Genomic DNA, 115,343 nt, shown 5'->3' on the forward strand with positions numbered 1-115,343 from the left:
TACTAATAGCCCGAAGCTTTCCGCGCCGGAAAGTTCCTTTGTTCCCTCGTTTTTTTCTTTTCTTTTCCGATGTATGTCATATGATGTCAATGGATATTTCCATTGGTAAAGATATTCAGGTGCCTATATCGGCGGTGTCTACCTCTTCCCATTCCGAACAGAGCAGTCAAGCCCGCCAGAGCCGATGGTACTGCCGTAAAAGGTGGGAGAGTAGGTCGGTGCCGAACCTTATACAGGGCCCCTGCAGTATATAACTGCAGGGGCTTTTTTCGTTTGTGAGAGACAAACTTCACATATTACTCGCTACTAATTACTACCTTTGCAGAAGATGGGGACTTTACTAGACAACGGTATCAAGCCGTATAATCATTATGGAGCATACTTAAAAGAGAAGTATGATGGGCAACGAGTGTTTAAGGTTATTGTAGATGGGAATTTCACTTGTCCTAACCGGGATGGAACAAAAGGCTATGGTGGCTGTACGTATTGCAATGTAGATTCGTTTACGCCCGATACCGCCCGTAAAATACCCTCTATACAGGAGCAGGTGCAGAATGGGATAACGCGAGCACGAAATTCGTATGGAGCAGAAAAATTTATTATTTATTTTCAACCTAACACCAATACCTACGCGCCTACGCATTTGTTAAAAATGATGTATGACGAAGCTCTAAGTATAGATTCCGAAAATACATTAGGTTTATCTGTGGGAACTCGTCCGGATTGTTTGGATTTTGAGAAAATCGCCTTGTTGGAATCTTATACTGACCGTTTTGACGTTGATTTGGAAATGGGGATGGAGTCTATTTATAATGATACGTTAGAAAAGATCAATAGAGGTTGTTCACACGACGAATTTCTTGCCACGATACATATGCTTCAAAATACAAAACTGGATTTATGTGTACATACAATTTTCGGTTTTCCTTGGGAGACGGAAGAAATGATGCTTCGGTATGCGGAGGAAATTAATAAACATCCTCAAATAAAGTTTGTCAAATTACACCATCTTCATATTGTCGAAGGGTCCATTATGGGGGTAAAATATAAGAGGGAACCGTTTAAGTTGTTTTCTATAGAGGAATACACGGATTTCTTGGCAAAATTCATACCCTTGTTACGTCCTGATATTATCATTCAGCGTATTTTTGGTATTGCAGATAAAGAACTGTTGATTGCACCTAATTGGGGATACCCAAAATCAAAAATACAAACACATATTGATAAAGGTTTAGAAAGCCGAGGGGTGAAGCAGGGAAGCCAATATATTGGGAATTATAAATGGGGCTAAAAATAATTTAGCCCCAGATCTATCTTCTATTTTTCAAGAATTGCTTTTAAGTTGGCAGGTGAATAATTGACGGATTTTAAAGTCTTATTATCTCCCTCTCTATACACTAAAAACATGCCGTCGATTTCTTTGTAATAAGAATTAACACCTTTAGCGAAGTAATGGGCTTGGGTCGCCTTTGCTTCTTCCTCTGTTTTACACGCTTTGCTCATATTCGAGCGCTGTACTTCTTCGAATAACGCATTGAATTTATCTTTTAACCCAAATTCCAATACAGCACCTGAAAGTACATATTGAATATCGCATAGTGCATCAGCTATTTCTACAATATCTTTGTCTTCAATAGCTTCTTGCAATTCCTTTAATTCTTCAGCGATTAAAGAAACCCGTAAGTTGCAGCGTATCTCAGACGGAATGGTTGGTTCCTCCAGGATAGGATGTTGAAAGGTTTTATGAAATTCAGCTACGGAAGTCAGTGTTTTAGGATCTGTCATATTTTAAAGTCAAAAGTTAAAAACCAAAATTGTCTAAAAATGGAGGAGTCTATTTAATGAAATGTTTTAACTGTATAAGTTCTTTCTCTTCCAAATATCTCCATCTTCCACGTGGCAAATCTTTCTTTGTTAGGTTAGCATAAACTACGCGATCTAATTTAATAACTTCATAACCCAATGATTCAAAAATACGTCTTACAACCCTGTTTTTGCCAGAATGGATTTGGATACCAATTTCATTTCTACTTCCCCCTTGTACATAGCTTATATCGTCAGGTTTGATGACTCCATCTTCTAATTCAATGCCAAATTGGATTTTATTAAAATCACCCTGTGTTAAATTTTTGTCCAACTCTACATGATATATTTTACTAATATTGTTTCGCGGATGGGAAAGCTTTTCTGCGAGTGCGCCGTCGTTGGTAAGCAATAACAAGCCTGTAGTATTTCTATCTAAGCGTCCTACCGGATAGATCCTTTCCTTTGTGGCTTTTGCCACAAGTTGCATAACCGTTCTACGTTCTTGCGGATCATCGGTAGTTGTAATAAAATCTTTGGGTTTGTTTAAAAGCACATAAACCATTTTTTCGCGTTTTAAGCGCTCGCCATTGTACTTTATCTCATCCTTTGCCGGATCTACTTTAGTTCCTAATTCTGTGACCACTTCACCGTTCACGGATACCACGCCGGATTCGATTAGTTCATCTGCTTTGCGGCGTGAGCATACACCAGCATTGGATATATAACGATTTAATCGGATTAAACCGTCATCTTTAGGTTCCGCACTAGCAATTTTCTTTCTAGGGTAGGATGGTGTATATGTATCTTTATTTTTGTATTTGTCTTTAGTTTTATTTTCGCCATCGAACCGATCAAACGATTTTTTACCTGACTTATCAAATTTGTTGGAACCACGATAGTTTCCTTTTTCGTCCTTTGAAAAAGGGCGGTCTGTATTCTTCTTTAGTTTATCGAATTTATTAAAAGAGCGATTGGAATCATCTTTTTTATTCTTTTTTTCAAACTTGCTAAAGGGATTTGATTTCTTGCTATCTTCTTCTTCAAATCTGGATTTTCTAAATTCATTCGTTGAAGACGACCGTGTTGAGCGACCATTTTTTGAGCGGAAGTTTTCGGAGTTACTTCTACTTTTTTTGGAGTTGTCGTCGCGACTGTTCCTTTTGTTATTGAATGGCATATTTGTAAAGTTTAGCTACAAAGGTAGTGTTTTTATCTGGTTCATAGAAAAAAATAATATTATCAAAAGATGTATTGGAATGGCATAGGCCACGTTTTTGTATTTACAGAGCATCTTCGTTCGATTATAATGGTTTGGAAAATTAGGGAAACCTTTGTATATTTGCAAGCTTAAATTGAACCAAGCTATCTTGATCGCTTTTAAGTATTGATCTTAATTTCGTGGATGGTAGCAGTAAGGGATTGAATGATAAAAAAAAGAGTACTGTGTAGCAGTATAGTATTGTCTGTAATGATTTTGTCAAAGCTATACTCCACGCCAAACTCAACGTCCGAAGAGGATCCTATACGGAAGGCCTTGTTGGAGCAGGTTGAGAAACAAAAAAAAGCGATAGCCTTATCGCCTGAGAAACAAAAGGAAGCATATTATCGCTCCGTAATGTTTGCTAATGAGCAGGTTCCTCTACACAACCCGTCGGTAGAGAAAAAATTTGAGAGATATTTAGCAAACTTTTCTTTCCGAAAGCAACAATCTTACGATTTGCATAAAAAAGCAGCAGCGCATTTACCGCAGATAGCAGCCATTTTAAAATCGTACGGGATTCCAGAGGATTTTAAATATGTTCCACTTGTGGAAAGTGACATGAATCCTCGGATAACGTCCCATAAAGGAGCAGGTGGTTACTGGCAATTTATGCCCGCTACCGCACGGCTTTATGGCTTGAAAGTTAATGGCAGTGTGGATGAGCGTAAGGATTTGATCAAATCTACACACGCCGCAGCACGTTATTTAAAAAGCCTATATAAAGAATTTAATGATTGGACGTTGGTAGCCGCAGCATATAATGTAGGAGGTGGAAGCTTAAAGAATACTATACGTCGTCAAGGGACAAAGGATTATTATAATTTACACTTGAATAGAGAGACAGGTTCTTATGTTTATAAACTAGTCTCGATGAAACAGGTTATAGAGAATCCTAACAAACATGGATATAAACGCTATGGGCAAACATATGATAGTTATCAACACACGAATGAACGAAATTTGCTATAATCTATAGATTATAAGTGATAATACGAAGAAAGACTTTCCTTTTTGGAAGGTCTTTTTTTGTTTGCACGTTCTATTACTTGAAAAGTAAAGAGTGATAAATGTCACTTTTTTATAAAAGATGTATCATTACAGTGTCATAAAAAAAAGGCTACCTTTACCTCCGAAATCAACTATTAGAGTATGCAGGTAGAGCAATTTAATTATGACAACAAGATTGTGCGAAACTTCGGGATCGCAACAATTATTTGGGGATTGGTGGGAATGTCCATCGGTTTACTCGTCGCCACGCAATTGATTTGGCCCGAGATGAACTTTCTAAATCAGTACACGACATTCGGTAGAGTGCGCCCCGTACACACAAATGCGGTTGTTTTTGCTTTCGTTGGGAACGCAATTTTTATGGGGGTATATTACTCCATGCAACGTGTTCTAAAAGCAAGAATGTTCAGTGATTTGTTGAGCAAAATTCATTTTTGGAGCTGGCAATTAGTTATTGTTGCTTCTGCAGTTACTTTACTGCTAGGTTATACTTCCTCGCATGAATATGCAGAAATGGAATGGCCAATTGACATTGCTATTACCTTGGTTTGGGTGGTATTTGGAATAAATATGTTCGGTACAATCATCAAACGCCGTGAACGCCACATGTATGTAGCGGTTTGGTTTTATATAGCGACTTTTGTAACGGTGGCTGTATTGCATATTGTAAATTCTATTCAGCTCCCGGTGAGTCTATGGAAAAGTTATTATGTATATGCAGGTGTGCAGGACGCTTTGGTGCAGTGGTGGTATGGGCATAATGCAGTTGCTTTTTTCTTGACTACACCTTATTTAGGTATGATGTATTACTTCTTACCTAAAATGGCCAATCGTCCTGTATACTCGTACAAATTGAGTATCCTTCACTTTTGGTCGTTGATATTTATTTATATCTGGGCAGGACCTCATCACCTTCTTTATACCTCATTACCATCATGGGTGCAGTCGTTGGGGGTTGTATTTTCCATTATGTTGATTGCACCGAGCTGGGGGGGAATGATCAACGGATTATTAACATTACGCGGAGCTTGGGATAAAGTGCGTACGGAACCCACGCTTAAGTTTATGGTGGTTGCATTGACAGCCTACGGTATGGCAACCTTCGAGGGCCCCTTATTATCGTTAAAACAAGTAAATGCAATCGCACACTTTACAGACTGGATTGTGGCACACGTACACGTAGGTGCATTAGGATGGAACGGTTTCTTAACATTTGCTGTCTTGTATTTTATCATTCCGAAAATTTATAAAACACCGTTATATTCGAAAAAACTAGCGAATGTCCACTTCTGGATCGGTACATTGGGGATTTTATTTTACGCTATCCCGATGTATTGGGCTGCTGTAGTACAGGGGCTGATGTGGAAAGAGTTTACGCCGGAAGGTGTATTGAAATATCCAAATTTCCTAGCTACCACCTTGGAGATTCTTCCGATGCATATGATGCGTGCTGTAGGTGGTGCGTTGTATTTAACAGGCGTTATAATTATGACGTACAACTTGATTAAGACAATGAAAGCTGGGAAATTGGTTGCCAACGAAGCTGCGGAAGCACCGGCGCTGGAACCTGTGGTGACAAGAGAGCCTACTCAACACCGTCGTTTGGAACGTAAACCTGTTTTATTCATGGTATTGGCCTTGGTTGCTATCCTTATTGGGGGTATTGTGGAAATGATTCCGACGTTTACGATTAGTAGTAATGTGCCTAAAATAGCGTCTGTACAACCCTATACCGCACTTGAGCTTCAAGGACGTGATCTATACATCCGAGAAGGCTGTGTTAACTGTCATTCGCAGACGGTTCGACCATTCCGTTCGGAGACTGCTCGTTATGGTGAGTATAGTAAAGCTGGAGAGTTTGTTTACGATATGCCGTTCCTATGGGGATCTAAACGTACTGGACCGGATTTGCATCGTCTCGGAGGAAAGTATCCGAATAAATGGCATTTTGACCATTTGTTGGATCCAACTATTACATCTCCCGGAAGTATTATGCCAGCTTATCCGTGGCTAATTGAGCAAACATTGGATAATAGCCTTTTGGATAAGAAGATGAATGCTATGCGTGTATTAGGTGTGCCTTATTCAGAAGAGGAGATCCAAAATGCTTTTACAAATTTGCAAAAACAAGCGGATGAAATAACAGCGGATCTAGCGGCAAATCAAGTGGAAGTTCGGTCTGATAGTGAAATCATTGCCGTGATAGCTTATTTACAACGTTTAGGGAAGGATATCAAGGCTGAAGCACCGCAAGCAGCTGATGAAATTGTATTGTCAGATAATTAAAAGAATGACTTATGTTTAAGCAGATAACAAATTTAAATGGAGATGAGATTTATTTAATAGCATCGTTGTGGGTCTTTCTGGTATTCTTTGTACTTGTGGCTTGTATGTTATTTTGGATGAAAAAAGATCACATCGATCACATGAAAGATATTCCTTTTGACGATGGGGAGTCGGAAAAGGAAAATGACCAATCATTGCAGAAATAGAGATTTATGAATACATTATTATTAACAGCCGATACCACTGCGACAACATCCGAATGGGCTTTTGGATCGGGAAATATATACAACGATATTCTTATTGTCGCCCTTATCGTCGTCATGATAGCTCTTTTGGCCTCAGCATTGGTCGTCAATAAGGCCATGAAATCAATTATTAATTTAACTATGCCACAGTTGGCGGCCGAGCAACAGGTAAAAAAAGTCAAAAAGATAAATTGGCAGGCTATCGTGTCTAAATTGTTGAGCTTGAGACCAATAGAAGAAGAAAAAGACTTGGAAATTGAGCATGAATACGATGGTATAAAAGAATTGGATAATCCTGTTCCAGCATGGTTTAATGCGCTGTTTTATTCTACGATTACTTTTGGTGTAGTTTACTTGCTTGTTTACCATGTTTTTGGATGGGGGCCCAATCAAGACCAAGAGTATCAACGAGAAATGGCATTGGCGGAAAAGGCGAAACAGGAATTTTTAGCGCAATCAGCTAATCTAATCGATGAAAGTACGATAGAAATAGATGCTACCGGCACATTGGCAGCATCGGGAAAGGCAATCTATATGTCGAACTGTGCCGTTTGTCATGGAAATGCGGGCGAAGGTGGAATAGGTCCGAACTTAACGGACGAATATTGGCTACATGGCGGCGATATTAAAGATGTCTTCACTGTGGTGAAATATGGTGTTCCAGAGAAAGGAATGGTACCTTGGGAGCAAACATTAACACCAGGGCAGATTGCGGAGGTAAGTAATTATATTATCACATTGGCGGGTACTAATCCACCGAATCCGAAAGACCCACAAGGAGAAAAAGTGGCTCCGAAAACCAATAACGAAACCACTGATGCTTCAGCCGAGCAGGTAGCAGCGGAAAATGAGGTATAAATAAATACAAATGCTATAATTTTTATTTAAATAATCATGGGAACAGTGGTAGATGGAAATAGTGCCCGTACAAATTCAGGGAAAGAAAAGCGTCAATGGATTTACGCCAAAAAGCCCGGTGGCAAGTTGTACAACTATAGACAGTGGGTAGGATATTCTTTACTACTGTTCCTTTTTATAGCCCCATTTATTAAGATAAATGGCAATCCATTTCTAATGTTCAACATCATTGAACGAAAATTTTCCATTTTCGGTTCAGTTTTCTATCCACAAGATTTGCATATTTTTGTTTTTGGTATGTTGATTATGATGGTGGGTATCGTTCTTTTTACAGCAGTTTATGGTAGAGTTTGGTGTGGGTGGACATGCCCACAAACCATTTTCATGGAACTGATATTCCGACGTATAGAATATCTTATTGAGGGTGATTGGATACAACAGCGGAAATTAAATGAGGGACCTGATTCCGATGCCAGAGCTTGGAAAAAGGTATTGAAGCACACGGTTTTCTTGGCCATATCTTTTTTTATATCGAATATATTCTTGGCTTATATTATTGGTGTTGATGCGTTGTACAAAATTATGACTGATCCAGTGGATAAACATATCATTGGCTTTGCGTCCATTATTGTGTTTACCCTTGCTTTTTACGCTGTATTTGCTTATGTGCGCGAAATTGTCTGTACAACGTTATGCCCCTATGGCAGGCTGCAAGGTGTATTGCTCGATGAAAAAAGTTTGACGGTAGCATATGATGTCAACCGTGGGGAACCCAGAGGGAAGTTGAAAAAAAATGATACGGAGCAAGGGGACTGTATCGACTGTAAACTTTGTATACACGTATGCCCAACAGGTATCGATATTCGTAATGGCACACAGCTGGAATGCGTTAACTGTACAGCTTGTATTGACGCGTGCGATACGGTTATGGATAAAATAGGAAAGCCAAAACGTCTTATCGGTTTTTATTCTATGGATGATCTATCTGAAGAGGGGAAAACAGGTAAGAAAAATAATACGCGTGCGATAGCTTATTCTGCTATACTCGTGGTGTTGACCATCGTATTTGGTTTTTTGTTGTTTAACCGTTCGGAGATAGACGGACGCTTATTGCGTGCAACCGGAAGTTCTTATCAGCTCCGGGAAGATGGAAAGGTGAGCAATTTATATACGTTGGAGCTATTAAATAAATCTGGAAAAGATATTAAATTTGATATTGAAAGTGTTGACGACAGGATTAACGTGCAAATGGTGAATAATATTCATGATTTGAAAAAGGAGGGAAGTGCGAAATTGAGCTTCTTCCTGTTGATGGACAAGGGAGAAATAGAGCAATATAAACAGAATGTCAAGGTGAATATCATTTCTGATGGAAAAGTAAAGGAGACTTTAAAAACAACCTTTATAGCTCCTCCAAGTAAAAAATAAGGATTAACATGAACTGGGGATTAAAGATCATATTAGGATTGGGGACTTTTATCGTATTTATTGTGAGTGCGGGAATATATATGGTGACTAAGAATACGGATACGTTGGAAGATGAGGATTACTATGAAAGAAGTTTATCCTATGATGAGGTTTACCAGCGGAAACAGAATTTATTAAATGATAATGCCCGCCCAACAGTTAGCGTTAAAAACGATACATTGTATATCACTTTTAGCGAACCATATAATCGAGGCAACCTTATCTTTAAGCGACCATCCGATAGCATGTTGGATATGTCATTACCATTTGTAACGGAAAGTCAGCATTACAGAATACCTGTGGGTAGCTTTACCAAAGGGAGTTGGCGACTGGAAATTTCTTGGCAACAAGGCGGAACACCTTATACTTCCGACCATAATTTATATTTTTAATAATGACCTATCACTATTTTGCATTTTTTATGGGACTTTTTGGTAGTGTACATTGTGCCGTTATGTGTGGTCCGCTATTGCTCGCTATAAATGGCCAAATGGGCTTGTCGTGGAAAGTGGTTTTTAATCGGTTACTTTATCAAATAGGGCGTATTCTTACTTATGGTATAATGGGGCTCTTTTTGGGAATCTTAGGAAGTATGGCTGTCGTACAAGGATGGCAAAGAGGATTAAGTATCGTCGTAGGTATTGGGCTCGTAATAATCGGTATGTTTTATGTCTTTGGGAAAAACACGCAAGCGTTAACTCGTTTTCAAACAAAGGCAGTACAACCGTTTGCGAGATATATGGGACGATGGCTTTATAGGCCGGGAGGCTCTTTTGTAGCTGGAATATTAAATGGTATTTTGCCTTGTGGTATGGTTTATATGGCTTTAGCATCAGCTATGAACGCTGATTCGTCAACAAACAGTTTTCTTTTTATGGTGCTTTTTGGTTTAGGAACACTGCCCTTGCTCTTTGTTTTCTCTTTTGCTGGAAGCTTTTCCAAACCCATTTTTAAACGTGGATTTAACCGTATAATACCTTTTCTTTATTTAATCATGGGCATTTGGTTCATTTTGAGAGGAGCGAACCTAGATATCCCTTATCTAAGTCCGCTACTACATGTAGATGGAGCGATTAATTGTGCTTAGCCATTATCTAATTATTCCGCGGTTTCCGTCGTTTCCTGCCATCCGCCACCGAGTGCTCTATATAAATCTACATAAGCTTCCAATTGTTTCTGTCTGATATCGACCAGTGCTAATTCGCTAGAGAGCGCGTTGCTTTGGGCAGTAATTACTTCGAGATAAGTCGCATAGTCACTCATAAACAACAACGATGCATTTCTAACGGCTAATTCAGAATTTTCCACTCTTCTTCTCGTCAATTCAATTTGCTCTTTCTGCTTTTCTACCGTAATAACCGCATTGGATACTTCGTGTACAGCTTCCATGACCGTTTTTTGTAGCTCCAATTCGGTCTTTTCGCGTTCTATTTTGGCAACTTCCCATTGGTTCTTTAATCGCCCATTTCTAAAAATAGGGGTGGTCAATCCGCCGGCAAATCCACCGAGTAACGCTCCGGGAATATTATACCAGTTTTTAGGTAACATAGCGTTTGTACCAAGAACACCGCTAAGCGAAAGCTGTGGATACCGCATAATCTGTCGTAAATTCATTTCCGCATTAGCAGCAATGAGTGCATATTCAGCACGCTTTATGTCTGGTCGATTCCTAACAATGTCGAGAGGAGCACCTAGCGTAATGCTGTTTTCCGTGTTCATTAAGCTGTCTATTTTGAAGCCTCTCGTCACCACATTTGGCATTTCACCTATCAAGACATTGAGTGCATTTTCCTGTAAGGCGATTTCTTTTTCCAATTCGGGGATCAATGACGCAGCAACTAGTCGCTGTGATTCCGTTTGCTGGATGGCTAATGCGGTGATTTCTCCGGCGTCATACTGTAACCGGATCATACGTAATGTACTGTCGTTAAGTAGTAAGTTACGTTTAGCGACCTCGATCTGAGCATCTAACATAATCAGGTTAAAATAACCTTTCGCAACATCTGCGATTAATCTGGTTTGAATAGCATTTTTTGCTTCGTAGGAATCGAGAAAATCTGATTTTAATGCATCTTGCTGATGAGCAATCCGGCCCCATATATCCAGTTCCCAGCTAAACTCTAATCCCGCACTAAATTGTGATTGGTATTGAAATAGATTATCGGGGGCCTCTTCTCCACTTTCGCTATACCACTTTGAAGACGGGTTGCTATAAAAATCCTTAGAACGAAATTGCCTATTTACGGTAGCAATATTACCGTCTACAGAAGGAAGGTATTCTAACTTGTTTTGTCTCAGGTTACGATTGGCGATTTCAATATTCTTTAAAGCTGTTCGCATATCATAATTGTTTACCAGTGCCGTATCAATAAGTGCGATAAGCTGTGGGTCATTGAAAAAATCACGCCAGGAAACCTGTGCGAAGGCAATCGTATCCTGTTGGTAGGTCAGTGTATCTCCCCGAAAATTTTCGGGAAGATTTAGTTCCGGTTGGACATATCGCTTACCGACTTTGCATGCAGATAAGCTGACCAATACTGCCGTAATATATACCAGTTGTTTCAGTGTCATAAGTTTCATGCGTTATTCGTCAGAAGATTTAAGTTTTTCCCTTACTTTTTCATCTAGTGCCTTAAAGACCATAAACAAGACAGGGATGATAAATATACCAAATATCACACCAGATAGCATGCCACCTGCAGCGCTAAAGCTGATCGAGTGATTTCCGATAGCGGAAGGTCCAACGGTCCACATTAAAGGGACTAGACCAGCGACGAAAGCAAGGGAAGTCATGAGTATGGGGCGGAGACGTAATTTTGCGCCCATGATGGCGGCGTCGTAAATACTTAAGCCTTTATTTCGCTGTTGTATGGCAAACTCAACAATAAGGATTGCATTTTTTGCTAATAACCCGATTAACATAATCAATCCGACTTGTACATAAATGTTGTTTTGTAAACCTACTATCCAAATCGTGGAGAATACACCAATTAATCCTACGGGAACCGACAGTAAGACCGCCCATGGAAGAATATAGCTTTCATATTGTGCTGCTAAAAGGAAGTAGATAAAGATGAACGAGAGTCCAAAAATAAGGATGGTCTGTGAGCCAGCCTGACTTTCTTCATAAGCCATTCCCGTCCACTCATAACCATAATTGGCGGGTAGCTCTGCGATAGCAAGTTGTTCAATAGCTTCCATAGCGTCTCCTGTACTGTAACCGGTAGCAGGTGTGGCATTTACAGTAATCGAGTTATACAGATTATACCGTGAAACAGATTCCGGGCCGATAACTTTATTTAGTGTCATTAATGTCCCCACAGGTACCATTCTACCGTCTTTATTTCGGACAAAAATGGAGTTTAGTGATTCTGGATCCGTTCGGAAATCAAAATCAGCTTGTAAATATACCCGGTAAGTTCTACCAAAACGGTTAAAATCCCCGCCATTTACACGGGCGAAATAAAGCCGGATGGTGCTCATCATTTCCCGAATGTCAACGCCAAGACTTTTTGCTTTGACGACATCGATATCCGCTTCAAATTGTGGAAAATTAGATTTAAACGTTGTGTATGCATTGCCTACTTCTGGTAGATTATTGATCTGACGAATAAACGTATCCGCTACGAGATCAAAGTCGCGAATATCTCCCCCCAAACGATCTTGCAATACCAGTTCCAATCCGGCAAATTCACCGAAACCCTGTACGGTAGGTCGAGGAAAGACTGTAAATGTGGCTTCATCGATTTGGGATAAGTCATTTTGGATGGTGTCCATAAAGGCATTGATAGATTTAATGTCTGTTCGCTCTTTATGTGATTTTAGGTTGATATAACCTGCTGCAAATGCAGGGCTAGCTCCTCCATCCAATGCGTTGAAGCCTGATACAGTTGTCATACCCGCTATATCTTCTCGTTTCTTTAAGATACTATCTGCTTTGCGCAATACAGCGGTAGTTCTGGATAACGAAGCGCCCGGGGGCATAGCCAACGAATAAGTTACAAAACTGTCGTCTTCTGTAGGGATAAAGCTTCGCGGTGTGTTCATCAAGAAGACTGCTCCAATAAGAGTGATGACAACTAACCCTAAAAAAGCTATTTTTTTATGATTTAATAGATACTTTACACCAGCAAGATATTTGGTGGTGAATTTATCAAAAGCTGTATTGAAGGCTGTGAAGAACCTTGTTTTATACTTTTGAAAAGTATTTAGTTTTTTCTCTTCCTCTATTTGTTGGGGATGTACAGGTTTTAGCAACAGTGCACATAAAGCAGGGGAGAGTGTTAGCGCATTCACAGCGGATATTAATATCGCTGTTGCTAGGGTATAAGCAAACTGTTGATAAAAAATACCTGCCGGACCTTGCATAAAGCCTACCGGGAGGAATACCGCAGCCATAACCATCGTAATGGATAGAATAGCACTTGTAATCTCGGACATGGTTTGGATGGTGGCTTCTTTTGCTTTCAAACCTGTCTCATGCATTTTTTGGTGAACGGCCTCAACGACCACTATGGCGTCGTCGACCACGATACCAATAGCGAGAACGAGTGCAAACATCGTGAGTACATTCAACGAGAAACCAAAAAGACTTAGAAAGAAAAACGTACCGACGAGAGATACCGGAATGGCAATAGCGGGTATCAATGTGGAGCGGAAATCTTGTAAGAAAATAAATACAATGATAAATACCAAAATAAAGGCTTCAAAAAGTGTGTGCTTTACTTGGTTGATAGATTCGTCTATTTGATCGCGTACACTATATGATATTTCGTAATGCATCCCTTTTGGAAAAGCTACCGATATCTCCTCTAGAACTTTTCGTACTTCTTGGTCGATCGCGTGCGCGTTCGAACCACTGGTTTGTGTAATATTAAGGGTTAAACCAGGATAACCGTTCACCTTGTTGTCGCTATTTAAGTTTGTTGCGCCAAACTCAATACGTGCAATATCTTTTAGATAGAGGACAGATCCATCAATATTGGTCTTGATGACCATATTTTCGAATTCTTCGGGCTGCGAAAAACGTCCTTTATGTCGGATAACTGTTTCGAAAACCTCATCGGTAGCCTCCCCAAACTTGCCGGGAGCCATCTCAAAGTTCTGATCACTTAAAGCCTTTGTGATATCCTGTGGTACTAAATTATATAGTGCTAATTTTTCGGGATTCAACCAAACACGCATGGAATAGTCCCGTGCACCAATTCTAGCTACCTGTGCCACGCCGTCTACCCGTAAAAGCGGGCGGATCATATTGATCTGTGCATATGCCTGCAAGAAGGTCTCGTCATAAATGGAATCTTTATGATCAGAGTATAAATTTATAGTCATGATAGCCCCACTCTGTCTAGGCTGCACGGTTATACCATTCTCGTTTACTTCTGCCGGAATAGTGGATATTGCTCTGGAAATACGGGTTTGTACATTCACCGATGCGATATCAGGATTGGTGCCCGTTTTAAAAAATACTTGTATACTCCCCGATCCCGAGTTGGTGGCTGTAGACCGGATATAGGTCATGTCTTCTACACCATTAATAGCTTCTTCAACAGGTAACAAGACACTCTCTGCTACGGTTTCGGAATTCGCTCCCGGATAGCTCAAGGAGACCACTACGCTGGGAGGTGCAATTTCGGGGAACCTACTGATGGGAAGTATCATCATCCCTACTAGACCCAAAATGACTAAAATTAAGGATACTACGGTGGCTAGCACCGGTCTATTTATGAATGTTTTTAACATTGAATGTACTTTTTAAAATCAATCTGATGAGAGGAGATTGTGAGTGAAGAGAGCATTCGCAATTATTGGGCAATAGGTGTTACTACAGAACCGTCCGTAATTTTATCAATGCCTGAAAGTAATACCCGATCACCGATGTTTAAACCAGAGACAATATAGTTATCTCTACTGGTACCTTCGATTTTAATGGAACGTCGTTCCACTTGGTTCTTATCATCCAAAGTATACACGAACGTTCTATCTTGCAGTGAGCTCGTTGCAACCTGCGGAATTTGGATTACACCTTTTTTTGTTTCTGAAATTTTTAATGTTCCTGTACTACCATTTCTTAAGATATTATCTTCATTCGGGAAAGATGCTCTTAACGATATAGCACCTGTTGTTCTATCGACCTGACCATCAATGGCGTCTACAATACCTTTCTTCTTATATTGTTCACCATCCGCAAGAATCAAGGTGGCTTCGGGAAACACAAGTCTGTTTTTTGAATTTTTGATGCCTAGTAAACTATCTTCCCGTGCTTTTATTTTTGAAAAATATAAGAAGTCCGATTCATTCATCGAGAAATAAACATATACTTCCTGCACATCCGACAATACGGTCATCGGTTCTCTGTCACCTTTTGAAACAAGGTTTCCTATTCTTTTCGGAATCCGACCAATATAACCACTAACAGGAGCTGTTAGAATTGTAAATTCTTTGCTAATTTCAGCGTTTCTTACCTCTGCAGCAGCTTGATCAAGTGAGGCTTTGGCCACATCGTAGTCTGACATTACTTTCCGTAGTCTAACTTCTGATATGACATCATTCTCCACTAAAGGGCGTAACCGCTCTACCTCCAATTTCGCATTTTCCAATCTTGCTTTCGCAACATTTTGATTCGCAAGCGCGTTATTAAGGCCTTCCTGATAAACCGAAGCATCTATTTTAAATAAATTTTGGCCCTTTTCTACGTATTGACCTTCGTCCACGTATATTTGCTGCAATATACCCTCAACTTGTGGGCGAATTTCTACATTTACTTTGCCTTCAATGGTTCCTAGGTAATCTTTTACCGTAACCGCATTACTTGTATCAACTGTGTGTACCGGTAAAGCTAGGGGTTTATTCGTCGTATCTTCTGATTTGCTTGTGTTACAGTTTGTGAAAGTAGCTACGCCGACTCCCGCCACTAATATGTATGCTATTTGTTTTAACATTGAATTTTTTATACTCATCTTCTGTATTATATCTTTTACATCTGTCTTTATTTGTAACGGTTTAGTTACAGGTGTATGCAATTATAACGTTTTTTATATAAAATAGTTGCTCGTTTAACAATTCTTAACTAATACAATGGTTCGGTTAATTCCGACAAAAAACCTATTTTTATTGGACATTGATCAATATATGGAATTTATACAAGAATTGCTCCAGTTTTTAAAACAATGGTATTGGATACCTATTGTTTTTTTATATTTGGGGGTACTTAGCACTATTTTAATTGAGAACAGGAATCCCACTAAAACCCTATCTTGGATTTTGGTTATCATTTTCCTGCCTGTTGTCGGCTTGCTGATTTATTATTTATTTGGACAGAAATTCAATAAAGTTAAACGTCTCAAACGTGTGAATGATGCGCAAATGAGGCGTTTGAAGAAAGAATGGCAGCGTTTGGAGCCCTATATGGAACAGAATATTGTCCGTATCACTGATCGGATAGGAACGCTTTCGCGGGTGTTTACTTTCTTGAAAAATGAGCGTGTGTCATCACCGACGACCGGAAACAGCGTTAAACTGCTCATCAATGGTGAAGAAAAGTTCCCCGAATTCCTGAAATCCTTGCGGGAAGCCCGTCATTCGATTCATTTAGAATATTATATTTTTGAGGTAGATACAATTGGTAAGGAGGTTCTGCATATTTTGGAAGAGAAAGCCAAAGAAGGCGTTTTTGTGCGTCTATTAATTGATAGCATTGGCTCCCCGGCTTTGGTAAAATATTTATCGCGTAGAAAAGATTTAAGTTTTGAATACCATCATTTTTTTCCGGTAACTTTTACATCTATGGGGAATAGTAATTACCGAAACCATCGTAAGATTGCTGTCATTGATGCAGAAATAGGGTATATTGGGGGAATGAACATTTCCGATCGGTATATCAATGATCCTGCAAATAGTACCGCCGTTTTTTGGCGAGATACTTCCGTAAGAATTGAAGGGCCTGCAGTGACTATGCTTCAAGTCGGTTTTTGGAATTCTTGGAATTTGGCGGATGGTACACCTTTTCAATTGAGTGAGGGGTATCTTCTCCATCAAATGCCAAACATAGAAAAGAAAGGAAGTGCAGCAGTTTCCTTTGTGGAAAGTGATCCGGGGTCGCTAGGGCCTTTTAATATGGAAGCTATTCTTGTGGGATTGGGTGAGGCCGACAGGAAAATCCAGCTCGTGACACCTTACTATGTGCCGAGTGATGAATTAGCAACGGCTCTAAAGGTTGCAGCGGCGTCGGGTTTGGAAGTGGAATTGATGTTGCCCGAGAAATCAGACTCTTTTATCGTGCAGCATGCCAGCCTTTCGTTTATTAAACCTCTTCTAGAACGAGGGGTCAAAGTTTATTTTTATAAGAAAGGCTTTATCCATGCTAAAACAATCAACATTGATGGGAAGCTTTCTTACATCGGAACAGTCAATCTAGATACACGTAGTTTTTATATCAATTATGAAATTGCCGCCGTAATCTCCGATGATACTGTTTGTAGACAATTAGAAGAGCAATTTGAACGTGATAAAGAAGACTGCGAACGCATGACTTTGATAGAATGGAAAAAACGAAACGTATGGAAACGTGGACTTGATTCTGTATGTCGTTTGCTCGCTCCATTGTTATAAGGTGTTAAACATGGGCGCAAAACATACATTTTCAGAAAAAAAATAGATAACTTTAACTCCGCGAAAAAACTGTATATTAATGAAGAAGCTTTTTATTTTCTTATTTATTACCTTTCTCATATTCGGATCAAGAAATGGATTTGCCCAACAACTACCCGCTATACCTATTAATACAGTGGTAGAGCGCGTACAAAAATATTTTGGGGTGTACCCGGTGGAGAAAGTACATTTACATTTTGATAAACCTTACTACGCTGTTGGAGACACCTTATGGTTTAAAACATATTTACAGCATAATCTATTTGAATATACCCCTAGTAAGATTATTTACGTGGAGATGTTAACGAGCAAGGACTCGTTGATACAAACGCTGCGTATACCTCTTACGGACAATAGTGGAAAAGGACAATTAGTGTTAGATCCACAGTTTATTGCACAAGATAATTATCGTTTTCGGGCATATACAAAATGGATGGCAAATTTTGATAATGCTTATTTCTATAATAAGATTGTGCCGGTGGGGGACGCTATTAATAAGAAATTAGGTGCGGAGATTACATATACACCCGATGGCAACAACAAAACGAAGGCCACAATACAGTTTAGGAATAGAGAAGGTAACTTGTTGGGAAGGCGAAAGCTGACCTGGGAGGCTATTGATGGTTGGGATCCATTTAGTAAAGGTAAAGGGGAGACGGATGATATGGGACGGGTAACCATCAATCTCACCATAAAAGATAAGGAATATCTGAAAAAAGGAAGACTTAATGTAAAAATTGACGGAGATAAATTAGAGCCGGCTTTAGTAGGTAGTTATCCCTTACAGCATGCGTTATGGGATGCTGATGTCCAGTTTTTCCCCGAGGGGGGAGACCTCCTTGCAGGGGTGGCTAAGAAACTAGCTTTTAAAGCAGTTAGCTCTACTGGAAAAGGCATAAAAGTGCAAGGTAAGATCTTGGATAGCAAGAAGAAAGAAGTCGCATCTTTTAATGACATTGCATTTGGTATGGGAGCAATCGACTTTATGCCTATTGCGGGAGAAAGTTATAAGGCGACTGTATCTTTTGAAAATGGAGAGCAACGGACATATGATCTTCCGGAAGTCAAAACAGAAGGGATTAACGTGGTGCTGCACAGTGAAGATGATGCTTCGCTGCAGATGGGGTTAATTGCAAATGACACCTTTTATGAAAAGATGGCAAATCAGCCGTTCTATGTTTTAGGGCAATCGAATGGTCATTTGGTGTACGCTGCACAGGCTACTTTAAAAAATTCGTCGGTATTGATTAGCCTTCCGAAAGATAAACTCCCCAATGGTATCGTGCAGCTGTCGATTATGCAGCCTGATGGGAAACTGTTGAGCGAACGTTTAGTGTTTAATCAGTCTCAACCATTGCTGAACATAGATGTAAAAACAGATAAATCAACCTATGCAAAAAAAGAAGGTGTAAAGTTGACAATTCAGGTTCCTATCATGGACTCGCTGAAAAGTAATTATTCGGTATCGGTGATTGATGATGTGAAGACACCTTATGACGATGATCAAGAATTGGGGATTTTGAGCAACTATTTACTAACTTCAGATCTTAAGGGATATGTAGAACAACCAAACTATTATTTTAATGAAAAAAATGAAAAGCGAAAGGAATCACTAAATGTGTTGTTAATGACTCAAGGATTTAGACGGTTTTCGTATGATGATTTAATTGCCGAAAAGCTTCCTCAGGTTCAATTTATGCCAGAACAAGGAATTACGCTTTCAGGTATTTTACGGTTAAATACGGGACGTCCTCAGCCTAATGGAGGATTGTTATTATCTATTCCATCGAGAAATATACGGAAGGACGCCTATACAGATAATCAAGGACGATTTGCCTTCGAAAATTTGGTATTCTCCGATTCTTCTAAAGTAACCATAAACGCTCGAGGTAACGATAACTTTAGAAACTTGGTTATCAATATGGACCAGACTTATTTTCCGGGAATCGATCAAGGAAATCCCTATGCAAGTGACAATGTGCAAAATATTGATCAAGAAATGAAGGCTTATCTAAACAATAGTAAGAACGAATATAGAACTTCTATTTTGATAGATGAAGTCCAGGTTACGGGCATTCAGCGGAAAATGGTCACTAGTAAAGAGTTTTCGTCGCTATCTGGATTGTCGATGCCAGAACATCGCATTGAGGGTGAACGTCTTTCGGGTTGTAACGTACTGACCATGTGTTTGACAACCATGTTGACAGGTATCACGTATGATAATCAGACGTTGAAATACCATGTTACAAGGAACTATAATCAGGGGAGTCGAGTGCCGGTTCAGTTCTTCTTAGATGGCATGCCCATCGATGAACCTGCTCTAAATTCTATTATTCCTTCAGAGATTGAGGCTATCGAGATTTTTTTACGGGATGAATTGGGAACGGTCAGCCGTATGTATCAAAATGATGGTGTTGTTTCCATTATGACGAAAAAGAAAGACCAAAGTAAGCAACCACGTATGTCGTTGGCTGAAATTGAAAGTATGTTGCCGAAGACAAATGTGATTGATATGGTCCCTCTTGGTTATGTAAAAGAAAGACAGTTTTATTCACCAAAATACGATACCCCGGATAGTAAAAATACAAACGATTATCGAACGACCATTTATTGGAATCCAGATGTGGTCTTGGGTAACGAGGGCAATGCTACGTTAGATTTTTATAATGGTGATGGTAATGGTAGATATAAGGTGGTTGTGGAAGGACAGGATAATACAGGTGCCGCCGGACGAGCTGTATATTATTATAATGTGAAATAAGCGAGCGAATTTTCATCACATTAGAAACGGCTTCTCTCTTTAAGTTCAAGAGGGAAGCCGTTATTTTATTCAAGCTCTTTTACTTCAACCCGAACAGCATATGACCTAGGCCGAACTCCTCGTCCATATTTAATAGCATAATGTTTGGTAAACTCGGCACCAAAATATAAAATAGCCGCGGAATAATACACGAAACTTAGCAAAATTATAATGGAGCCGGCTGCTCCAAACGAGCTTGCGGTAACATTCGAAGATAAATACCAAGAAATAAGTGATTTTCCTAATAAAAAGAGTAAAGCTGTGAAAATCGCCCCCCACAATACATCCCGGAAGCGAGTCTTGGCATCAGGAAGAAAAGCAAATACACAAGCAAATAAGGTTGCAATAATTAAAAACGATACACCGGTATTGATTAGGTTAATCATCTGGAGATTGATGTTTGGAATATATTCACTCAAAAAGTCACCCACTTTGCCCATTAACAGTCCGATTACACTACTGAGGATTAAGGAGACCATAAGAAGAAATCCCAAACCTAAAATCATCGAGAAAGAAAGAAGACGGTCTATAATAATTTTCAACCAACCTTTTTTAGGCTTGACTTTAATATGCCAGATTTCGTTGATGGAATTTTGTATATCGACAAATATCGTTGTAGAAGAAAAAACAAGTACACCGATACCGATGTAAAGTCCGATACTGTTTTTACTATCCAAAGATATTTTTTTAATTGCGTTATCCAACATATTGGTGATATCTGGCCCAAAAAGTTGATTAAGTTCCGTCATGATCTCGTCGCGTGCACCCGTTGGGGAATCCATTTGGCTGCCATAAAAAAAACCTAATGCCCAGATTAGGATTAAAATTAAGGGACCAATGGAGAATACCGTATAATACGCTAAAGAAGCACTTTTTTTAAGACATTTATCATTAAGGAAACTATTGATAGTATCTAATAGCAATTGTCCAAACCCTTTTAGTTTTTGCCAAGGTGTTTCTTTCTCCATACGTATAGTTTTTGTTTTAATGTTCGTATAGTCGGTTGATTATAGTCTCTGTATTTTTTAGAATAACCTTTCGTTTCAGACTCAACTTCGGTGTCAGTTCGCCGTTATCGATCGTCCATTCTTTAGATAGCAATTCAAATTTTTTCACTTTCTCCCACTGTCCGAAACCCATATTCAAGCGATCGATTTCCCGCTGGTATTTTTCGATGATCTGTGAATCTTTAACGATCTCTTCTTTCGAAACAAAAGGTATGCCCTTATGTTTGCACCATTTTTCCAGTTCCTCGAAAGCAGGTACAATAAGTGCTGCAGGAAAACGTTGATTTTCGCCAATGATCATGACCTGTGCGATCAACGTAGATTCCATCAGCTTGTTTTCTAATGCTTGTGGAGCAACATACTTGCCTCCCGCAGTTTTAAACATTTCTTTTTTCCGGTCGGTGATTTTGAGAAAACCATCAGGTGTAATTTCACCGATGTCGCCGGTATGTAAATAACCTTCTTCATCAATAGCTTCCCGGGTAGCTTCTTCATTTTTATAGTATCCCGGACTAATGCTGGGACCCTTAACGAGGATCTCCCCGTCATCTGCAATTTTTACATCTAGATTCTTCAATACTCTTCCTACAGTACCAAATTTAACGTCGGTATCAACATGGGAGTTGACAGCTATTACGGGCGATGTTTCCGTTAGACCATAACCCTCTAATACTTTAATATCTGCAGCCCAGAAGATACGGCCCAATCGTTCTTGGAGAGCAGCACCTCCTGACACGATTAGTTTGATATTGCCCCCGAGCGCATCTCGCCATTTGGAGAAAATCAGTTTTCGGGCTATCGCTAACTTCAAATTATAGAAGAAGCCATTTTTGAGAGGTTCTTGATATCTATGTCCGAGTTCTACTGCCCAGAAAAATAGCGCTTTTTTTATGCCGGTTAATGCTTTCCCTTTTTCGATTATTTTATCGTACACCTTTTCTAGAACCCGTGGTACAGTGGTGAAAATTTGCGGTTTTACATCATTGATATCGGCCACGATATTATCTAGGTTCTCCGCATAGTAGATTTGGATACCTTTGGAAAGATATATGTAAACCACCATTCGTTCAAAAATATGGCACAGTGGCAGAAAACTTAGTGCAGTAGTGGTGTCTTTTGGGACAAGGTGCTGACAAGCTTCTACATTGCTGATAATGTTTTTATGTGTTAAAAGCACGCCCTTGGGTTTTCCAGTCGTGCCGGAGGTATAAATGAGTGTAAGCAAATCGTTGCCTTGCACCGCATCTCTATAAGGTTGCAGATCAATATCTTGTTGGGCGCCCAGATCAATAAGTTCTTGGTAACCTGGCTTGTTCGGTACATCATCAAAAGTATAAAGCTCAATGGACAATTGCTGTTCTTGGACAGCTTGTTCTACTTTTTGGGCCAATTCCGTATTGCTCGCAAAGAGCAATTTTACTTCGGCGTTATGAAGTATAAAAGAAAGATCTTGGGCCGATAACGTGGGATACAATGGAACGATTGCTATTCCAAGCTGATTACAGGCGAAATCTACAATATTCCATTCAGGGCGGTTTCCGGACATTAACGCGACCTTATCCCCCTTTTTTAATCCTTTGGAAAGAAGAGCTTTGCTCAAATTGTTGGTGAGCGTCATAAAACGCTCGCTCGTTACAAGTTGCCATTCTCCATTCCTTTTTCCCGCAACCATACAGGTATTGGTGTCTGTCGATGTGTATCCATCTAAGATATCAAACAATCTATTTAGCTTACTCATATGTTGCGTCGTATTATGAGGTTTACAATTTGTTTTTCCCTATACTAAGATAACGTTTTATCCATAAAAGTGCGAATATCATACCAAACTTAACGGAAAATGATAACAGAATTTAACTTTTGAACGTTTAAATAAAATATTACTTTTGACGTACGTAAAACTTAGTATAATATTCATGAAGAAAGCAAATTGGCTGTTATTGACATTAGGGATTATTTTATTTTCATTTGATACATCATGGGCGCAATTGAATAGCCAGCATGCTGTGGGGGGACGTTTTGGAAGCGCCACAGGGTTTAGTTACCGTTATACGTTGTCAGATGATAGGGCTGTAGAAGGAATTCTCAGTATACAGAGCAATTCTAAATCAAGACGCTTCCGAATGGTAGGGCTTTATCAGTATCATAAACCGTTGGCAGAGAATTTTACTTGGTTCTATGGATTTGGGGGGAGTGTGGGAAGTTTTCGATACAAATCTGAGGTTACGCAGACAACGAATTCAGATGGTTCCGTTACAACTAGACGTACCGACCCGAAATCGGAGCTAGCGTTGAGTATAGATGGTATCGTTGGTATAGAATATAATATCCCGACTACACCACTTTCTGTTTCGCTGGATGTTAAGCCGTATTTTGACTTTTTACAAGAGAGCTCCATACGGCTAATCGATCCGTTTGGTTTGACTATTCGTTATAAATTTTAGCGTAGAGTTTAAAGGTATGCGTGCTGGATATCACGGTACGCATGCAATATCGCTACGTTATATCCTTGTCTATACCTATTTTCATGACCAGACCTTCAAACTCATCTCTGTTTCCAGCGGCTTTATTCCTCATCTTTGTCCTGTAATTATAGATAGTTGAAACCGAGTAGCGCAGGAAATAGGCAATTTTTATGCTGTCGGTAATACCTAGACGGATTAGTGCAAAAATACGAAGGTCGGGCGTAAGGTTGCTGTTGGCTTTAAAACTGATTCTTTCCTCTTTTAATAATAACTTGTTTATTTCTTCAACAAAATTCGGAAATAGGCGTAATATAGTCTCGTCAAAATTCTTATAGAATTCCTCCAGGTTATCTTTTGGGTCGAGCGATAAATCGATGAATTTCAAGAGTGCTTGTTCCCCTTGTGTTTTAGCTATCTTTTGGGCTTTCAGCCTAAATTGTTCTATTTTTGAAAGATAATCGGAAAAATGACCTATATATAAACCGATATATTCTTCTTTGAGAATATTCGAATCTGAAAGACTCTGATTGCTTTCCATCAATAATTTGTTGGACCTCGATAGTTCATCCTTGGTTATGGATAGTCTTTTCTTTTGCTTATACACGTATAGTAATGTAAAGAATATGAACGTTAACAATACCCCTATAATCACCAGAATAGTTAGCAATAGTATTTGGCGTTGATCTTCCTTTTTCTGATATGCTTTATCAATAAAATCGAACATCTCCGAAGATTCAAGTGTCCGAAGTCTGGCGTTATAGAATATCGCATCCTGCATCGAACATTTCATATAACTATATGCGCGGTTTACATCTCCATATTCAAACAGTACAGCTGCTAGTCTTCGGAGCGACATATATTCTTTTACCCCATTTTTGATATCAGCGATTGCCGATCTTGCAAGGTACTCGATAGCTTTGTCCGTATCCCCCTTCTCTTCATATACTTTAGCTATAGAATAGGCTAATATGGCAGCCTCCCGTTCCTCCGGATCGAGATTAGCATATGCATCACGGAGATCCCTTAAGGCTTGATCATATTGCTTTTCTTGTTGTATAAGGCGTTCTGTATTTACGTATATATAGTCCATTGGTGATAGCGTTTCCTCTGAGACCAATCTGTTTCTTAATGAGGCCGTGATTGTTTGATATCTCTTTTTTTCGTCGTTGTTTTCTGAAGTTTTTATTAATAAGTTATAAACGGACATTTTTGTATATAAATAAAATGTTTTTAGATCTTCAGAGATTCTTAAAGTATCTACGTTATTCAATATATCAGTCGATTCTTTGAGTAATCCCATTGTTTTTAATATACGGACACGGAAAAGCTCAGAATCAATATATTCTTCATAATCGTTGGCCTGCAGCGCATACTTTTCTAATTTTCGGGTGTACAAAAGTGCCGAATCAGTCATAAATACAATATAGTGAAGACAGATCTCTTTCGTAATGGCAATCTGGTCTTTCACATCCGAGGATTCGTGTAGTCTCGTCTTTAAACTATCGATAGCGCCTTCCTTTTTTGCGGCATAAATATTTTTATCCTGAATAGCCTTATCTAATACGTGCAGTAATGAATCAAGTTGTTTATGGTATGCATTAGCCGTGGAAACTGAAACTATCAGGAATATAATTAATACTAAACTTTTCATACTTGGTATAATGAGGAGCGAATTAAATACAGTAAAAGGTTTCTATATAAATAATCGGATAAATACTCTTCTTCAAAACTACAAAATAATATTATTTTATAACCATTGCGATAGGAAGATATGGTTTTTTAGTGTCCTTTTTTTCTTAGAAATGGAATGAAAAATTTCGGAAGAATAAAATTCAATACGTTTATTCACTACATTATGTGTATGTTGTTATTTTGTTAAATTGTTGTATATGAGTTTGTTGTTTATTGTTTGTTCTATATTCTCACTACATTGAAGAGAATCAGTATAAAAGAACGCTTTAAAATCTGATAACTTTGATTTCTCAAAGCTAAATTATAAATCGTTGCACATGGTAAACTTGCTAAATGAACAATGTTGGCGTACTATCCGATATCAGGGGATAGTGGCTACTTCGCATATCCTAATTGATGCAAAAGTGATCACTCAGGAGATACAGACATCTCCGATAAAATACAATTAATTTACACTTTATAACTAATAGACTGTGAAACGAAGAACCTTTATTCAAAACTCGGCTATACTTGGAGCAGGTATGTTAGCCCACAATTTTTCTTTTGGCAACCCTAGTCAGGTATTTCCCATTGTAAGGGTTAGCGAGAAAGACCGACACTTTAAAAGCCCGGTCATTGAGGAACTCATTAAAGAGTTCCAAACTAATGTCGCAGACAAGGAGTTGGGCTGGCTGTTCAACAATTGTTTGCCGAATACGTTGGACACGACTATTTATGATGAATCAACCTCACAACAAAAGCTGACTTATGTCATTACAGGAGATATTGATGCGATGTGGCTGCGGGATAGTAGTGCGCAGGTATGGCCGTATCTACCTTTTATGCGAAAGGACAAGCACCTTCAGAACCTAATTCTCGGGTTGATCAACAAACAGTCCAAGTGTATCAATATCGACCCATATGCCAACGCGTTCTATAACGACCCGACGAAAAAGGGCGAATGGTTTTCTGATCATACCGATATGAAGCCTGGTATCCACGAGCGTAAATGGGAGATTGATTCACTCTGTTATCCAATACGCCTCGCTTATGCCTATTGGAAGGAAACAAAAGATGCGACCCCCTTTGACAACGAATGGGTGCGAGCGCAAGAAAATATCTATAAGACATTTGTCGAGCAACAACGCAAGGAAAACTTAGGTCCTTATAAATTCGAACGTACGACGTCGCGTGGAACAGATACCTTACAGGTAGACGGATATGGTTATCCTGTCAATCCAGTAGGTTTGATCTGTTCAAGTTTTCGCCCATCCGACGACTGTAGTATATTCTTATTCTTGATCCCAGCCAATCTGTTTGCGGTAGTTAGCCTGCGACAGTCAGCTGAAATCTTACGTAAAGTCAAAAACAATACTGAATTGGCGGCTAACATGGAATCATTGGCCAATGAAGTGGAGGATGCGGTTAACAAATATGGTATCATCGACCATCCAGTGCATGGACGTGTCTACGCTTACGAAGTAGACGGATTCGGTAGTTACTTGATGATGGACGATGCCAATGTACCTAGTCTGTTATCGTTACCTTATCTGGGTGCGGTCGACGTCAATGACGAGGTCTATCAACGTACCCGGCGCTTTGTGCTGTCGGAAAACAACCCGTTCTATTTCAAAGGAAAGGTAGCTGCTGGTGTCGGTGGACCACATATTGGCCGTGATATGATATGGCCTATGGCACTGATTATTCAAGCGCTAACGTCCACAAGTGATTCCGAAATTCGTCAATGTATACAGACATTGAAAAACACGCATGGTGACACCGGATTTATGCACGAATCGTTCCATAAGGATGATCCGAAGAAGTTTACCCGACACTGGTTTGCTTGGACAAACACTTTATTCGGTGAATTATTATGGAAGGTGTACCAAGAGAAACCGGAGTTGTTACGTTAAATAACATCAATATCAACCAAATAAGCTATTACTTTATGAACAAAACATGTATAATAATCCCGTTGCTTATTTATCTTTTTGGTTTTAGCGTCCATAGTTATGCTATAGAGGCAAAGCCAAGCAGGGAGAAGGCCGCTGGTTTAAACCAAACTACGTATACAGGGGTAGTAAAAGATGAATTAGGAAAGCCGATAGTAGGTGCTACTATCTCCGTACGAAACCGTTCCGTTAGCACCCAGACTGATGGCAGTGGGCAATTTTCTATCACGGCCTCTTCGGGCGATGTCATTGAAGTCTCTTTTTTAGGGTATGCGCAGACGAACATTTCCTTGGGACAGCAGACTTTATTAAATATCACCTTGGATGAAGCTATAAATACGGAATTAGACGAAGTCATCGTTATCGGTTATGGAACCACTACCCGTCGACGTGTAGTAGGCGCTGTGGACAACGTCAATTCGGATATCATTGAGAATAGACCTGTTTCCAACTTGACACAGGCCCTGCAAGGAACCATGCCCAGTGTGAATATTCAACAACGAAGCATGAATCCAAATGATAATACCATGAATTTTAATATCCGGGGTATTGGAACCATGAATAATAACTCTCCGCTAATCGTGATCGATGGTTTGGTCTCTGATGGCGCTAGTTTAAATCGCTTGAATCCCAATGATATTGAAAGCGCTTCCGTATTGAAAGATGCGGGTACAGCGGCAATCTATGGTTCTCGAAGTGCCAATGGCGTCCTGTTGGTCACCACCAAAAAGGGAAAGAAAAATCAAAAACCGACACTTCGCCTGAGTACGCAGACCGGTATCCAAACACCCGAAGTTCTTTTTAGACCGGTAGAAGGTTATCAAAATGCGACGTTGAAGAATTTGTCATTAACCAACGTCGGCGCCCAGCCACAATTTACACCGGAGCAAATTCGGGATTTATACGATCATCGCGCGGAAGAAGAATGGAATTATGATGCTATTCTTCAAGATGGACTCCAGCAAAACTATAACATCACGATGAGTGGAGGTAGTGAAAACACAACTTATCTGTTTTCCGGTGGGTTTTACGACCAAGAAAGTAACTTCGTCGGTGATTTTGGAATACAACGCTATAACCTACGAGCGAATGTTACTTCGGATATAAACGATCGTATTAAGATCAGTAGTATTTTAAACTATGCTCGAAATAACAATAAGGCCTCAACAGCGAGTAATGCTATTATCAATTCCTCGAGAGTCCCATCGTATTATTATTATCGTATGCAGGCTGATAACGGGAAATACCTCGTGAATAACGCATTGACCGATCAAAATCCATTGGCCGAACTCAGGGATGGGGGAAGTATTGACTCTGACAACGATTATTTCAATGTCAATCTCGGATTGGATGTCAAGATCATCGATGGGCTGAAGTTGAAAGGCGTATTTGGTGCGGATTTGTTTTCTAATCATCGGTATACACGGCGCCTTCAAATACCGCTTTATTCAAGTCCAGATGCTACAACACCTTTGGTATTCGTGAATGCCGAACGAAACACGGAGGATTATAATGAAAAAACCTACCTGCTGAACTATCAGCTCTTATTGGATTATGATAAAACATTCGGCAACCACCAGGTTACTGGATTGTTCGGCGCAAGTAACGAATCCTACACACGTCGTGCCAATGAAATCCGGCTACGTTTTACGGATCCTATTTTGGGTGTTCCAGTTACAGAAACCGAAATATTGCCGGGTAGTTATGTTTCGCCACAGCAAACAACAGAGACTAGTTTAAACTCGTTGTTTGGACGTTTAGGATATTCGTTTGATCAAAAATATTTTATAGAAGGTAGTTTTCGTTACGATGGATCATCTAAATTTTTGAAAGCGAACAGATGGAGCTTTTTTCCATCGATATCGTTAGGCTGGCGATTGTCTGACGAGCTATTCATGGAAAATTACAGAGATAAAATAGGTGATGTGAAAATCAGAGGAACATATGGGCATCTCGGAAATCAGAATATTGACAATTATCAGTATCTTACTATATATACCGCGATTAATAACAGCTACGGTTTTAATAATACCAGTGTATCCGGCGCTGGATTCCGCTATGGTAATGAGACTATTTCGTGGGAAACAACAAAATCCTTTAATATCGGTGCGGATCTTACTTTTTTCAACCAACGCTTGAATGCCAGCTTAGATTATTTCAATAACAAGACTGTCGATATTTTAACCCCGCCGATTATCCCATCCGTTTTTGGAACTAATCTTGGGTATTTGAATGTGGGAGAGATGGTTAACCGGGGTTGGGAGATTTCACTAAACTATGGTTTCGAAACGGGTAATGTAAGACACCGTGTCGGGGGTAATATCGGTGATACCTTCAATAAAGTTATTCAATATCCCAATGATGAATTAATCTCATCAGCTGACAATGTTACGAACTTAATCCGTGTAGGCGTACCTTTCAGGTCTTATTATGGCTATAGAACCGATGGTTATTTTCAAAGTATGCAGGAAATTGAGACGGCTGCACTACCTGTTGGGATGACTGCCGAAGACCTTAAGCCTGGGGACGTCCGTTACGTAGATCGGAACCAAGATGGTGTTATTGATGCTAGGGACCGTTATGTGTTAGGTTCGGGTTTTCCAAGATATACATTTGGATTTACGTATGATGTGTCTTACAAAGGATTTGATTTCAATATGTTGATACAGGGGGCTGCTAAACGTGATATGATGGTGCGAGGTGAATTGGTGGAGCCTTTTCATGCCAATTATTCATTTGCCATGTACCAGCATCAACTGGATTATTGGACACCTACCAATACGAATGCCACCTGGCCGCGTTTGACTGCTGCTGGAGCACCGTCTACAGCGAATAATTACGGACGTGATTCTGATATTTATATGTTTGATGGGGCCTATGCACGACTTAAAAATATCCAATTAGGTTACACCATACCGCGTAATTACAGTGAGAAAATTGGTGTCGCCAGTATGCGATTATTTGTTAACGGACAAAACCTGTTGACGTTAAGTAAAAATTCTTGGATCGATCCGGAATCATCAGAATTTGACTCAAATATGGGCGGTAGCGCGAATAGCGCCCGTAATTATCCGACGTTAAAGTATTATGGTTTTGGTTTAGATATTCAATTTTAGCATATAAATAAAATGAAAAGATTACTATATATAAAGCAAATCTGCCTGGCAGCGGTGTTACTGGCTTTTAGCAGTTGTAATACGTTGGATCCGATTCCGACCAATGATTTTACAGACGCCAATTTTTGGACTTCATCCGAGAATGCCGAACTGGTCGTCAATATGGCTTACAACCAAATGTATTCTGCCGATAAGATGTGGAATGATGAGGCATTAAGTGATAATATATTCGAGGGACGTGAGAATACAAACCAGCGTATCATCCGAAATGGTATTGCCGATCCTTCTCTTGGCCTCTTTGCCTCCGAATGGAAATGGGCGTATGAGGGAATCAAAACCTGCCATGTGTTTTTACAGTTTATCGATATTGTTCCCGGCATGACAGAACAGCACAAGGAAAGACGTAAAGCAGAGATTCGGTTCATAAGAGCCCATCTTTATTTTAGGTTGGTAAATTTCTATGGTGATGTGCCTTTCTTTACATCCGATGTATCGCTAGACGAGTCGCAGCGCGTACCTCGTACGTCGAAGGCACAGGTTTTGTCGTTTATTCATCAGGAACTGGATGAAATCACCTCACTTCTTCCCAGCCGTAATCAACTTTCAGTGGCAGATAATGGGAGAATCACCAGTGGCGCAGCAGTGGCATTTCAGGCTCGTGCATATTTGTACGAGAGTAATTGGCCAAAAGTCATTGAATATTGTGATAAGCTGATTAACCAAGGAGAGACGTTTGGTAATTATAGCTTATTTCCGAGTTATTCCGGCTTATTTGAAGCGGCAAACGAGTACAACCAGGAGGTGATTTTGGATTATGCTCATGTTCCATCCGTAAAATATTGGAGCAAATATTACGATGCGGCTCCTTTATCGGCAGGAGCACGGCTCAACGCTTACGCTCCTTTACAAGAGCTAGTGGATAGCTATTTGACAACGAACGGTCTTACTGTACAAACTGACCCGACCTATAATGACAATAATCCCTATACGAACCGTGATCCTAGACTGGCAGCATCGGTGGTCTTTCATGGGGGGCAATGGACGAGTTTTGATGGAACTACCAAAACGATCTATATCAGGCCAGGTACTGGCGGGACCGCAGAGGAGCGAATGGATGTTTATATAAACTCCAGCTCCAATTCTACCGCTACGGGATATTATATGCGGAAATATTATGATCAAACGGCGATTACCAATTATCAATCGGGATTGAATATCATCATGTACCGCTATGCCGATGTATTGTTGATGTATGCCGAAGCCGTAAATGAACAGAACGACATGGATGAAAATACGTGGAATAACACCATCGGTGCGCTAAGAGAAAGAGCCGGATTCACGAATCCGGCGGCACGCTCATATCCATCCACCGCTACGCAGTCTCAATTGCGGGAAATTATTCGTAACGAAAGAAGAAGTGAATTGGCATTGGAAGGGCTACGTTATTATGATATTATTCGTTGGAAGGCGGGAACTCAGTATCTGAATGGTTTTGTACATGGGGCTAAATTTGCTAATAGTGGCACAGCTTACATTCAATTGGATAACAGGAGATTCGATGAAAATAGAGACTACCTCTGGTCGGTGCCCAGAGCAGAGATGGATATCAATAACAACTTAAGACCAAATAATCCGGGTTACGGAAACTAACAATAAATTATATACAGATGAAAAAGTTAACAACGATATTATATGTTTTTATGACTTTACTGGTATTCGTGGTATCTTGTAAGTCAGACGATATGAATTACAAAGACGCGACCGTTACGGCAGTAAATACGCTATACGAACCCATAGACAATCGAACGATTAAGATTTTGAGTTCAAACACGGCGTCTGTTTATTTTGAATGGGAACGTGTCCGTGTAGAAGATTCGGGCGCCGCATTATACGAAGTTGTGTTCGATAAAAAGGGTAATAATTTCGAAGAGCCATTGTATAGAATGGTATCAGACAACAATGGTAATTCTAATGGGGCAACGATAACCCATCGTATATTGAATCGTATTGCCAGTATGGCGGGCGTTGCACCCGGTGAGACTGGTGAACTGATCTGGACGGTGGTGGCATCAAGGGGAATTAATACCGCAGTTTCCGCGGTTGTGCGTAATGTAAGTATTACTACACTCGATGGTTTTGTGGACATTCCGGAAGAGTTGTTTCTTACCGGAGAAGGAAGTGAGGCGGGGAATATGCTGACCGGCGCCATGCCTTTTAAATCGGTAGCGCCTGGAGAGTATGAGATATTTGCACAATTAACTACAGGAAGTACTTATCAGTTTGTGGACCGAAATCAAGGCACGCCAAGGGCGTTTTATAGCGATGGTAATCTGAAATTGATAGAATCGAATACAGATGAAAGCAGCATGACAGCCAAAACAGGTGTGTTCCGTATCCAGGTAGATTTCAATACGGCTACTGTCGCAATGACCGAGATAAAAACACTGGGTTTATGGTTTTCTCCCGATAATAAAGTATTATGGAATTTGAATTATGAAGGAAAAGGCATTTGGTCAGGGTCTGGCATCGTAAACTTTAAACAAGAAGGATGGGGTCGTGATGAACGTTACAAGTTCCAACTGACGGTCAACGATGGGCAAGATCGGACAGTACAATTAGGTACTTTGAACGGTACGGATTCTAAACCTACATCACAATCTCCTCCGTCTTATTATTTTGTGAAATGGATAGAAAGCCCGACACAATGGGACGACAAATGGAAATTTGTAGATGCAGTCGACGGTAAATCACCTACCATTAAGGTTATCCTTCAAGGAGATAAAGAATATACACACTCGGTAACCGTAAACTAAAAAAGAAATGACTATGAAAACTTATGTATGGTTGTTTATAAGTGCCGGACTTATACTGTCATCTTGTCAAAAATTCGAAGATGAGTATGTATATGAAACTGAAACCGTGGATAATTGGTCTGCGGTTGCAGACACAGCATCCGATGCGTTGATTGCCGCTTTTTGGAATGAAGAAGGCTATTTTAATTATGGAAGCGATAATTCGGATGTAGGGTTTCAATATTGGCCGAATGCCCATGCAATGGATGTCGTGATTGATGCCTATGAACGGACTGGTGACCATAAATATTTAGCCTATTTTGATCCATGGTACGAAGGGGTTTTCGTGAAAAATGGGAACACCTATCTAAATCCGTTTTATGATGATATGCAATGGAATGCCCTGACGATGCTCCGTATGTATGAGACGACCGATCAGGAGAAGTATTTGAACACCGTATTGTTCTTGTGGGAAGATATTATTGCCGGTTGGGAAGAAAGTTTCGCCGATGGTGGAATCTCCTGGGTTAAAAATCAACCGTATAGTAAAAATGCATGTTCCAATGGCCCAGCTAGTTTATTGGCAACTAGATTGTACCAATTGACACGGGAACAAGTGTATTTGGATTGGGCGATTAAAATCTATGAATGGCAGAAGAACACCTTATATAATAGAAGCTCTGGTGCGGTCTATGATAATATTAATGGCAATACTGGCCAGATCAATACCGTAGCGCTTACCTACAATCAAGGAACGTTCTTAGGTACCGCCGTAAACTTATATGTAATTACCGGAGAAAGTTTATATCTCAACGATGCACAGAAAATTGCAAATTTCACGGTTTCCAAATGTATTGATGGTGCTACCAACTTACTACGAAATGAGGGGCTGGGTGACAATGCTTTATTCAAAGGGATTTTTGTACGCTATTTTCTATACCTTTTGGATGTACAAGATCTCGATCAAGCGTACCGGAACAAATTTGAAAACTTCTTGACGCATAATGCCACTGAACTGTGGTTGAAAGGACGTAATATGCAAGGCAATCTATTTGGTCCGGCATGGGATCAAATTGCCCTAGGAAATGTACAATTGACGGCACAGGCGAGCGCATGTATGACGATAGAAGCGAAAGCAAGGTTTATAAAAAAATAAGTTATGATAAAATATTGCACGATAGTAATTTTAGTTTTTTTGACAGGAAGCGTTTTTTCCCAGGAGTCTTCATCAATGCGTGGATCAACATCAGTAGATATGTTGAAAGCTGCGGGTAGCTCTCTGGAAGTGATTCTAGAAAAATATGGGAGCAAAAAGACCTCTTTACTTCGGGAGAATTTTCCCGTGGATGAGCGTTACAAAGCAGACTATCTAGGCGATGGTGCCAGCGGTAAGCAGGAATATGCTTACCTCTGGCCCTATTCAGGAGGTTTGTCTGCTACCGTTGCGCTCTATGAACACAGTGAAAGTAAAAAATATAAGTCCATCATTGATAAACGGCTCATCCCTGGATTAGAAGAATATTATGACGATAAAAGAAAGCCGGCAGGCTATGCTTCTTACATCTCATCTGCCCCCGTATCTGACCGTTTTTATGATGATAATATCTGGATTGGGATCGACTTTACCAATCTCTATCTGTTAACAGGTGAGACGAAATACCTGGAAAAAGCAAAGATAGTTTGGGATTTCGTTTATAGCGGTCATGATGATTTATTGGGCGGTGGCATTTATTGGTGCGAGCAAAAAAAGACATCTAAAAATACCTGTTCGAATGCACCAGCGGCAGTTTTTGCACTTAAATTATATGAAGCGACTAAGGACGGTAGGTATCTGGGAATGGGTAAATCCCTATATGAATGGACCAAGACCCATCTGCAAGATACAGATGGTGTCTATATGGATAATGTCCGCTTAGATGGTAGCGTAGATCGGGCAAAATATCCCTATAACTCGGGGCAGATGATCGAAGCTGCTGCTTTGTTGTATAAGATAACGAACGAACCGCGTTATCTTGAAGAAGCGCAGCAGGTTGCCAAAGCTTCTTTCCATCATTTTTTTGAGACAGATGGCTCACACCGGTTAAAAAATAATGATAATTGGTTTATCGCCGTCATGATGCGTGGATTTGTCCAGCTCTATAAATTAGACAATAATCCTACTTACTTACAAGCATTTCGTAAAAATCTAGATTTTGCATGGATGGCCAATAGAGATGAAAATGGTCTTTTTTACAAGGATTGGAAAGGAGAGAAGAAGAATGAGAGAAAATGGTTACTAGACCAATTTGCTATTGTTGAAATGTTCGCGAATATTTTAGTTTTGAAATAAATTTTTGATTGAAGTGGGTGTGAAGATAGTGTAGAGACGCTACATCCAGCGTCTCTACATTATTTATATCGATAACCAAAGATTCCCCAATTCCTTCTCTGCCCCGGTAGCATCCAGCTTTTCTCGAATAGACCACTGCTGTTTGATAGAGCGGCGAAGAGGTGCATGGATGGTACGTACCAATCCATCTCGGGAAACCAACACATCAACAATTTCATCTATTTGACCATGTTGCAGTATAAACTCCAGTTCTTTACCTCCCACATCGAGTCTGTTGCCATTGATGGCAATAAGTTCGTCTTCAACATTTAACCCTGCGTCCCAAGCGCTTGAGCTACGTTCTACATGCTTTATAAATATCCGTCCGTCTTGGTTCGCTATTTTAATTCCCAAAGTTAGTTCCTGTCTGCCACGGTTTAAGTCGATTAATTCGTATCCTACACGATTGAAATATGTATTATAATCAAGTTCTTGGATGCTATGTGCGGCATAAAAGATCTTAGAAAGATCTACACCTGTTACGGTTTCCGCCAATGTTTGAAATTCTTTTTCTTCGAAGCCTCGATTTTCTTTTTTGTAGAAAGTTTGGTAAGCCGCTCGAAGCACATTATCCAACCGCTTTGTTCCTTGTGTCTCCGTTAGAATATGAAGATCCAGTGCGACGGCGAGCATAGCCCCTTTATTATAGTAGGATATACTTGTGTTCGCAGAATTTTCATCCGGTCTATAGTGCTTTATCCATGCATCAAAACTAGCTAAAGCCGCGGATTGTATACGGTGCCCCGGCCGATTATACACTTGGTTGAAATCGTTGACAAGCATATCGAGGTATTCTTGTACGGAAAAGAAACCACATCGCCGGATGATGAGATTATCGTAATATGACGTGAAGCCCTCCATTATCCACAAACCTGTCGTGTAATTTTCCTCATCGTAGTTGAAGGGGCCGAGTTCTTTCGGGCGAAGTCTTTTTACATTCCAAAGATGGAAGTATTCGTGCGCCACAAGACCTAGGAAGTTTTTATAAGCACTTGGCGTTTGATATGCATTTCGGCTAGCACCCAACACCGTAGAGTTGAGGTGCTCAAGTCCGCCACCCCCTGTTTGATAGTTGTGGGTAATGAAAACATAATTTGTATTTGGGTTTTCTCCCCATATTACGGTCTCTTCTTCTACGATCTTTGTTATGTCAGACGTAAGTTGCTGCTTGTCGTAATTCCCGCCGCCTACCATCGCAAACTCATGTTGTACACCTGCTGCTTCAAAATGCCATATATCTTGGCTCCCGATTTCTAACGGAGCATCATACAGTATGTCGAAATCTTCTGCATAAAAAGTGTGTTCACCTTTAGATGCTTTCGGCAAACCTGTTGAAATATGAGTCCATTTTTTGGGAAGTACAACCTGTACGGTGCAAGATAGATCGATACGGTTCTTTATATACATGAAGGTGGCCGCCGGACTAATAAATGCGCGGTCAACATTGATCATATTTGTTCTCACCGATGTTTCGAAGCCATATACCCTATACCGTATTTTAGTATGTTGGCGTGGATTTTCTATACGCCACGTATTTTTAGAAATCTTCGCACAATGGATACGGTCTGTTCCACCAAAAGCTTCGACAAGCTCCACATGACGTTCATATTCGCGAATTAAATAAGAACCTGGCGTCCACACAGGCATAGCGACGTCCAAGGGGGGGGCGGTAAAATTGGTAATGTCCATCTCTATTTCGACATAATGCGCTTGAGGTTCCGTAAATGAGATCGTAAAGTGTATGTGGGGTTCTGACATATCTTGCTGATTTTATCACAAAGCTACACAGATGGAAGCAAGCTTCAAAAGTATTTTATCCACGAAAAATTGTTATCTTTGGAATGCACAATATAAATTTAAACATCATATATGATTTTAGTTGCAGATAGTGGTTCTTCCAGTTCTGATTGGATGCTTAATTTGCCAGATAGCGCCCCTTTATCTTTTCGTACAAAAGGATTAAATCCATTTTTTGTAAATGAGAAAGAAATTGCCCGTGTGATGCAGGAAGTACCGGAGATATTGCCCTACGCTAGCGAGATTCATGAAGTTTATTTTTTTGGGGCGGGATGTGTTACACCGGATAGACGAGAGATCGTTTCCAATGCGCTTACAGAAATTTTTCCAACGGCGTTCATTTCCGTTGAAAGTGATATGCTAGGATGTGCCTATGCGACATGTGGGCATGATAAGGGATATATTTGTACAATAGGCACCGGGTCGGATATAGGTTATTACGATGGTGTAGAGTTGCACCCAAGTGTACATGGCGTAGGATATGTATTGGGGGATGAAGGCTCGGGGGCTTGGTTTGGGAGACGGTTGATTATTGACTTTTTGTATGAGAAGATGCCAAAAGACCTTCACAAAAAATTTGTAGATAAATATCGAGTTAATAAAGACGTTGTAATTAGAAATGTGTACCAAAAGGATCGTCCGAATGCTTATCTAGCATCTTTTGCAGAATTCATGGCTGAAAATAGGTTACATCCTTATATTGATACGTTGTTAAAAAACGGATTTGACGAATTTATTCGTACACATGTAATTACCTATCCGGACTTTTGGGAGTATAAAGTCAACTTTGTCGGGAGGATTGCTTACCATTTTGATCTGCAATTGCGGGAGGTATGTTCGGTATTGGGTGTTCGTGTCGGATCGATTTTAAGCAATCCGATAGAACAATTATTCCATTTCGTTGTTGACAGAGAAACGAAATTGATTCTTAAGTGATGCGTGAAGAGTAAATAAACGATAATACCTTTACAGATGAAAATAATAGCGAGTATAATGTTGTTGGCTACTATGCTGTCGCCAGCAACATCGATTTACGATTTTAGTTTTACATCTATCGATGGCAAAGCGGTGAATATGTCGGATTTTAGAGGTAAAAGTATCTTGATTGTCAATACCGCCTCAAAATGTGGCTTCACTAAGCAATATAAAGATTTGCAAGCTTTGCACGAACAGTATGGTGATGATTTGGTCGTCATAGGTTTTCCATCCGATAACTTTGGAGGGCAGGAACTTGATAATAACGTGGAAATTCAAAATTTCTGTGAACGAAATTATGGTGTCACTTTTTTACTATCTGAAAAAATTGATGTAAAGGGAGATAATATCAATCCACTGTTTAAGTTTTTGACTACACAGGAAAATAATGATTTTACAGGAGATATCAACTGGAACTTTGAGAAGTTTTTAATCAATAAAGATGGAAAGCTGATACATCGTTATCGTTCCCGTATAAATCCGCTGGATAAAGCAATTGTTAGCAACTTATAGCTTGTCGTCTGATAAACCAAAATAGCAAGCGCGACAGCGGGGTTCATAGCTGTTTTTCTCTCCCAAGAGGATACGATTCTCACTCGCAGCTATTCGGTAAGAATAGACCGCGGGTGCACCGCATTGAACACAGACAGCGTGCACTTTCGTTACATGTTCTGCTATGGCCATAAGAGCGGGAATCGGTCCAAAAGGAAGACCTTTGTAGTCCATATCCAAACCTGCGACTATGACACGGACACCTTTGTTGGCTAGCTGTACACATACATGAGGAAGTTCATCATCGAAAAATTGTGCTTCATCAATACCCACTACTTTAGTTTCCGTACCCAATAATAAAATCGCCGAGGAATGTGCTATTGGTGTACTAGGAATACTATTGCTATCGTGCGATACAATGGCATGATCAGCATAGCGAATGTCCATAGCCGGTTTAAAAATCTCTACAGGTAATTTTGCAAATTGTGCTCTTTTCATCCGTCGGATAAGCTCTTCGGTTTTGCCGGAAAACATCGAGCCGCAAATCACTTCGATACTACCTACCTGCCGATTTTTTTGAATAAAACTATGTTCCGAAAACAGCATAGGATTCTTTAAATTATTTTTCCGTATAATCTGCGCTAATATCGAAATTATTTCATTAAATTTCCTCTATTAAATGCAGCCAATGGCTGAGGAGAACCGAGCTTGCGAGTTCACCGAAGGTAATTACAAAAGTTCATTTTATATGCTACGCAATTATATTGCATATAAAAGTGAATTACTCATGATATTTTATATTATAGGAATTCGTGAATGCAGCGCATTTTATGTAAGTTTGAGTATTCTATATCAAAACGAGATATCTAATGGCGTATACAAAGGAATCCATATTTTCAAAAATAGGTGAGTTGTTAATGGAGATTAGCGATGATTACACAACATTATCCGATAAAAATATAGCAGCATCAGATGGAGCATTGTTGTTATTGGAGGCAAAGGCTAGATTTTTAACTAGTCATATTGAGGTACTGCAAAAATTAACCGTACCACAAAGAGAATATACACCAATACAAGTAGAAGAAGGATTTGACCCATCTGTAGCCTCAGCGGGAGAAATAGATACGCAACCTGTTTACAGTGAGCTTCAGGAAGTGGCACAGACAGAAGAACAACAACCAGAAGAATCTGATGTAGTGGATGGGGAACGAGTGGAACAAAAACAGATGGAGGTACCTTCATTGGTAGAAAACCCGACGGATATTGCCGCCGATGAAGAGGAACCTTTAGCTCCATCTATACAGTCTACACCTATTGAAAAAGGGGAACAACCTAATCAGGTAGTAGAGGATTCGAAGCGTACCATGCCAGAAGAAATTGAGTTTCAACATAAGCTTGTGGAAGATTCAGAGACGGAGCGGGTGGTCAACGAGATTGTAGAAGAATCTAAGGAGATTATATTGGAGCAAAGTCAAAGTATACCGGCGGTGGAGGAAGAGAAACCAACACGTCCGTTGACACTGAATGAAATTCTTCAACAGCAGCGTAAAGCGGGGACACATAGCACTCCAGCATCCTTATTCTCCACGCCAACAGGAGCGGAGAAAGATAGGATAGTAGATCTCAAATCTTCCATCAATTTAAACGATAAGCTCTTATTTATTAAAGATCTATTTAATGGGTATTCCTTGGCATATAGTGAAGCAATTGAGCTTTTGAACCGCTATGTGACGTTTGCGGAAGCAGATGCTTTTCTACAGACGAATTATGCCTTGAAAAATAATTGGGCAGAAAAACCACAAACAGTAGAGAAGCTTTACGCCATTTTGCGGAAGAAATTTATGTTATAAAAAACGGGCATGTCGCCCGTTTTTTATGCAATATCAAACTGAACCCAATCGGTTCCTTTTCGGCCGTAAATAAAATATTTCGGTTGTATAATTTCTGCACATATTTCTATGTCATGTAGAAAATCGATACGCTCCATTCCAAAATTTCTTTTTTGAATAATATAGATATTATTTGATTGTACGGCGTCTGTCCTACTTAATATTTCATCTTGAAGAAGGGTCGGAACATCGGTGTAAAGTTTGTCGTTTTCCTGAACAATGAATAACAGTGATGGATTATCATATTTCTCCGTAAGCAGTTTTCCACCGGCAATGGCTACACTATCCGTAAGCTGTTCATTAAATAACGGTTGAAAGCCTGTTTGCTGTGTTAATATAAGTGCCGATGGGCGTTGATCTTCGGAAATGAATTTGAGTTTATGTATAAGGATATTGACCTCTTCCTCCAAATGATCAGCCATATGAGGTGCAGTTTGTTGTATGTTTTGGAGTAATGAAATATAAAAATTAAGATTTTGCATGTACGTTACGCTTGTTAAGTTGCGACAAATTTAAGGAAGGCAACGTAAAGAACCTAATGTGTATTGTTGATATAGGAATATTGTCCTTATGCTATGGATTTTGTAAATTGCAGCATAAAACGAGGGATATATTATGTTTGATAAGTTGTTTCAAGCGCAGCAAAAAGCGGAAGAAGTAAAAAAGCGTTTAGATAGTATTTCTGTTTTCGGTGAAACAGAAGGTGGTAAAGTGAGAGTCGTGGCTTCGGCTAGTAAAGAAATAAGAGAAGTTGTGATTGATGGCGAATTTCTTAAGCAGCTCGATGATAAAGAAGAGTTGGAAGAGTTGCTGGTCGTCGCACTGAACAAGGCTTTGCAGCAGGCAGAAGACGTAAGCCAAGTAGAGATGCAGGCGGTATCGCAAGATTTACTCGGAGGTCTTGGTAACTTGGGGAATTTATTTGGTAATAAATAGTATTTAGTAATATTTAAAAATCTAAAGAGATGGAAGTTATTTATTACGGACAATCGTGTGTAGCGTTTGATTTTAATGGTCGTCACGTTTTAATAGATCCCTTTATTACGTATAATCCGTTGGCAAAAGATATTGACGTCAATGTTTTAAAACCTGATTACATTTTTTTAACGCATTGCCACGAAGATCATGTTGCTGATATGAAAAATATTCAGTCGAATAGTGGTGCTACGGTGGCGGCTGTAGTAGAAACAGCAGCATGGGTAAGAAAGCAGGGAGTGCCAGATGATAAGGTTATTGAATATAATTTTGGCGGTACACTTTCTTTACCTTTTGGAAAGGTAAAAATGGTTTACGCATTGCACACCAACAGTACACCCGAGGGCGATTATGCAGGAGTGCCTGTAGGATACGTGTTTTTTGTAGGTAATAAAAAAATTTACTTTGCAGGAGATACAGCGCTGACGTTGGAGATGAAACTATTAGAAGATCTACAATTGGATTGGGCATTTTTGCCAATCGGCGGTCATTATACAATGGATGTTGACGATGCTATTAAAGCGGCAAAATTTGTAAACTGTAAAAATATTATCGGAATTCATTATGATACCTTTCCGCCAATTCGTATCGATACGGAAGAGGCGAAGCAGAAATTTGAAGCAAATGGATTACGCTTGTTTCTACCGAAAATTGGTGAATCGGTAGTATTATAAATAGTAACGGCGGAATGCATGTATTCCGCCGTTACCAAAATATTTCTCAATTTGGATTCTTCGCTGATCTATCGATGTGGTAAACGACCAGATCATCTATTGGCGAACGTATGATCTTACCTACTTCCATTTCATAGCGTTTAGCTGTTTCTTCTAAAACATTACGGAAATTATAGGCTACAGAACCGATACAGTTAAATGTATGTTTCTGGTAATCAGGATATTTGCTTACTAAATTCTTGAAAAAAGTGTCAAATGCCTCTTCTACTATGCCACGTGTATACTCTATATTGACGTTGTTATCATATACAAATTTGCTGAAACTGGCACAGAACCGGTTTGCCAGAGGTTTTGTATAAACATTATCCATGATTTCATCCGGAGTTAGTTTATATGTTTCGAAAAACAATTTTTCAACTGCTTCTGGCATTAGTCCTCGGATATAATCCGTTAACAGTTTCTTTCCAATGTAACTTCCGCTCCCTTCATCTCCTAATATATACGCGGCGGAATCAATGTTGTGTGTTATTTTCTCCCCATCATATACACACGTATTTGTTCCTGTGCCCAAAATTGCGGCGAAACCAGGTTGATCTGCCAATAACGCGCGTGCGGCGGCCAGCAAGTCATGGCCGATTTCTACTTTGGCATTAGGGAATACCTTTTGCATAGCCATTTCTACGATTTCCGCTTTCTCTTCGTTATGTACACCTGCTCCGTAATAATTTACTTCGGTAATTTTTTCCAAAGGCAAATCACTGGGCAGCCCCTTTTTTAACGAGTTAACAATATATTCACTGTCGACAAAATAGGGGTTGTAACCCTCTGTGTTGAAGTATATCTTTTTGTTTGAGTCATCTAACAAACACCAGTTTGTTTTTGTCGATCCTCCGTCCGCAATGATTATCATTATAGATTTGGTTTTATTGTGTTATGTTTTTGTTGCTAATTTAATTTTCTACTAATGCTTGCCCGAAAATACGTGTTTCTGTTTAAAAACAAGAATTTTAAATAGTAAAAAAATAAACCAATCAAAAAACGGAATGCTTTTTTTTGATAAAAAAGCTATTTAATGTGCTGTTAAGGCCGTTTTGTTCTGTTTTAACTTTTTTTGATGCTTAGTGTATTTTGTACAATATGTTTCGTGTAATTTGGGGGAATATCGTTTTCATTTAGCCGCTTAAAACAATTTTGGATTACGAACGTTATAGTAAGGATTGTTCGGGAATTATGGTATCCCAGTTCGATAGGGACAGATGGTTTCAAAAAAATATTTTACAAATTTTATTTGAATATACAAATGTTATGTTATTTTTGTGCCAATTCTCAGATTTATCCTAGAGAGGGTTGAATAGCATGTGTTACTAAATTTAATTTAGTAGAACAGTTATGGTGTCTCTGTCATATTTTTAGCACATCTAGAAAAATAATGGAATAGCATTTGCTAAAAATATAATTTGGATGAATTCAAAAAAGTAAAATCCTATATCTCATAGTAAAAAGTTAATGGATATTAATGCACTAAACACCAAACTCGTGTCAGAGTTACGCGAGATTGCAAAAGTACTGGGCATCACTGATGCCGATAAATTGCGTAAACAGGAATTAATTGACCGTATCACTGTTATAGCGAAGCAATCTGTCGAAGAGGAAAGTCCAGAAAAGAAAGCAGCAGAGATTCCTGTTGCAGAAAGAACAAGGAAGCGTGTCCGGACATTAAAAACGGAACCTGTAGCAGTAACCAAGCGGACATCGTTGACGGATTCATCAAAAACAGATGAAGGTTCCGTAACTGAAGCTCCTTCCGATGCTAACGTAGCAAACGAAAAAGAAGCCATTGCTGCCCCTAAAGCAGAGGCACCATCTCCGGTTCTTCCGACAGATTTCGATAATGTTATTGTTAACGAAGGTGTATTGGAAATTATGCCAGATGGTTATGGTTTTCTACGCTCGTCAGATTATAACTATTTAACATCTCCAGATGATATTTATGTTTCGCAATCGCAGATTAAACTATTTGGATTAAAAACGGGTGACAATGTACGCGGTTCTATCCGCCCACCAAAAGAAGGAGAAAAATATTTTCCGTTGGTTCGGGTAGAGTCGATCAACGGTCAAAACCCTGCAGAAATTAGGGATCGGGTACCGTTTGATTATCTGACACCGTTGTTTCCAGATGAGAAACTGAACCTGGACTTGGGTACAGGAAACTATTCTACACGTATTATGGACTTGTTTACCCCTATCGGTAAAGGTCAGCGTGGACTGATTGTGGCACAACCAAAAACAGGTAAAACGAATCTATTAAAAGAAGTCGCTAATGCGATAGCAAAAAATCATCCGGAAGTATACCTTATCATCTTACTGATTGATGAACGTCCGGAAGAGGTGACTGATATGGCAAGAAATGTACGCGCTGAAGTGATTTCGTCTACTTTTGATGAACCAGCAGATCGCCATGTGAAAATTGCTAATATTGTCTTGGAGAAAGCAAAGCGAATGGTAGAATGTGGACATGATGTGGTCATTCTATTGGATTCCATTACGCGTTTGGCTCGTGCTTATAATACGGTTGCCCCTGCTTCTGGGAAAATCCTATCGGGTGGGGTGGATGCAAATGCGCTACACAGACCAAAACGTTTCTTCGGAGCGGCGCGTAATATCGAGAAAGGCGGGTCATTGACTATATTGGCAACAGCTTTGACAGATACGGGTTCCAAAATGGATGATGTCATTTTCGAAGAATTTAAAGGTACAGGTAATATGGAACTTCAGCTTGATCGTAAATTGGCTAATAAACGTATTTTCCCAGCGATTGATTTGACAGCTTCCAGTACGCGTCGTGACGACCTATTGGTAGACCGTGATACATTGCAACGGATGTGGGTACTGCGCAATCACTTAGCAGACATGAATTCTACGGAAGCAATGGAATTCTTGTTGACCCAAATGCGTGGAACTAAATCAAATGAAGAGTTTTTAATTAGCATGAATAGCTAATTCCTTTGATATTTTCTATTTTTAAGCCATCCTTTGCACGCAAGGGGTGGCTTTAATTTTTTGTAACTGTGAAAAAACATATACCAAATACCTTGACTTGTTTCAACCTTTTCAGTGGTTGTGTCGGTATCTTATTTGTATTAAAAGGGGAGTTTCTGTTGGCGTTCTACTGCGTTCTTGCCTCAGGCGTATTTGATTTCTTTGATGGAATGGTGGCGCGCCTGCTTCATGTTAAATCGGATATTGGAAGAGAATTAGACTCTTTAGCCGATGTAATAAGCTTTGGGTTTCTGCCAGGAGCGGTACTGTATAAATTATTAGAGATGTCTACAGGTCATACTTACCTGCCATATTTGGGTTTCATTGTTACCGCATTTTCGGCGTTGAGATTGGCGAAATTTAATATTGATGAACGACAGACATCAGAATTTATAGGACTTAATACACCAATGAACACGTTCTTTATCATGTCTCTGCCCTTTATTGGTGTTGCGTATCCAACTTGGGTATATCAACCTTGGGTATTGCTTACGATAGTGGCGGTGGTTAGTTTTCTTTTGGTGTCCGAAATCCGTCTATTCAGCATGAAGCTATCTTCGCTGGAATGGGGCGAAAATAAATTTAAATATATTTTTTTATTTATCAGTATTGTCCTTTTATTCACACTTCGGTTTTTGGCTTTACCATTTATTTTGCTTACTTATTTCATTTTCTCACAACTGCATTTTATTTTACAGAAACGGCAGGATAAATCGTAGTTAACATTCGGGGATTTTACGTATGCTGTTTGTAGTCGGCAATTTCCTGTAATAGTGTGTGTATCTCCCTTTCGATATCCATAAATAGGGTATGGATATGAGGAATTTCGGTGCCATTTTTCCCTGCGTATTCTAATTGTTGCAATTTCTCGCGTAAAGCCTGCGCGCCAATATATTCCATTGTCGGCTTTATATGGTGTGCCTTATTCGCTATTTCGATATGTACCTCCGATGTGACTGCTTCCTTTAACGCTAGTAAATCATTAGGGATCTGTTCTTGATAGAGACCGAGAAATTGTAAGACCAACTCTTTGTTGTTCATTAAGGTTTCTTGGATAACCAACGGATTAATCAATCTATATTGCATTGTCGTTGTCGTTTGGGTTATAAAGATGTACGTCAAGACTATCTTCGCATTGTGTTAATAGGTCTATTGTTGTTAGGCCTAATTTAGGATGTGTGAAAGAAGGTGCGATTTCAGAAAGGGGTACCAATACAAACCTTCGATCCGGTAGATATGGATGCGGAACAACTAAACGTTCGTGTTGAATACAGTCGTGATTAAAATACAAAATATCGATATCTATTACGCGAGCACCCCATTTCGATAGTCGTACACGACCCAGATTATTTTCAATTGTCTGGATAGTGTCTAGGATATCCAACGGTGGAAGCGAGGTAGATACTAATGCTACTTGATTAAGAAATGTAGGCTGATCCGTTACACCCCAGGCTTCGGATTCGTAAAGCGATGAACAAACCTCTATCTTTCCCACCTGGCTTTCAATTTTCTCGAGAGCCTTTGCTAATTGCGTAGCGGGATTACCCAAATTTGCACCTAATAACAAAAACACCTTATTCATTGCTTAAAGATAAAGCTAATCTATTTAAATTTCGAATTCTTCAAAAGAAACCTCTAAATTAGAGGAAAAAACATAGAATAGTTATGAGGTCTTTTTTTAAATACGTTTTAGCAACCGTTACAGGAACGATTATCGTTTTTGCTATTATATTGATCGTGCTGATTGGGTTTATCACCGCGACGATCAGTAGTATGGGGTCGAAAGAGGAGGTGTATGTTCCTTCCAATGCCGTGCTTTATGTTTCGTTAAATCATCATATTCCGGAACGCACATCATCGAACCCTTGGGAGAGTATGAATTTGCCCGGCTACGGAGAAATGAAATCGTTAGGGTTAAACGATATTCTTTCGCGTATCGCAGCAGCAAAAGAAGACAGCCGGATAAAAGGGATATATCTTAGTCCTACGTATGTCAATGTCGGTATGGCCAGTTTGCGAGAAATTAGGGACGCACTGGTTGATTTTAAATCGTCAGGTAAATTTATTGTAGCGCATAGCGATATCTATACACAAAAAGCGTATTATCTCGCATCGGTAGCAGACGAAATTTATATGAATCCTGAAGGTTCTTTAGAATTTAAAGGACTTTCCGCCTCTGTCATGTTTATGAAAGAAGCGTTGGATAAATTGGGGGTGGAGATGCAAGTAGTCAAGGTGGGTACCTATAAATCGGCCGTTGAACCTTTTATCTTAAACGAAATGAGTAACGCCAACAGGGAACAATTGACAGCCTATTTGGAGAGTATGTATAGTACATTTCTGGAGAATGTGTCAGATGGCAGACAAATTCCCACAGATACATTGAAGGATATTGCGAATAATTTTTTGATAAGAAATGCAGACGATGCTTTGCATTATAAATTTATTGATGGCAAATGCTATAAAGACGAGGTGCTTACGAAGCTGAAAGAACGTTTGGATATAGAAGAAAAAAAAGACATTCCTGCAGTTTCCTTATTGGATTACAACAAAGAAGAAAATACCAACACAAAAGGGGATCGTGTAGCGGTGTTATATGCATATGGTGATATCGTTGATGGTGAGGGTATGGAGGGTAATATCGGCGGGGATAAACTTTCTCGAGAGCTTCGAAAATTACGCCGTGATGATCGTGTAAAAGCGGTGGTATTACGCGTGAATTCACCCGGTGGTTCGGCGTTGGCATCGGACATTATCGCCCGTGAAGTAGCATTAACAAAGAAAGTGAAGCCTATCACGGTATCTATGGGGGACTATGCCGCCTCTGGCGGATACTATATTTCTACCATGGCAGATTCTATTTTTGCAGAAAAGGAAACACTTACAGGTTCTATAGGTGTATTTGGCCTGATTCCTAATATGCAAGGGTTGCTTAATAATAAACTAGGGATACATGTGGATGAAGTCAAAACCGGTAAATTTGCCGATTTGATGACTTCTGTGGATCGACCGCTGACAGAAGAAGAAAAGGCTATCATACAAGCCGAAGTGAATCGGATTTACGATACATTTACAACTAAAGTGGCAGAAGGACGAAATATGGACGTGTCTGCCGTAGATAGTATTGGGCAGGGGAGAGTATGGACGGGAAGTCAAGCATTGGATCGTGGATTGGTAGATGGTATCGGAAATCTTGACCGTGCTATACAGGCAGCGGCAGCAAAGGCGAAGTTGAAAGAATATCGAATTATGTATTATCCGACACTTAAAGACCCGTTTGCTTCGTTATTAGGGACTTCTAAAGAACGTATACGGATGTGGATGTTGGGTGAAGAACTGGGCGAATACAGACAGCATATCGAACAACTTCGTACGGTATTAAAGTCATCCGGTATACAAGCTCGTATCCCGTATAGGATTGAAATTAGATAAATACGTGTAAGTATTCTTACTTTTTTCTATATTTAGCCCACGGTTTAAACCGTGAACTATAATGCGTAAACAAAAATATATATATGAAAACTATTGATGATTTAAATTTCTCAGGGAAGAAGACGTTAATTCGCGTGGATTTTAATGTGCCTTTGGATGAGGATTTTAATATAACGGATGATAATCGTATTCAAGGTGCAGCTCCTACCATCAAAAAGATTTTGGCGGATGGCGGTGCTGTCATACTCATGTCTCATTTGGGACGCCCAAAAGAAGGACCTACTGACAAATATTCATTAAAGCATATTGTTGGACATTTATCAAAAGTATTAGGTGTCGATGTGAAGTTTGCAAATGATTGCATAGGCGAGGAAGCTATTCAGAAAAGTGCGGAACTAAAGGACGGAGAAGTGCTTCTTTTGGAAAACTTACGTTTTTATAAAGAAGAAGAAAAGGGAGATGTTGGTTTTGCAGAGAAGCTGGCAAAATTAGGTGATGTATATGTGAATGACGCTTTTGGTACAGCACATCGTGCGCATGCCTCTACCGCCATTATTGCGCAATTTTTCCCTAACAAAAAATATGCTGGCTATTTGATGGCGGCGGAAATTAACAATGCAGAGAAAGTATTAAATAAGCCGGAGCGTCCTTTTACGGCTATCATGGGAGGAGCAAAAGTTTCCGACAAAATTCAGTTGATCGAAGCGCTATTGGATAAAGTGGATAACTTGGTCATCGGTGGTGGAATGGCGTATACCTTTGTCAAAGCCCGTGGAGGAGAGATTGGAAAGTCCTTAGTGGAATTAGATAAATTGGATTTAGCCAATGAACTTGTAAAAAAGGCCGATGAAAAAGGGGTGAATTTGGTACTTCCTACGGATGCGCAAATAGCGGATAAATTTGCAAATGATGCAGATACCTACAATGGGCCTAATGATCAAATTCCTGCTGATAGGGAGGGATTGGATATCGGGTCGGAATCTTCGGCACATTTTGCAGAAGTGATTAGCGCTTCTAATACCTTATTGTGGAACGGACCAATGGGGGTTTTTGAATTTGATACGTTTGCTAAGGGTACGAAAGCGGTAGCTGATGCAGTAGTAAAAGCTACAGAGCGCGGCGCATTTTCACTTATCGGCGGCGGTGATTCTGCTGCTGCTGTATCTAAATTCGGTATGACTGAGCATGTCAGCTACGTCAGTACAGGCGGTGGTGCTTTATTGGAGTATATGGAAGGTAAAGTGTTACCGGGCGTGAAAGCTTTAGAAGACTAACAATAACATATATTATAATGAAAATAGGGCAGGCTTATTAGTCTGCCCTATTGTATTATATTGTTATTCCTCGTTTAATAACTGTAACTGATCCCAAACGTAGGGACAATTTTATTGCCAGCTGTATTATCATTGATATAGGTGAGTTTTGCGGCTACGTTGATGTCAGGTAATACATAACGGAATACATTGAAGTCAGCAGATACCCCCACTCCAAAACTTTTTGGAGCCAAGTCTTCATCTATATTTTGAAAATCAGAAAATAGCAAGCCTTGGAGGCGTTTAACATAGGCAATAGAGCCTATGCTCCAATCGGGATAAAAAAGGGGTAATCGATAGTTTGCCATAGCGGTGTTGTTAACAAACGGTGAATTGAAATGTCCCCATCCTGAAACCATTGGGATATCATACGATCCTCGATAAATACCGTTGTTCTGTTGTACGGCAAACCGTAGCTGTAGACTGTGATTAGTCCACAGGCCGGGGAAATAGAAGTTTGTACGTAAGGCTAATACTTCACCGGCTGCATCAGGCTCGAAAGGGAGGTGACGGTAAGTAAGGCTGATATTTTGCCCCCAGCGCGGTGCTAGATCCATAGTGCTTCGCATACTATTTCTATTCATATATACCTGATAATTCAATGGAAAAGCAATAACATTATTGAAGTTCTGTAGCGCTAGACTGGTATTGTAGCGTTTTGTATAAGATGTGCCGAAATTAACACCATAACTGTATACGATATTGCGCCGGTATACGGATAGGGGAATAGACATTTCAAAGGTTGCATGGTGGTCGCGGTAATCAAACATCACGATATTGCTGGGGTTGTTTCCAGATACAGCATTGCCTACCATCCCTCTATTCACATATCGCGCAGTGAATGTCGGAAAATAACGCTTATAAGAAACTTCTGCAGAATAGTGGCTTTTTGATATATCAGGATCAAACTCATAGCCGAGCTTAACCTGCGTGGTATTTAATATGTCATTTGATAACCAAAATATACCCGGAATGTAATTATCAAAACTTTCAAAGTTAGACCCGCTAATGGATAAACTGTGAAAATTAATTAAATGCGCATTAGGATTATATTTTTTAACAGTGATGGGAGAGACCGGTTCGTTCGATAAACTGTCTCTTTGTATGTTTTCCAATGTGGGAGAGACATAGGGGAGACGGATGGGAGCAAGTTGCCCGATCGTGGCAGGAGTGATCTCTTTCTGTGCAAGTTTGTACCCGTTGTGTTGATAATCGTTATACAACAGTAGCCCATTAGGGGCGATAGATGGGTTAAATCCACCATACGCAGCATTTGTCAATTTGTGTTGCCCTGCAACCCTATTAAACAAATAAATGTTATCAATACCGTCGTTGTGCCCTTTAAAAATAATTTCATCATGATAATAAAAAGGGCGTTCCAATTGCTGATTCCCCCATTGAAGAAGGAAATCATACGCTTTCGTCATGAGGTTAAATTCCATTAAATTTGTTCCTTGTTCTGCAACGGCGATAGCTATAATTTTTTCACCGGAATCATTATATTTTGGTTGTTGTATATGTATTCCATCGGGAATGGCAATACTATCCCGTATAGAGCCCGTTTTTGAATCGAGCACGATCAATTTGCTTATATTTTCGGGATTTACTTCCACAACGACTATTTCATCACGAACTGGGTGAAATGCGGGGGAGTAATAACGGGATGCTTTCGTAAGCGTCTTGGTGCGTCCGGTTTCTATATTATATACATTGATTATATTGTAGGTTTGTTTGCCAAATCGAGCATGTTTGCGATATTCATCCCATACAAGTTCATCGTTTCGTAGATGAAAGTATGGTGTTATCTGTCGACCGGTTTTTACAATGCTAATTTCATTTCCCACACTATCCAGACGCTTGATTTCATTGACCGCAGTAGGGGAGGATTTGAGTATGTACAATTCTTGGTTATCATTCATTTGCGGTAATAAATAATCACTAGGATACCGGCTGCCTTTCGTCGTTATGTTCGGCGTATCGGGTGCAACAGGAGATTCTTGTTCCCATTTTGTTGTTAATTCCGCGATGGTGTTGTCAAAGATTTCGGTTGGCTTTTCGTTCGAAACCTGCTTGACTGCTCGCCGGAAATTAAATGGGCGGAGTAATTTTCCACGCATATCTGCCAGTATTTTCTCGTGACTGTCGATGCCATGATGATTGGTTAAATAGCTACTCATAAAGAATCCAATCGTGTAATAAGATGGAACATTATCCCTAAAAGAACCTAATACATATTTATTGAAGTCATATGATTTTCCTGAAAGGATATTGGCACGTATCGGCATTTCCCAAGAAGGTAATCTGCCTCGTCCGCCATTGCTGTAAATTGTTTCGACTTGTACCGCATCCCCTTCAAAATACCAAGCAGGCAAGTTCAATCCATAGAGGGCGAAGGCGAGTTGTTCGAAAAAAGGGGCTTTCAGCTTTCCTGTCAATTTGTCAAATTGGGCTACATGTCGAAGTTCGTGTAGTGCTAGGTTCGGAAGCCATTCTTGATTATCAGCAGTAGAAGAGGGGATAGGAAACATCTCAGATTTTCGAGGAGCAAGTTGTACAAAACCATTTTGCAAAAGATGGTTCCCTTGTAAAACTAATGTTATTTTAGGAGGGGATGTCTTTAAATTCTTGCGGCTTTCCTCTTGTGTTTTTGGAAGCTGTCTGGCTAATTTTTTTGCTGCATTTTCAAAAGTGCTAGGAAAAATCAGACGGAAATTTTCGGTATCTATTTGACGCCATTTTACGGACGAATGTGCTTGATCATCATCAATAATCTGACTTTTTAATTCTTGTGAATTTATTAGTGATATTAATAATGTTAATATACTGATATATAGTTTTTTATTCATTTATATTTGTTGGATAATATCTTATTGCTAATATTGTTAGTTAATTATTGCTTTTTTACATGAATTGTATATTTCGTTAAATTTTATATTGTATTGATATTAAATATAGTATACTATTTATATTATCGTATTTTTATATTGAAATATAGCATATTTTTCATCCAGTTATTAACTGACAATGATGTTGAAAATACATATTTGCGTGTTTGGCGTAGTCTTTATATTTCCTTTGCAAGATAGGATAAAATTGTTAAATTTCCTTCTTGTCGCACGTCGTTTTTGTCGACGTTGAAATATGCATTATCGTAAGGTAGAAAAGATACAATTAAAAATATCATCACCGAGTTTATGGGATAATCGAATCTGGAGGAGGTGTTCCTATTCCAATGACAATCGTTGCTTCCTCGGATGGTCTTCTTTGATAATTATGGTTCGTTTATTTTATCGATGCGGTATAAATCTATGACTATTGGATTGGTGACATGTTGTCATTTTTTTGGAGTAGCACGTGTAAGGTAACAAACAGTTGTGCTTCGTTTTTGTTAGATAAGATGAATAATCTAGGCGACACTTTGGTACCTACCGAAGATGGACGATTCCACTCAAAAAAAGTATTAGTTATTTACAATTAAAAAGGCGACTTTTGCTGCGACAAAAATAATTGATACCAATGTAGGATTTATAAAATAGGAGAGCTTATGGAAGAATTAGAAATGCAGATAGAGCTTGTGGAAAATTGGATCGAGTCCGGTGATATCGCCCAACTGCAAGATTTTCTAAACGAGCAGAACATTTCTGACGTTGAAGAACTAATCGACAGTCTTCCAGAACATGCCGCCCTATTTATAGAAACGCTTAATATAAACCGAGCTGCCCGCGTTTTTGGTATTTTGGATTTTCCTACACAAGAGAGGGTATTCAAAAAATTATCAGCAAATAAAGCCCGCGAGCTGATTAACGAAATGCCTCCCGATGATCGTACATCCTTTTTTAGCGAATTGAAAGGTGACGTCGTCAAGCATCTTATCATCATGCTTTCTCCAGACGAACGGAAAGAAGCATTGTCTCTCCTAGGTTATCCCGAAGATAGTGTGGGGCGTTTAATGACGCCCGATTATATTACCGTGAAGCCTCACTGGACGATCACTCGGGTGTTAGACCACGTAAGACGCTATGGGAATGCATCGGAGACGATTGACGTACTATATGTTATCGATAGTGACGGTCGCTTGATGGATGACCTTCGTATTCGGGATATTCTAATTTCAGATCCAGATACAAAGGTCGAAGATCTAATCGACAGCAGGTTAATATCTTTGCATGCTGACGACCCACAAGAGGAAGCTGTCAACGTGTTCCGGATGAATAACCGAGTCGCTCTTCCGGTCGTGGACGAGCAGGATATTATGCTGGGTATCGTGACCATAGATGATATCCTTTGGGTAGCTAACGAAGAATATACCGAAGATATGCAACGTATCGGGGGTACGGAGGCATTAGATGAACCTTATTTGGATGTCTCTATCTTCCATTTAGTAAAAAAGCGTGGGGGGTGGCTTATTGTGCTTTTCCTGGGGCAATTGTTAACAGCATCGGTTATAGAGCATTTTGAAGGACAATTGGAAAAGGCTGTTTTTTTGATGGCACTGATGCCGCTGATTATGTCGAGTGGTGGAAATAGTGGTTCCCAAGCATCCACGTTGATTATTCAGGCGATGGCTATGGGAGAGGTCACGTTGATGGATTGGTGGCGTGTCATGAAACGCGAGATACTTTCAGGACTGTTCCTGGGGCTAATACTGGGTGCTTTAGGATTTGCCCGTATTGCGGGATGGGAAGCTTTTGCCCATGCCTATGGCGAATATTGGGTTTTGGTCGGTATTGTAGTCAGTTTATCTTTGGTTGGGGTGGTCATGTGGGGTTCGTTGACCGGTTCGATGCTGCCTTTTATTCTGCGCCGTTGTGGTGCAGATCCGGCAAGCTCTTCGGCACCATTTGTCTCGACATTGGTAGATGTCACGGGCTTGATTATCTATTTCACGATTGCCACGCTGATACTGGGGGGCGTACTTCTGTAGCTGTAAACCGGTCGTGTGCCTTCGGAAGCATGCTATTCTTTTCGTAATGTCTCTAAAGGCGAACGGTTAAGTACCGATAAACTGTTGGTTACACCTATACCAACGGTCAGTACGGAAACAAGCGCTGTCAATACTAAAATAAAACCGATAGAGGGAACAAAGGTCGTTTCAAATATAAATATACCCAAAAGGTTACTTGCAATAAGTGCGATAACGATACCGGTGATTGAAGCCAGTATGCCCAACATTAGGTATTCACTTGCCGTTATGGTAAACACCTGTCTACGACTCGCCCCTAAAGTCCGCAACAGGACATTTTCCTTTAAACGCTGATATTTACTGATTCTTACAGACGCGATTAAGACCACAAGCCCTGTCAGAATGCTGAAAGAACCGATAAATTGGATAACAAAGGCGATTCTTTCCAATAGGCTCTCCAAAATATCGATAGCGGTGTTGATGTCAATGACAGAAACATTGGGAAAGCGATTGACAATTGCCTGTTGGAATGTGGCTGATTGCGTCTCGTTATCAACGTGTGTCATTATCAGATAAAACTTTGGAGCATTGTCAATTATACCTTCTGCAAAAACTACCCTGAAATTTGATTGAAAACGGTTCCAATCCACTTCCCGGAAGTTACTTACTATGGCCGGTATTTCGACTCCTTGTACGTTGAATAACAGGCTATCGCCAATCTCCACACCAATTCTTTCGGCATAGCTTTTTTCCAGCGATACCTGTCCCATTTCGCCCTTGGATACACGGCCTGTCCAGTGGCCCTCCACGATCTTTTCTGATAACGTGAGCGAGTCGCGGTACGTTGCTCGGATTTCGCCACGGAACGATCTTGCGGAAATATTGGAAGTCGAATCCGATAGATAATCATTTGCCCTTTTGCCATTGATGGCGGCGAGCTGCATGGTAACAATAGGAACATCCTCTACAATAGGTAATCCTGCTTCTCGCGTCATGTTTTTGATGGTGTCGCGTTGTGGAGGTTGAATGTCAAAAAGTACCATGTTTGCCTGGTTTTCGGCTGATGCTATCTTTACCCGTTGCAACAGCATATCTTGCACAAAAAATAAGGTGGCAATCAACGCAGTCCCCAATCCAATGGAAATCAATAATACGATCGTCTGATTGTTCGGCCGGTACAAATTAGATAATCCCTGCCGCCATAGGTATGGCCATTTTTTGGGGAAATATCGCCTAATTAAATACGTGAATCCCTTTGCTACGCCATACAGAAGAGTGAATGTGAAACCTAAACCTACGATAAAAAACAATGTTTGCCTCCACCCATTCAGCTGTAAGCGGGTAAATACAATTATAAAAGTCAATATCAATAAATAAATCCACCACCTCAGGTTGTCTGTCCACAATGGTTGCGGCTCATCGCTGACCCGTAATGAATACAATGGGGAGATGTGTCTTACGGAAATAAGCGGTAGCAAGGCAAAAAGTATAGAAATTACCAATCCCAGACCTATACCTTCTGTTATGGCGTTTAAGGATATTCGATTGCTCAGCGCAACGGGGATAATATCTTGCATAACAATGGGAATCGCATACTGGATTAGTGTTCCGAGTGCAGCACCTAATATGCCGCCTATTAGACCAATGGCTGCAAATTGCACCAGAAAGATAAAAAAAGCTTGACTTGAACGCGTGCCCAGACATCGCAGTATAGCTACTGAAACCAATTTCTCACGTATATAGATATGGACGGCACTCGACACACCGATACAACCTAACAGCAAAGCTACGAAACCGACAAGCTCCATGAAATGAGCCATATCGGAGAAGGAACGACCTGTATTTTCTTTTGTAGTCGATACGGTGGCACTGCGCAGTTGTAGCTGTGTGAAGCGTTCTTTCTGTTGTTCTACAAAATCGTCCGTCCGGAATTGGGAAGGAAATTTGAAATAGTAATGGTACTGGATCCGGCTGCCGATTTGTTGCAACCCACTATTTTCAAGGTGTGCCAAAGGAACAAATACTGTGGGTGCCATCGCGCCACGCATGGCTGTTTGTCCAGGTTGTGCGATGAGTTCTCCACTGATCGTAAAATTATTTATTCCCAATTGAACCGAATCGCCTAACTCCGCATCATATTGTATCATGAGTGTCTTCTCAACAAGAACTTCCGGCTCCTGTCCGAACCTTTTATAAGCATCGTCCGGGAGGGTTTCCAGGTTTCCATAGAAGGGGAAGTCACCTGTTAAAGCACGAACTTGCACTAAACGCGAACCATCGGCTTTTGGAAAACGGATCATCGACATAAATCGCTCTTCGGTTGCCATTTGCTCGCTTAAGTTCTTGATGGAATCAATGAAAACCAATGTGGAGCTATCCGGTTTTCGTGTGCTCCGTAAATCTAGATCGGCGCCGATAAGCAGCGCGGCCTGTGTATCTATATCTCGTTTTAAATTTTCATTAAAGGATTTCATTGCGACCAGTGCAGCGATACCAAATACAATGGACGAAATGAAAAGAAGTAGCCTGGATCGGTTTTTTCGACTATCGCGCCATGCCATCAGGAAGATCCAATGCCAATTCATGCTATCGTTCCTCCTTTAATAGGGATGATGCGCTGCGTTTTTGCCGCAAGTTCCATATCGTGCGTAACAACGACCAATGTCGTGCCTGATTCGCGGTTAAGCTCGAAGAGCATCTCTTCTACTATTCTGCTCGTCTCTGCATCGAGGTTTCCGGTCGGTTCATCTGCAAATAGTATCTTGGGGCTATTGGCAAATGCACGGGCTAAAGATACGCGCTGCTGTTCTCCGCCAGATAGCTGCGATGGATAATGGTCAGCTCTTGTTGATAAACCCACCCGATCTAATAAAGTTATCGCCTTATCTTTCATATTTCGCATGCCCCGCAATTCCATCGGAACCATTACATTTTCGAGTGCAGTGAGCGTAGGAAGTAACTGAAAGTTCTGGAACACGAATCCAACATGTTCATTACGGACTTGTGCTAATTGGTCTTCATGAAGACCGTTAAGTTTGATCCCATTCAAGATAATTGTTCCCTCACTGCTCTGATCCAATCCTGCACATAAACCCAGCAAGGTCGTTTTGCCACTACCTGAAGGCCCAACTATAGATACGGTGTCGCCGGCATTGATTTCAAAGTTGATGTTTTTTAAAATAGGGATGATAGTATTGCCAAGATTGTAATTTTTAGAAACTTGGTTGAATTGTAAAATAGTGGATGCCATAGTTGTTTTTAGAGTAAAGGTTCTAGAACAGCCCAGACATTATGTGCCAGGATTTTTTGTCCTTCGGCGGTCGGGTGAACTGCATCTGCTTGATTTAAGTTTCCTATACCCGCTACATTATCCAGCAGAAAAGGTACCAGAGCCATATCGTATTGTTTGGCTAGGCGAGGAAACAGGGTTTCGAATTCATTAAAGTATTCCTGCCCCATGCTAGGAGGGACTTTCATTCCGGCAAGTACTAATTTACACGCAGGGTTTGCTTTCCGTACTTTTTCTACAATATCGCTTAGATTTTTGTAGGTGGATGCTGTAGATACTCCTCGCAGTCCGTCGTTGGCGCCGAGTTCCAATACAAATATATCAACCGGTTGCTGTAATAGCCAATCTATACGTTCTTTTCCTCCGGCGCTTGTTTCTCCACTTAATCCAGCGTTTATGCAAAGGTAGGGCAGGCCTAAGGAATCAATCTTTGCTTGTATTAGTGCGGGGAATGCTTCCTGCGGATCATCTAAACCATAGCCCGCTGTTAGGCTATTGCCAAAAAAAAGAATATTGCGAATGGTTTTTTGTTCTACGGAGGCTTCTTGCTCTTTTTTTTGGTCGTTTTTGTTTTCACCAGTATGCGATGTTCCATTGTTACAGGACAACAACAGAATGCCAAAAAATAAATGGGAATAACGTCTTAAAATATGAATCATAACACTAATTTTTCTTCGTCCCAACTACATATGGAGTTAAAATAGGGAATTATTATAAAAAAAACAATGTTTTGTGTCGATCGGGAAGGTGAGATACGCTGAAGGGTCGTCAATTCTTCTAAAAAGGGGGATAGATTTCCATGAAGAATATACAGATCAGCCCGAAGGTTTTTTACTTTATACTGGAGTATAGGTGGTAATTTCGGTGAAGTTTGTAATACATGCTGGAAGATAATCGTTTTTTCAAGAGAGGTTAACCAATACGGCTAAATGGTTTTCATATTTTTCTTCGGTATGTGCAACATTCATTTTAAGGGTTCTTAAACATCGCTGAGGATAGTAGTTTTTTCAAGAGGGGGTAACCCATGCTACGGAATGGTTCCCATATTTTCCTTTCGTATGTGCAGTATTCCTTTCGGGGGGTGCAAAATATTACGGAGGTTGATTACTTTTTCAAAAGGGGTCAGTATATTTCTTGGAAGGGACTTTGAAAAATATGACGGAAAATTTTGTTTTTCCCGAGGGTTGGGGTAATGCTACAATAGGAGCATTTATAGTAAAAAACAGCCTTAAAATATCATATGGAGCTTTTTTTGATTTTGTACATAGGGAAATTGGGATAAAATTCCGCCAAAAAAAACATCGTGCTTGCTTAATTTTGGCGGAATTTTATCCCTCGAATTACTAGGTGACACTTTTGGGTATTCGTGAATTTTAATCGTTATACGAATCACAGAACGCAAAGATTTTTTAAATCTAAATTTTAAATTATTGACTTACAAAACGTTTGTGTTTTTGCTTTAAATATGTAGCAAAACGAGTTTGTGGATTTAAAAATATTGTTTAATATTGCACCCGTCAATCAGGAGCAATGGTTTGTGAATTGCTTGACAGAAACAAAAATAAATTCCTGAATAGCTCAGCAGGTTAGAGCATCTGACTGTTAATCAGAGGGTCGCTGGTTCGAGCCCAGCTTCAGGAGCCAGTTAGAAGCCGCTTTTCTACACGAAAAGCGGCTTTTTGTGTTTTTAGTGCAGATTAGAGACATCTGCGTTTGACCGATCGAGTTCTCCGATTTGGTTTGATTTACAAAATCCGTGTCTACCTCAAAAGTGAAAAAAGTAAAAGTATTACGCTTTTTAAACAGATATATTTTCTAAAAATATTTTTGGATATTAAAAACGAAGCTGTATCTTTGTGTCACTTTAGAAAAGCGGCTAAATAGCCGTCTAAAGCATAAGATTCCTGAATAGCTCAGCAGGTTAGAGCATCTGACTGTTAATCAGAGGGTCGCTGGTTCGAGCCCAGCTTCAGGAGCTAATAAAAAAGCTGTTTTTCGATAAGAAAAGCAGCTTTTTCTTTTTAGTGAAGATTTTAATGATGGGTGTCTAGAGCCTATATTTGTCTTGACCGGTGGAAGTTCTTTTCCTATCTTAGTGGTAATCGGTGAACTAAAGAAAAATCATAAATGCAAGAACTCTTTCATGAAACATACGGAATAGTTCTAGGGTGGTGATTTCAAGGTTGCTTAAGGCTTTGGAAAATAAAGGTAAAGTCAAATTGAACAGGAATAACATTCAAATGCTTGGTTAAAAGTTGAATGTATTTCGTGAAAATCGTTTGTAACCTATGTTACTGTGTAGGCCATATGCAGATCGTAGCTTTGTAATAGATTATTAAATAAAAGGAAGTCTATGTTTTTTCAACATGTATACGATAAAAGTTTAGCTCAAGGTAGCTATTTTATCGGCTGTCAAGTCGAAGGTAAAGCGATTGTTATCGATGCCCAAAGAGACATTGACGTTTACCTTGAAATTGCGAAGAAAAACAATATGAAGATCACTCATGTTACGGAAACGCACATTCATGCGGATTATCTTTGCGGTTCGCGGGAATTGATTGCCGTAACTGGGGCAGAATTATATCTGTCTGACGAAGGTGATGAAGACTGGCAGTATCAATTTCCGCATATTGGACTAAAGCATGGCGATAAGATCCAGGTTGGGAACCTAACGTTAAACATTCTTCATACGCCCGGGCATACGCCAGAAAGTATCAGCTTTCTGTTGACTGACCATCCGGCAACCGACAAGCCTGTAATGATATTTACGGGCGATTTCGTTTTCGTTGGAGATATAGGACGCCCAGACTTGTTGGAGAAAGCTGCCGGAATAATCGGAACGCAAGAAAAAGCAGCCAGACAGATATATGAATCTATTCAATATTTTGCCACATTACCTGACTATATACAGGTGTGGCCCGGACATGGTGCTGGATCAGCATGTGGTAAATCCTTGGGCGCGGTACCCAGTTCCACAGTCGGGTACGAAAAAATCCGTAACTGGGCTTTCCAATATGAAAATGATGAAGAAGGCTTTGTAGAATACTTATTGGAAGGACAACCTGAGCCACCAAAGTACTTCGCGATGATGAAATATCTGAACAAGGTCGAACGTCCGTTGCTGGTGGAAGTCCCCAAGCATCCAAAATTGACAAGAGAACAATTTTTGAATGCTTATAAAAATGGATTAACCGTAATCGATGCTCGGAATAAAACGGAATTTGCAAAGGGTTTTATCCCTAACAGTATCAATATACAGGGGAATAATTCCTTTTCTACCTGGGCGGGGTGGTTGTTGAATTACCAAGAACAGTTTATACTGGTTACGGAAGATAATAGAATCGACGATCTCACTCGTAAACTGATGCGTATCGGCCTAGATAATATTTATGGTTATATTTCAGATATAGACGATTTGGGATTGGAATTGGAAACACATGACATTATTGACATACAAGAGTTCCAGTCTTATGTTGGAAATCCGGATGCGCAGATCGTCGATGTAAGAGGATATACAGAGTATGAACGTTACCATGTAGCAGGAGCAGAGAATATCTTTGTGGGAACATTGGCCGATAACCTAAACAAGTTTAACAAAGAGAAGCAGATTGTTGTCCATTGTCAAAGTGGAGACCGGGCGACGATTGCCCAATCACTATTGGCTAAGAACGGATTTAAAAATGTAAAAAACTACGTCGCAGGAATGGAAGAGTGGAGAGCGCTAGTCCCATAGCACACCTAAAAAGCGGAAAGAATACAGCAGATGACATTTTAAATGAGCTTGCTGTATTCAATTTTAGCATGATGGCGGGGGTCTCTCGGCAGTTGCTGGAATTTTACTGTCGTTACCTTAAATGGTAGTTGTTGAAGTTTTGCTAGTACCTGCTCCTTTATGGATTGCGTTTCCTCTGTTAGTTCAATAAATGCACTTATATCGGTGCCGTTAGAAAGAATCGTTCCCATTTCAATGCCGTCGATGGACTGCACGTAATTTTCAAAAACAAAAGTAGACAACCAATGACCGTCCTGTGCAATAAGCGTATTGCACCTTCCTGTGAGGAAGAGGCGTCCATCTCGGATATAACCACTGTCACCGGTTCGATGCCAGTAGACGTCATCGATGAAAATTTTATTCGTCCGAAGGGCGTGTTCATTTTTGTAATATTGCGTGAGCACATGAGGACCGGAAACAACGATTTCACCCCATACTCCTTCCGGCTGTTTCATATGTTCAAATGCCTCCAAAGAAATATCGAAAAGAGATTTATCTGTAATCGGAATAATCTTTACCTGTGTTTTATGAAAGATTGCACCGACTGGTATACCTCGTTTTAAGTTGAATGTAGAAGTTTCGGATACCAGTTCGTCAACGGCAATAGAGCTAATAGGCTCGGCTTCCGTGGATCCGTAGAGAATTCGAACATTTTTAGTCGGGAATGCCTTGTTGTATAGTTTCGCTTCTTTTAAAAATACAGGTGCGCCACCGGTAAGGATATCGTTCAATTGCGGTAATGAAATTTTATGTTCGGAAACATGTTCGGCAATACGTTTGACAAAATAAGGGGAAGCCACCAATCTGGTAACCCGATGATCCAAAAGCTGTCTTACGATTCTTTTCGGCTGAATCTTAGTCGGTTTCGATGGGTTGAAGTCGGCAATCACGGAAGTCGATCCCACGGCAAGATTGATAAGCAAGACAATAGGCAGTACCGACATATCTACATCCGACGGCTTAGCTCGGATTTCCTCCTCCAGCGCTTTAAACTGTTCGTATAAAAAGCCATGTGTCCGCAGTGCTGCTTTTGGCGTTCCGGTGCTGCCTGTCGTAAAGGTAATAAGTGCTGCGTCTTCCAACAGTGTCTGACAAATTTGGTCATTTTCATCTCCAGAATAAGACAATCCCAGCTTGATCGGAATCTGCCGGATGCCTTTAGAAAAGAAACGCAGCACATGGGCTTTCCAACTACCCACGAACGCTTTGCAATCCGCGATTTGGCAACAGGTATCCAGACGATCTATCTTGCTCCATTGATCGACAAAGACAACGGTTGCTCCCAGGTAGAACAGCGCCAGCACATTTCGGTAGAGATCAATGCCCATTGGTACAAACAGTAAGACCCGATCACCTTTTAGGATTTCTTTTCGTTTGAAGTAATTTGCCGTTAGCCGAACCTGCTGTGCGAGTTCTGAAAAAGTAATTTTATCACCGTTTTTATCCCAGATAGCGGTTTTGTCAGGATACCTTTCGGTGTGACGTATAAACAGACCAGCGATGTTAAATGGATTTTCCATAGAGTGTGTAGGTTTTTAATAGATGTCCATCGTATTGATCGGATAGGGGAGTTGCGTCTCCTTCGTCAATCATCAAAGCATAAATAATCTGCTGATATTCTTTGGTTACAGCTTTTTGATAAAATTCGTCAACTAATACTAATCCTAGACCCCGATATAGTCGTTTGGGACTACGGGCAAGTGTTTTGATGATTAAGGTTTTGCCAGCTGGGTTCAAAAAGTCATCTGTGCCCAGCAGAACGCCGACAATTTCACCATCATGTTCCGCAATTTGGACAAACTCGGTTTTCAATACAGATTGCAACGGTAGGTATTTTTCTAAAAAAGATGATTCGCTGATCGGGCTGTACAGAAAGTTCTGTTTAAAAGAGTCGTGTAAAAACGGGTATAGCTTTTTTAAATCAGCCACGTAATTGTCTTTATCTAATCCCCGAATGATAACTCCATCACGAAGTAACCTGCTTTTTAACTTGTCAATTTTTTCATTTTGTCGTGGAGCAACGGCGGCTATGGCCGAATAATAATGTGCTATCGGCTCGAAGCCTATTGATTGCCACTGTTTGGCATAGTAAGGTTCGTGTTTCATCTCCATAAAGAACAAGGGTTTTTCGGGATGATCATGAAAGCGGTAATTTTCCCAGGTCGAACCGTTCATTGGACCAATGAGAAAATTTACGTCTTTTTCTTTAGCTTGTTTTTCGATGGCCCGAAACAGTTTCTGTACCGCCTCCTCGTTTTCTTGTGCCTCGTAAGCACCTACCAGCCCAACGTTTTTCTCTTCGTAGAGAATCCCCTTATTTAAATACAAAACGGCTTTTGCGAGATAAACACCTTGCCGTTTTACCGCGATGCCTACATAGTAATGATCCATGGGCATACGTTCATTCCCCGGTGATACATTTATTTGGGCGAATGTGTCGGATTGCTCTTTGGTATAGATTTCGGTGATTATTAGATTATCCATGATTGTGTCAATAACATACTCACTATGACTGTAAACGGAATCGAAACGTTATCGTAGCCGTCCCGACTGACGGCCTCGGCGATAGTAGACCATAATGCAATGAATGCAAAAGCGAACACTTTACTCGTATTCATGTCCGATAAATATAGGTATCGCCAACTGATGACAGCAATCAAAAAGGCGCTGATAAAGAAGGCTAGGGATCCTGTTGCGGTTTTCGTAGCTCCCGCTATTCGATAAGAACCCCACGGCCATTTTTTACCGCATAATGCCGCCAAAGGATCGCTAATAGCCAATATCATAATAGGCAGGTAATAATAGATGTATTGATGTCCTTGATGGCTGTACGAAAGATAGCAACCATAAACGGCCACAGGATAGGCTAAGCTACCTACTGATTTGCGGTCGATTGCGTTGATAGATTTCAGCAAATGGAAGCGTAGCGAACAGATCAATATGACCGCAAATGACGCACATAATAACAATACCCACCAATGATTGTCCAGCAATACGGGAAAAAGTAAGGCCAGCAGTCCGGTACCGAGATGCACAAACTTTCTTGTCAACTCGACTTTTACTTTCAGGACGTGATACAAGAACTCTCCTAGCGCGAAGAGTATAAGATAGCATCCTGCGAGAATAAGTGTATGTTGCAAGTTCGTTTCCATTACTTTTGTTCCACAATAAATTGATTGTAAAAGAAGCCGTGATCGTCCTCCGTCAGCTGTTGGGAAAATTTGTTAAGATAGCGAACTTCGGACGGAAAAATACCCGAGATACGGCGCGGTACCATCAAATTCCAATAGCCCATTCTACCTCTATCTGCTAACAGCTGTATCAGTTTTTCCGCCGTTTCCGTGAAGAGGCTTTTATTCATGTATTCGAATATATTGGATAAATTCATGCTATCAAATTGTCCATATTCCCTGGCTACCTGCTCGGCAAATCCTTGACGGATAACCAAGCTATCCAAATTTCCTTTTAATTTATGATAAGATTCCGGTTGCAGATAATGTGGCAATAGTTCGCCGAAATTCCCTGTTAGGTTATAACGCAAGATCGGATTTTTTTGGGCACGGGTTTTTTTTAGCTGTTTTTCGGCTTTCTTGAAAATATAAGCAGAAACATCTATCCCTACTTCTTTTAAGAACTGGGGGTCACGTCCCAATTTCCCCATCACAAAACGGCTAAAAAAGATGTTGAAGAATAAACGCCAACGCCAGGTGTTCCATTTTTTGTGGTAAAACTTTATTTGTTCCGATTCGTCTTTTGGTGCCAATAATTGCTCAACCCGTCCTTTACCGTGGATGAAAGGCAATACGCGTTTAGCAAACAGCTGAAAATACCGCTCGAATTTCCCTTGATGTATGATGCCTCGGGTTATTGTATCGGTATGTCGTTCCCAATATTGACGCACATCAGCGGCTAATTCCTGTTTTAACTGTTGAAATAATTTCAGCCTGTCTGTTCCCTCGTGGAAACCTAGGAAAACAAGTACATCGTCATAATCCAAAGAACGGATAGCTGCTTTTTTCAACTCCACGAGATACAGTTGCGTCAGATTTACATCTACAGCGACAACCAGTTCGGGATCAACAGTAAGCAAGGAAAAACTGTTGTCGCCGGCAGAAGCGATGGATAAAATTTTCGAACCGCTTTTAGGTGCTAAACCTTGGAGCAGTATTTCCGAATCTTCCCAACAATTGGCGTAGCGGATAATGCTAAAATCAACTTTTTTGTCCAGATTACCCATGCTGGTTATGTTCTTGTGCTTCGTCCAAAACCTTGATTTCACCTGTGCTTCCATCCATCTCGATCCAATCGCCTGTTTTGACACGGGACAATAAACCCGTTATGCTCACAATGCAAGGAATACCCATTTCCCGGGAAACGATAGCCGAATGACTCAGTAGGCTGCCTCGTTCCACAAGGATGGCTCCGGCACTGGGGAAAAGCGTTACCCATCCGGGATCGGTACTGGTGGTCACCAGAATATCGCCATCCAAGGAATCTATGTCGTTCGGATGCTGTACGACACGCGCTCTCGCCTTGACCTGCCCCGGACAGCAACCAATTCCTTTTAAGTCGCTTTCGGCTATTTCCATCTTGCTCTTGCTATAAAAATCATTACTTTGGTATACAACGCCGTAGGTGCCGATGCGCTCGGACGGCATAGGCATCTGTTGGAAGCGCTCGTGCTCTTCCTTGCGCACGGCGATGAGTGATTTGAGATCTGTGGTCAAGCTACGGCCTTCTATATAGGCAAAGATTTCGTCTTTGCTCAGAAAAAAGATATCACGATCAAATTCGAGTATATCTTCTTCATAAAAACGCTTACCGATATAGGTGAAAATCTCCCGTACAATCCCAAAACCTCTGGTTCGTTCATAGCGTAGGTTTTCGCGCGCACTCACCAAATATCGGGTACGATGCAGTGTTTTCTTGAAAATCCATTTTTTGAGCGGTTTATAACGCAGCGCCTTTTTCATAATGGCTTCTGCATCTGTTCGGAGTTTTTCCTCTATTTGGTTTGACGTTTTAGCTGTTGTAATTCCCGATTCCACGTACGATTTCAGTACCTGTACAAATCGTGATGGATCTTGCGTATAGGAAATGGTTTCCAGCTTTAGTTCCCCAACGCAGCGCTCCCCAAAATCTGTGATATACTGTTCGATCATCTCTTTCGTTTTTTTGCTCTCGGCGAGATGGTCGTATAGCAAAAACTGCCAGATGTCCTCGGACGTTTCGCGGAGAAATACCTGTTTTAAATAGGGTGTAGCCGAAATATAGGTTGCCAGCTCGACACTGCGATGGATCGGTTGTGTAGAAATGATGTCCGCACTTCCGCATAACAGGTCGTTGTGGATATTCGGGTGATCTTCTTTTGTGTATTCTTCACAACGTTTTTTGAGCAATCCAAACCATATCATCGCAAAAAAATCATTGAGTAGCGGTGCTTTCCACTGATGGAGAAGTGTCCGTTCGAAATGCAGGTACAAATTCATCAGCTCGTTGGCGTCCTTCGATTGAAAATCGATCTTTTTGTACTTGTCAATCGTACGATCCAATAAATTTTTAAACGCTATCCGCTGTTTGGGCAAGGTTCTTAGATGCCCGTACATTTTTACGATCATTTTCAAAATACGCATCCATGCCTTTCCTTGTGGTAAGAGATAACTTTCGGGAATATCGAAGCGCTCTTTAACGCCCATCATTTGCTCCATGAAACGTGCATTTAGGCTGTACCCCGGTAACATCGCCAATAAATGATACCAGGAGCGTAAATTGTAGTATACCCGACCGTTGATGAAACCGAGCATATTCGTAAAAACACGTTGATGGCGATGGACTGTCTGCTCATCTACACCCAATATCGATACAAATATTTTGTAAGCTGTTTCGTATGATTGGCTGATAAAAGAAAAGGTCAACGGCGTGGTTACGCCGGGGTATGATTCGACAATATTACTGTTGTCCCATACGATATATTCGCTGGTTGGATCGGGCAATTTGGAAAGTCCGGTTATCGGGCGCGTCTGTAAGATATACAGGCTGTCGTCCTTCACCGCAAATTCAACATCCTGATACAATCCGAATGCTTTTCTCAACTTGTTCAATAGTCGATCCAGTTGCCAAATAACACCATCTGAAATCGCTTGGTCATTCTGGTTAATTCTTGGTACATCCGATAATACCACTCCGCCCGTGCCATCTGGATTTAGTATCATTTGCTGTTTTTTGCGAACGGTTTGTCGGTCGAGACGTCCATTTGCAATGATATAATTATCTGCTTCCAATTCCCCGGAGACCAAACCCTCGCCCACACCAAATACAGCCGATATGAGTTTCTCTTTCCGGTGTCCATTGACGGGATTTATGCCAAAAGCGACTCCCGCAGCATCAGCCTCAATCATTTCCTGTACAATAACGCCTATGCCCAGACTTGGACCGAGACGATTTGCCTGTCGGTAAGCATGCACACGTTCCGAAAAAACGGAGCGCCAGACATCCTTTATGCGCTCCAATACCTGTTCCTTTTTTACGTACAGATAACTTTCAAACTGCCCAGCAAAAGAGTGTTGTCGCCCATCTTCGTCCAACGCAGAAGAGCGTACCGCCAAATAGGTAACCTCTGCGAACTGTGTATTTAATTCTGCTTGTACGACAGGAGGGAAGACATATCGGTCAATAGCATGCAATACATCTGTCGAGCGCTCGATCGAAGACACGTCCTTAAAAACCTCTGCAAGAAAATCAGCAGGCAATACGGCCCATTTTGGTACGTGCACGCCTAGCTGACCTAATTTCAATAGGTTTTTGGCTTTTCCTCCTATCGCCGGATGTTCTATATATTGATATTGATTGCCTTGAATAAAAATCATGTGTTTCTTCTTTTTGAATGCAAGTTGTTACCCAAACAAGCGTTCCAACATGGGGACACCGCCCAAGCTGAGATACATCGCGATTGTCCATCCTGCCGAAGTCAATTCAATTGCTTTTGCACGCTTACTTGTCATGTTGTTGACGAACAAAACAGCCGGAATACAACTGAACATAAATATAGCAGTTAAAATGATATAAGCAAGTATACCGTACCCGGCATAATAAGATGCTACTATACTTAACAACCACGTAGCGAATAAAATGAGTATCCATAATCCTGTCGCTTTTTTAGCACCAAGCATATACGAATAGGTTTCTACGCCAACTTTTTCATCGGATGGATTTCTTATTTTCCGACCAATTTCGAGTACGAGGCCGTTCATAAAAGAAACCGCAAAAAAGAACAGCAGTCCTTTTGGTGCATCAACACTTGCCAGTAACCAATCCAACCCACTGGCGTAGATATCAATCAATGGAATAATCAGCATGTGCGAAGTCACGTACCAAAAGGGATGCTTCTTCAGCCATTCCGCCACAAAAAACTCTTTGCCCATCAAACAGAGGTAAAAAATTACAATACCATAAATAATTAGCATTTTGGGAAAGAAAATAAGGTTGATAGCGATTTGCGCTAAGAACAGTACGATACCCACTAATCGCAGTTCGTGAAGAGAAATTAACCCACGTGGAACAGGTAATTCCTTACGGTACATCGCATCTTCTTTGGCATCCTTGAACTCGTCAAATACCCTAACCAGTAAAAAAAGTGTAACCGTGGTAAACACGCCAACCAAAAAATGTTGCCAGGAGATAAAACCCGTTGCGCCTCTAGAAATTCTGGAATAGGCTATTGCCGAAAGACTAAAGGCGCTAATCAAAATCCCGTGTGCCAGCAAGGGAAAACGCTCCCGTTGATATATCCAGAAACGCGTGATGAAAGAAGCGTTGTTTTCTTCTGGATTGCTGTATTCATTTTGTTGTGTTTTCATCCTAAAATCTTACAAATAAACTAGCCAAAATATTGCCCCTGCAAAAATGAAACTGTCAAACCTATCCAATATGCCGCCGTGTCTAGGGATAAGTTTACTATAATCTTTTAAATTACACCGACGTTTGTACCAAGAAGCAAGGGTGTCGCCTACGAATGCCGCTGTACAAATGAGTAATGGCGAAAATCCTATTGCATATCCCGACATATTTAACCACTGCATGACAAACAATCCCGTAGCGATTCCCATGGCATATCCACCAACAACACCTGCTATAGTTTTGTCTGGACTAATTTTAGGCAGCACTTTTTTCTTTCCAAAAAGCTGACCTGTAATTTGGGCAAATCCATCAAATGTAAATACGATAGTATAAACGTATAATACCCGCTCTAACGCGACTTGACTAGAAAATTGATAAAAGCTAAAAGCTAAGGCCATATAAGATAGGATGGATAGTCCTAAAAACAATATTCCCCTGCTCGAAGAACGCCAACCTCTAACGATTTCATATGCCCCAATGATGAGTAATACAATCGCCAGATAGCGCATGATTCCATATTGGATACACCAAACGGTTATGCTGACGGCAAGGAGGTAGAAGATATACTTCACCCAACGTGCTTTCCGTTGCTCGGCATCGCTCTTTCTATTGAGTACGAATATTGCTATACCACCGATAGTGAAGAATATAATGATCATATAGAATAATGTCCAAAACATAATCTATTATATTTTATTTCGGAAGACAAAAAATGCGCTCTTTAGGTTAGAACGAAGCTTGGGCAACGATACAACCAAGAGCAATTCCTCCAGATAAGATAAACAGCTTACCACCACCATGAAATAAAAATAGGGTTTCCAAAAGCCGAAAAGGAAAAAGGTGAAAATAAATATGCCTTGGACATAGCCGATGGTCTTGCTCGACCATAAATGAAAGCTGGGAAAACGTCCAAACCGGAATAAAGCTAACAACTGCGGAAGCAACCAAAGGCCTATCAGTAACATAAATTCCAATTTATATTCTTTTACAAAATCCTGTTCCAGTACAATCATGCCTGCAAAAGCCATGATATAAGTTCCGATATCTGCTAAAGAATCTAGTCTTGCGCCCAGTTCGGTCTGCAGCTTGAAAGTGCGGGCAATCAGACCATCCAAAATATCCGTAATCAGATTAATGGATAGGAGGGTGATGAACAAATTTTTATCTCCGCTAACAATAGCGTATATAATAAATGGTAACGCCAAGATGCGGTAAGCAGACAGTGCATTAGACACATTCCAGATATTTTCCTTTTTAGTTGTCATGGCTTTTATTTTTTTCGTCCAAACTTCTTGTGTGCCTGCGTGAAATGTCCGGCAGATAAAGCTGCTGCAATCGAAAGTTCGCCTGCCAGAACAAGTGCTCCACATATTTCGGCGAATTTCCGGGCTTTACCCGCACCATAACAATCCATCATCTCTAAGCATTCCCGTTGTGTAGGCAGATGGGTTCCGCCGCCTACCGTGCCTACTACCAAATTAGGTAACGTCACACTTGCATACAATGACCCATCTTTATTCAACTCCATTCTCGTGATGCCGGTAGCGGCTTCTGCCACACAGGCAACATCTTGACCAGTAGCTAAAAACAAGGCTGCTAATCCATTAGCATAATGCCCCTGTGCGCCAATTGCGCCACTCTGTATAATGCCTATAGTAGAGGAACGCCAATATTCGGCCATCATTTCCGGTGTGGTTTTGAGAACCTTATTGACGATTTCTTCCGGTAACACGATCTCTGCCGTCACTTTTTTTCCTCTCACGTTGGTAAATGATAGAGCCGTTGCTTTCTTGTCGCCCGAATAGTTACCTTCAATAAACCACAATGTGGGTTTGGTTGGACATTGTTTTACGATATATTGGCAAATGGCATCTGTACAGATCGTCACCATATTTTGTCCAGCGGCATCGCCTGTATGATATTCCAGGGTTACAATGAGATGATTCCCCTCGATTTGGATTTTGATATCCATCAATTTGGCAAATCGGCTGGTTTGTCCAACTATTTCTTTCAGCTTGTCGACTTGTGGAAGGAGCCATGCAACAAAAAGCCCCAGATCAGCAATATTCTCAAATTTGAATACCGGGCTACGTTGCACGCCCTCCAACAGACAGATAGAGGTGATACCGCCTGCTAAGGAACAAGCCTTCGCACCTCGATGGTACGATGCGACTAAAGCACCTTCACTGGTAGCTAGAGGGACATAAAAATCGCCTTGGGCAGATGAACCGATGATATGCAGTGGCCCGATAACGCCTGTTGGGACGCGAGTCATGCCGATATAATTTTCGATGTTACCGTTCAAAACTGTGAGGTCATCAAAAATTTTGTTTTCAATGAGGTAAGGGGCTTGCGTAGCCGTTTTATTTTCTAAAAAGCGCTTTCGCTGTCGGACGCCATCTGTGCTTACTTCCGGTTCGAATGGCAGTGTGTTTTCCTCGCTGGGAGCGGAAACTTGACGATTCCGGATATTTCCAATGATATGTTCCATCTTTTGAACGGTATTGATAATGTGCAGTGCGGTACTTGCTTTTTCTGTTGATGATGCCATGATCTTTTGTTTATAATTTCAAATCGGATCCCTTTGAAACAAATATATTGAGAATTGTCTCCCTAGAATCAACTATTTTTTGTCTACTTCCGTTTGATCGTACAAGCTTAATATCCACGCTTTCATAAGCTTTATATTTTAATTTACATACACAAATGTATTGCGTTATTCGAGTAATCGTTTGCTTAAAACAATTAAATTATTTATTATATTTGTGATTATCGCAAAAAAATGTATCAAGAAATTCTAATCAATACTATCAGAAAGAAAATAGGCCAAGATAAATCCATTATCGAGGAGGTGGCGGGAGCATTGGATATTAGCTATGATGCGGCCCATCGGCGTATTTCTATGAAAAGTAAGTTTTCGATGGAAGAAGGCGTCCAATTGGCTAATTACTATGGTGTTTCCATGGATACGCTGTTCCAAGGAAGCGACAGCGTATTGGTCAAGAAAACCAAAGATGTCCAAAGTTTTGATGGTCTAAGCCTATATCTGGAAAGTTCGTTTAAATATTTAAATGTATATGCCGCAGATAGGGATACTTCGTTGTACTATTCGGCAAAAGATATTCCACTGTTTTACACCGTAAATACAGATTTACTGTCGAAATTCAAGCTATATGTATGGCTTTATTTGCTGAATCTCGAGGATATGAATATATCTTTTGATGTGTTTTGTACCAAAGCACCTATCATAGACCATAGTCAGAAACTAACGTCGTTTTATGCTTCGGTGCAGACCAACGAGATATGGAACGATACCACGATTAATAGCACGTTACAGCAAATTATCTATTTCTTTCAATCCGGTCTGTTGTCTGCTGAACACGGTAAAACACTTTGTGACGGTCTAAAAGAGTTAGTATTCGGGCTAGAGCAGAAATGTACCGACAAAAACGATCAGTATCGTTTGTACTATCATGATTTGCTGATCTTGAACAACAATGTGCTTATTTCAGATCAACAGAAAAAATCACTTTTCGTGCCATACACCATGTTGGGGTATTATATTACGCATGACGAAAATACTTGTAAAACGGTGTATGATTTCTTTCAATATCAACTGAAAAACTCCAAATTGCTCAATACAGCAGGCATAAAAGACAAAAAAATGTTTTTCAATCGGGTGTATCAGAAGATCGATTTCTACAAAAACCAAATGACGGTTTTTCCAGATATGTTGTAGTATCTTCGCCAGTTTTTGTTATTATTAGTACATTCTTATACCTTTGTGTCGCTCTTCAGAGTTAACGATAAAAATTGAATATGAGTTTAGTAATTGTAGGTACAGTGGCATTTGATGCCATTGAAACACCTTTCGGAAAAACCGATAAAATTGTAGGCGGCGCTGCTACATTTGCAGGTCTGGCAGCTTCATACCTATATAATAAAGTAAAATTAGTTTCTGTCATTGGAGAAGACTTTGGTGATGATAATCTGGACATTCTCCGATCGAAAGGGATTGATGTAGAAGGAGTGGAGATTGTGAAGGGGGGAAAATCGTTCTTTTGGTCAGGGAAGTATCATAACGATATGAATAGTCGTGATACGTTGGTAACCGAACTGAATGTATTAGCGGATTTTGATCCGAAACTTCCCGATTCTTATCAAGATTGTAAATATTTATTGCTCGGCAACTTAACGCCTCAAGTACAGATAGCAACCTTAGACCGTTTACAACATAAACCGAAATTGGTCGTTTTAGATACGATGAATTTCTGGATGGATGTGGCGTTAGAAGACTTGAAGGAGGTGTTGAAAAAAGTAGATGTTTTGACAATAAACGATGCAGAAGCACGCCAGCTTTCTGGCGAATACTCCTTAGTGAAAGCTGCACAGATTATATTGGAAATGGGGCCCAAATACCTTATCATTAAAAAGGGGGAGCACGGTGCTTTGTTATTTGGTGAAGGACAAATATTTTCTGCTCCTGCATTGCCATTGGCAGATGTTTTTGATCCGACGGGGGCAGGCGATACATTCGCTGGTGGTTTTATAGGGTATTTGGCAAAAGTGAAATCGATTAATTTCAACAATATGAAAAATGCCGTTATTTATGGCTCAGCACTGGCGTCGTTCTGTGTGGAAAAATTTGGAACAGAACAGTTGCAACAATTATCTCCAACTGATATTGGTCAAAGGATTCAGCAGTTTATTACGTTGTCTAGATTTGAATTGATAGACGAAAAGTAAAATATATAAAAAATGCCCAGTTCGGGCATTTTTTATTAACTGAATTTATAGGTGCTGAGTGTTTTTTTCATGACTTTACGTGCGACGTGAATACGGGTTTTTACCGTTCCTATTGGGATGTTCAGATGATCCGATATTTCATGATATTTATACCCTTCGAAATACATCGTGAATGGAATATAATAGTCCTCTGATAAGTTTGATAATGCATGATTGATATCTTCCATAACGAATTTATTCTCGCCCCCATTCTTTGTTGCGGAAACGACCAGGTTCGCACTGGTAATTTCTTCCTCTTTTGTAATAAAAGAATTTGTTTTTACCACGCGACGGTAATTGTTGATAAACGTATTCTTCATGATGGTGTATAACCAGCCTTTTAGATTGGTGCCTTCTTTGAAGTTCTTAAAATAAGTAACAGCTTTCAAAAGAGTATCTTGCACTAAATCATTGGCATCATCCTGGTCCCTAGTGAAATTTCTGGCGTACGCTTTTAGTGATTCTGATTGTTGAATGACCAAAGTGTTAAATTGTAGTTTGTTCATATTAGACTGGATTAAAAAGTTTACACTGCACTAAGTGAACAACTTCCGTTCAATTAGCTATTTTAAGATAGTATTTCATTTACATGAACTACGGTTGCACTTCAATTATGCAAATGGCGTGCTAAACTTTTTGATTATCGTTAAGTCTAAATGAATATACTATTAAATTTATCGGTTTAAAGTCGGAGCACCCTTAAAATAACTCTTTAGATGCCAATAGAATAAGGGGTTGTTTTGGTTTTCCACAATTTAGATCCACAGTTGTTGAAAACTTTTATAGAATATTTACTTCTCGTTCTAGCATAATTCCGAATTTTTTATAGACATCGTTCATTATTTTAGACGATGTTGCATAAATTTCTGAACCACTGGCATGGCCTAAATTAGTGATTACCAACGCTTGATTTTTCCAAATAGCTACGTTCCCATCTACTTTTCCTTTCCACCCACACTTTTCGATCAACCAACCGGCAGCAAGTTTGATATGACTGTCGTCAACCGCATAAAAAATAATATTTGGATATGCTTGCTGTAGTTCCTTAAATATATTGATTGGGATGATGGGGTTTTTAAAAAAACTGCCGGCATTACCAATAGTAGAAGGATCAGGGAGTTTTTCTACACGAATATGTGACACTACTTCGGCAATATCTTGTATAGTAGGAGAGGAGATACCTCTTTTTTGCAGTTCCATATTGATAGCGCCATAGGCAGAATTGATCGTATGATGCAAACGTAATTTATAGGTAACAGAGGTGATGATGAAGCGTCCTTTGTAGGTAGATTTAAATATACTGTCACGATATGTAAACTTACAATCCTCGTTGTGGAAAGTGGTAAACTTGCCTAGTGTGGTATCAAAAGCTTGGCAGGAATAAAAAACATCCATGAGCTCCGTTCCATAAGCGCCGATATTTTGAATGGGAGAAGCTCCCACTGTACCTGGAATAAGTGCCATGTTTTCAATGCCGCCAAAATTATGTTTCACGCAATACCAAACGCAATCATTCCAAACTTCACCCGCTTTTGCCGTGACATAAATAAAATTCCCCTCAATAAAATGACTAATTCCCTTGTTACCCATTTGTATGATTAAACCGTCGTAATCTCTGGTGAACAGCACGTTACTGCCACCGCCCAACACGAAGAATTTTTCGGAAAATTTACCGTCTAGGAATAAGGAAGTTAGTAGACTCTCGTCTGTGATCTGTAGGAAATTTTTACAGAAAACCTCGATGCCAAATGTGTTGTAAGTTTTTAAGGAAATATGCCGCTGGATAGTGTTTGTCATTTTTTTGTAATGTCTTAACTTGACTAATCCTTTTAAAAAATCAAAAAAAGAATTAACTTTATAATATGGCTGTAAAGATAATATAAAGCCGAGGATTTAAATAATAAAATAGATGACTAAGAATGTTGATGTAAAGAGAGCAAAGATACTTGATGTGGCGAAACGGCGTTTTGCACACTTCGGAATGGCAAAGACGACGATGGCAGAGATTGCCAAAGATCTTTCCTTTTCAAAAGCATTGTTGTATTATTATTTCCCAGATAAGCACAGCCTATATACGGCCGTTTTGGAACATGTCATTAATGAGATGATTAACAAGGTAGAGGTATATATGACAAAAACTTCTGATGTAGCAGAAATTCTTTTATATGCAGTGGAGAGTCGCATGGTGATTATGCGTGAAAATTATAATTTATTTGAGTATTCTTCTTCCCAATTTGTCCAAAATCCGGGAGAAATGGGGAAAAATATTGGTCCTTTTTTTGAACGTATACGTGATCAGTATAGCCGAATTCTGAAAAAGGGTGTCGAAAATAATGAAATCGAAGTTGAGGACTTTAACGAAACAGCAGAATTGTTACTTTTCTCTTTAATGGGTATGCGTGTGGGTATTTTAAGTAAGGACTTGAACGATTGTCTTTTTCCTACACCTGATGAATTCGAACTTATCCTGACCAAACAACAGAAGATGGTCAAGATTTTTCTTCGAGGTTTGCGCAGTAACTAGCAGTCTGTTTCAAAATATGTTGCATAATCATGTCCGCATGGATTCTGGAGTTTTCAATAAACCAGAGATGGGTGTTCAGACCTCCACATACCACACCAGCTAAGTATAACCCCTTTATATTGGTTTCCATCGTTTGTGGATTGTGTACTGGAATCATAGGAGATTCATCAGGTATCTCTATTCCGACTTTTCTTAAGAAATCAAAATTCGGACGATAACCCGTAAGTGCAAGTACAAAGTCGTTTTCGAGTTCTACTGTGCTATCAGGTGTCAAGATTGTAACAGCATTCTCTTTTATTTCTATCAGCTGACTTTGGTAATACACATCAATTTCACCTAATGTAATTCTGTTTTCTATATCTGGCCGCACCCAATATTTTACCCGAGGGCCTATTTCCGGTCCCCGAACAACCAAGGTTACTTTTGCTCCTTTTCTATAGGTTTCCAGCGCCGCATCTACGGATGAGTTACTTGCGCCGACAACCACAACCCGTTGATTCGCATAGAAATGTGGATCTCTATAGTAATGAGAAACTTTTGGCAGTTCTTCTCCCGGAATATTCAATAGCATAGGTACGTCATAGAAACCCGTTGCGACCACTACATATTGAGCGGTATATTGTCTTTTTGTCGTGGTTACAATAAAAACACCTTCCTCTTTTTTTACGCCTATTACTTCTTCAAACAGATGTGTGTTTAAATCAAATTTTCCATTGATACGGCGATAATACTCTAATGCTTCCGCTCTTTTTGGTTTGGGAAGTGTTGTTACAAAGGGGGTATCACCAATCTCCAGCCGCTCTGAAGACGAAAAAAAAGTCATGGTCAGTGGATAATTGTATAACGAATTGACCAAACAGCCCTTTTCTATAATAATATGTGATAAATTTGCTTTTTGTGCAGCTATGCCACAAGCTAGTCCTATAGGACCAGCACCTACAATTAAAACATCAACGTGACTATCCATTTACTAAATCTGCTGTTTCTTTATGTTCGACTTCTGCCATGCGCGTCATAAGCTGCTGTGCGACTTTATGTAAATCTCCTGAAATTTTACTTAAAAACTGTAATTGTTCCGTAATTAATTTGCCATCCTCATCCTCATCAGTTACGACTTTAAGGTTTGGAAAGTCCTCATCAGGATCAAACTCCTTTTCCTCGTCGGGAGGAGAAAGCAAGGCAACAGCCTTATGCAGATCGGACAGTGCTTTCTTTAATAACCGTACGTGTTCCCGGCTATAAGAGCTAATGTCTGCATGATGGACTTGGACAAGTAGATTTGCAGCGTGGGACGACAAAATATGGTCGAGAATAACAAATCGGTTGACTTCCTTCGTGTATTTTTGCCGCCATTTGGGTTCGGTTAACATCCGTTGGAAGGTAGAGCCCATATTGGCAGAGGCAATATATACTTCTTTTCGCGAAAGCTTGTATGCTGTAATGGTTAACTGTTCTCCCGCAAGGATACGGATTGCTTGGGCAAGATAATTGTAATTGGCAATAAGTAAATTGCGCATGTTATCCCTAAATTGAATACTTTCCCAATTCGGAAAAATAACATAGCTTGAGACAAACGCGATTAATCCACCTAAAAAGGTGTCAATTACTCGCTCAGTAACCATTTCCAGCGTATCCATGCCGTGGAAACTTAACATGATCAATATATAAGGTGTAATGAACATGACGGCCACAATATAGTTTAGCCGGAACAGACTGTAACCGCTGAGGAAAAAGAAAATAAGGAATATAAAACGTATTGTCACATCGTCAATTGTAAAAATGACAGCCGCTCCAATAATGCCGCCAATCAATGTGCCTATCAATCGTTGCGCATTCCGTTCTTGCGTAGAGCCAAAGCCTGGCTTAAGAATCACCATGATTGTTAACAAGGTCCAGTAAATCCCGTTGGGACTGAAATTTATGAGGTTAAGCGTGAGATAAGTCCCTGAGAGGACAATCGCCATGCGTAGTGCGTGGCGAAAGGCCGATGACTGTAAACTAAGGTTACTTCTAAATTTTTTCCAGTCGATCTGATCTCGTGTGATAAATTGGGAGGCCGAATCTATCTCTTCTTTTGGAATATTAGGCCCTACATTCGTAGAGTTATAGCTGTATATATTCTCGAGATATTTGATAATGCTTCGGATGTTGATAATAACCTTTTTCAGCGGAATGGTGTTGATGCCTTGCTTATCGAGTTTCTCCACAGATTCGCGCAGACGATCCATATCGTTTTCGAAGGTGTAAGTAGGTTTGGGTAATTTGTTTGCATTAATCGCATAGGCAATATTATCCAACTCATTTGTTACTTTAAGTATCGTATGTTTAAATGGCATCAGTACACCATATTGCCCGTAAGCAGATTTAATCGCATTATAATCGTATTGGGTAGTCAAGCTTTGTTCAAAAAGATCAACAATATCAGAAAAAACCAACGTGAGATAACGCCCGATTTTAGTCGTATCCTTGATGGAACGTTTGCTTTGAAAAAGTGTGTCTCGAACTGATTCTTGATGCTTGTTGACTTCCACCTGTTTTTCAATTAACTTGAGGTAGTTCGTGTCAATATCGACATTGGGATCGTAGAAATTCGCTTTCAGCCGAATATAATCGGCTACATCGCGTATGGATTCCGATAGTTCCTGCTGGGCGATACGATAAGGACGAATCTTTAATGTCCACATACTGATTGCCATATACCAAAGGCCTCCGATGATGACGAATAAGAGATGGAGCCATACATTGCCGTCGGTGACCGCATGTTGTACATTAAAGAGCATCAAAAGCGTACACATGGCTCCAACGGTAGCGGCGCGGGCATTAAAAACCGCAAACATGGCAAAAAAGAAGCTCAATACCGCTATGGCAATGGTGGTTAAGGGTACTGAAAAATTGATGGAAACAATAATGAGGTATGTTAAGATACCTAGGCCGATGGTAGATAACATCCCTAATCGGCGATGAGAAGGTGCGCCAGGTGTATCAGACAGACCTATTAAGAGTGCACCAAAAGAAATTAACGTACCTTCGTTCACGTAGCCTAAATACATGCATACGAGTAGGGGGATGATGCATCCCAATGTAATCATCAATCCTTCCGCAAAATATTGGCTGTAGAAAAAATGACTAATTTCTTTGGTTCTTTCCATGGAAAAAAAGTATGAACAAAGATAGTAAAAAATCATCCATGAAACTTTGTGTTTTTGGTAATGAAAATCATGATTTCATATTTTAATCATACCAAAAAATTGCTTTTGTTGTGAAAAGTGCATATTTTAGTCCGATTCGAAATTTAATGTTTTCGAAATCTATAGCATTCCTTAATTTTTAATATGAAAGTAAGTCAAAAAAAATCTGTTTTTCACAATGAAGTCTTAACGCGCTTTGATTTATATAAAAGCCTTTTTTTAACGTTACCATTTCAAAGTGTAAAGCATACTGGTACGATTCTTCCTTTTTTTTCCACCCATTGTGAAAAAGGTGTGGAAGCAAAATTAACGCCGGAAGATATTATCCAGAGCTTCTTTGGGCAATATGAACAATATGTACAGGAAGAGGATCAAATCGATTTTCTCTTTCGAATTGTCCAGTATATTGAACGCCAAGTCGTGCTTTTTGATGCGGTGGAAGATTCTGCGTTCCAGTCAGTAGGTAAAGCGGATGATTCTGGTGTTTTGCAATCTCTATTCCGCAGTGCGCAGGACAATACGGAGCTTAAGAAAACGATTTTAGAGAAATTACATAATTTTTCCGTTAGACTCGTGTTAACGGCACACCCCACGCAGTTTTATCCGGGGCCGGTGCTCGCTATTATTACAGATCTAATCGATGCATTAAAAAGAAATGACCTACATAATATCCAGTTATTACTACAGCAACTGGGTAAGACTCCGTTTATTAATAAAGAAAAGCCCACACCAGTCGACGAGGCTGCCAGTTTAGCGTGGTTTTTAGAGAATGTTTTCTATAAAGTGGCGTCCGAAATCCAATCAAATATAGATAGTGAATTGGAAGTGCCTATTGACGATGTAAAACAACTTATTGAGCTGGGATTTTGGCCGGGAGGTGATAGGGATGGAAATCCAAATGTAAACGTAGAAAGTACCAAAAAGGTAGCCAGCATGTTGCGGACGATTTTATTTCGTTGCTATTATCGTGATTTTCGTTTGGTGAGACGCCGGATAACCTTCCGTGGAACACAGAAGTATCTGGATATCCTACAAGATTTATTTTACGACAACAGCTTTAACCCGATAGAAAACCCCACAGATGATACGGCAAAGATATTAGAGAACCTTCACAATATTAAAGAGGTATTGAACACGATGCACGAGGGGCTTTTTGTGGAGTTGGTAGAAGACTTAATTCGTAAGGTTTCTACTTTCGGCTGTTATTTTACAACGTTAGATATTAGGCAGGATAGCAGCGTATTGCGAAAAGCATTTAATTATTTAGTAGAACGTTATCCCGAAACCGGACTTGATCTGAAGGAGGTTACAGTCTCTGAAGCTGAAAAAGAAAAACAAATCGCTTTTACCGCCTTGAATTTGGAGGTGGAGAAGGACGCGGATGCGTTGGTCATCGATACGTTAGAGGTTATTAAATTAATTAAAGACATTCAAAAATCAGGTAGCGAGCGGGCAGCACAACGTTTTATTATCAGTAATTGTCAGCAAGCATCTGATATACTAGGCTTGATGCAATTATTCTTATGGTCCGGATGGAAAAAAGATGATCTAACGATTGATTTTGTGCCTTTATTTGAAACGGTTGACGATCTTTCACGGGCAGCTGACGTCATGCGGAGTTTGTATGCTAATCAAACGTATGCAGAACATATTAAACGTCGCGGAAACAAACAGACCATCATGCTGGGATTTTCCGACAGTACGAAAGACGGTGGATACTTAATGGCAAATTGGTCTATCTATCGGGCGAAAATTGAGCTGACGGCTATTGCGCGTGAGTATGATGTTGATTTGGTGTTTTTTGATGGTCGTGGAGGGCCTCCTGCGCGTGGAGGTGGAAAAACGCAACGTTTTTACGCCTCAATGGGTAAAGAAATTGCAAATGAACATATCCAATTAACCATTCAGGGACAGACTATTAGTAGCCAATATGGCTCCTTAGAAACGGCAAAATATAATATCGAGCAACTTTTGCAGGCAGGAATTATCTCGGAACTTCAACAGAAAGACGGGGATACGTTGACCAATAAGCAAAAAGAAGTGATTGATCAAATGGCGCATCAAAGTCATGATAAGTTTATGTCGCTTCGCAAACATCCACTATTTCTGAAATATTTGGAAACGTTGAGTCCGTTGAAACAACTAGCAGAGGTTAACATCAGTAGCCGTCCGGTAAAACGAAATTCGGGTAAAGAGTTACGTCTGGAAGATTTACGAGCGATCAGTTTTGTGACTTCATGGAGTCAATTAAAACAGAATATTCCGGGATTCTATGGTGTGGGTACCGCTTTACAATGGGCTGAGGAAAACAACCTGTGGTCTAATGTCAAGAATTTGTACGAAAATTCAGGTATGTTTAAAACCATGATGGATAACTGTATGATGTCCATGACAAAATCAAATTTTGATATCACGGCATATATGCAATACGACGAAACATTTGGAGATTTTTGGAGTATGCTGCGTGGCGAATTTGAGTTGACAAAGCGATATCTTCTGAAGTTAAGCAATTCATCTGTTTTGATGGAGAATTATCCGATAGAACGGGCGTCCGTCTTAGCTAGAGAAAAGATTGTGTTGCCGTTGCTGACGATTCAACACTATGCCATTCGGACAATGCTCAACAAGAAGCTTTCGCCAGAACAAGAGGCTGTTTATCGGAAGCTTATTGCTCGGACAATTTATGGTGTCGTAAATGCGGGGCGAAACGTTGCTTAAAGCGTAGTAAGTTGTTTATTTTAAATATGGAAGTCGATTATTTTTTTATTTTTGTAGCATAAATAGAAAAGAAATGAAATTAAATACTTTATTTGTTGTTGGTGTGTGCGCGAGCACGTTATTCGTGTCCTGTAATCCGAAGACTGCACAAGAGAATCAGTTAAGCTTGACACATACCTCGTTGGTGGACGGTGATGCCTATCGTTTTTTTCAGCTAGTAGGTGCCAAAGTGGTATATGAAAATGATTATGCTTCTTATGCAGCAAGTGTGGCAGGCTCTTCGCAAGCAAAGCAACTTGCTGTGAAAACGCAAGAAGTATATAGTTCATTGATTCCGGGATTAGATAGTTTGGCTATCGCGAAACAAATCGATTTTCCAATTAAAGGAGCAGCGAAATATACAGCATCAAACGAAGTAGAAACCGTTGTAACCGTTCAGGAGGAATTAGCTGAGGATGACGCTGATACAACGGATGTAGAAGAAGTAGCTGTTTCTCATCAGACTTCTTCATCTTATTCAGATGAGGCGTATATTCAGCATGTACAGCATGAGGCGGCTGTTGTGAAAGAGCAGCTTCAACGTATGACCCGTAATACGGATAAAGATGTAAGAGCATTTGCAGAGGCTAACCTGGAAAAGGTAGCAGAATTGTTTACGCTTGCAGGCGGTAAGGAAGATGCCCACGCTCATCATTAAAATTGTATTTGCCATATAGAACTAGTCAAAGGAATGCAGCCAGCTGCATTCCTTTTTTAATGAAAAGGTGTAGTGTTATTGCGAATACACTTTAAATTAAGTATATTCGTCATGCCGAATCGAATAGATAAAAAAACTAGCCGTTTATGAATCAAATATTTTTAAAGTTTTTTTCTGTTGTTAAGACACTATCACCATGGTGGCGCCTAAAGTTAGGCTTTTATACTGTTTATTTAATTTTTATTCAGACTATGAATACTGATGGAGAATCGGTGGGTGAACGCATTGCCGTTAATTTCCTGTTGGGGATAGTTATGATCAGTATAATCGAAGTAAGTCAATATTGTCTTCAGCTATTGTTTTCGTACCGGCGGTATCTGAAAGCACTTTTGGTAGGAAGTGCAAATTATATAATATTAGCTATAATCGGATATTATATCTTACATGAAAGTGATAACTCCGTTTCGGCACAAATTTGGAATAAGGACATTGAACCCTCGTGGCAAATGTTTCTGGGGAACTTTAGCAAATTTTATTTGACTTTTGTTAAATATGCAGTCATTCTAACGCTTTTAAGGCAGGTGTTATCTTTTGATCGAATAAACGTTCATGAAGGAAAACGAATAGGATCGATGGTTGATAAGGACAATCAAGGAACTGGCGAGGTACCCACAGAACGTCCGAACCAATTTGAGTTTTTTTTTGACGGTCATCGCACAATGAAATTTAAAGCAGGAAAAGAAGCGTATCTTATCGATATATCGACCATAGTATATTTGGAAGTTAAGGACGAGATAACGACTATTTATAGAGTGAGTGGTGCTCCTTTAGAAGTTAAAGTGCCATTGTCTAAGTTCCAGGAAAAGCTCCCCGAGGACAGATTCTTCCGAATACATAAAAGTAGGATCATAGCCATCCGCTATTTTCTATATGAAACGAATGGACATGTTTGTATGAATTATTATGAAAAGAAACAATTGAAGCTAGGGAGTCAGAAAAGATATCCGCAATATAAAGCGTGGAAAGAACACAATTTATTATAAAATATATAAAAAAAGGTTTTCAAACGGGGAGAATGAAAACCTTTAGCTAACCAATTATAAACCTAAATTATGATGATGCAAATATAGTATGCTTTTTACACTTATGCAAATTTTTTTAAAAAAAATTATTCGTCTGTTTTTATTAAGGTAGCTAGCACTTCATTGTCACCTTTGCTAAACGTCAGTATATCACCATTGACGTTGTATTGTTGGGCGTCTTTTAGCACTTCGATAAACCGTGTTTCTATATCCAGATTTGGGCAGGCCATTTGTGTAGCGGTGATATCAGAAATGGTAATCCCGTTGTTTTCTTTGAATTCAACCTGTCCACCCATGCTGTTACATCCACCATTGCCAGAAACTTTACTGTCTTCATGGAATACGAGATGAGGTTTTTGTGGAAATGTCGTATCCAATGTGATCGGGCTTCCGTTTAATTCGGTAAGCCTCCAGTTTTTACCGTATAAATCATTAACGGATGTTGATGTTGGAGACGGAGATGGATTTTCCATCTGCTGGTTTTCCTTGTTTTCTTCGGTATTTTTGTTGTTTGCATTATTGCACCCTACAATTACGCAGGCTAGTGCAATAGAATAAAATAGTTTCTTCATGTTTTTTTGTTTTATGTTAGCTATTTTTTAACAAAAAATCGACCATTGCCCATTTTTCTAAATTATTTTATATTGGTAATATAACTACGATACTTTCATATTGTTTTGCATACGTTAAAAAAACTGGATGAGGAATAGTTGTTACTAACGAATACAAAAAATATCGTTTTCGTGAAAAGCGTAACGAATAGCGTTAATCGTGGTTGATTTGATATCGAAACCGGTAAACAGACTGAAAGCCGGCAAAATAATTTGTTGTGCGGAGACGACAAAGCAAGGAAAGGTCATCGTTCTTTTCGTAGGCATTCGCACACTAACGCCCGGATGTATGTGTCCGCTAACGGTGTGTATGTTGGCGGCAGAAGAAGCCTGATGTGTAAAACAAATGTTGTCTAAACGCCAATTTTGATAGATTTCTTGGATACCCAGTTTTTTCCATCGTTCATCAGCGAAGCGATCATGATTTCCCTTGATCAAAATAAATTTGATGTGCGGAAACTTGGCGATGAACTGCCGTAATAGATCGACTTCCGTGTTAGCACCCGCATGAATTAAATCGCCTACAATAATGACTTGTTTAACAGGGAAATAATGTATCAATTGTTCCAAACGTTGCAAATCCTGCAACGTTACCTGTGTGGGAAGGGCAATACCATTTTTTCTAAAATGTGCCGCTTTACCCAAGTGCAAATCAGAAAGAATAAGTGTATGGTGCTTTTCCCAAAACAACACACGTTGATTTGTCAATGTCAATGATGTATCGGAAAAAGATATGTCTTGCGTAATAATATTCATCGTTTTCTTCTGGGAGATTTCCAATTGCGCTGCTGCAGTCGTTGAATACGGCTTGTCAGATCTTCACTTGATAAGGATTGCCGTAAACTATCTACTTTGATAGGAAAGCTCAATGGTGTAAACCCTGTTGCAAATTTATAAATGATTTTGCTATGATGTATCCGTTCAAATGCAGCTACCAATCGAGGCTCTTCCAATTGTTGGTTGAATACTTCCGCGTACGCTTGGCGCAGCAGTAGGTTCTGTGGATCATGTTCTTCCAAAACTTGAAAAATAATGCCTGAAGAAGCTTGTAAAGACTTGTTGTTTTGTTGCTTTCCGTGTAGGTTTTGAACCACCATACCCGAGATGACGGCAATATCCCGAAACTTCCGCTTTGCCATTTCTGTAGCGTTAATGCTGCTGATTACGTCTTCCATCAAATGTTCCCGACGGAGAATTTTTTTTAGTTGAGATTCGTCTATTACGATTTCCGAATCAGAAAATAATTCGAATCCGTAATCGTTCATTGCCATAGAAAAACTTATTGGAATCAACAGACTAATGCGGTAGGCAATCAAGCTAGCCATAACTTCATGTACCAATCTCCCTTCAAATGGGTACATAAAAAGATGGTACCCTTCTTTGGTATGGATAGACTCCACCAAAAATTCGTCTTCTGCTGGAATATGCGAATGTTCACTTTGTCGTGCGACCAAAGGATGTAAGAATTGCAGTTCTTTTTCACGGTTATCGGGATGCGTGGCGCTTGCCAGTTTTTGTCGCAAAAACTGGCTTAAATTAGAACTCAATGGTAAGCGGCCACCTAGCCAACTTGGTGTAATGGCTCGACCTGAAGAGCTCCGAACATATGCCGTCATCTCTTTCACGCGAATAAGCTCGAGCACGCGGCCAGCTAGAACAAATTTATCACCGCTATGCAATCTCGAAATAAAATATTCCTCCACCATACCAATGTAGCCTCCCGAAAGAAATTTGACCCGTATCATAGCATCGCTTACGATAACGCCCATATTCATGCGATGTAGCATAGCAATGCGTCTTTTCTCCACCACCAACATACCGTCTTCCTTAAGTATAACTTTATGAAACTCTTCATAATTCTTGCCGATAGCGCCCCCCTGCGTGATGAAAAAGATACACCAGTTCCATTCCTCCTCGGTTATCTCCTGAAATGCGAACGTGTTTTTGATAACCGCGTAGATGTCGTTGGCTTTAAAGCCACCTCCTAAAGCGATGGTAACCAGAAATTGAACCAATACGTCAAACGTAAGTACCATAGGATCCCGGTTTTCGATGGTCTGTGTTTTGACAGCCTCTTTTAAGGCGGCCACTTCAATCAATTCCAACGAATGTGTGGGAACAAAATAGATTTTGGATAGTTCGTGAGGAGAATGCCCGCTACGCCCCGCACGCTGCATAAAGCGGGCGACGCCTTTACTGGAGCCAACTTGTACAACGGTATCCACGGGTTTAAAATCTACGCCCAAATCGAGAGAGGAAGTAGCAACAACAGCCTTTAGTCTCCCTTCACTTAAGGCTTCCTCTATCCATTGTCGGATATGGCTGTCAATAGAACTGTGATGTAACGCAATTTGTCCCGCAAAATCGGGATGTGCTTCCAACAACAGTTGATACCACATCTCACTTTGGCTTCTGGTATTGGTGAAAACTAATGTTGATTTACTTTCCAAAATAATAGGTACAACCTTCTCGGCTAACTTGCCACCCAAGTGTCCTGCCCAGGGCAATACCTCCACTTCTGTCGGAAATACAGGAATAATGGCAATCTTCTTTTTCTCACGAGCAACAATTTTTACTTTTTTCTCCGCAGTAGGTATGAGTACCTCTAGGGCTTCGTCGAGATTGCCAATAGTAGCCGTGAGACCCCATATCCGGAGATTTTGCTGTTGATGTTTTAGAAATCCTAACGCTAATTCTACCATCACGCCTCGCTTTGTTCCGAGCAATTCATGCCATTCGTCAACGGCTATGCATTGCAAAGCGTTGAAGAAACGTTGGCGGCCTTTTTGTGCCAGCAACAAATGCAGGCTTTCGGGTGTCACCAATAATACATCGGGCATCTGCCGGCTTTGCCGCTGCTTTATCTTGATGTCCGTATCACCATTCCGAACCTCTACCACCCAGTCCAGGCCAATCTCATCAATGGCTTCTTGCATGGCACGGGCTAAATCTTTTGCTAATGATCGCAACGGAGTGATCCATAATAATTTTAACCCTTTTTGATAACGCGAAGGGTTATTCATAAAATCGATCAATACCGCAAGAAAAATGGAGAAGGTTTTCCCAAATCCGGTAGGAGCGACCACCATGCCGCTATATCCATTACTGTATTTCTTCCACGCTTTTTCTTGAAAACTAAAAGGTGTATTGCCTTTTTGCCGCATCCAGTCCGTGATAATGGTATAGCCTTCGGTATGTTGCTTGTTGTTTTTCAAATCAATGAATCATTTTTTTGATTTCTTCGATATCATCGATATCTCCAACCGTTTTGTCTGTTCGCCACCGTGCGATTCGAGGGAAACGTAATGCCACGCCCGATTTATGTCGGTTGCTGAAAGCAATACCTTCAAAAGCTATTTCAAATACCAGTTCGGGTTTAACGGTTCGTACCGGGCCAAATTTTTCGATGGCGTTTTTGTTGACAAAACGACTAACTTCTTTTATTTCCTTGTCTGTCAGCCCAGAATAAGCTTTCGCAATAGTGACTAAATGCTCACCATCCCTCACGGCAAAGGTATAATCAGTATAATAGGCACTTCGTCGCCCGCTTCCCTTTTGGGCATAAATTAAGACAGCGTCAATCGTTAATGGATCAATTTTCCATTTCCACCAATCGCCTTTCTTCCGTCCGGTATGATAAAGAGATGCTTTGTGTTTTAACATGATGCCTTCACTATTGATGGAACGGGCGTTTTCCCGAATTGCTTGTAACACTTCCCAGTCGTCAATAGTGATAACCGTGGATAACTGCAAGTGAGGAGACGGATTAAGAAGGAATAACGTTTCCAATTGTTGTCTTCTTTCCAACATACTTTTGTGTCGCCAGTCTTCGCCTTCCCACTCGATGAGGTCGTAGGCGTACACTTGGATAGGAAATTCCTCCAATAACTTTTTGCTAATCGTTTTCCGGTTTAATCGTTTCTGTAACGCCGAAAAATTCATCACTTCCTGTTCTTTCACGACCAGGATTTCGCCGTCGATGACAAAATTTCCCTGCCACTGTAGCAAAATATCCCTTATTTCCGGAAACTGATCAGTAACTAGCTCTTCGCCGCGTGACCATATAAATACTTCTTCGCCACGTTTGATAAATTGTCCACGGATACCATCCCATTTATATTCAATTTGCCAATCTTGTACGTCGCCCAGTTCATTCAATTCTTTTTCCAACGGGTAAGCCAGACAAAAAGGGTAGGGTTTGGAAAGTTGTGTATCTGTATAACGGCCTTTTACGAGATCATCAAACGTCACCTCGCCCATTTTCCAGTCGCCCATTACACTATGCGCTACCGCACTGGCATCCATCTGATAATGTTTCGCCAAAGCATTAATAAGTGTTTTGGACGAAACACCTAATCGGAAACTGCCGCCCAATAATTTATTAAAAATAAAACGTTCGGTGGTAGGGAGGTTATTCCAAGCTTGCAGGACAAATTCTTTTTTTTCCACCTCGGTACTGTCTTTCAGTGCGATAATCCTATTCATCCATTCCGTTAACGTTCGATCGATGTAATGGCGGGCTTGTGGTAAAACCAACGCAATAGTTTCACCCAAATCGCCTACAGAAGCATAAGATTCTTGGAATAACCATTCGGGAATTGCTGCAACTTCGATCGCCCATTGTTTCATCAATGCGGTATTGACATTACGTTTCGGGCGTTTTCCTGTGAAAAGAGCGAGAAACCATAGTTTGTCATTGTTATCGGCTTCATGAAGAAAACGATCGATAGCCTCCAATTTTAAATTGGTTTTGTTGGTGCTATCCAAAGCATTGATTAAGGTGGCAAAGACTCTCATAATTTTCTTGCTTCTGTTTCTTCCATTTCTTCCTCTTCGTTTCCAAACGCTGTCTTAACCTCTTCTGCCAATATCCCTATTTCATTCAGATATTTAGTAAAAACAGCTGTTTGTCCATGTGTTATATACACCTTTTCGGCTTCCGTCGTCTTAATAGCATCCAAAAGCCCGTGCCAATCTGCATGATCACTTACGGCAAAACCTGCATCGGCGCTCCGCCAACGGCGGGATCCTCGTACTTGCATCCACCCCGAGCAGATAGCGTTTGCCATATGGGGTATCTTATGGATTATTTTGGAGTCCGCTAAGGCAGGTGGAACAATGACAATACCTTTATCTACATGCTTGATATCTTCCTGGAAATTGATAATATGATAGGCCGGGAGCTTAACACCCGCACTTTCATAAGCTTCATTGAGTTTACCAATGGAATAATGTACATGCAAAGGAGAGATTCCTGCAAGTGCTTTCATGATACGTTGGGCTTTACCCAGTGAATAACCAATAAAAACAGACGTTTTGCCGTTTGCTTGGTTCTGTAAGACCCAATTTTGCATTTGTTGATTTTGTTGTTCCACCGACAACCAATTATAGATGGGCAATCCGAAAGTGCTTTCGGATACAAATTCATGGCATTTGATAGGCTCGAAAGGAGTAGATAGACCATCGTTTTGTATTTTATAATCTCCAGAAACAACAGATACTTTACCTTTATATTCCATTCTGATTTGAGCAGAACCTACAATATGTCCAGCCGGATGCAATGATACCTTGACGTCATTGATATAAAGCGACTCATTATAGGAAACACCTTGTACAGCAATATCATTCCCAATACGACTTTTTAATATGGGTACCGTAAAATGATGGCATAAGTACTTTTTCATACCCCAACGTGCATGGTCAGCATGACCGTGGGTTACTACAGCAAAGTCTACCGGTCGCCATGGATCGATGTAGAAATTGCCTGGTATACAATAGATACCTTCCTGTCTAAATTGTAGCATATTTATAAATAACCAATTTTCCGTCGTTATGTTTTGGCTAAAAAAATTAGTATTTTTGTTTCATTATGCAGCGGATTGAAGAAAAACTAAAGATATTGGCAGATGCGGCCAAATATGACGTGAGCTGTAGCTCCAGCGGTAGTACGAGAAAGAATAAGGATGGAATTGGTGATGCCTCGGCATCGGGTATCTGCCATACCTATACCGAAGACGGACGTTGTGTTTCATTGCTAAAAATTCTATTGACCAATCATTGTATTTATGACTGTGCTTTTTGTGTCAGTCGTAAAAGCAATGATGTAAAAAGGGCAGCGTTTACTGTGGAGGAAGTGGTAGACCTCACGATGAATTTTTATCGACGAAACTATATTGAAGGACTTTTTCTAAGTTCCGGTATCTTCAAAAATGCGGACTTTACGATGGAACGTATGTTGCGGATTGTGAAAACGTTGCGACAGAAAGAGCGATATAACGGCTATATCCATCTCAAAACAATTCCCGGTGCGAGCGAGGAATTGGTTAAGGAGGCCGGCTTATATGTAGACCGAATGAGTATCAACTTAGAATTACCAACGGAAGCCGGACTTAAGTTGGTGGCCCCGGAGAAAGACCATGAGTCGGTAAGAAAACCTTTGGCGTTTGTAAATGAACAGATAAAATCTTTTAAAGAAGAAAAGAAACTCATAAAACATACACCGATTTTTGTGCCCGCCGGTCAAAGTACACAAATGGTTATCGGCGCAACGCCCGAAAATGATTTTGAAATCATGCAGATTGCCAATAATTTCTATAAGAATTATAATCTGAAACGAGTCTATTACAGTGGTTATATTCCTATAAATAATAGCAATTCGTTGTTGCCTCAAATTGGTTCAGCTCCACCTTTAGTACGTGAAAACCGTTTGTACCAAACGGATTGGTTATTGCGTTTCTACGGTTTTCAACTCGACGAAATTCTAAATCCTCAGCATATACATCTGGATCTAGATATAGACCCTAAATTAAGCTGGGCATTACGTAATCCTCATTTCTTTCCAGTGGATGTGAATGCCGCTGACTTTAATGCCATCATTCGTATACCTGGAATCGGAAGGCAGTCGGCATTAAAAATCGTACAGGCCCGAAAATTTGGTAGGTTGCATGCCTATCAACTGCAAAAAATCGGTATTGCCTATAATCGGGCAAAATATTTTTTGCGTTGTGCAGACTCTCCTTTTATGCTTGGTCATCCCAGCATGGAGTATGTTCGAATAGCTATTTTAAACGCCGGTAACCAGAAGAGTCGGCAACAGGTTTCCGCAGGACAATTAACGTTATTTTAATATGTACTATTTGTTTGACGGAACATATTTGGGCTTTTTATCCTGTGTATTTGAAAGCTTCGAAAGAAAAGAGGCAATTATTGTCCCGATTACGCCTAAGGATCATCAAATAGATCTCTTTAAAGACAGGAGAACCATCATAACAGATAGTGGGAAAGCTTTACGCGTTCAGAAAGGTTTGCAGGAACGTATCGGAAAGGCAGATGCGATGGATTTTTATCGGGCGTTTCTTTCAGAAGACCGTAAAGCGTGGCTGGCTTCTTTTTTTATCTTGCGTCAGATCTTTAGTGGTCGGACAGACATACGGCAGGATTTTGGAAACGACGATGTGCTTTACTTTTCGCAGATATTAAAAAAGGTAAGTCGCGAACGGCATCGTATGAAAGCGTTTGTCCGTTTTAGTAAGAGTTCGGACGGATTGTTTTTTGCTTTAGTGGAACCTGATTTTAATGTGTTGCCCTTGATTTCAGACTTTTTCCGTAAGCGGTACGCGGATATGCCGTGGCTTATTTATGACGTAAAGCGAAATTATGGTCTGCTGTTCGATACGCGGCAGGTAGGAGAGGTACAGCTTAGCCCAGAAGAAGTACAAGATGCCACGATGCCTTCAATTGCTATTGAAATGGACGAACGTGATGAGCTTTTCCAGCACCTTTGGAAACAATACTATACCAGCACCAATATTGAAGCACGAAAAAATATAAAGTTACATCTCCAACATGTTCCCAGACGATACTGGAAATATCTCGTGGAGAAGAAATAACGGCTAGTCTACGATAAACGCACTATTGCACATGGGATGGTACTTTGACCTCGTCTCCTATTATAAGATTGTTAAATACAATGTTTTCGGCGTTAGTGAAACTAATAGCTGTCTTGGCTGTATCTATCTGGACATTCGAAAAGTGTATGTCGCTCACTTTTTTGGTTGGATAGCCTTGAATCACTAAGGCCGCGTTGTTCACTTTATTGCAACGCAGACCATCGATGAAGATATCCCGTATATCTGTTTCGTGACCCGATCCTTCCCCGTGATAATAAGATGTAATGAAGAAACAGTCCTCTACCTCACCAAATTCCACGTTATTGACATAAATGTCACGGATAAAACCACCCCGGTCGGGGTTTGATTTCAGGTAAATACCACGTTTGCAATATCCGCCGAACGTGCAATCCTCTACAAAAACATTTTGTACTCCGGCGGACATCTCGCTTCCGATGACAACACCGTGTAAACCCTTAAACCGACAATTACGGATGATAATGTTTTCAGACGTAATTCCGGTTTTTCTGCCTTCGTGATCCCGGCCGGCTTTAATAGCCACATTGTCGTCAGCATTATTAAAATCAATATCTTCAATCAAAATATTCCTGGAATATTCCGGGTCGAATCCATCATTGTTTTTATTAAAGGCATCAAATTTCACCCTTCTGGCTGTAATATTTTCCGATTTTAATAAATGAACACACCAAAATGGTGAGTTAGCTAACGTAACATCTTCTAACAAGATATTTTTACATTCGAAAAACTGTACGAGATGAGGTCTTAAATAATGCCCTGCTCCAAATACACGTTCTTTTATCGGTGTATCTTCGTGATTCATTTTTCGACTTAGCGCTTGACTTGGCTTTTGCTTTGCATGCCATGTACTGAAAGTGTTCTTTGCATTTCCATCAATTGTACCTTCTCCAATAATCGCGACATTCTCTGCTTGATAGGCATAAATAAAGGGACTGTAGTTATACAGAAATGTTCCTTCCCAACTGGTTAGTACTGCGGGCAAATAATCGTCTGGATTGGAACCGAAAACTAATTTAGCTCCTTTTTGTAGGTCGAGCGTGACATTGCTTATTAAATGGATAGGGCCGTTTACTAGATAGATACCGGGTGGAACGACAATTCTTCCGCCACCTAAAGCCTTGCATTTTTCTAATGCCTTATCAAAAGCAAGTTTGTTGTTCGTCAATGAATCACCTAATGCTCCAAAATCTTTTAAATTGACCACATCGGCGGAAAGAGAAGGAGGGGTGATGAGGCTTAGAATCTGATCCCGTTTTTGAGTTCTTGATTGATTTTCTGTTGCACGGTTGTTACAGGCGGAAATAAGTAGCAAAATTATGGTGAAAAAAGAAAGATTTTTGAACATAGCCATTGGGTTTATTTGAAACTGCTAGGCCAAAAATAACATTTCTCATTGGTTTTATTAATAAATGATAGCGGTTAAAATTTGTGTCGTTGATTATACATGGTATTTATAAAAAATATAACTCCTCCTAAAAATAGCACTGCACCTGTAATAACAATAACCGGCCCAAGAGTATCATGAATATAGATCCAAGCCAACCGCATACACATACCACCGATAAGAATTGCCACGCCTGCGAAGACCAGTTTTTTATTTCTTTTTAAAGGATGTCCGTGTCGTTTCATGTTATAATAGAACAATATAGAAGATAAATTGTTGCAAGATTAATGTGCAGCATAGATACGGTTTATGAAGGTTTTTTAAACTTTTAGAAAGTCAAGCCGTTTATTACATGTAGATATTTAGCTTATAGCGTATGACAAAGGATAAAGAAAATGTTTTTAAATCCCATTTTGCTATTTTAAAGAATACAGTGTTGGGATTTACGAGTGAAGATAGTTTAAAATATAGTGCCTCTTTAGCTTACTATACCGTCTTTTCATTGGGGCCGATTTTAGTGTTAATGATTTCGCTTGCCGGAATTTTCTTGGGTGAAGAGGCTATCCAAGGAAAGGTTTTTGAAGAGCTGCGTGGTTTCGTAGGAGCAAGCGCAGCTAGCCAGATCCAAGAAGTTATTCGAAATTTATCCCTTTCCGGAAAATCCAATATCGCCTTGGTGGTAAGTGCTGTGACACTACTTTTGGGAGCGACTACGGTATTCGGAGATATCCAAAACTCCATTAACAAGATTTGGCATGTGCGTCCGAAGGTAAAAAAAGGCTGGCTCAAGATGCTTAAAGATAGGTTGTTGTCATCGTCGTTGGTTATTGGACTTGGTTTTCTACTCGTGGTTACATTGATTATTAATGGAACTATTTTGGCCTTTACAGATCGTTTGCAGCGGTTTTTTCCCGATGCTACGGTAATCTTGTTCAGTGGGCTCAATTTTTTCTTATCTTTTTGTGTCATCTTCGTATTATTCGCGGTGATTTTCAAAGTATTACCTGATGTCAATATACAATGGCGCACGGTAAGGTCTGGTGCACTGTTTACCGCGCTTCTTTTTGTGTTTGGGCGTTTCTTGATTGGTATTTATATTGAAAGCTCTGACACGGAATCTACATACGGTGCTGCGAGTTCAATTGTGCTGATCTTATTGTGGGTTTATTATACGGCGGCTATTTTATACTTAGGCGCTATCTATACACGGGAGTATGCTACATATAAAGGTGTGCCCATAGAACCATCAGAGTTTGCTGTACATATAGAGGTAAAAGAAATAGAGCGGGAGGTGGATGAGATTCCACCGGCACCTTTAACCGACGAAGAAAAAAATGTAGAATAAAAGATAAATCATTGGTCAGAACGAATAAAATCATATCAATTATGCAAGATTCAAGAAAACATAAATCCGAAAAAGAAGAAGATAAAGATCTGCCCGGGTATCCTCATTATCCTGAAAATGAAGATATCTTTGAGCAGGAAAAGCGAATTTTGAGTGATCGCGTCGAGCAGGAAGAAGAGACGGAGCGTTCATTGGATGAGGGGTTGGATGTCCCCGGATCGGAATTAGATGACGCTGAAGAGGAAATAGGTTCAGAAGATGAGGAAAATAATTACTATAGCCTCGGCGGGGATAATCATGAAGATTTAGAGCAGAGCGAAGATTTTTAATTATCTCTCCTTTGTCATTTGTTTAGATGGTTTGTGATGCGAAGAAGAAGAGAGAATAGTTTTTTTCTAAATAATGCTTACCTTTGCAGCATCAATTCAAGCTATGAGTGACGCAATAAAACATGAGTGCGGAATAGCACTTGTTCGATTACTAAAACCCCTGTCTTATTATCAAGAAAAATATGGTACGCCCTATTATGGTGTCAACAAAATGTATCTTCTCATGGAGAAGCAGCATAATCGAGGCCAAGATGGAGCGGGTATAGCCACGATTAAATTTGATGTAAAGCCCGGTCATCGTTATATTTCCCGGTACCGTGCCATGGGCTCATCTGCAGTAGCAGATATTTTTGAATATATACAAAAGAAATTTGCTGCGGTAAATAAAGCTTACCCGGTAGAGTCTAAGGATACGAAATGGCTCAAGCAACATGTCAGTTTTACCGGAGAGGTGCTTTTAGGGCATTTACGTTATGGGACACATGGTAAAAACAGTATAGAAAGTTGTCACCCATTTCTTCGACAGAATAACTGGATGACGCGTAATCTAGTCGTCGCTGGAAACTTCAATATGACAAATGTTGACGAATTGCTGCAACAATTGTATGAGTTGGGGCAGCATCCCAAAGAACAGGCGGATACGGTTACTGTACTAGAGAAAATCGGTCATTTTTTGGATGACGAGAATCAGGAACTGTTTGACAAGTTTAAAGAAGAGGGGTATTCCAATATTGAGATAAGTGCATTGATTGCCAAAAATCTGGATGTTGCAAAAATATTAACACGTTCGGCAAAGACATGGGATGGTGGCTATACTATTGCTGGAATCTTTGGACATGGTGATGCTTTTGTCATGCGTGACCCCGCAGGAATACGGCCTGCTTTTTATTACCAAGATGACGAAGTGTTGGTTGTTGCTTCCGAACGCCCGGTTATACAAACAGCTTTTAATATACCATTGGAAGCGGTCAAAGAAATTAAGCCCGGACATGCGTTGATAGCGAAAAAAGATGGAGCAATTACAGAAGAAATGTTCCGTCAGCCTGTCGAGCAGAAATCCTGTTCTTTTGAGCGCATTTATTTCTCCAGAGGTTCGGATGCCGATATCTACAAAGAGCGTAAAGAATTGGGACATTTATTGTGTCCACAGGTATTAAAGGCGGTAGACAACGATATCAAGAATACGGTATTCTCCTTTATTCCAAATACAGCAGAAGTATCTTACTACGGTATGATGGAAGGAATAAATACCTACGTACGGAATTATCAGAAAGACGTGTTATTGAATCGTGCGGATAAGATTTCAGACGCTGAACTGGAAGAAATGATTAACATTACACCACGTTTCGAGAAACTGAATGTCAAAGATGCCAAGCTTCGGACATTTATTACACAGGATGCTGATCGTACGGATATGGTGCAGCATGTTTATGATACGACTTACGGTATCGTGCAGAATGATGTAGATACCATTGTAGCTATCGATGATTCCATTGTGCGTGGAACTACGCTTAAACAAAGTATCTTGACGATATTAGATAGACTGCATCCGAAAAAAATTGTAATCGTTTCGTCCGCCCCACAAATTCGTTATCCGGATTGTTATGGGATAGATATGTCGAGAATGGGGGAGTTTGTCGCATTTGAGGCAGCTATAAACTTGCTGAAAAGTGGTGGGATGGCGCATATTGTTGACGAAGTGTATCAAAAATGCCTGGCTTCTTTAACGATGCCAAAAGATCAAGTGGGAAATTATGTGAAGGCTATTTATGAACCTTTCACAGATGAAGAAATTTCTGCAGAGATCGCGCGCATTATTCGTCCACATCATCTAGAAGCAGAATTAGAAGTGGTTTATCAGACTTTGGATAACTTGCACAAAGCTTGTCCGAATCATTTGGGAGATTGGTACTTTTCGGGCAATTATCCCACACCGGGAGGAAATAAAGTGGTTAATAGAGCCTTCATGAATTGGGTAGAAGGGAAGAATGTACGTGCTTATTTCAGTAGTTAGTGGACAGTAGTCAGTAGCCAGTTAACAGCTACACTATCCACTGCTCTCTGTCGACTGTACAACTATTTGACTTTTTATTTTTTAAATTTTACTTTATTTCATACCTTTGCAACTTATTGAAATATTAACAAATTATATTAAATAACAATGTACGCAATAGTAAATATAGCAGGACAGCAATTTAAGGTTGCAAAAGACCAATATCTTTTTGTACACCGTTTACAAGGAGATGAAGGCGCTAGTATTGAATTTGACAATGTATTGTTAGCAGAAGACGCTGGTAAATTCACAGTAGGTGCGCCTACTATCGAAGGAGCAAAAGTTTCAGCTACGATTTTGTCTCATTTAAAAGGTGATAAAGTTATCGTTTTCAAAAAGAAACGTCGTAAAGGCTACAAAAAGAAAAACGGTCACCGTCAGCAATTTACCAAAATCCAAATCACAGGAATTAGCCTGTAAAACGAATTAAGAATTTTTAATCTGACTTTACGTCATAAATTAAGATAAAAAATGGCACACAAAAAAGGTGCGGGTAGTTCCAAGAACGGCCGTGAGTCACACAGTAAGAGATTAGGCGTTAAAATTTTTGGTGGTCAGCAAGCTATCGCTGGTAACATTATCGTTCGTCAGCGTGGTACAAAACACAATCCTGATAAAAACGTAGGGATAGGTAAAGACCATACATTACATGCTTTGGTGGACGGTACTGTCGTTTTCCGCAAAAAAGCTGACAATAAATCTTACGTATCCGTAATTCCTGCGGAGCAAGCAAATTAGGGTTATTGTAATATTAAAAATTTAAAGCCGCTGCGTGTATTCACGCGGCGGCTTTTTTGTCCATTCTCTTTTTTTCTCAAAAAAAGAGGCACATGTTATTGCGCCTCTTTCCTATTTTATATAATACCGTTGATTATATAATCAACATAGCATCGCCATAGGAGTAAAATCTATATTTTTCTTTTACAGCTACTTCGTAGGCATTCATTACATTTTCGTATCCACCAAATGCAGCAATCATCACAAGGAGCGTAGATTCTGGTGTATGAAAGTTTGTGATCATTGAATTCGCTATACTGAAATCATAAGGTGGGTAGATGAACTTGCTCGTCCAATCATTTGCTGCTTTGAGGTGTTTGTCAGCCGAAACAGATGATTCAATAGCCCGCATGGAAGTTGTTCCAACGGAGCAGATACGTCTCTTTTCGTCGATACCCTTGTTTACCGTGCGTGCAGCCTCTTCGCTAATAATAAATTGCTCCGAGTCCATTTTGTGCTTGGTGAGATCTTCCACTTCCACGGTACGAAAAGTTCCGAGTCCGACGTGTAATGTCACCTCTGCAAATTCGACACCCTTTAATTCCAATCTTTTCATCAATTCGCGCGAGAAATGGAGTCCAGCAGTAGGTGCTGCGACCGCCCCCTCGTTTTTGGCATAAATCGTTTGATAACGGAATTTATCTTCCGGTGTTGCTTTACGTTTTATGTATTTGGGTAGTGGCGTTTCTCCTAAAATTTCAATGTTTCGGCGAAACTCTTCATCCGTGCCATCGAAAAGAAAACGGATTGTACGACCGCGGGAGGTTGTATTGTCCACAACTTCAGCGACCAGCAGGTCGTCCTCTCCAAAGTATAATTTATTACCTACACGAATTTTGCGTGCAGGGTCAACCAATACGTCCCACAAGCGTAGTTCTTTGTTTAATTCTCTTAGCAAGAACACTTCAATCGTAGCGCCAGTTTTTTCCTTATTTCCGTACATACGTGCAGGAAATACCTTGGTGTTATTTAAAATCATGACGTCTTTATCATCGAAATAATCCAATACGTCCTTGAAAATTTTGTGTTCTATCTTTCCGGAATCACGATGTAAAACCATTAGACGTGATTCGTCACGCTGTTCTGATGGTTCTGTTGCCAACAATGATTCTGGTAAATTGAATTTAAACTGTGATAATTTCATCTAATTATTTTTTTTCATCTGTTGATGAAAACGCCATGTAAATATTTTTCGTATGAAGGCATTATTTACATTTCGATTTCACCGATATATTTTGTTCTGTTGAAACCTTAACAAATAAGTACAGTTCCGGTTTCAAAAATGCTTACAAAGTTAAGCATAATAAACGGAAAAAAATATTTACTTTTATCGGTATATATGTTTTTGATCCTTACCCTTATCAAAGAAAGTTTTTTGTTTGCGTTATCGGCATTGCGGGATAACCGTACGCGTACATTATTATCCTTATTAGGGGTAACCATAGGGATCATGACAATTATTAGCGTTTTTTCGGCGGTAGATACTTTGCGCAATAACTTAGAAGAATCTGTGCGCAAAATAGGCAGTCGTACATTATACGTCGAAAAATGGCCATGGGGTGGCGGTGGCGACTATCCTTGGTGGCGATATGTGAATCGTCCTGAACCAAAATATGCCGATTTTGAAGCCGTGAAAAATAGGATGACAACAGCAGAAGAAGTTGCCTATTCCATTAATATCTCTAATTCCACTGCTAAATACGTAAATAATTCCGCTTCGAATATTAATGTGACAGCGGTAACGCATGAGATGTATTCCATCAGAAACCTTGAAGTAGTTGACGGACGCTATTTCACGGAACAGGAATCACGTGCGGGAAGCCATCGTGTTATTTTAGGAGCCACGATAGCAGAGGGGCTATTCCCCAATACGACGCCTATTGGTAAATATGTGACGTTGTTGGGAAGAAAAATGCAGGTGATTGGCGTATTGAAAAGGGAAGGGTCTGGGGTACTTATTAATGTATCCAATGATGAGGTGGCCTACATACCGTTTACGTTGGCTCGTAATCTGGTAAACTACGAACATTATGGCCCGAGTATAGCGATTGAGGTTAAACGACAATATGCGCTAGAAGAGGCTGAAAGCGAGCTGATCGGTATTATGCGGTCCTCCCGTCGTCTGCCCCCCCAGCGGGAAGACAATTTCTCGGTTAATCAAACGACCCTTATTACGGCACAACTTGACCAAATGTTTGCAATTATCAACCTTGCCGGCTTTTTCATTGGCATCTTCTCGATTCTTGTAGGAGGCTTTGGAATCGCCAATATTATGTTCGTCAGCGTAAAAGAACGTACGAATCTTATTGGTATACAGAAGGCATTGGGTGCGAAGCAATTTTTCATCCTCTCGCAGTTTCTGATCGAAAGTATCCTGTTATGTCTTATTGGCGGGGGAATAGGTCTGTTGATTGTTTATGGTTTGGCAGCGTTAGTGGGTGCGTTGACCAGTGTGGTTATCGTAGTCAGTGTGAAGATGGTGATTCTGACCACGGTGTTGTCTACACTTATTGGATTAATTGCGGGGATAGTACCGGCTATCCAAGCAGCTAAACTTGATCCGGTAGAAGCTATTCGCAGTAAATAATGGGATGTATCATTTCCCCGTCTTCAGCTCACCGGGGGAGATACCGAAGTATTTTTTAAAGGCACTGCTAAAATTATTCTGATGTCCATAACCGGTGTATATAGCGACTTCGTAAACTGATATTTTTTCTTCCAAAAGTAAGATACGCGCTTTTTCCATCCGAATGCGTGTAAGATAATCATGTACCGTTACAGAAAAATATTCCTTGAAATCTTTTCTTAACTTACTTTCACTCATAAAAACTTCCTGTGCCAATTCTTTTTGATTGGGCGGGTTGGCCATCCTTTGTTCCAGTATTTGTCGGGCCAGCTCTAACTTTTTGACATTATCTTCATCATATAGTGATGAAGAACCTTTGTTATTGTGTTTTTCGTTGTATTGTTCGAACTGGTACATGAGCAACTCTACAATATGCGACTCCGTATGCAACCTGCGGATTTCGCCCGTCTTTTTCGAATCTATCAGCTCACGGATGGTTTGCTGCATTTCGTATGTTGCCATTTGGTCTTCGTCGGCAAAAGAAGTATAATGGCCTTTCTCAATTTGTTCTACAAAGTGTTTGTGCAGCAGCGAATCTTTTTTAATCAAATTGAGATAGTATTCTTTCGATATAACGGCAATAAAGTACGTGTATGCTATGCCAGCTTTGACCTCGTGACTATTTTTTACGGTGGGTATATAGCGGATATTATGACGACTCATGCCGTATGGAAGTTTACTATTAGGGGATTTGAAAAAGATAAATTGACTGGTAATCGCTTCCCCTTCGATTTCTGTGTAGATATGAGCGGGTCGATCGGCTTGCATTTCAGTGTATAAAATGAAGAGACCACTTGTTGATAGTTGGAAATTATTCATAATAATAGGACTCCGTACAATTTCCTCCCGTTTTTCTACCAGCGGTTTATCGGGTTGATATTGATCTGGAATCTCCTCTATAAAGAGCCACTCGTCTAATTCTATGATTTTGCTTTTTATCAACATATACCTACGTCATCCGGATACTAGCGAAATATACTGTTTTGTTTTTGGTTTTCAGCTATACTGTTTGTCATTATTTCTCTTGGATTTGTGTACGGTCGGTACGCCAGAAATCTTCCGCAGGAACTGGTTGAAGTGAAGAATTGAAAAACGACGGTTCAATGTGCATTTCTTTAAAAAAGATATGGGGTTTTAACGAATGATTGTCTACACTTATCGAAGATTCTACCGAAAATATGGTGTAAATATTTTTATCATTCAGTACCTCATTCGGTGTGCCATCCAGCCACTTACGGCCGTTTTTAAGCATAATAATCCGGTCAGCGTATAAAGAGGCCATATTAATATCGTGCAAGATGACCAAGACCATAAAGCCCTGACGGGAAAGGCTTTTTGCGATGGAGAGTACCTTCTGTTGGTAATGTAGATCCAAAGCTGAAATAGGTTCGTCTAATAATAGTAGCGCGTCGGGATTATCCCATAATTGACTGAGCACACGCGCCAATTGTACACGTTGTTGTTCACCACCGGATAAACTGAGGTAAACACGATCGGCAAAATCAGCAACACCACAGATGGCCATCGTTTCCTGCACAATTTTCCAGTCTTTTACTGAGGGAGACGATTGGAAATGTGGGTAGCGCCCCATAACGACCAGTTCTTTTACCGTATATGCCATATTAATGGCGTGCTGCTGACTGAGCATGGCACGACCTTGTGCCAGTGTTCTGTTCTCATATTTGTCAATGCGTTTATCGAATAATGTGATATTACCCGAAGACGGTTTTAATTCGCCGGAAATAAGCCGCATCAACGTAGATTTACCTGCTCCGTTCGCTCCTAGTAACGCCACGACTTCTCCTTTGCGCACCTGCAGAGATACATCCTTTAGCACCCGGTGCCCCTTTATTTCATATGATAATTCTTCTATACGTAGCATAAAACCTAAAAATATTTGTTGTTATTTGTTCTCTTTTATGAGAATATAAAGAAAAACAGGTGTCCCGAGTAGCGCTGTAATGACACCGATAGGTAATTCTATTGGCGCAACTAATGTACGCGATAGTACATCGGCCAATGTCAATATCATGGCGCCGAGTAGCATGGATCCGGTTAACACATATTTATAATCTACTCCACCCAACAACCTGATCGTATGGGGAACCAGCAAACCGATAAAGCCAATAATACCAGATACTGCGACAGACGCCCCAACGGCTAACGTAGAAAACAAAACGACCCATCGTTTTGTGTAATCGGTATTGATACCCAACAGAGCAGCCTGTTCCTCTCCAAGAGAAAAGGCATTAAGCGCTTTCCCAAAGAAAGGAAGAGAAACCAACGGGAGCAGGATGAACGGAAATATGGCACGGAGGTTTTCCCATGTAGCACCGCCTAAGCTCCCTAGCATCCAGAAGGTAATTGTACGTAATTGTTGCTCCGTGGCCATATAAGTCATTAATCCCGTTAAAGCGCCGGCAAGCGCATTGATCGCAATACCTGCCAACAACATAGTGGTAATATTGGGGCGGCCATTTTTTTTTGATATCTGATAAACGACAAATGCCGTCAATCCAGCGCCCACAAAGGCACCGAATGCTAAAAGGTAGTATCCCAAAAGTTCGGAAAGACCCACAAAGAGTAACGTCTCGAAAGCAATAATCAATACTGCAAAAAGTGATGCGCCAGCCGATATCCCGATGAGTCCCGGCTCGGATAACGGGTTACGAAATATTCCCTGGATCGCGGCACCCGATATGCCCAGCGCTGCACCTACTAGCATCCCTAGCAATACCCGTGGCATACGTATAGCGAAAAGAACATCGGCATACATCTCATCGGCAGTTGCATTTTGTGAAAGCCCAATTTTATCCGTTAATGCACTAAAAACCTCTTTGGTAGGGATATTAAACGCTCCTAGCCCTAAAGAGATAATTGCCGTTAATACCATCGTGATGACAAGAACCACGAGTATAATGCGTTGTTTTAGCACCATCTTGTCTGTTACTTATATACGGCCTTCATAGCGGAATGAAGCTCCTGTATAGCTTCGGGTAACCTACTGGAAAAATTAATGAGCAACGGACCATTCATCTGGATGATCCTTTTATTTTTTCCTGCATTGGTAAGACGTACACCAGGCAGCTTGAGCATTGCTTCTTTTCCGCCGAGGCTACTGAGCCCAAAATCAAACATCAGGATGATGTCTGGATTCGCACTGACTAACGCTTCTGTTGTATAAGGCTTAAAGTCCGCAAATTCCTGTACCGCATTTTGCGCCCCCGCCAATTTTATAATTTCATCGATACTGCTTCCTTTTCCGGCCACGCTCATCGTTCCCGTTCCTCTAGCATAGATGAAAAGCACCTTTGGTGTTTTCGTAAACGATTGTTTTTTGATGGTAAGCTCGACTTCCTGAAGTACTTTTTGGGTCGTGTTCACCAAGGTTTTCCCCCGATCCTCCTCATCTAGTGCATTAGCAACATCTTGGATGAAATTTAAGGCACCTTTACTGGAGTACTGTTGACGGATAGCAACGAATTTAATACCTGCTGTCCCCAACTGTTGTATAACGGCGCGGGATACTTCACCTTCGATCGCTAACACGATATCCGGCTTATAACGAAGTAGACCTTCAGACGATACGGACCTGTTTTTACTGACTTTTGGTAATTTTGCCGCTGCCGCTGGTGATTCACTTGTCACATCTGTTGCAACAATTGAAGAGCCAAAACCTAAGGCAAACACCGTTTCGGTCAGCGCACTATTCAAGGTGATGATACGCTTGGGAGCCGCTTCCACTAAAAATACCAAAGGTAGCAGCAATAGCATTAGACTGTATTTTTTTACTGTTAATTTCATATACATTTATTTTCTTGATACAAAACAAAGCAATAATCAGTCTAAATACAAGTAGTCAACAAAGGACACATATAGATTGGATTGCTTTTTTTGATCTTTAAACGATTGAAAAGTAGTGTTTTAATGTCTGTTCTATCAAACCCGTATTTTCAGTTATATCAGTTTTCATATATAATATGACGGAAATCATATAAAATTCTCAATTTCATTTAGTTGTTTTGCAATTGTTATTTAGAACAATTAAAAATAAATGTTTGGTCGATTAGAGATCTTAAAAAAGATTCTTTTTTTTATGTTACTGTTGCTTCCCGTAGTTGCATTCTGTCAAGAGAAATATACCATAACAGGAGAGGTGCGATTGGCAGATATCGGAGAGACTTCCGATCAGATCATATTAACACTCTGGCCCGACCAAAAGATACAGAAGCCGAATACAGAAGGACAGTTTGTTTTCAGTGAGCTTTACGAAGGATCTTACAGATTACGGGTGCAACATGTTGGCTATGTTTCGCAAGAGCTTGAAGTCATGCTGGAAGGGAACGACGTGAATTTGGATATTGTGCTGGAAATGGAAAGCTATGCGATAGAAGAAGTTGCGGTGCAGGGGAAACAAGTGGCAGTGGACAATCTCGTGAAGGCCGAAAATGCAGCTATGCCTGTCACTGTTATTACGCGTAGGGAAATCGAATTAATGGGCAGCAGGCGATTGGACGAGATCATGAAAGAGCAGACGGGTGTGGCGGTCGTCAATGATATCGCCAGTGGATCGCGTGCCATCGGGGTACAGGTACAAGGTTTTAGCAGTAATTATGTAATGGTGCTGATCGATGGACAGCCTATGTTGGGAAGAAATAATGGCAATTTTGATTTGTCCCGCATCTCGGTGACGAATGTGGAACGTATTGAAATGATAAAAGGAGCCTCTTCGTGTTTATATGGGAGCGATGCTTTAGGGGGCGCAATCAATATCATTACACGAAATGGAGCCATTACGCCACAGGCACATGCTTCTCTCCTGTATGGTAGCTTAAACACGGTGGATGCTACCGCGGAAGCGGAAACACCTTTTGCAAATCAACGCGGATCTGTCGTTGTTTCCGGGAACTATTATAAGACCGATGGTTTCAATACCGATTCGAAATATATGATCGGTGGAACAACCATACCACCTTATCGTAATTATAGTTTTCAAGGAAGGGCACGATATCGATTGTCCAGAGATGGTACATTGGGAGTAACCGCAAGATACACCGAAGGGAACTCCGAAATGATGAATATCTGGTCTGATGAATGGATCAACAAAGATAAACAAACGGATCGTGATTTAAATCTTTCCGCTAGTTATGATCATAACTTTACCAATGGTGTACGAAGTATGAGCCGCTATTATTTTACCCGATACGAAAATGAAATGCAAGCTAACTGGATCAATCAGAATGCGTTAATCGGAGCAGAAAAGTTTGGACAACAAGCACATCGATTGGAACAGCAGTTTGCGTATGCACCTATTCATAGCGTCCAATTGACAGGGGGAATAGGCGGGAGTTTGGAACTGATGGATAATAAAGATTTAGGTCAAGAAAGAAATTTAAATACGGTATTTGCTTATCTACAGACCGAATGGCAGGCCTTAGCAAGACTACGAACAACAACTGGGTTAAGATATGATCACACGAATGTTTATCATGGTCGTGTGAGTCCGAGCTTGGGCCTGCAATATAATTTATCGGAAGCCTGGTTGATGAAGGCGGGTATTGGCGCTGGTTTCAAAGCGCCGGATTATAAGATGCGTTATCAGGTTTTTTATAATCCGGCTGCAAATTATATGGTTGTTGGGACCGATCAAGTGCGTGAAGTGATGGAAGCGTTGGATAGAAATGGCGAACTGAGCTTTCAGAATTCCTATATGCTTAACTTGACCGCGGGTAATCTGAAAGCGGAAAATAGCCTCTCTACTAATGTGGGTTTCGTCTGGAATCCTCATGGCCGTTTGCGAGCGGAAGCTTCCGTTTTTTATCACCGTATCGCTAATCAGATCAATGCGGTAGCGGTCGGGAACGGAACTACGATAGGACAAATTTTTACGTATCGCAATTTGCCTCGTGCGGCTAACAAAGGCTTTGAACTGTCTATGGCTTATCACCCCTTGGAAAATCTGAACTTATCTGTGGGATACCAATATTTGATTGCCAAGGATTTATCGGTGTTAGATAGTATCCGTGCCGGTAACTATCCCTATAACCAAATGATCAACAATCCAATAACCGGAGAATCCCGCCCTGTAAAAGAGAATGATTATTGGGGAATTGAAGATCGCTCGCGTCACATGATCAATCTAAAGGCAACATATGAATACCGACCCTGGAACACGACATTCAATTTACGGGCAAATATCCGTGGAAGATATCCCTTTCAGGAAATTAACGGTAATCAGTTTATTGATGAGTACGATGCGTTTGTCCCCGATCATACCCTGTTAAATTTGACGGTAAAGAAAAGGGTGTGGAAGAACAAACTGACCGTTCGTCTTATAGCAGACAATCTATTGGGATTTACGCACCGGTATATGCCCGGACAGCCGGGCAGGGTCATATTGGGCGGTATGAGTTATCGATGGTTTAAGGAATAATTGTCTTAAGAAGACTGAAAATTAATATAGAAGAGCATGATGAAAACAAGAGATATGATTATCAACGAACTAAAACCACTTATTGCATGGGGAAGAATGGGTAAATGTCTATTTGGTATCGTAGTATTGCTTACAATGTGTGCTTGTGGAAAGGATAACGATGTAGCTCCACCGTTAGAGGATGGCCGTAGCATAGTGATTTACGATCTTCCGGGAGATACCGAGGCTTCTATGGGAGAAGGTGTTGACGGAAAGGAGCAACGAGATGCTTATACCTTTTTATTTCGCTTTCGCGACCAAAGGCAGATATGGATCAAAACAAAAGAAGATTCTTTGAAATGGCTGAAGACATTAGATTGGGACATCGCCTTCACAAGAGAGTACAATTCGGAAGTACATATTAATAACGCGCAGCATACACGAAGTCCCGGGTTTGACGGTCTTGCAACGAATACAGCAGTTGTGATGATTAATCAATCCTATGATGCGGTAACAATTGCACCGAGTGATGAAGAATTCGATAAAAGTAATATTGATCGTATAGGATGGGCTTTTTCCGAATCGTCCAGTGGCTGGTTTCGCTATAGTTTAGACACACACCTCATGCAGCCATTGCCTAATCGTACTTATGTTATTCGATTGCCTAATGGTAAATATGCAAAACTACAATTGATCAATGCTTATAAGGGAAACCCACCAGTGGTAACGAATATGAATTGGCCGGCACCTTATTTCACTTTTAAGTATTATGTGCAGGAGGATGGTAGTAAAAATTTAAAAACAAGCGAATAATTTACGGTTGTAGAAACCACATTTAGATAACTTTTTAACTATTTTATAATGAACAAACTATTTAGAATTGCTTTACTAGCATGTTTTATTACAGTTGGCTTCACGTCATGTGAAAAGGACAATAGCATGCCAGATGAGGATACTGATCAAGAACATCAGCCGAAAATCATTGTCCAAGATGGTGAAACGAAAGATTTGGCAGATGTATCAACTACATCAAATACCCAAGGAACAATTAGTCGGTACGGAGAACGTTATACCTTGCGTAATTTCCGACAATTTGTCGTTGAAGACAATGAAGCAACGGAAAACGTGGCGACGACATTCTATTTTGATTTTAAAGAGAATGACGCGGTTGCCGCGGAGGATGCACCTCTTACTTGGATTGCAGAAGCAAGGGAAATGGGCGTTCAACCCAATACCGCAAAAGGATATACTTTATCCTATATAGACAAAAGATTTGGAGCGGTGACAGCTGACGATGAGTTTACAACGGTAGAGAAAATGGGAATTGCTTTTGCTCCGACGGCTATTGGTTGGGCGACTTATAACATGCAGACACATACCGTAGAAGCTGTGGCAGGCCGTACATTGGTACTTTCAAAAGATGGGGAGCCACAGTTTAAGTTTCAGATAAGGAGCATCTATTCCGATGAAACACCGAATAACGAAAGCGGGCCAACGAATTATATCTATTATACTGTCGATTATCAAGATATTAATAAGACTGGTGAAAACGATGATATACAAGATAACGAAAACTATTACAAACTTATCCGTGTTGAAAATCTGCCTATTGCCCCAACTGACGAAGGGTCTGAACCGAACGAGTCTGGTTTTTATTTTTACAGTTTGTCGGAAAATAAATCGATAACGCAGGATGCCGTTAAGTCTAGCAAGTGGGATTTAGCTTTTGGAGGTATGTTTACAAGTTTCTTATCGGGTAACAATGGAACGGACGAAGGAAATCGTGGTGTAGGAAGTAACGCAATAGGCGGTATTGCCATCGTAGAAAGTACGTTTGATGATGTTAAGCAACTCCCAGCGGGCATCGAATTCAAGACGGGTAAAGATGTGATAGGTACAGATGACCAAGGGGCTTTTGGAGCAGGCATCGGTTGGTATTTGTACGATTTTGATGGAAAGTTGGTGCGCGAAGGGGCAGAAGAAGATAAACACGTAGCCTATGCACTGGCTGAACCGATTACCAAAAAAGATGGAGCTGTTATCAAGCCACGTACCGTTATCGTGAAAACTGCTAATGGCGATTATGCAAAAATAAAAATGATTTCTTGTTACAAAGACTTGTTTAGTCAAGAAGAATGGAAGCGAGGAGAAGCGATTATGTATGCGACATTTGAATATGTGTTGATTCCGGGAGATCGTAATACTTTTGAGATTAGATAGGTATGTGAAATGTCGTTTTGCAGACATAAAACGTCGGATTTCAGCATACAATCAGGAGGATTAATACTAATCTTTGTATTAAATCAGTTTATAATAGAAAAGATATGTTAAGTCAAAATATCAAAGAAAACACAAAAGAGGCACACCAAACTTTAGAGAGCGTGGTCGTGAGACAACTTAAAGCCGTTCGGTCGGGTGCGGATTATGCGGAGGTGCTTAAGAATTTTTATGCTTATTTTAATGCAGTAGAAAAAAACATAGCACCGTTTATCACACCAGAAGTATTGCCCGATTATACGGAACGACGTAACTCATCACATATCAAAGCCGATATCGAAGAGCTTGGCGGCAATGTTGATAACTTGCCTGTGACGGCAGCACCCCTTGTCAATAACACATTGGAAGCATTGAGCGCGCTATACGTATTGGAAGGCTCCATTATGGGCGGACCCTACATCGTACAGATGTTAAATAAATATGGTGTGACGAAAGGAACATCCTTCTTTTCCGGTTATGGAGAAGATACTGGCAAAATGTGGGGTAAATTTGTTGCCGTGCTGAATCAGTACGGTGAAAATCCCGAAACGCATAACCACGCGATCGAAGTTGCCAATGAGACGTTCGCACGTTTTGGAGACGTATTTAAAGGCGTAACCGTCTAATAATTTTAATGCTTTAATTAAGATCCCCGCCCTAGCGGGGATTTTTTTGTTTTCTTTTTTTTAAAAATTATTGTACTTTAATAGCACCGTAAAATCAATACTAAATTAAATAAATAAAAAAGAGTATGGCTGAATCCCAAAAAAAAGGAGAGATTGCTACGGATATATTAGAGGAGGAAACACTAGATAATATCCATCACGTCAACAACCCTGTGCTTGATGTGCCCGCAGTAGAAAAAAAATATTTGAATAAAGTTCTTTCGTATGTGAAGCAAGGGAATGTATTTGTCTTTACAGACGGAAAAGCCAGTATAGAAGTAAAGGTGTTTTCGGACGAAATCATCCGGGTGCGTTTGGCGCCAAGAAGCTTGTTTCTGGATGATTTTTCTTATGCCATTAAGAAAGATTTGGATATACATCCTACCTCTTTTTCCATTGTAGAAACAGCGGATGCTTTTATCATCAAGACCAGTGTTGTCGTTTGTCGCATACAAAAAGAAGGTTTTCTAGTCTCGTTTGAGAAACTGGATGGCAAAGTGATGAATGCCGACCAACAACCCATGCATTGGGAAGAGAATCCGGACTTCGGAGGGTACTATGTCTATTGTACCAAGCATACTCCTCCTGACGAAGCTTTTTTTGGCTTAGGTGATAAATCTACCCATCTGAACTTACGTGGAAGAAGATTCCAAAATTGGAATTCGGATACCTATGGTTTTGGTTTTAACCAAGATCCGCTCTACAAGACTATTCCGTTTTATATCGGTGTAACAGGCGGTGATGCTTATGGTGTTTTTTTCGATAATACGTTTAGGACATATTTCGACTTCGCTGCCGAACAGCCTGACCAGACCAGCTATTGGTCGGAGGGAGGAGAGTTACAATATTACTATATCCATGGACCGCAGATGATGGATGTCGTGAAACGCTATCACGAACTGACAGGCACGCACTATATGCCTCCGTTATGGGCAATTGGATACCATCAGTGCAGATGGAGTTATTATCCCGAAGCCAATGTACGGGAAGTTGCTAGTCAGTTCCGTAAACGTCAAATACCGTGTGATGCTATTTACCTAGATATCGATTATATGGACGGTTACCGTTGTTTTACTTGGAATAAACGCTATTTCCCCGATCCGCGGAAAATGATTTCCGATTTAGCGGCGGATGGCTTTAGAACCGTTGTGATGATCGATCCGGGTATTAAAGTGGACGAAGATTATTGGGTGTTCAACGAGGGTAAAGAAAATAAATACTTCTGCCGTCGGGGAGACGACTACTATATGGAAGGGTATGTATGGCCGGGCCGTTGCCAATTTCCGGATTATACCAACCCCAAAGTACGGGAATGGTGGGGAACCTTATACCGGGGTTTGGTAGAAGATGGCGTGGCTGGCGTATGGAATGATATGAATGAACCCGCCGTTTTCGGTCGCGGAACATTCCCGGATGACGTACGGCATTATTTTGAGGGACTAAGAGGCTCTCACCGGAAAGCACATAATATATATGGTATGCAGATGGTGCGCTCGACGTATGATGGATTAAAAAAACTTCAGAAAAATAGACGTCCATTTACCATCACCCGTGCCGCCTATGCCGGGGTACAACGTTATTCATCTGTCTGGACCGGAGACAATATCGCAACTTGGGAACATTTAAAGATAGGTATACTTCAGCTGCAACGCTTGTCGATTTCGGGCCTGTCTTTTTGTGGTACGGATATCGGTGGATTTACCGGCGAGCCCGACGGTGAACTTTATACCCGGTGGATGCAATTCGGAGTGTTTTCTCCGTTTATGCGGGTTCACTCGGCCGGCGATACCCGGGATAGGGAGCCGTGGAGCTTTGGCCCTGAATGGGAAGCTATCTGTAAAAAATTTATTGAGCTTCGTTATAAATTATTACCTTACATCTATACGGCATTCTGGCGTCAACATAAATACCGGGAACCAATTTTGCGTCCTATTTCATTACTGGAACAACATAAGCCCGAAAATCTAATGCGCGAGGAAGAATTTGCGTTTGGGCATAATATCCTTGTTTCGCCGGTTATTCAACCCGGTCAGCAATCCAAGATTGTGTATCTGCCCGAAGGTAACTGGTATTATTATTTTGACCATACCATGCTGGAGGGCGGACAGGAGCACAACGTGAAAACGCCGTTAGACGAAATGCCGATTTTTGTTCGTGGAGGAAGCGTTATTCCCGAATTTCCGGTGATGCAATATACGATGGAGAAGAACATAGATACCTTAAAATTAAATGTCTTCTGGGGGCAGGGGCGATATGAATCCCATGTTTACATCGACCATGGAGAAACGTTTGCTTACGAACAAAGTGTATACAACGAAAAATATTTTATAATCGAGGGAGAACAAAATAGCTTAACGATCGTCCAACATATAGAAGGGTTGTATCACGAACGTTTCGATAGCTACAAAATATACATTGTCGGACTTCCATTCGATGTCCATCACGTAGAGGTAGATGGCGATATATTAGAGACATTGGTGGATGAAGAAGGGAAGTATTATATCACCGTTGAAAAAGAATTTAGACGGTTAACTATTTCGTGAATTTAAAAATAAGTGAACATAACATTATAAACAACTTAAATTATGAGGCAGGCAGTAGAAGTATATTCGTTATTCACGGACTTCGATATTAGCTTATTTCGTGCCGGAAGACACTTTAAACTGTATGAAAAGTTCGGTTCACATACGGTGACGCACAATGGTAAAGAGGGCGTACATTTTGCTGTCTGGGCACCCAACGCAGCATCGATTTCGGTCATCGGTAATTTCAACGGGTGGAATCCTCATAGCCATCCATTATTTGTCCGGTGGGATAGTAGTGGTATTTGGGAGGGATTTATTGAAGGATTGAAGTTGGGCGAGGTCTATAAATACCATATCCATTCGAATACCGGCGAGCGTCTCGAAAAAGCAGATCCATTTGCCTTGGTGAACGAACAGCCACCGCATACCGCGTCTGTCGTTGGTACGACTTGGTTTCAATGGAATGACCAAACCTGGATGCGACAAAGACAGGAGCATAATGCACTTGACAAACCCTTTGCCGTGTACGAAATGCACATAGGTTCCTGGCTACGCGACCCGTCAGATCCCGAACGTTTTCTGAGCTATCGGGAGATTGGCGATAAATTAGTGCCATACCTGAAGGAAATGGGGTTTACGCATGTAGAATTTATGCCGATCATGGAACATCCGTTTTATCCTTCCTGGGGATATCAGATTACCGGTTATTTTGCGGCTTCTTCCCGTTATGGAAGTCCGCAGGATTTGATGTGCCTTATCGAAAATCTGCATAAAAATAACATTGGCGTTATCCTGGACTGGGTTCCATCCCATTTTCCGGGGGATGCACATGGCTTGTATAGGTTCGACGGTTCACATCTCTTCGAGCACGAAGACCCTCGCAAAGGATTTCATCCGGATTGGAAATCGTATATCTTCAATTATGGACGAAATGAGGTACGCTCGTTCTTGATTTCCAATGCATTTTTCTGGCTAGATCGATATCATATCGATGGTTTACGGGTAGATGCCGTCGCGTCTATGCTCTACTTGGATTATTCCCGCAACGAAGGGGAGTGGATACCGAACGAATATGGCGGACGGGAAAATTTAGAAGCTGTACATTTTCTGAAGGAATTTAACGAAGCAGTATATGCGCATTTCCCCGATGTACAGACGATTGCAGAGGAATCAACATCCTGGCCGGGAGTGAGCCGCCCAACTTTCGCGAACGGGCTGGGCTTCGGCATGAAATGGATGATGGG

Annotated in this window: 90 protein-coding genes, 2 tRNA genes and 1 rRNA gene (1 of these 93 running past the window's edge); 51 read left to right on the forward strand and 42 right to left on the reverse strand. The window is 40.4% G+C overall.

Features of this window, described 5'->3' with window-relative positions; translation table 11 throughout:
• Positions 1 to 115 precede the first annotated feature (115 nt).
• Both rrf and EWE74_RS00010 read left to right on the forward strand, forming a co-directional pair.
• Positions 116 to 227: ribosomal RNA gene (gene rrf / locus EWE74_RS00005) — 5S ribosomal RNA — on the forward strand.
• A 101-nt stretch (positions 228 to 328) separates the two neighbouring features.
• Complete coding sequence (locus EWE74_RS00010; protein WP_130139500.1) at positions 329 to 1,291, forward strand: TIGR01212 family radical SAM protein; 963 nt, start codon at positions 329 to 331, stop codon at positions 1,289 to 1,291.
• A gap of 26 nt (positions 1,292 to 1,317) precedes the next feature.
• Here the strand turns inward: EWE74_RS00010 and EWE74_RS00015 are convergent, their stop codons facing one another.
• Positions 1,318 to 1,785, reverse strand: a complete 468-nt coding sequence (locus EWE74_RS00015; RefSeq protein ID WP_130139501.1) for a pyrophosphohydrolase domain-containing protein — start codon at positions 1,783 to 1,785, stop codon at positions 1,318 to 1,320.
• 49 nt (positions 1,786 to 1,834) lie between these two features.
• Positions 1,835 to 2,983 (reverse strand): pseudouridine synthase, encoded by a 1,149-nt coding sequence (locus EWE74_RS00020; protein ID WP_130139502.1) that lies wholly within the window; start codon positions 2,981 to 2,983, stop codon positions 1,835 to 1,837.
• 291 nt (positions 2,984 to 3,274) lie between these two features.
• On the opposite strand from EWE74_RS00020, the gene EWE74_RS00025 reads away from it, so the two are divergent.
• The 7 genes from EWE74_RS00025 to EWE74_RS00055 all read left to right on the forward strand — a co-directional run bounded on the left by EWE74_RS00025 (position 3,275) and on the right by EWE74_RS00055 (position 10,018).
• A complete protein-coding gene (locus EWE74_RS00025) occupies positions 3,275 to 4,036 on the forward strand; it encodes a lytic transglycosylase domain-containing protein (protein ID WP_239018504.1) in 762 nt (253 codons plus the stop codon).
• Positions 4,037 to 4,216: 180 nt separating this feature from the next.
• Positions 4,217 to 6,361, forward strand: coding sequence for a cytochrome-c oxidase, cbb3-type subunit I (ccoN, locus tag EWE74_RS00030; protein ID WP_130139504.1), 2,145 nt, complete (start codon positions 4,217 to 4,219; stop codon positions 6,359 to 6,361).
• 11 nt (positions 6,362 to 6,372) lie between these two features.
• Entirely contained in the window at positions 6,373 to 6,567 is a 195-nt protein-coding gene (locus tag EWE74_RS00035) for a hypothetical protein (RefSeq protein ID WP_130139505.1), read from the forward strand.
• A gap of 6 nt (positions 6,568 to 6,573) precedes the next feature.
• Entirely contained in the window at positions 6,574 to 7,464 is an 891-nt protein-coding gene (locus tag EWE74_RS00040; protein WP_130139506.1) for a cbb3-type cytochrome c oxidase N-terminal domain-containing protein, read from the forward strand.
• Between the two features lie 36 nt (positions 7,465 to 7,500).
• Positions 7,501 to 8,892, forward strand: a complete 1,392-nt coding sequence (ccoG, locus tag EWE74_RS00045) for a cytochrome c oxidase accessory protein CcoG (RefSeq protein ID WP_130139507.1) — start codon at positions 7,501 to 7,503, stop codon at positions 8,890 to 8,892.
• An 8-nt stretch (positions 8,893 to 8,900) separates the two neighbouring features.
• A complete protein-coding gene (locus EWE74_RS00050; RefSeq protein ID WP_130139508.1) occupies positions 8,901 to 9,323 on the forward strand; it encodes a FixH family protein in 423 nt (140 codons plus the stop codon).
• A gap of 2 nt (positions 9,324 to 9,325) precedes the next feature.
• Positions 9,326 to 10,018 (forward strand): sulfite exporter TauE/SafE family protein, encoded by a 693-nt coding sequence (locus tag EWE74_RS00055; protein ID WP_130139509.1) that lies wholly within the window; start codon positions 9,326 to 9,328, stop codon positions 10,016 to 10,018.
• Positions 10,019 to 10,029: 11 nt separating this feature from the next.
• Here EWE74_RS00055 and EWE74_RS00060 read toward each other — a convergent pair whose 3' ends face one another.
• The 3 genes from EWE74_RS00060 to EWE74_RS00070 form a co-directional block, all read right to left on the reverse strand.
• A complete protein-coding gene (locus EWE74_RS00060) occupies positions 10,030 to 11,502 on the reverse strand; it encodes an efflux transporter outer membrane subunit (protein ID WP_239018505.1) in 1,473 nt (490 codons plus the stop codon).
• Between the two features lie 12 nt (positions 11,503 to 11,514).
• The gene (locus tag EWE74_RS00065; RefSeq protein WP_130139511.1) at positions 11,515 to 14,673 is read right to left on the reverse strand and encodes an efflux RND transporter permease subunit; all 3,159 of its coding nucleotides are present in this window, start codon (positions 14,671 to 14,673) and stop codon (positions 11,515 to 11,517) included.
• 62 nt (positions 14,674 to 14,735) lie between these two features.
• Positions 14,736 to 15,872 carry an efflux RND transporter periplasmic adaptor subunit gene (locus tag EWE74_RS00070; RefSeq protein ID WP_239018506.1) on the reverse strand — a complete coding sequence of 379 codons (1,137 nt, stop codon included), beginning with the start codon at positions 15,870 to 15,872 and terminating at the stop codon, positions 14,736 to 14,738.
• 136 nt (positions 15,873 to 16,008) lie between these two features.
• Between EWE74_RS00070 and cls the strand changes: the two genes are divergently transcribed.
• Both cls and EWE74_RS00080 read left to right on the forward strand, forming a co-directional pair.
• Positions 16,009 to 17,541 (forward strand): cardiolipin synthase, encoded by a 1,533-nt coding sequence (gene cls, locus EWE74_RS00075; RefSeq protein WP_239018507.1) that lies wholly within the window; start codon positions 16,009 to 16,011, stop codon positions 17,539 to 17,541.
• 79 nt (positions 17,542 to 17,620) lie between these two features.
• Positions 17,621 to 20,341 (forward strand): carboxypeptidase regulatory-like domain-containing protein, encoded by a 2,721-nt coding sequence (locus tag EWE74_RS00080; RefSeq protein ID WP_130139514.1) that lies wholly within the window; start codon positions 17,621 to 17,623, stop codon positions 20,339 to 20,341.
• A gap of 65 nt (positions 20,342 to 20,406) precedes the next feature.
• Here EWE74_RS00080 and EWE74_RS00085 read toward each other — a convergent pair whose 3' ends face one another.
• Together EWE74_RS00085 and EWE74_RS00090 are read right to left on the reverse strand one after the other, a co-directional pair.
• On the reverse strand, positions 20,407 to 21,348 hold the full coding sequence (locus EWE74_RS00085) for a YihY/virulence factor BrkB family protein (protein WP_130139515.1): 942 nt from the start codon (positions 21,346 to 21,348) through the stop codon (positions 20,407 to 20,409).
• Positions 21,349 to 21,364: 16 nt separating this feature from the next.
• Entirely contained in the window at positions 21,365 to 23,125 is a 1,761-nt protein-coding gene (locus EWE74_RS00090; protein ID WP_130139516.1) for an AMP-dependent synthetase/ligase, read from the reverse strand.
• A gap of 175 nt (positions 23,126 to 23,300) precedes the next feature.
• Between EWE74_RS00090 and EWE74_RS00095 the strand changes: the two genes are divergently transcribed.
• Entirely contained in the window at positions 23,301 to 23,828 is a 528-nt protein-coding gene (locus EWE74_RS00095) for a hypothetical protein (RefSeq protein WP_130139517.1), read from the forward strand.
• 52 nt (positions 23,829 to 23,880) lie between these two features.
• On the opposite strand, the gene EWE74_RS00100 is transcribed toward EWE74_RS00095, so the two are convergent.
• The gene (locus EWE74_RS00100; protein ID WP_130139518.1) at positions 23,881 to 25,500 is read right to left on the reverse strand and encodes a DUF6377 domain-containing protein; all 1,620 of its coding nucleotides are present in this window, start codon (positions 25,498 to 25,500) and stop codon (positions 23,881 to 23,883) included.
• 514 nt (positions 25,501 to 26,014) lie between these two features.
• Between EWE74_RS00100 and EWE74_RS00105 the strand changes: the two genes are divergently transcribed.
• From EWE74_RS00105 to EWE74_RS00130, 6 genes are all read left to right on the forward strand, one after another.
• Positions 26,015 to 27,433, forward strand: coding sequence for a glycoside hydrolase family 125 protein (locus EWE74_RS00105; RefSeq protein WP_130139519.1), 1,419 nt, complete (start codon positions 26,015 to 26,017; stop codon positions 27,431 to 27,433).
• Positions 27,434 to 27,468: 35 nt separating this feature from the next.
• Complete coding sequence (locus EWE74_RS00110; protein ID WP_130139520.1) at positions 27,469 to 30,588, forward strand: SusC/RagA family TonB-linked outer membrane protein; 3,120 nt, start codon at positions 27,469 to 27,471, stop codon at positions 30,586 to 30,588.
• Between the two features lie 12 nt (positions 30,589 to 30,600).
• Complete coding sequence (locus EWE74_RS00115; protein ID WP_130139521.1) at positions 30,601 to 32,238, forward strand: RagB/SusD family nutrient uptake outer membrane protein; 1,638 nt, start codon at positions 30,601 to 30,603, stop codon at positions 32,236 to 32,238.
• A 17-nt stretch (positions 32,239 to 32,255) separates the two neighbouring features.
• On the forward strand, positions 32,256 to 33,401 hold the full coding sequence (locus EWE74_RS00120) for a SusE domain-containing protein (protein WP_130139522.1): 1,146 nt from the start codon (positions 32,256 to 32,258) through the stop codon (positions 33,399 to 33,401).
• Between the two features lie 13 nt (positions 33,402 to 33,414).
• Positions 33,415 to 34,536, forward strand: a complete 1,122-nt coding sequence (locus EWE74_RS00125) for a glycoside hydrolase family 76 protein (protein ID WP_130139523.1) — start codon at positions 33,415 to 33,417, stop codon at positions 34,534 to 34,536.
• A gap of 75 nt (positions 34,537 to 34,611) precedes the next feature.
• Positions 34,612 to 35,709: a glycoside hydrolase family 76 protein gene (locus EWE74_RS00130; RefSeq protein WP_206365098.1), complete on the forward strand. Its 1,098-nt coding sequence runs from the start codon at positions 34,612 to 34,614 to the stop codon at positions 35,707 to 35,709.
• 63 nt (positions 35,710 to 35,772) lie between these two features.
• Here the strand turns inward: EWE74_RS00130 and EWE74_RS00135 are convergent, their stop codons facing one another.
• Positions 35,773 to 37,506 carry a M61 family metallopeptidase gene (locus EWE74_RS00135; RefSeq protein ID WP_130139525.1) on the reverse strand — a complete coding sequence of 578 codons (1,734 nt, stop codon included), beginning with the start codon at positions 37,504 to 37,506 and terminating at the stop codon, positions 35,773 to 35,775.
• Between the two features lie 111 nt (positions 37,507 to 37,617).
• Between EWE74_RS00135 and EWE74_RS00140 the strand changes: the two genes are divergently transcribed.
• Together EWE74_RS00140 and EWE74_RS00145 are read left to right on the forward strand one after the other, a co-directional pair.
• The gene (locus tag EWE74_RS00140; RefSeq protein ID WP_130139526.1) at positions 37,618 to 38,481 is read left to right on the forward strand and encodes an N-acetylglucosamine kinase; all 864 of its coding nucleotides are present in this window, start codon (positions 37,618 to 37,620) and stop codon (positions 38,479 to 38,481) included.
• A 36-nt stretch (positions 38,482 to 38,517) separates the two neighbouring features.
• Positions 38,518 to 39,033, forward strand: coding sequence for a glutathione peroxidase (locus tag EWE74_RS00145; protein ID WP_130139527.1), 516 nt, complete (start codon positions 38,518 to 38,520; stop codon positions 39,031 to 39,033).
• Here EWE74_RS00145 and EWE74_RS00150 read toward each other — a convergent pair.
• Complete coding sequence (locus EWE74_RS00150) at positions 39,028 to 39,618, reverse strand: thymidine kinase (protein ID WP_130139528.1); 591 nt, start codon at positions 39,616 to 39,618, stop codon at positions 39,028 to 39,030. The genes EWE74_RS00145 and EWE74_RS00150 overlap by 6 nt on opposite strands.
• A 263-nt stretch (positions 39,619 to 39,881) precedes the next feature.
• Between EWE74_RS00150 and EWE74_RS00155 the strand changes: the two genes are divergently transcribed.
• Complete coding sequence (locus EWE74_RS00155; protein ID WP_130139529.1) at positions 39,882 to 40,862, forward strand: hypothetical protein; 981 nt, start codon at positions 39,882 to 39,884, stop codon at positions 40,860 to 40,862.
• Positions 40,863 to 40,885: 23 nt separating this feature from the next.
• Here the strand turns inward: EWE74_RS00155 and EWE74_RS00160 are convergent, their stop codons facing one another.
• Positions 40,886 to 41,323 (reverse strand): ABC transporter substrate-binding protein, encoded by a 438-nt coding sequence (locus EWE74_RS00160; RefSeq protein WP_130139530.1) that lies wholly within the window; start codon positions 41,321 to 41,323, stop codon positions 40,886 to 40,888.
• A 193-nt stretch (positions 41,324 to 41,516) separates the two neighbouring features.
• Here EWE74_RS00160 and EWE74_RS00165 point away from each other — a divergent pair, with 193 nt between their 5' ends.
• Positions 41,517 to 41,837, forward strand: coding sequence for a YbaB/EbfC family nucleoid-associated protein (locus EWE74_RS00165; protein ID WP_130139531.1), 321 nt, complete (start codon positions 41,517 to 41,519; stop codon positions 41,835 to 41,837).
• A gap of 29 nt (positions 41,838 to 41,866) precedes the next feature.
• Entirely contained in the window at positions 41,867 to 42,550 is a 684-nt protein-coding gene (locus tag EWE74_RS00170) for a metal-dependent hydrolase (RefSeq protein ID WP_130139532.1), read from the forward strand.
• Between the two features lie 46 nt (positions 42,551 to 42,596).
• Here EWE74_RS00170 and EWE74_RS00175 read toward each other — a convergent pair whose 3' ends face one another.
• Positions 42,597 to 43,460, reverse strand: a complete 864-nt coding sequence (locus tag EWE74_RS00175) for an N-acetylglucosamine kinase (RefSeq protein WP_130139533.1) — start codon at positions 43,458 to 43,460, stop codon at positions 42,597 to 42,599.
• A gap of 596 nt (positions 43,461 to 44,056) precedes the next feature.
• On the opposite strand from EWE74_RS00175, the gene rho reads away from it, so the two are divergent.
• Positions 44,057 to 45,550, forward strand: a complete 1,494-nt coding sequence (rho, locus tag EWE74_RS00180; protein ID WP_130139534.1) for a transcription termination factor Rho — start codon at positions 44,057 to 44,059, stop codon at positions 45,548 to 45,550.
• A gap of 68 nt (positions 45,551 to 45,618) precedes the next feature.
• Positions 45,619 to 46,308 carry a CDP-diacylglycerol--serine O-phosphatidyltransferase gene (gene pssA / locus EWE74_RS00185; RefSeq protein WP_130139535.1) on the forward strand — a complete coding sequence of 230 codons (690 nt, stop codon included), beginning with the start codon at positions 45,619 to 45,621 and terminating at the stop codon, positions 46,306 to 46,308.
• A 16-nt stretch (positions 46,309 to 46,324) separates the two neighbouring features.
• On the opposite strand, the gene EWE74_RS00190 is transcribed toward pssA, so the two are convergent.
• On the reverse strand, positions 46,325 to 46,675 hold the full coding sequence (locus EWE74_RS00190) for an Hpt domain-containing protein (protein ID WP_130139536.1): 351 nt from the start codon (positions 46,673 to 46,675) through the stop codon (positions 46,325 to 46,327).
• Entirely contained in the window at positions 46,665 to 47,171 is a 507-nt protein-coding gene (gene folK, locus EWE74_RS00195; protein WP_130139537.1) for a 2-amino-4-hydroxy-6-hydroxymethyldihydropteridine diphosphokinase, read from the reverse strand. Before folK ends, EWE74_RS00190 begins: the two co-directional genes overlap by 11 nt.
• Before the next feature lie 83 nt (positions 47,172 to 47,254).
• Here folK and sppA point away from each other — a divergent pair, with 83 nt between their 5' ends.
• Positions 47,255 to 49,021, forward strand: a complete 1,767-nt coding sequence (gene sppA, locus EWE74_RS00200) for a signal peptide peptidase SppA (RefSeq protein WP_130139538.1) — start codon at positions 47,255 to 47,257, stop codon at positions 49,019 to 49,021.
• Positions 49,022 to 49,104: 83 nt separating this feature from the next.
• Complete coding sequence (locus EWE74_RS00205) at positions 49,105 to 50,295, forward strand: phosphoglycerate kinase (RefSeq protein WP_130139539.1); 1,191 nt, start codon at positions 49,105 to 49,107, stop codon at positions 50,293 to 50,295.
• Between the two features lie 74 nt (positions 50,296 to 50,369).
• On the opposite strand, the gene EWE74_RS00210 is transcribed toward EWE74_RS00205, so the two are convergent.
• Positions 50,370 to 53,180, reverse strand: coding sequence for a hypothetical protein (locus EWE74_RS00210; RefSeq protein WP_130139540.1), 2,811 nt, complete (start codon positions 53,178 to 53,180; stop codon positions 50,370 to 50,372).
• A 698-nt stretch (positions 53,181 to 53,878) separates the two neighbouring features.
• Here EWE74_RS00210 and mgtE point away from each other — a divergent pair.
• Positions 53,879 to 55,258, forward strand: a complete 1,380-nt coding sequence (gene mgtE / locus EWE74_RS00215; RefSeq protein ID WP_130139541.1) for a magnesium transporter — start codon at positions 53,879 to 53,881, stop codon at positions 55,256 to 55,258.
• A 32-nt stretch (positions 55,259 to 55,290) separates the two neighbouring features.
• On the opposite strand, the gene EWE74_RS00220 is transcribed toward mgtE, so the two are convergent.
• From EWE74_RS00220 to EWE74_RS00230, 3 genes are read right to left on the reverse strand one after another with little or no spacing between them, the layout of a single operon-like run.
• Positions 55,291 to 57,822: an ABC transporter permease gene (locus EWE74_RS00220; protein WP_130139542.1), complete on the reverse strand. Its 2,532-nt coding sequence runs from the start codon at positions 57,820 to 57,822 to the stop codon at positions 55,291 to 55,293.
• Positions 57,819 to 58,487: an ABC transporter ATP-binding protein gene (locus EWE74_RS00225; RefSeq protein WP_130139543.1), complete on the reverse strand. Its 669-nt coding sequence runs from the start codon at positions 58,485 to 58,487 to the stop codon at positions 57,819 to 57,821. The genes EWE74_RS00220 and EWE74_RS00225 overlap by 4 nt, the downstream gene beginning before the upstream one ends.
• Before the next feature lie 8 nt (positions 58,488 to 58,495).
• Positions 58,496 to 59,185 (reverse strand): arylesterase, encoded by a 690-nt coding sequence (locus EWE74_RS00230; protein ID WP_130139544.1) that lies wholly within the window; start codon positions 59,183 to 59,185, stop codon positions 58,496 to 58,498.
• Positions 59,186 to 60,093: 908 nt separating this feature from the next.
• Between EWE74_RS00230 and EWE74_RS00235 the strand changes: the two genes are divergently transcribed.
• The 3 genes from EWE74_RS00235 (at position 60,094) to EWE74_RS00250 (ending at position 62,259) form a co-directional block, all read left to right on the forward strand.
• Positions 60,094 to 60,170 (forward strand) — tRNA-Asn (locus EWE74_RS00235).
• A gap of 258 nt (positions 60,171 to 60,428) precedes the next feature.
• Positions 60,429 to 60,502: transfer RNA gene (locus EWE74_RS00240), tRNA-Asn, on the forward strand.
• Positions 60,503 to 60,879: 377 nt separating this feature from the next.
• Entirely contained in the window at positions 60,880 to 62,259 is a 1,380-nt protein-coding gene (locus EWE74_RS00250; RefSeq protein WP_130139545.1) for an MBL fold metallo-hydrolase, read from the forward strand.
• Between the two features lie 38 nt (positions 62,260 to 62,297).
• On the opposite strand, the gene EWE74_RS00255 is transcribed toward EWE74_RS00250, so the two are convergent.
• From EWE74_RS00255 to EWE74_RS00295, 9 genes are read right to left on the reverse strand one after another with little or no spacing between them, the layout of a single operon-like run.
• The gene (locus tag EWE74_RS00255) at positions 62,298 to 63,818 is read right to left on the reverse strand and encodes an AMP-binding protein (RefSeq protein WP_130139546.1); all 1,521 of its coding nucleotides are present in this window, start codon (positions 63,816 to 63,818) and stop codon (positions 62,298 to 62,300) included.
• A complete protein-coding gene (locus EWE74_RS00260) occupies positions 63,802 to 64,782 on the reverse strand; it encodes a GNAT family N-acetyltransferase (protein WP_130139547.1) in 981 nt (326 codons plus the stop codon). The genes EWE74_RS00255 and EWE74_RS00260 overlap by 17 nt, the downstream gene beginning before the upstream one ends.
• A complete protein-coding gene (locus EWE74_RS00265; protein WP_130139548.1) occupies positions 64,770 to 65,450 on the reverse strand; it encodes a diacylglycerol/polyprenol kinase family protein in 681 nt (226 codons plus the stop codon). Before EWE74_RS00265 ends, EWE74_RS00260 begins: the two co-directional genes overlap by 13 nt.
• On the reverse strand, positions 65,450 to 66,535 hold the full coding sequence (locus tag EWE74_RS00270; protein WP_130141069.1) for a DUF3419 family protein: 1,086 nt from the start codon (positions 66,533 to 66,535) through the stop codon (positions 65,450 to 65,452). Before EWE74_RS00270 ends, EWE74_RS00265 begins: the two co-directional genes overlap by 1 nt.
• The gene (locus EWE74_RS00275) at positions 66,528 to 69,164 is read right to left on the reverse strand and encodes a PEP/pyruvate-binding domain-containing protein (protein ID WP_130139549.1); all 2,637 of its coding nucleotides are present in this window, start codon (positions 69,162 to 69,164) and stop codon (positions 66,528 to 66,530) included. Before EWE74_RS00275 ends, EWE74_RS00270 begins: the two co-directional genes overlap by 8 nt.
• Positions 69,165 to 69,191: 27 nt before the next feature.
• Positions 69,192 to 70,154 (reverse strand): UbiA family prenyltransferase, encoded by a 963-nt coding sequence (locus EWE74_RS00280; RefSeq protein WP_130139550.1) that lies wholly within the window; start codon positions 70,152 to 70,154, stop codon positions 69,192 to 69,194.
• Positions 70,155 to 70,163: 9 nt separating this feature from the next.
• Positions 70,164 to 70,874, reverse strand: a complete 711-nt coding sequence (locus tag EWE74_RS00285; protein ID WP_239018508.1) for a phosphatidate cytidylyltransferase — start codon at positions 70,872 to 70,874, stop codon at positions 70,164 to 70,166.
• 6 nt (positions 70,875 to 70,880) lie between these two features.
• On the reverse strand, positions 70,881 to 71,459 hold the full coding sequence (locus EWE74_RS00290; RefSeq protein WP_130139552.1) for a CDP-alcohol phosphatidyltransferase family protein: 579 nt from the start codon (positions 71,457 to 71,459) through the stop codon (positions 70,881 to 70,883).
• Between the two features lie 5 nt (positions 71,460 to 71,464).
• On the reverse strand, positions 71,465 to 72,745 hold the full coding sequence (locus EWE74_RS00295; RefSeq protein WP_206365099.1) for a hydroxymethylglutaryl-CoA reductase: 1,281 nt from the start codon (positions 72,743 to 72,745) through the stop codon (positions 71,465 to 71,467).
• 231 nt (positions 72,746 to 72,976) lie between these two features.
• Here EWE74_RS00295 and EWE74_RS00300 point away from each other — a divergent pair, with 231 nt between their 5' ends.
• Positions 72,977 to 73,933: a hypothetical protein gene (locus EWE74_RS00300; protein WP_130139553.1), complete on the forward strand. Its 957-nt coding sequence runs from the start codon at positions 72,977 to 72,979 to the stop codon at positions 73,931 to 73,933.
• Positions 73,934 to 74,013: 80 nt separating this feature from the next.
• On the forward strand, positions 74,014 to 74,940 hold the full coding sequence (locus EWE74_RS00305; RefSeq protein ID WP_130139554.1) for a PfkB family carbohydrate kinase: 927 nt from the start codon (positions 74,014 to 74,016) through the stop codon (positions 74,938 to 74,940).
• A 35-nt stretch (positions 74,941 to 74,975) separates the two neighbouring features.
• Here EWE74_RS00305 and EWE74_RS00310 read toward each other — a convergent pair whose 3' ends face one another.
• Both EWE74_RS00310 and murB read right to left on the reverse strand, forming a co-directional pair.
• A complete protein-coding gene (locus EWE74_RS00310) occupies positions 74,976 to 75,485 on the reverse strand; it encodes an RNA polymerase sigma factor (protein WP_130139555.1) in 510 nt (169 codons plus the stop codon).
• 274 nt (positions 75,486 to 75,759) lie between these two features.
• Complete coding sequence (murB, locus tag EWE74_RS00315; protein WP_130139556.1) at positions 75,760 to 76,776, reverse strand: UDP-N-acetylmuramate dehydrogenase; 1,017 nt, start codon at positions 76,774 to 76,776, stop codon at positions 75,760 to 75,762.
• 112 nt (positions 76,777 to 76,888) lie between these two features.
• On the opposite strand from murB, the gene EWE74_RS00320 reads away from it, so the two are divergent.
• A complete protein-coding gene (locus EWE74_RS00320) occupies positions 76,889 to 77,503 on the forward strand; it encodes a TetR/AcrR family transcriptional regulator (RefSeq protein ID WP_130139557.1) in 615 nt (204 codons plus the stop codon).
• Here the strand turns inward: EWE74_RS00320 and EWE74_RS00325 are convergent.
• Positions 77,469 to 78,470: a YpdA family putative bacillithiol disulfide reductase gene (locus EWE74_RS00325; RefSeq protein ID WP_130139558.1), complete on the reverse strand. Its 1,002-nt coding sequence runs from the start codon at positions 78,468 to 78,470 to the stop codon at positions 77,469 to 77,471. The genes EWE74_RS00320 and EWE74_RS00325 overlap by 35 nt on opposite strands.
• On the reverse strand, positions 78,463 to 80,652 hold the full coding sequence (locus EWE74_RS00330; RefSeq protein WP_130139559.1) for an FUSC family membrane protein: 2,190 nt from the start codon (positions 80,650 to 80,652) through the stop codon (positions 78,463 to 78,465). The genes EWE74_RS00325 and EWE74_RS00330 overlap by 8 nt, the downstream gene beginning before the upstream one ends.
• Before the next feature lie 183 nt (positions 80,653 to 80,835).
• Here EWE74_RS00330 and EWE74_RS00335 point away from each other — a divergent pair, with 183 nt between their 5' ends.
• The 3 genes from EWE74_RS00335 to EWE74_RS00345 all read left to right on the forward strand — a co-directional run bounded on the left by EWE74_RS00335 (position 80,836) and on the right by EWE74_RS00345 (position 85,149).
• Positions 80,836 to 83,409: a phosphoenolpyruvate carboxylase gene (locus EWE74_RS00335; protein WP_130139560.1), complete on the forward strand. Its 2,574-nt coding sequence runs from the start codon at positions 80,836 to 80,838 to the stop codon at positions 83,407 to 83,409.
• A 73-nt stretch (positions 83,410 to 83,482) separates the two neighbouring features.
• A complete protein-coding gene (locus EWE74_RS00340; protein WP_130139561.1) occupies positions 83,483 to 84,106 on the forward strand; it encodes a hypothetical protein in 624 nt (207 codons plus the stop codon).
• Between the two features lie 251 nt (positions 84,107 to 84,357).
• Positions 84,358 to 85,149 carry a LytTR family transcriptional regulator DNA-binding domain-containing protein gene (locus tag EWE74_RS00345; protein WP_165384605.1) on the forward strand — a complete coding sequence of 264 codons (792 nt, stop codon included), beginning with the start codon at positions 84,358 to 84,360 and terminating at the stop codon, positions 85,147 to 85,149.
• Positions 85,150 to 85,274: 125 nt separating this feature from the next.
• Here the strand turns inward: EWE74_RS00345 and EWE74_RS00350 are convergent, their stop codons facing one another.
• From EWE74_RS00350 to EWE74_RS00370, 5 genes are all read right to left on the reverse strand, one after another.
• Positions 85,275 to 85,760, reverse strand: coding sequence for an META domain-containing protein (locus tag EWE74_RS00350; protein ID WP_130139563.1), 486 nt, complete (start codon positions 85,758 to 85,760; stop codon positions 85,275 to 85,277).
• 144 nt (positions 85,761 to 85,904) lie between these two features.
• The gene (pdeM, locus tag EWE74_RS00355) at positions 85,905 to 86,555 is read right to left on the reverse strand and encodes a ligase-associated DNA damage response endonuclease PdeM (protein ID WP_130139564.1); all 651 of its coding nucleotides are present in this window, start codon (positions 86,553 to 86,555) and stop codon (positions 85,905 to 85,907) included.
• Entirely contained in the window at positions 86,552 to 89,014 is a 2,463-nt protein-coding gene (locus EWE74_RS00360) for a ligase-associated DNA damage response DEXH box helicase (protein ID WP_239018509.1), read from the reverse strand. The genes pdeM and EWE74_RS00360 overlap by 4 nt, the downstream gene beginning before the upstream one ends.
• A 1-nt stretch (position 89,015) precedes the next feature.
• Complete coding sequence (locus tag EWE74_RS00365) at positions 89,016 to 90,596, reverse strand: ATP-dependent DNA ligase (RefSeq protein WP_130139565.1); 1,581 nt, start codon at positions 90,594 to 90,596, stop codon at positions 89,016 to 89,018.
• A complete protein-coding gene (locus EWE74_RS00370) occupies positions 90,593 to 91,603 on the reverse strand; it encodes a ligase-associated DNA damage response exonuclease (protein ID WP_239018510.1) in 1,011 nt (336 codons plus the stop codon). Before EWE74_RS00370 ends, EWE74_RS00365 begins: the two co-directional genes overlap by 4 nt.
• Before the next feature lie 62 nt (positions 91,604 to 91,665).
• On the opposite strand from EWE74_RS00370, the gene EWE74_RS00375 reads away from it, so the two are divergent.
• Together EWE74_RS00375 and EWE74_RS00380 are read left to right on the forward strand one after the other, a co-directional pair.
• Positions 91,666 to 92,925, forward strand: coding sequence for a putative DNA modification/repair radical SAM protein (locus EWE74_RS00375; protein ID WP_130139567.1), 1,260 nt, complete (start codon positions 91,666 to 91,668; stop codon positions 92,923 to 92,925).
• Position 92,926: 1 nt separating this feature from the next.
• A complete protein-coding gene (locus EWE74_RS00380; protein WP_130139568.1) occupies positions 92,927 to 93,688 on the forward strand; it encodes a TIGR03915 family putative DNA repair protein in 762 nt (253 codons plus the stop codon).
• A gap of 22 nt (positions 93,689 to 93,710) precedes the next feature.
• Here EWE74_RS00380 and EWE74_RS00385 read toward each other — a convergent pair whose 3' ends face one another.
• Positions 93,711 to 95,078, reverse strand: a complete 1,368-nt coding sequence (locus EWE74_RS00385) for a glycoside hydrolase family 28 protein (RefSeq protein ID WP_206365100.1) — start codon at positions 95,076 to 95,078, stop codon at positions 93,711 to 93,713.
• A 409-nt stretch (positions 95,079 to 95,487) separates the two neighbouring features.
• On the opposite strand from EWE74_RS00385, the gene EWE74_RS00395 reads away from it, so the two are divergent.
• From EWE74_RS00395 to rpmA, 5 genes are all read left to right on the forward strand, one after another.
• Positions 95,488 to 96,456: a YihY/virulence factor BrkB family protein gene (locus tag EWE74_RS00395; protein WP_130139571.1), complete on the forward strand. Its 969-nt coding sequence runs from the start codon at positions 95,488 to 95,490 to the stop codon at positions 96,454 to 96,456.
• 41 nt (positions 96,457 to 96,497) lie between these two features.
• The gene (locus EWE74_RS00400; RefSeq protein WP_130139572.1) at positions 96,498 to 96,785 is read left to right on the forward strand and encodes a hypothetical protein; all 288 of its coding nucleotides are present in this window, start codon (positions 96,498 to 96,500) and stop codon (positions 96,783 to 96,785) included.
• A 103-nt stretch (positions 96,786 to 96,888) separates the two neighbouring features.
• The gene (locus EWE74_RS00405; protein ID WP_130139573.1) at positions 96,889 to 98,799 is read left to right on the forward strand and encodes an amidophosphoribosyltransferase; all 1,911 of its coding nucleotides are present in this window, start codon (positions 96,889 to 96,891) and stop codon (positions 98,797 to 98,799) included.
• A gap of 147 nt (positions 98,800 to 98,946) precedes the next feature.
• On the forward strand, positions 98,947 to 99,258 hold the full coding sequence (gene rplU, locus EWE74_RS00410; RefSeq protein WP_105722005.1) for a 50S ribosomal protein L21: 312 nt from the start codon (positions 98,947 to 98,949) through the stop codon (positions 99,256 to 99,258).
• 51 nt (positions 99,259 to 99,309) lie between these two features.
• The gene (gene rpmA / locus EWE74_RS00415; RefSeq protein ID WP_130139574.1) at positions 99,310 to 99,576 is read left to right on the forward strand and encodes a 50S ribosomal protein L27; all 267 of its coding nucleotides are present in this window, start codon (positions 99,310 to 99,312) and stop codon (positions 99,574 to 99,576) included.
• Between the two features lie 133 nt (positions 99,577 to 99,709).
• Here the strand turns inward: rpmA and queA are convergent, their stop codons facing one another.
• Positions 99,710 to 100,759 (reverse strand): tRNA preQ1(34) S-adenosylmethionine ribosyltransferase-isomerase QueA, encoded by a 1,050-nt coding sequence (gene queA, locus EWE74_RS00420; protein WP_130139575.1) that lies wholly within the window; start codon positions 100,757 to 100,759, stop codon positions 99,710 to 99,712.
• 195 nt (positions 100,760 to 100,954) lie between these two features.
• Between queA and EWE74_RS00425 the strand changes: the two genes are divergently transcribed.
• Positions 100,955 to 102,202, forward strand: coding sequence for an ABC transporter permease (locus tag EWE74_RS00425; RefSeq protein WP_130139576.1), 1,248 nt, complete (start codon positions 100,955 to 100,957; stop codon positions 102,200 to 102,202).
• A 9-nt stretch (positions 102,203 to 102,211) separates the two neighbouring features.
• Here EWE74_RS00425 and EWE74_RS00430 read toward each other — a convergent pair whose 3' ends face one another.
• The 4 genes from EWE74_RS00430 to EWE74_RS00445 all read right to left on the reverse strand — a co-directional run bounded on the left by EWE74_RS00430 (position 102,212) and on the right by EWE74_RS00445 (position 106,045).
• A complete protein-coding gene (locus EWE74_RS00430; protein ID WP_130139577.1) occupies positions 102,212 to 103,186 on the reverse strand; it encodes a helix-turn-helix transcriptional regulator in 975 nt (324 codons plus the stop codon).
• Positions 103,187 to 103,256: 70 nt separating this feature from the next.
• Entirely contained in the window at positions 103,257 to 104,123 is an 867-nt protein-coding gene (locus EWE74_RS00435) for a heme ABC transporter ATP-binding protein (RefSeq protein ID WP_130139578.1), read from the reverse strand.
• Positions 104,124 to 104,144: 21 nt separating this feature from the next.
• On the reverse strand, positions 104,145 to 105,179 hold the full coding sequence (locus EWE74_RS00440; protein WP_130139579.1) for a FecCD family ABC transporter permease: 1,035 nt from the start codon (positions 105,177 to 105,179) through the stop codon (positions 104,145 to 104,147).
• An 8-nt stretch (positions 105,180 to 105,187) separates the two neighbouring features.
• Complete coding sequence (locus EWE74_RS00445; protein ID WP_130139580.1) at positions 105,188 to 106,045, reverse strand: heme/hemin ABC transporter substrate-binding protein; 858 nt, start codon at positions 106,043 to 106,045, stop codon at positions 105,188 to 105,190.
• A 292-nt stretch (positions 106,046 to 106,337) separates the two neighbouring features.
• Here EWE74_RS00445 and EWE74_RS00450 point away from each other — a divergent pair, with 292 nt between their 5' ends.
• From EWE74_RS00450 to glgB, 6 genes are all read left to right on the forward strand, one after another.
• Positions 106,338 to 108,674 carry a TonB-dependent receptor gene (locus tag EWE74_RS00450; RefSeq protein WP_130139581.1) on the forward strand — a complete coding sequence of 779 codons (2,337 nt, stop codon included), beginning with the start codon at positions 106,338 to 106,340 and terminating at the stop codon, positions 108,672 to 108,674.
• Positions 108,675 to 108,710: 36 nt separating this feature from the next.
• Positions 108,711 to 109,466 (forward strand): HmuY family protein, encoded by a 756-nt coding sequence (locus tag EWE74_RS00455; RefSeq protein ID WP_130139582.1) that lies wholly within the window; start codon positions 108,711 to 108,713, stop codon positions 109,464 to 109,466.
• A gap of 48 nt (positions 109,467 to 109,514) precedes the next feature.
• Positions 109,515 to 110,873 carry an HmuY family protein gene (locus EWE74_RS00460; RefSeq protein WP_130139583.1) on the forward strand — a complete coding sequence of 453 codons (1,359 nt, stop codon included), beginning with the start codon at positions 109,515 to 109,517 and terminating at the stop codon, positions 110,871 to 110,873.
• Between the two features lie 104 nt (positions 110,874 to 110,977).
• Positions 110,978 to 111,535 (forward strand): biliverdin-producing heme oxygenase, encoded by a 558-nt coding sequence (locus EWE74_RS00465; protein ID WP_130139584.1) that lies wholly within the window; start codon positions 110,978 to 110,980, stop codon positions 111,533 to 111,535.
• Between the two features lie 125 nt (positions 111,536 to 111,660).
• On the forward strand, positions 111,661 to 114,117 hold the full coding sequence (locus EWE74_RS00470; protein WP_130139585.1) for a glycoside hydrolase family 31 protein: 2,457 nt from the start codon (positions 111,661 to 111,663) through the stop codon (positions 114,115 to 114,117).
• A gap of 42 nt (positions 114,118 to 114,159) precedes the next feature.
• Positions 114,160 to 115,343, forward strand: partial view of a 1,4-alpha-glucan branching protein GlgB gene (gene glgB / locus EWE74_RS00475; protein WP_130139586.1) — the 5' portion only. 721 nt of this gene lie beyond the right edge of the window; the window shows 1,184 of its 1,905 coding nt (coding positions 1–1,184); its start codon is at positions 114,160 to 114,162; its stop codon lies beyond the right edge, outside the window.

This window comes from Sphingobacterium corticibacterium (genome assembly GCF_004208525.1).
In the GTDB taxonomy this organism is placed as follows: domain Bacteria; phylum Bacteroidota; class Bacteroidia; order Sphingobacteriales; family Sphingobacteriaceae; genus Sphingobacterium; species Sphingobacterium corticibacterium.

Excerpts from the sequence above, each read along its gene's own strand:
- EWE74_RS00010 (WP_130139500.1), top strand. The coding sequence starts at position 329 with ATGGGGACTTTACTAGACAACGGTATCAAGCCGTATAATCATTATGGA.
- EWE74_RS00015 (WP_130139501.1), bottom strand. The coding sequence starts at position 1,785 with ATGACAGATCCTAAAACACTGACTTCCGTAGCTGAATTTCATAAAACC.
- EWE74_RS00020 (WP_130139502.1), bottom strand. The coding sequence starts at position 2,983 with ATGCCATTCAATAACAAAAGGAACAGTCGCGACGACAACTCCAAAAAA.
- EWE74_RS00025 (WP_239018504.1), top strand. The coding sequence starts at position 3,275 with ATGATTTTGTCAAAGCTATACTCCACGCCAAACTCAACGTCCGAAGAG.
- ccoN (WP_130139504.1), top strand. The coding sequence starts at position 4,217 with ATGCAGGTAGAGCAATTTAATTATGACAACAAGATTGTGCGAAACTTC.
- EWE74_RS00035 (WP_130139505.1), top strand. The coding sequence starts at position 6,373 with ATGTTTAAGCAGATAACAAATTTAAATGGAGATGAGATTTATTTAATA.
- EWE74_RS00040 (WP_130139506.1), top strand. The coding sequence starts at position 6,574 with ATGAATACATTATTATTAACAGCCGATACCACTGCGACAACATCCGAA.
- ccoG (WP_130139507.1), top strand. The coding sequence starts at position 7,501 with ATGGGAACAGTGGTAGATGGAAATAGTGCCCGTACAAATTCAGGGAAA.
- EWE74_RS00050 (WP_130139508.1), top strand. The coding sequence starts at position 8,901 with ATGAACTGGGGATTAAAGATCATATTAGGATTGGGGACTTTTATCGTA.
- EWE74_RS00055 (WP_130139509.1), top strand. The coding sequence starts at position 9,326 with ATGACCTATCACTATTTTGCATTTTTTATGGGACTTTTTGGTAGTGTA.
- EWE74_RS00060 (WP_239018505.1), bottom strand. The coding sequence starts at position 11,502 with ATGACACTGAAACAACTGGTATATATTACGGCAGTATTGGTCAGCTTA.
- EWE74_RS00065 (WP_130139511.1), bottom strand. The coding sequence starts at position 14,673 with ATGTTAAAAACATTCATAAATAGACCGGTGCTAGCCACCGTAGTATCC.
- EWE74_RS00070 (WP_239018506.1), bottom strand. The coding sequence starts at position 15,872 with ATGTTAAAACAAATAGCATACATATTAGTGGCGGGAGTCGGCGTAGCT.
- cls (WP_239018507.1), top strand. The coding sequence starts at position 16,009 with ATGGTTCGGTTAATTCCGACAAAAAACCTATTTTTATTGGACATTGAT.
- EWE74_RS00080 (WP_130139514.1), top strand. The coding sequence starts at position 17,621 with ATGAAGAAGCTTTTTATTTTCTTATTTATTACCTTTCTCATATTCGGA.
- EWE74_RS00085 (WP_130139515.1), bottom strand. The coding sequence starts at position 21,348 with ATGGAGAAAGAAACACCTTGGCAAAAACTAAAAGGGTTTGGACAATTG.
- EWE74_RS00090 (WP_130139516.1), bottom strand. The coding sequence starts at position 23,125 with ATGAGTAAGCTAAATAGATTGTTTGATATCTTAGATGGATACACATCG.
- EWE74_RS00095 (WP_130139517.1), top strand. The coding sequence starts at position 23,301 with ATGAAGAAAGCAAATTGGCTGTTATTGACATTAGGGATTATTTTATTT.
- EWE74_RS00100 (WP_130139518.1), bottom strand. The coding sequence starts at position 25,500 with ATGAAAAGTTTAGTATTAATTATATTCCTGATAGTTTCAGTTTCCACG.
- EWE74_RS00110 (WP_130139520.1), top strand. The coding sequence starts at position 27,469 with ATGAACAAAACATGTATAATAATCCCGTTGCTTATTTATCTTTTTGGT.
- EWE74_RS00115 (WP_130139521.1), top strand. The coding sequence starts at position 30,601 with ATGAAAAGATTACTATATATAAAGCAAATCTGCCTGGCAGCGGTGTTA.
- EWE74_RS00120 (WP_130139522.1), top strand. The coding sequence starts at position 32,256 with ATGAAAAAGTTAACAACGATATTATATGTTTTTATGACTTTACTGGTA.
- EWE74_RS00125 (WP_130139523.1), top strand. The coding sequence starts at position 33,415 with ATGAAAACTTATGTATGGTTGTTTATAAGTGCCGGACTTATACTGTCA.
- EWE74_RS00130 (WP_206365098.1), top strand. The coding sequence starts at position 34,612 with ATGCGTGGATCAACATCAGTAGATATGTTGAAAGCTGCGGGTAGCTCT.
- EWE74_RS00135 (WP_130139525.1), bottom strand. The coding sequence starts at position 37,506 with ATGTCAGAACCCCACATACACTTTACGATCTCATTTACGGAACCTCAA.
- EWE74_RS00140 (WP_130139526.1), top strand. The coding sequence starts at position 37,618 with ATGATTTTAGTTGCAGATAGTGGTTCTTCCAGTTCTGATTGGATGCTT.
- EWE74_RS00145 (WP_130139527.1), top strand. The coding sequence starts at position 38,518 with ATGAAAATAATAGCGAGTATAATGTTGTTGGCTACTATGCTGTCGCCA.
- EWE74_RS00150 (WP_130139528.1), bottom strand. The coding sequence starts at position 39,618 with ATGCTGTTTTCGGAACATAGTTTTATTCAAAAAAATCGGCAGGTAGGT.
- EWE74_RS00155 (WP_130139529.1), top strand. The coding sequence starts at position 39,882 with ATGGCGTATACAAAGGAATCCATATTTTCAAAAATAGGTGAGTTGTTA.
- EWE74_RS00160 (WP_130139530.1), bottom strand. The coding sequence starts at position 41,323 with ATGGCTGATCATTTGGAGGAAGAGGTCAATATCCTTATACATAAACTC.
- EWE74_RS00165 (WP_130139531.1), top strand. The coding sequence starts at position 41,517 with ATGTTTGATAAGTTGTTTCAAGCGCAGCAAAAAGCGGAAGAAGTAAAA.
- EWE74_RS00170 (WP_130139532.1), top strand. The coding sequence starts at position 41,867 with ATGGAAGTTATTTATTACGGACAATCGTGTGTAGCGTTTGATTTTAAT.
- EWE74_RS00175 (WP_130139533.1), bottom strand. The coding sequence starts at position 43,460 with ATGATAATCATTGCGGACGGAGGATCGACAAAAACAAACTGGTGTTTG.
- rho (WP_130139534.1), top strand. The coding sequence starts at position 44,057 with ATGGATATTAATGCACTAAACACCAAACTCGTGTCAGAGTTACGCGAG.
- EWE74_RS00190 (WP_130139536.1), bottom strand. The coding sequence starts at position 46,675 with ATGCAATATAGATTGATTAATCCGTTGGTTATCCAAGAAACCTTAATG.
- folK (WP_130139537.1), bottom strand. The coding sequence starts at position 47,171 with ATGAATAAGGTGTTTTTGTTATTAGGTGCAAATTTGGGTAATCCCGCT.
- sppA (WP_130139538.1), top strand. The coding sequence starts at position 47,255 with ATGAGGTCTTTTTTTAAATACGTTTTAGCAACCGTTACAGGAACGATT.
- EWE74_RS00205 (WP_130139539.1), top strand. The coding sequence starts at position 49,105 with ATGAAAACTATTGATGATTTAAATTTCTCAGGGAAGAAGACGTTAATT.
- EWE74_RS00210 (WP_130139540.1), bottom strand. The coding sequence starts at position 53,180 with ATGAATAAAAAACTATATATCAGTATATTAACATTATTAATATCACTA.
- mgtE (WP_130139541.1), top strand. The coding sequence starts at position 53,879 with ATGGAAGAATTAGAAATGCAGATAGAGCTTGTGGAAAATTGGATCGAG.
- EWE74_RS00220 (WP_130139542.1), bottom strand. The coding sequence starts at position 57,822 with ATGAATTGGCATTGGATCTTCCTGATGGCATGGCGCGATAGTCGAAAA.
- EWE74_RS00225 (WP_130139543.1), bottom strand. The coding sequence starts at position 58,487 with ATGGCATCCACTATTTTACAATTCAACCAAGTTTCTAAAAATTACAAT.
- EWE74_RS00230 (WP_130139544.1), bottom strand. The coding sequence starts at position 59,185 with ATGATTCATATTTTAAGACGTTATTCCCATTTATTTTTTGGCATTCTG.
- EWE74_RS00250 (WP_130139545.1), top strand. The coding sequence starts at position 60,880 with ATGTTTTTTCAACATGTATACGATAAAAGTTTAGCTCAAGGTAGCTAT.
- EWE74_RS00255 (WP_130139546.1), bottom strand. The coding sequence starts at position 63,818 with ATGGAAAATCCATTTAACATCGCTGGTCTGTTTATACGTCACACCGAA.
- EWE74_RS00260 (WP_130139547.1), bottom strand. The coding sequence starts at position 64,782 with ATGGATAATCTAATAATCACCGAAATCTATACCAAAGAGCAATCCGAC.
- EWE74_RS00265 (WP_130139548.1), bottom strand. The coding sequence starts at position 65,450 with ATGGAAACGAACTTGCAACATACACTTATTCTCGCAGGATGCTATCTT.
- EWE74_RS00270 (WP_130141069.1), bottom strand. The coding sequence starts at position 66,535 with ATGGGTAATCTGGACAAAAAAGTTGATTTTAGCATTATCCGCTACGCC.
- EWE74_RS00275 (WP_130139549.1), bottom strand. The coding sequence starts at position 69,164 with ATGATTTTTATTCAAGGCAATCAATATCAATATATAGAACATCCGGCG.
- EWE74_RS00280 (WP_130139550.1), bottom strand. The coding sequence starts at position 70,154 with ATGAAAACACAACAAAATGAATACAGCAATCCAGAAGAAAACAACGCT.
- EWE74_RS00285 (WP_239018508.1), bottom strand. The coding sequence starts at position 70,874 with ATGTTTTGGACATTATTCTATATGATCATTATATTCTTCACTATCGGT.
- EWE74_RS00290 (WP_130139552.1), bottom strand. The coding sequence starts at position 71,459 with ATGACAACTAAAAAGGAAAATATCTGGAATGTGTCTAATGCACTGTCT.
- EWE74_RS00295 (WP_206365099.1), bottom strand. The coding sequence starts at position 72,745 with ATGGCATCATCAACAGAAAAAGCAAGTACCGCACTGCACATTATCAAT.
- EWE74_RS00300 (WP_130139553.1), top strand. The coding sequence starts at position 72,977 with ATGTATCAAGAAATTCTAATCAATACTATCAGAAAGAAAATAGGCCAA.
- EWE74_RS00305 (WP_130139554.1), top strand. The coding sequence starts at position 74,014 with ATGAGTTTAGTAATTGTAGGTACAGTGGCATTTGATGCCATTGAAACA.
- EWE74_RS00310 (WP_130139555.1), bottom strand. The coding sequence starts at position 75,485 with ATGAACAAACTACAATTTAACACTTTGGTCATTCAACAATCAGAATCA.
- murB (WP_130139556.1), bottom strand. The coding sequence starts at position 76,776 with ATGACAAACACTATCCAGCGGCATATTTCCTTAAAAACTTACAACACA.
- EWE74_RS00320 (WP_130139557.1), top strand. The coding sequence starts at position 76,889 with ATGACTAAGAATGTTGATGTAAAGAGAGCAAAGATACTTGATGTGGCG.
- EWE74_RS00325 (WP_130139558.1), bottom strand. The coding sequence starts at position 78,470 with ATGGATAGTCACGTTGATGTTTTAATTGTAGGTGCTGGTCCTATAGGA.
- EWE74_RS00330 (WP_130139559.1), bottom strand. The coding sequence starts at position 80,652 with ATGGAAAGAACCAAAGAAATTAGTCATTTTTTCTACAGCCAATATTTT.
- EWE74_RS00335 (WP_130139560.1), top strand. The coding sequence starts at position 80,836 with ATGAAAGTAAGTCAAAAAAAATCTGTTTTTCACAATGAAGTCTTAACG.
- EWE74_RS00340 (WP_130139561.1), top strand. The coding sequence starts at position 83,483 with ATGAAATTAAATACTTTATTTGTTGTTGGTGTGTGCGCGAGCACGTTA.
- EWE74_RS00345 (WP_165384605.1), top strand. The coding sequence starts at position 84,358 with ATGAATACTGATGGAGAATCGGTGGGTGAACGCATTGCCGTTAATTTC.
- EWE74_RS00350 (WP_130139563.1), bottom strand. The coding sequence starts at position 85,760 with ATGAAGAAACTATTTTATTCTATTGCACTAGCCTGCGTAATTGTAGGG.
- pdeM (WP_130139564.1), bottom strand. The coding sequence starts at position 86,555 with ATGAATATTATTACGCAAGACATATCTTTTTCCGATACATCATTGACA.
- EWE74_RS00365 (WP_130139565.1), bottom strand. The coding sequence starts at position 90,596 with ATGAGAGTCTTTGCCACCTTAATCAATGCTTTGGATAGCACCAACAAA.
- EWE74_RS00370 (WP_239018510.1), bottom strand. The coding sequence starts at position 91,603 with ATGCTACAATTTAGACAGGAAGGTATCTATTGTATACCAGGCAATTTC.
- EWE74_RS00380 (WP_130139568.1), top strand. The coding sequence starts at position 92,927 with ATGTACTATTTGTTTGACGGAACATATTTGGGCTTTTTATCCTGTGTA.
- EWE74_RS00385 (WP_206365100.1), bottom strand. The coding sequence starts at position 95,078 with ATGGCTATGTTCAAAAATCTTTCTTTTTTCACCATAATTTTGCTACTT.
- EWE74_RS00395 (WP_130139571.1), top strand. The coding sequence starts at position 95,488 with ATGACAAAGGATAAAGAAAATGTTTTTAAATCCCATTTTGCTATTTTA.
- EWE74_RS00400 (WP_130139572.1), top strand. The coding sequence starts at position 96,498 with ATGCAAGATTCAAGAAAACATAAATCCGAAAAAGAAGAAGATAAAGAT.
- EWE74_RS00405 (WP_130139573.1), top strand. The coding sequence starts at position 96,889 with ATGAGTGACGCAATAAAACATGAGTGCGGAATAGCACTTGTTCGATTA.
- rplU (WP_105722005.1), top strand. The coding sequence starts at position 98,947 with ATGTACGCAATAGTAAATATAGCAGGACAGCAATTTAAGGTTGCAAAA.
- rpmA (WP_130139574.1), top strand. The coding sequence starts at position 99,310 with ATGGCACACAAAAAAGGTGCGGGTAGTTCCAAGAACGGCCGTGAGTCA.
- queA (WP_130139575.1), bottom strand. The coding sequence starts at position 100,759 with ATGAAATTATCACAGTTTAAATTCAATTTACCAGAATCATTGTTGGCA.
- EWE74_RS00425 (WP_130139576.1), top strand. The coding sequence starts at position 100,955 with ATGTTTTTGATCCTTACCCTTATCAAAGAAAGTTTTTTGTTTGCGTTA.
- EWE74_RS00430 (WP_130139577.1), bottom strand. The coding sequence starts at position 103,186 with ATGTTGATAAAAAGCAAAATCATAGAATTAGACGAGTGGCTCTTTATA.
- EWE74_RS00435 (WP_130139578.1), bottom strand. The coding sequence starts at position 104,123 with ATGCTACGTATAGAAGAATTATCATATGAAATAAAGGGGCACCGGGTG.
- EWE74_RS00440 (WP_130139579.1), bottom strand. The coding sequence starts at position 105,179 with ATGGTGCTAAAACAACGCATTATACTCGTGGTTCTTGTCATCACGATG.
- EWE74_RS00445 (WP_130139580.1), bottom strand. The coding sequence starts at position 106,045 with ATGAAATTAACAGTAAAAAAATACAGTCTAATGCTATTGCTGCTACCT.
- EWE74_RS00450 (WP_130139581.1), top strand. The coding sequence starts at position 106,338 with ATGTTACTGTTGCTTCCCGTAGTTGCATTCTGTCAAGAGAAATATACC.
- EWE74_RS00455 (WP_130139582.1), top strand. The coding sequence starts at position 108,711 with ATGATGAAAACAAGAGATATGATTATCAACGAACTAAAACCACTTATT.
- EWE74_RS00460 (WP_130139583.1), top strand. The coding sequence starts at position 109,515 with ATGAACAAACTATTTAGAATTGCTTTACTAGCATGTTTTATTACAGTT.
- EWE74_RS00465 (WP_130139584.1), top strand. The coding sequence starts at position 110,978 with ATGTTAAGTCAAAATATCAAAGAAAACACAAAAGAGGCACACCAAACT.
- EWE74_RS00470 (WP_130139585.1), top strand. The coding sequence starts at position 111,661 with ATGGCTGAATCCCAAAAAAAAGGAGAGATTGCTACGGATATATTAGAG.